Origin of the sequence: Duganella alba, from assembly GCF_009674495.1 — a bacterium.
In the GTDB taxonomy this organism is placed as follows: domain Bacteria; phylum Pseudomonadota; class Gammaproteobacteria; order Burkholderiales; family Burkholderiaceae_D; genus Rugamonas; species Rugamonas alba.
This window is the reverse complement of the sequence record NZ_WKJN01000016.1, coordinates 1-114202: the sequence shown is the minus strand read 5'-3', so window position 1 is coordinate 114202 and position 114202 is coordinate 1. Positions and strand designations below refer to the sequence as shown.

Below are 114202 nucleotides of genomic sequence, written 5' to 3'. Positions count from 1 at the left end.
GTGACGGTGCTGCCGGCGGTGAACACGCTGTACAACGCGCTGCTGAACAACGCCGACTTCGCCAAGCTGGACTTCTCGTCCTACAAGCTGTGCAACGGCGGCGGCATGGCGGTGCAGAAGGGCGTGGCCGAGCGCTGGCTGAAGGTGACCGGCACGCCGATCATCGAGGGCTATGGCTTGTCCGAAACCTCGCCGGTGGCCACCGCCAACCGCGTCGACATCAAGGAATTCACCGGCACCATCGGCCTGCCGATTCCATCGACCGAAGTGGCGATCCTGGACGACGACGGCAATCCGCTGCCGCTGGGTTCGACCGGCGAGATCGCGATTCGCGGCCCGCAGGTGATGGCCGGCTACTGGAACCGTCCGGAAGAAACCGCCAAGTCGATGACGGCCGACGGCTTCTTCAAGACCGGCGACGTCGGCATCATGGACGACAAGGGCTATACCAAGATCGTCGACCGCAAGAAGGACATGATCATCGTGTCCGGCTTCAACGTCTATCCGAACGAGGTGGAAGAAGTGGTGGCCTCGCATCCGGGCGTGCTGGAAGTGGCGTGCATCGGCGTGCCGGACAAGAATTCCGGCGAGGCGGTGAAGCTGTTCGTGGTGCGCAAGGATCCGAACCTGACCGCCGAGCAGATCCTCGACTACTGCAAGCACGAGCTGACCGCGTACAAGAAACCGAAGTACATCGAGTTCCGCGACGAGCTGCCGAAGACCAACGTCGGCAAGATCCTGCGCCGTCAGCTGCGGGATGAAAAAACCGAAAAAGCCGCTGCCTAAGCTACAAAAATCGCCTGCCGAGTCAGGCGATTTTTTTTAGGCCTGGTGTGCCGTTGCGCACCACGAAGCCGGCGGCGCGGGCGATCGGGCTGGCGCTGTCGTGCACATCGTCCAATGCCAGGAAGTGGGCCGTGGTGTCGGCCGGCGTGATGGTCAGCAGCATGTAGCCGCGCTTGTCGCTGCGGCCATATTTGATGGCCGGATTCATGCGCAGGAACTGCTCGGTACGCGTTTGCGGACGCGAGGGCGAGGTGATCGAGGTGCCGCAGAACTCCGTCGCCACCAGCGGGTTGGCCGCCGAGCGCGGACGCGACGGATTGCGCGCCAGTTCGCTGGCGAAGAAGCTGTGCACGTCGCCGGACAGCACCAGCGGATTGCTGGCGCGGCTGGTGTGCAGCGTGTCCATCAGCTGCCGGCGCGCCATCGGATAGCCGTCCCAGCCATCGGTCCAGAAGCGGCCGTCGCCTTCCTTCATGATGGGCAGCTGGCTGTTCTGCGCCATCAGCGTCTGCTGCGCCAGGATGTTCCAGCGCGCCTGCGACGACGACAATCCCTGCGCCAGCCAATGTTCCTGTTCCTTGCCCAGCATGCTGCGGCTGCGGTCCAGCAGCGCCGGGCAGTCGCGCAGCAGCACCGAGCTGGAACCGCCGCGTCCCGGCGGCGGGCAGGCGTGATAGGCGCGGTATTGGCGATCGTCCAGCACGTGGAAGCGCGCCAGCCTGCCCCAGTCGTAGCGCTGGTAGATGCGCATGTGGGCGAAGTCGGCCGGCGGGGCGCGCAGCGGCATGTGTTCGTAGAAGGCCTGGTACGCGGCGGCGCGGCGGTCGATGAAGCGCGGGTTGAGGTGTTCGTCGCGGTCGTTGCCGTAATCGTTGGCGACTTCGTGGTCGTCCCAGGTGACGATCCACGGCGCGGCCTGGTGCGCGGCTTGCAGATCGCGGTCGGTCTTGTACTGGGCGTAGCGGGCGCGGTAATCGGCCAGCGTGAAGCTCTCGGAGACCCGTACAGCGGCTTTCGGGTGCTGTAGCTGGTACGGCCCCCACTCGTAGATATAATCGCCCAGGAAGGCCACCAGATCGGGCGCGGCGGCCGTGATGTGGCGGTGGGCGGCATAGGTGCCGAATTCCCAGTGCTGGCAGGAGGCCACGGCCAGCTTCAGGGTGGCCGGCATGTCGCCGGCGGCGGGCGCGGTGCGCGTGCGGCCGATGGGGCTGACGGCGTCGCCCAGCATGAAGCGATACCAGTACCAGCGGTCCGGCTGCAAGCCGGTGACGTCGACGTGCACGCTGTGCGCCAGCGCCGGCGTGGCGCTGGCCGTGCCCTTGGCGACGATGCGGCGGAACTGCTCGTCCTCCGCCATCTCCCAGCGCACGCTGAAGGCGATGGCCGGCATGGCGGCGGCGTTCAACGGATCGTGCAGGATGCGGGTCCAGATGACGACGGCGTCCGGCAGCGGCGAGCCGGATGCCACGCCCAGGCTGAATGGGTAGGCGCTGCCGCTTTTCTGCGCGATAGTGGACGAGCTGGCGCTGGAGAGCGCGGCCAGCGCGCCGAGGCGGCTGGCGGTGGCGAGGAAGATGCGGCGGTGTTGGTCCATGCGCCGCGTGCGCTCAGGAGAGGATCAGCGTTTCGATCGGTGGCACCTTGCGCGGCTTGCGGTCGGAATCGGTGGCGACATAGGTCAGCGTGGCCTCGGTCACTTTCACGGTGTCGGCTTGCAGGCGGTTGCGTTCAGCATACACCTCGACCTGCACGGTAATGGACGTATTGCCAACCTTGGTAATATCAGCATAGAACGACAGCAGGTCGCCGACGAACACCGGATTCTTGAACACGAAGGAATTCACGGCGATGGTGGCGACGCGGCCATTGGCGCGACGCGTGGCCGGCAGCGAGCCGGCGATGTCCACCTGGGCCATGATCCAGCCGCCGAACACGTCGCCGTAGACGTTGGCGTCCGATGGCGAAGGCATCATGCGCAGTTCCGGCATCTTCCCGGCGGGCAGGCCGCGGTTGATGGTGGTAACAGCGATTGGGGTGGGATTTTCGGGCGTGGTCATCGTGATTTCTCTTCAGGGGCTACAATTATCGGGATTGAACCATAAAAAGCCGATATCCGCCATGCGCCGTTACTCCGAATCCCCGCCAGCCTCCGCCAGCAAAGCCGCTCCCACCCGCAGCGATACCGCTACCTTAAAAACCCTGTTGCCCTATCTGTTTGTCTACAAATGGCGCGTGCTGCTGGCCCTGGCCTGCCTGGTCGGCGCCAAGCTGGCCAACGTCGGCGTGCCGGTGGTGATGAAGAAGCTGATCGATTCGCTGACCATTTCTCCATCCCATCCACAGGCCTTGCTGGTGCTGCCGCTGGGCGCACTGGTGGCGTATGGCGTGCTGCGGGTGTCGACCACGCTGTTTACCGAGTTGCGCGAGTTCCTGTTCGCGCGCGTGACGCAGCGCGCGGTGCGCACCATCGCGCTGCAGGTGTTTCGCCATTTGCATGCGCTGTCGCTGCGCTTCCACCTGAACCGTCAGACCGGCGGCATGACGCGCGATATCGAGCGCGGCACGCGCGCCGTCGGTTCGCTGATCTCGTACACGCTGTTCAACATCCTGCCGACGCTGGTGGAGATCACGCTGGTGCTCGGCTACCTGGTCACGCACTACGACATCTGGTTCTCGGTGATCACCTTTGTGGCGCTGGTGTCGTATATCAGCTTCACCATCATCATCACCAACTGGCGCACGCACTTCCGCCGCACGATGAACGAGCTGGATTCGAAGGCCAACACCAAGGCCATCGACTCGCTGATCAACTATGAAACGGTGAAATACTTCGGCAACGAGGAGTACGAGGCCAAGCGCTACGACGAAGGCTTGCAGAACTATGAAAGCGCCGCCGTCAAGTCGCAAACGTCGCTGTCGCTGCTGAACACCGGCCAGTCGATGATCATCGCGGTGGCGGTGACGCTGATCCTGTGGCGCGCCACCGTTGGCGTCATTGAAGGCAAGATGACCTTGGGTGATCTGGTGCTGGTCAACTCCTTCATGATCCAGCTCTACATTCCGCTCAACTTCCTCGGCGTGATCTACCGCGAAATCAAGCAAAGCCTGGCCGACATGGAAAAACTGTTCTCGCTGCTGGACCAGAACCGCGAGATCGCCGATGCGCCGGATGCACAGCCGCTGGTGACGCACGGCGCGCAGGTGCGCTTCAACCACGTGGACTTCAGCTACGATCCGAAGCGCCAGATCCTGTTCGATGTGGACTTCACCATCCCGCCGGGCACCACGACGGCGGTGGTGGGACACAGCGGTTCCGGCAAGTCCACCTTGTCACGCCTGCTGTTCCGCTTCTACGAGGTGAACGCCGGCGGCATCACCATCGATGGCCAGGATTTGCGCTCGCTGACACAGGATTCGGTGCGCCATGCGATCGGCATCGTGCCGCAGGATACGGTGCTGTTCAACGACACCATCGAATACAACATCGCCTACGGCAAGCCGGGCGCCACGCACGACGAGATCGTGGCCGCCGCGCGCGCCGCATCGATCCACGATTTCATCGACAGTCTGCCGGACGGCTACAAGACCATGGTGGGTGAGCGCGGCCTGAAGCTCTCCGGCGGCGAGAAGCAGCGCGTGGCGATCGCGCGCACGCTGCTGAAGAATCCCGCCATTCTGATCTTCGACGAAGCCACGTCGGCGCTGGACTCCAAGGCCGAACAGGCGATCCAGGCACAGTTGAAGGAAATCTCGCGCACGCGCACGACGATGGTGATCGCGCACCGCCTGTCCACCGTGGCCGACGCGCAGCAGATCCTGGTGCTGGACCACGGCCGCATTGTGGGACGCGGCACGCATCAATCGCTGCTGGCGGCCAATGGCCTGTACGCCCAGATGTGGGAGCGCCAGCAGGCCAAGGCGGATGAGGCGGACGAAGAGGACGCCGTCGTCTAAGCCAGCGCGCGATACTGGAAATCGCGCATCTTCACCACGCCTGTTCCCGCGCTGTAGATGCCTGGTTGCAGGCTGGCGAAGCCGCCGAACACATTGTGGTGCAGGCCGGAGACTTCCATCTGCCATGGATGCTGCACCCAGTTCTTCCCGTCCAGCGAGTAGTGGAAGGTGACGATGTGGCGGTCGTTGCGGACGCGGATATGCACCGTGGAGACATCCATCTTCTCGCGCATCCAGCTTTGTTCCTGCGAGTGCTGGAAGGTCTTCATTTGCGTCGGCGTGAAGCCGATGCCGACGTAGGCGCGCTCGTTGTAGTGCAATAGCAGGCCGCCTTCGGCATCGGCGCCGATGTCGAGCGTGATGGTGGCTTCGTAGGCGCGGTCGCCGGCGATGAAGGTCAGCGGCGACGAGTCCACCGGCGACGTGCCTTTGCCGCGAATGGCCAGCACACCCGGCGTGTGCTGCACGCGTTTCATTTCATCCGGTCCCGGATTGAAGAAGCTCCATTGCACGCCGAATCGCAGGGTGTTGAAATCGTCTGACTTGGCGAAGTTGTGCGGGACTGCCTTGCCTTTCTTCGGCATCGGCAGTGGCGCGGACAGGTCGCCGCCTTTGGCTTTGAACCAGCCGTCGCTGGTCCATTCGATCGGTTCGAGCAGGCATTGGCGGCCCAGCGTGCGGTAGCCGTTTTCGTAGCCGTGGTAGACCATCCACCAGTCGCCGGCCGGGCCTTCGACCAGCGTGGCGTGGCCGCGCGACCACCATTTCTCTTCGGCGCTGCGGGTGCGCACCAGCGGATTGTGCGGATGGTTTTCCCATGGGCCGTGGATGGAGCGCGAGCGGGCGGCGATCACCATGTGGCTGGTCGGAGGACCGGAAGTGCCGCCGACCGCCATCACCAGGTAAAACCATTCGCCGCGCTTGAGCAGCTTGGGGCCCTCGGGCGCGAACATTTCGACCACCCAGTCCTGCGGGTAGCGCCATGGCTCGTAGACTTTTTCCAGCTTGCCGGCGGTGGCCAGGCCGTCGTCGGTGAGGGCGATGCGACGCACGCCGTTGACGAACAGGTAGCGCTTGCCGTCTTCGCCGACGGCGTGGCCGGGATCGATGGCGCCTTCGATCTTGAGGTCGATCGGATCGCTCCATGGGCCTTTGATGTCGTCGGACCAGATCACATAGATGCTGCTGCCGGCGGGGATGTAGATGTAGTAGCGGCCCTTGTGCTTGACCAGGTCCATGGCCCAGATGCTGCCGAGCGGCTTGGTCAGCGCCGGGCCGATGGGCTGCCAGTTCACCAGATCCTGCGAGTGCCAGATGATGACGCCGGGGTAGGCCAGGAAGGACGAAAACGTCATGTAGTAATCGTCGCCGTCCTTGAGGATGGTGGGATCGGGATGGTCGCCGGCGAGGATGGGGTTGAGGAAGGTGCCGTTGTCCAGGTCCGCCTTGTGCTGGCCTTCGACGCCGCGTCCCCATTTCGGCTCGGCCGCCGCCGTCGCCAGTTGCGGCGCCATCGCCGCGCCGGCCAGCAAAGTCTTCAGCGCAGTGCGCCGCGAAGCAGTCATATCGTCTCCACCGTCATAGAATTATTCCTCGATGGTGCATCAATGCCTGTGCCATCGCAATTACGAAAACCGCCAAGCAGGATAACGATTCCGCGCAAGCGCCGCGCTTGCTTGCTATGAGTTGCAGCAAGGTGCATCATGTTTTTGCGGACTACCCTCCGATGACATGTTCATCAACAAGGAGGTTTTTATGTCTGACTTTTACACGTACTTCAAAGAGAATATGGACGCCCTCGGCTTGCCAGCCCCGGAAAGCCTGTATGGTAACGCTCAGCTAGCGCTTGGTTCGGCGTCCACCCTGATTGCGCTACTTGAGCGGTTTGGGAAAAAAGTGACGGTTATGGAAATGATTGGCGCTGGCATTCGGGGCGAAAAGTTGGCTGTCATCGGCGCCATGAGTGCATCGTTTTACGTTGGTGCCGTCATTGGGAGTATTGCGGTGGCTACCGGCAGAAGTTTGGCGAGCGGCACTTCTATTGCCGATGTCTTGCTTAACGCGCAGATGAATCACTTACATCGTCCTTGGTTGCCGGGACTGCTGGTGCGCCATCCGGAGATTTATAAACGGAGGAGAAAATGAAAGACGGATTGATGTTATTGATTGCCGGACTGCTTTGCGCCGGCGGCGCAGCGCTGTTCTTCAGGTACTTCGGCAGCGACGCGCTCAACATCATCATCTTGCTGACGCTGATTTGTACCATCGCGGACAACGCCCGCCTGCGGCGCCGGTTGCGGGAGATGGGCGCCAAGCCGGAAGGCAAACGCACCTGGCTGTAATGAAAAAGGCCACCCGAAGGTGGCCTTGTCTGGCGTAGATTACACCGCTTCTTTCGGCGGGTCCATCTCGCCTTCCCACTTGGCGACGACGGCGGTGGCGATGCCGTTGCCGATGACGTTGGTCGCGGAACGCGCCATGTCGAGGAAGTGGTCGATGCCCAGCAACAGCAGCATGCCGGCTTCCGGAATGTTGAACTGGCCCAGCGTCGCGGCGATCACCACCAGCGAGGCGCGCGGCACGCCGGCCATGCCCTTCGAGGTCAGCATCAGCACCGCCATCATGGTCATCTGCTGGCCCAGCGACATCTCGATGCCATACGCCTGCGCGATGAACACGGTGGCGAAGGTGCAGTACATCATCGAGCCGTCCAGGTTGAACGAGTAGCCGATCGGCAGCACGAACGAGGCGATGCGGTTGCGCACGCCGAAACGCTCCAGGCCTTCCAGCGTTTTCGGATACGCCGCTTCGCTCGACGCGGTCGAGAACGCCAGCAGCGCCGGACTGCGCATTTCACGCATCAGCGCGAAGATGCGGCCTTTCAGGAACAGGAAGCCGATGAAGATCAGCAGCGCCCACAGCATCGCGATACCGAAGTAGAACTCGGCCATGAACACGCCGTAGGTCGACAGCACGCCCAGGCCGCTCTTGGCGATGGTGCCGGCCACCGCCGCGAATACCGCGAACGGCGCGAATTTCATCACGTAGCCGGTAACCTTCAGCATCACATGGGCGACGCCGTCCAGCGCTTCGATCAGCACATTGGCTTTCGGACCGACCGCAGCGGCGGCCGAACCGAAGAACAGCGAGAAGATCACGATCTGCAGGATCTCGTTCTTGGCCATGCCTTCGACGATGGACGCCGGCACCAGGTGGGTGACGAAGTCTTTCAGCGTCAGGCTGGAGGTGGCCAGGTCGGTCTTGGCGGCGGTGGCGGCCATGTGGCCCAGCAGCGCGTCGCCCGGACGGAACAGGTTGACCAGGATCAGGCCCAGCGTCAGCGACATCACCGAGGCGATGAAGAACCAGCCCAGCGTTTTGATGCCGACGCGGCCGACGGCGGTCGCATCGCCCATCTTGGCAATGCCGCACACCAGCGTGGAAAATACCAGCGGCGCGATGATCATCTTGATCAGGCGCAGGAACAGGGTGGTAATCAGCGTCAACGTATCAGCCAGGTTGATCCGGCCGGCCTCGGTCATGTTGCCGTAGGCGAGATAGCCGGTGATGACGCCTAGCGCCAGTCCGATGAGGATGTAGGTGGTCAATCGGCTTTGTTTGTTCATGTGTTCGGGCTTCCTGTGGTAGTGTCTCTCTGGGCCTGCGCAGCGAGCAGGGTGGCCGCCGCTGCGTTCTTCTTAGCGATGGCAACAGCCGGTTTTAGGTGTGCCGGCTGCTGAAACTATTGGCAAGTTCCGCAGTATCCTTGTGGGCACGGGCGCTGTCAAGCGCGCGGCAGGGCCACAACGAGCCGCAAAATAATCTATTTACTTATGATCGAAATCAAAAACATCAGCAAGTGGTATGGTCAATTCCAGGTGCTGAAAGACTGCACGACCGGTGTCAAAAAAGGCGATGTGATGGTGATTTGCGGGCCGTCCGGCTCCGGCAAGTCGACCCTGATTAAGACCGTCAACGGGCTGGAACCGTTCCAGCAGGGCGAAATTATCGTTGACGGCACCTCGGTCGGCGCCAAAAACACCGATCTGCCCGCGCTGCGCGCGCGCATCGGCATGGTGTTCCAGAACTTCGAGCTGTTCCCGCATTTGTCGGTGCGCGACAACCTGACCCTGGGCCAGATCAAGGTGCTGGGCCGCAGCGCGGACGAAGCCAATGCGCGCGGTTTGCAGTACCTGGACCGCGTCGGCCTGCTGGCGCAGCAGGACAAGTTCCCCGGCCAGTTGTCCGGCGGGCAGCAGCAGCGGGTGGCGATCGCCCGCGCACTGGCCATGGACCCGATCGCCATGCTGTTCGACGAACCGACCTCGGCGCTGGACCCGGAAATGATCAACGAAGTGCTGGATGTGATGGTCGGCCTGGCGCAAGAGGGCATGACCATGATGGTGGTGACCCACGAAATGGGCTTCGCCCGCAAAGTCGCCAACCGCGTGGTGTTCATGGACCAGGGCGCGATTCTGGAAGACAGCGGCAAGGACGAATTCTTCCAGGCGCCCAAAACCGACCGCGCCCGCGACTTCCTGGCGCGCATCATCCACTGATTATATTTCCATATGGAAATAGTTCGTCGTTGAGTGCTACAGCAAACTACCCAACTGCACAACACTCAAGCTGCCCGTTGAGCGCATGGCTTTGTCGTTCGTGATGAAGAATCGGCAGGCCGCCCTGAGTGCTGTTGCCAGATGAACGGCGTCGACAAGTTTTATCTTGTGTGCAGCGCGTAGTTGCGCGGCACAATCAAAAATGAATTTGTCGTGGGGAAGAATTGTGAGAAAGCTGCTGCCGCTAAAAATCCTAGTGCATTAGCGATAAGCAAAGGGTTACCGTTGCGGTAGGGACCTACCAAGGTCTCCGCTATGGTTATCTCGCCTGTGAATCCTTGTAATTCTTTGCAATCGATCGCTTGTATGATCGGCTCTACGGCTGCAAAAAAATCGGCGTTCTGCTCCAGAAAATATATGAAGACATTGGTGTCGACATACACTTTATGACCATGCATGGCCTTCAACATGCTAACTATCTGTCCCATGATTCGCGGTCTTCTGCCATAGTGGCTTCGACTTCTTCAGGAGTGTTTCCCCACGCACCTTTGCAGGCTCCGGCATAGTCCATCAGCGATTTTACGATGGTTTTCTCCGGAAGCTTTCTAATTGAAGTGAGAATAACTACTCCATTGGCGTAGCTAATTTCAAGTAGGTCGCCATATTGCCAATGCGCTTTTTCGACTATCTCTGCAGGCAACGTTAGTTGACGATGTCTTTCTAAACGGATCTTATTCATGCTCGTCTCCGGTGCAGGAGTCAGGATAATTTGAACACGCTCATTTTCTTGAGACCGCCAAGCGTTCATTTCGTTCCCCGCCTGCTGAAGATTTTTGTTCCGTGGGTTGGGCATACGCACTGTCAAGCGACCCGCGCAACGAGGTAAAATGTCGGCTATTCGTGTTTTGAAAGCCTGCCGCCATGTCCGACCTCGCCACTACTCCCGACAGCATCACCATCACCCGCCCAGACGACTGGCACCTGCATCTGCGCGACGGCGCGACGCTGGCCAGCGTGCTGCCGCACAGCGCCCGCCAGTTCGGCCGCGCCATCGTGATGCCGAATCTGAAACCGCCGGTGACCACCACCGCCGCTGCTGTCGCCTATCGCGAGCGCATCATGGCCGCGCTGCCGGAAGGCCTGAACTTCGAGCCGCTGATGACGCTCTACCTGACCAACAACACGCAGCCCGATGAAATCGTGCGCGCCGTGGACAGCGGCATCGTCCACGCGGTGAAGCTGTATCCGGCCGGCGCCACCACCAATTCGGACGCCGGCGTGACCGACCTGTCCAACTGCTACAAGACGCTGGAAAAGATGCAGGAACTGGGCATGCCGTTCCTGGTCCATGGCGAAGTCACCGACCAGGACATCGACCTGTTCGACCGCGAGGCCGTGTTCATCGAGCGAGTGATGCGCCCGCTGCGCCGCGACTTCCCGGCGCTGAACATCGTCTTCGAACATATCACCACCAAGCACGCCGCGCAATACGTGGCCGAAGCCGAAGGCCCGATCGCCGCGACCATCACCGCGCATCACTTGCTGTACAACCGTAACGACATCTTCAAGGGCGGCATCCGTCCTCACTACTACTGCCTGCCGGTGCTGAAGCGCGAAGAGCACCGCCTGGCGCTGGTCACCGCCGCCACCAGCGGCGACGAACGCTTCTTCCTCGGCACCGACTCGGCGCCGCACGCCAAGGGCGCCAAGGAAGCCGCATGCGGTTGCGCCGGCTGCTACACCGCGCTGCACGCGATGGAGCTGTATGCCGAAGCCTTCGAACGCGCCGGCGCGCTGGACAAGCTGGAAGCCTTCGCCAGCTTCAACGGACCGGCCTTCTACAACCTGCCGCGCAACGAGGGCACCATCACCCTCAAGCGCGAACAATGGACCATGCCGGAAACGCTGCCGCTGGCCGAGCAGGAAGTGGTGCCGCTGAACGCCGGCGAAACCATCAACTGGAAAATGGTGTAAGCAAGTGCTGGACGCAGTCGACTGGTCACGCCCGTGGTACGAATCGGTACGCGGCGCGGCTGGACGCTTGTCGGCGGAGGCGCACTTCCGCGATGAATTCTGCAAGCAGGCCGCCGCACTGGGCCTGCGCAATCACCTCGGTCTGCCGATTTCCTTCGTGCCGCAGGAAGATCTGCCGGACGGCACGGCCTACGAAGAGCACATCGGCGCCACCGGCTGCGTGCCGACGCGCGACAACTTCCACGACTTCTTCAACGGCCTGGTATGGCTGACCTTCCCGCGCATCAAAGTGCAGCTGAACGCCTTGCAGGCGGCACAGATCGCATTGGACGGCGTGGGCAAGTCACGCGGCCCGGCGCGCGACGCCGCCACCATCTTCGATGAAAACGCCGCGCTGCTGGTGGTGCGCGACAACGCCGATGGTCATGCGCTGGTCGATGCGCTGCGAGGACACCGCTGGCAGGAAGCCTTCCTCACGCGCCGCGCCGGCTTCGGTCCCGACGCGCAAGTCTGGCTGTTCGGCCACGCGCTGATGGAAAAGCTGGTCGCGCCGCGCAAGGCCATCACCGCGCACACGCGCGTGGTGCTGGCGGGTGATGATTTCTTCGCGCTGGACCACGAAGGCCGCCGCGCATGGCTCGACGCCACGGTCGCGCAGCAACTGGCCGAAGACGGCTTGAGCACCGCCGGCTTCACGCCGATGCAGGCGCTGGGCGTGCCGGGCTGGTGGCCGGAGCAGGACCAAGCCTTCTACGCCGACGCAACGGTGTTCCGCCCGAAGCGCGAAGCCGCAGTAAAATAGCCGTTCCAACACCAACCAACACGCCGCCGACGCGGCAGAAAGAACACGCCATGACGCAGGTAATTCGCTGGGGTATTCTGGGCACGGGCAAAATCGCCAAGGCCTTCGCCACCGCTTTGCGGGACACGCCGGACGCAAAACTGGTGGCCGTCGCTTCGCGCGCCGTAGATAGCGCTACCAAGTTCGGCCAGGAGTACGGTGCCGAGCGTTTTCACGGCAGCTACCAGGCGCTGGCCGATGATCCCGATGTCGATGTGATCTACATCGGCACGCCGCATCCGATGCACCATGAGAACGCGCTGATGTGCCTTAACGGCGGCAAGGCGGTGCTGGTGGAGAAGTCGTTCACCATGAACCGCCGCCAGGCCGAGGACATCATCAGCCTGGCGCGTGCGAAAAATCTGTTCGTCATGGAGGCGATGTGGACGCGCTTCATGCCGTCGGTGGTCGAGGCCAAGCGCATTGTCGACAGCGGTGAGATCGGCAAGCCGGCCAATGTGACGGCGGATTTCGGCTTCACCGCCGACGTCGGCCCGGAGCACCGCCTGTTTGCGCCGGAGCTGGGCGGCGGCGCGTTGCTGGACCTCGGTATTTATCCGTTGTCGATGTCGTCGTTCTTCATGGGCGCTGTCACCGGCGTGAGGGCGCAGGCGGAAATGGCCGCCACCGGCGTCGACATGCAAACCGCGTTCACGCTGACGCATGAAGGCGGCGGCGTGTCGTCCTGCGCATGCAGCCTGCGTTCGCGCACGCCGACCGAGTTGACTATCTCCGGCACCAAGGGCTTCGTGCGCCTGCACGACCGCTTCCACAATACCGACACCATCACCGTCACGCTGGTGGATGGCGCCTCGCGCAACGAGCGCACGCTGTCGCTGCCGAAGTCCGGCAACGGCTACACGCACGAAGCGCAGGAGGTGGGCCGCTGCCTGCGCGCCGGCTTGATCGAGAGCCCGGTGATGCCCCACGCCGAAACGCTGGCGCTGATGGGCACTCTGGACGACATCCGCGCGCAGATCGGCTTGCGTTATCCCGCCGACGCCTAAGCAGCTAAGCACCTCAGCACCTCAGCACCTCAGCGCGGCCGGCGCGAACTGGTTACAATCTTCGGATATGAATTTAATAACGGGGATAAACCATGTTCGTTGCTGACCGCACGCCTTCCTTGAAAACCGTGCTGCTCGCCACCGGCGTCGTCCTGACGCTGGCCATGGGCGTGCGCCACGGTTTCGGCTTCTGGATGCAGCCGATCTCGCAAGCCAACGGCTGGACGCGCGAGACCTATTCGCTGGCACAGGCCATGCAAAATCTGATGTGGGGCGCGTTCGGCCCGTTCGCCGGCATGGCGGCGGACCGCTTCGGCACCATGCGCGTGGTGCTGGTGGGCGCGGTCAGCTATGCGGCCGGCCTGTTCTGGATGGCGCTGGTGACCGATCCCACCATGTTCGTACTGGGCACCGGGCTGTTTGTCGGCTTTGGCCTGGCGTGTACTGCGTTTGGCGCGGTGAGCGGCATCATCGGCCGCGTGGCGCCGCCGGAGAAGCGATCGTGGGCGTTCGGCATTTCGGGGGCAGCCAGTTCCTTCGGCCAGTTCATGATGATGCCGGTCGAGCAGCAGCTCATTTCCGCCGTGGGATGGCAGAACGCCTTCTACATCCTGGGCGGCTTGCTGGTGCTGTTGATGGTGCCGATGGCCTTCTATCTGCGCGAGCCGGCGGTGGAGCATGCGCATGGGCCGCAGCAGAGTATCCGCGAGGCGGCTGGCGAGGCGCTGGGCAATCGTTCCTTCCTGCTTCTCCTGGCGGGCTATTTCGTGTGTGGTTTTCAGGTGGTGTTCATTGGCGTGCACTTGCCGGCGTATTTGCGCGACAAGGGCATCGCCAATCCTAACGTTGCCGTGCTGGCGCTGGCGTTGATTGGATTGTTCAATATCTTTGGATCGTACTATGCGGGCAAGCTGGGTGGACGGCTGCCCAAGCGTTATCTGCTGTCGACCATTTACTTCTCGCGTGCGGTGGTGATTTCGCTGTTCCTGCTGGCGCCATTGATGCCGCTATCGGTGTATCTGTTTGCGGCGGCGATGGGCGTGCTGTGGCTGTCGACGGTGCCGCTCACGAACGGCATCATTGCCGGCGTGTTCGGCGTCAAGCATATGTCGATGCTGGCGGGGATTGTGTTCTTCTCGCACCAGTTGGGCAGCTTCCTGGGCGTGTGGCTGGGCGGTTATCTGTACGCGGCGCAGGGTAACTATGATGTCGTGTGGGCCATCGCCATTGCGCTGGGCGTGATGGCCGGCCTGGTCAACCTGCCGATCAACGAGCGGCCGCTGGCGCGCCTGAAGGCGGCGTGATGAAAGCCTGGCTGCTGCGCGCCGCCATCGCCGTTGTGCTGGCGCTGGTGTTCGCGGCATATCTGCGGCCAGACTTCGTGGTGGATCTCGCCAACCGCATCTACCTGTGCTTCTAAAACCGGGGTCAGTGCCGACATTCGGACATGAGCAGAGCTCGTGTCCGAATGTCGGCACTGACCCCGGTTTTAGACTTTCAGGAACTCTTCGCGGCCGCCTAGCCAGCGGGCGAGATGGGCTTCGACGGTGGCGGCTTTTTCCGGGCTGTTGGCATGCAGCAGGTCGTGGGCAACGTCGCGCGCCTGGTCGACCAGCCAGCCGTCGGTTTCCAGGTCGGCGAAGCGCAGCATGGCCTGGCCGGACTGGCGCGCGCCGAGGAATTCGCCGGGGCCGCGTATCTCCAGGTCGCGGCGGGCGATCTCGAAGCCGTCGGTGGTTTCGCGCATCGTCATCAGGCGCTGCTTGGCGATCTGGCCCAGCGGGCTTTGGTACAGCAGCAGGCACACCGACGCCGCCGAGCCTCGCCCTACGCGGCCGCGCAACTGGTGCAGCTGCGACAGGCCGAAACGCTCGGCGTGTTCGATTACCATCAGCGATGCATTCGGCACGTCCACGCCCACCTCGATCACCGTGGTGGCGACCAGCACCTGCATCTCGTTGGCGATGAAGGCGTCCATCACTCCCTGCTTCTCCGCCGTCTTCAGGCGGCCGTGCACCAGGCCGATGTTCAGGTCCGGCAGCGCTTCCGCCAGCAGGGCGTGCGTGTCGGTGGCGGTTTGCAGTTGCAGCGCTTCCGATTCCTCGATCAGCGGACAGACCCAGTAGACCTGCCGGCCTTCCTGCGCCGCGGCATGTACGCGTTCGATCACTTCGTCGCGTCGGTTCTGGTCAATGGTGCGCGTGACGATCGGGCTGCGGCCCGGCGGCAGTTCGTCGATCACCGATACTTCCAGGTCGGCGTAGTAGGTCATCGCCAGTGTGCGCGGGATCGGCGTGGCCGACATCATCAACTGGTGCGGTACTTCGCCTTCGTTGCCCTTGTTGCGCAACACGAGGCGCTGGCCGACGCCAAAGCGGTGCTGCTCGTCGACGATGACCAGGCCCAGGTTGGAGAACGTCACCACATCCTGCAGCAGCGCGTGCGTGCCCACCACCAGCCGCGCTTCGCCGGATTCGATCAGGTCATACGCAGCCTGCTTGTCCTTTTTCTTCAAGCTGCCGCTGAGCCATGCGACTTTCACGCCCAACGGCTCCATCCACGCGGCGATCTTGCGGAAGTGCTGTTCGGCCAGAATCTCGGTCGGCGCCATCAGCGCGGCCTGGTAGCCGCTGTCGATGGCCTGTGCGGCCGCCAGTGCCGACACCACGGTCTTGCCGCTGCCGACGTCCCCTTGCAGCAGGCGCTGCATCGGGAACGGCTGGCGCAGGTCGGCGCGGATTTCGTTCAGCACCTTCTGCTGCGCATTGGTCAGCTTGAAGGGCAGGGCGTCCTGGAAGCTTTTGGACAGCGCGCCAATCACCGTCAGCGCCGGCGATCCTTTCAGCCGGCGCGCGCGCTGGGCACGTTTCAGCGACAGCTGCTGCGCCAGCAGCTCGTCGAACTTCACGCGCGTCCAGGCGGGATGCGAGCGGTCGGCCAGCGCGTGGTTGTCCACTTGCTGCGGCGGGTAGTGCAGCAGCTTCACTGCCGGTTCCAGTTCCGACAATTGCAGCTGCTTGCGCAGCTCGGCCGGCAGCGTGTCGGTCCAGTCGACGCGTTTCATGGCCTCGCCGATGGCTTTGCGCAGCACCGGCTGCGACAGACCTTCGCCGGCCGGATACACCGGCGTCAGGGAAGTCGGCAGCGGCGCGCCCTCGTTGACCACTTTGTAGGCCGGATGCACCATCTCGGCGCCGAAGAAGCCGTGCTTCAATTCGCCGCGCGCACGCACCCGCGTGCCCTCGGCCAGCTGCTTGACCTGGCTGCCGTAGAAATTCATGAAGCGCAGCTGTAAATCGCCCGTGTCGTCGGCGATGTGGACCAATAACTGCCGGCGCGGCTTGTAGGCGATCTCGTTTTTGGTGACAACGCCCTCAACTTGGGAGGTGTCGCCGCCATGCAGCCGGGCTTCCTCGATGCTGATGACCTGGGTTTCGTCTTCATAGCGCATGGGCAGGTGCAGCACCAGGTCCATATCGGTGTGCAAGCCCAATTTGGCCAGTTTGGCCTCGGGGCTGACGGTTTTCTTGGCAGTTTTAGACGGTGAAACAGGCATATGGCGTAAAATAGAGGGTTGGCCGCCGGTATTGTAAGGCCTACCGTATTTTTGTTTAACAGAGTCCGCACATGTATTCGCTTTCCGATTTCGATTTTAACTTGCCGCAAGAGCGTATTGCGCAATTTCCGCTGCCAGATCGCAGCGCTTCCCGTCTGCTGCACCTGGACGGCGAGCAGATCATCGACCGTCAGTTCGCTGACATCGTCAATCTGCTGCAAGCCGGCGACCTGCTGGTGATGAACAATACCCGCGTGCTGAAGGCGCGTTTCTTCGGCACCAAGGAGAGCGGCGGCAAGGTGGAGGCATTGGTCGAGCGCGTGCTGGACAACCGCACCGTGCTGGCACAGGTGCGCGCCTCGCGCTCGCCGCTGGCCGGCACCAAGATGCGCCTGGCCGATGCCTTCGACGTTACCGTCGGTGAGCGCGCCGGCGAGTTCTTCACGCTGCACTTCGATGCCGACGTGTTCGACCTGATCGAAGCGCACGGCCGCCTGCCGCTGCCGCCGTACATCGAGCACGATGCGGATTCGTTCGACGAAACCCGTTACCAGACCGTGTTCAACAAGGTGCCGGGCGCCGTCGCCGCGCCGACCGCCGGCCTGCACTTCGACGAGAAGCTGCTGGAACAGCTGAAGGCCAAGGGCGTCAACTTCGCCTACGTCACGCTGCACGTGGGCGCCGGCACCTTCCAGCCGGTGCGTCACGAGAAGCTGTCGGACCACCAGATGCACACCGAGTGGTACACCATGCCGCAGGAAACCGTGGACGCCGTGCGCGCCACGCGCGCCGCCGGGCGCGACGTGGTGGCGGTCGGCACCACCAGCCTGCGCGCGCTGGAGTCGGCCTCGCAAAGCGGGCAGCTGGAGGCGGGCAGCGCGGACACGGCGCTGTTCATCACGCCGGGCTACCGGTTCAAGACGGTGACCCGTCTGATCACCAATTTCCACCTGCCGAAATCGACGCTGCTGATGCTGGTGTCGGCCTTCGCCGGGTTTGAAGAGATCCGCAAGGCCTACGCCCACGCGATCGCCAATGAATACCGCTTCTTCAGCTATGGCGACGCCATGCTGCTGACGACGCAGAACAAGGAATAACAATGCTGGAATTTAAACTGCACAAGACCGACACCACCGGCGTGACCAAGGCCCGCCGCGGCGAGGTGAAACTGAACCACGGCGTGGTCCAGACCCCGATCTTCATGCCGGTCGGCACCTATGGTTCGGTCAAGGCGATGTCGCCGCTGGAGCTGAAGGAAATCAATGCGCAGATCATCCTGGGCAACACCTTCCACCTGTGGCTGCGTCCGGGCAACGACGTCATGGCCAAGTTCGGCGGCCTGCACGACTTCATGGGCTGGGACAAGCCGATCCTGACCGACTCCGGCGGTTTCCAGGTGTTTTCGCTGGGCGCGATGCGCAAGATCACCGAGGAAGGCGTGCACTTCAACTCGCCGATCAACGGCGACAAGCTGTTCCTGTCGCCGGAAGTGTCGATGCAGATCCAGCGCGTGCTCAATTCCGACATCGTCATGCAGTTCGACGAATGCACGCCTTACGAAATCGACAACCGTCCGGCCACGCTGGACGAAGCCGCCAAGTCGATGCGCATGTCGCTGCGCTGGGCGCAACGTTCGCACGACGAATTCCACCGCGGCGAGAACCCGAACGCGCTGTTCGGCATCGTCCAGGGCGGCATGTTCGAGAACCTGCGCGATGAGTCGCTGGCCGGCCTGGAAGAAATCGACTTCCCCGGCCTGGCCATCGGCGGCCTGTCGGTCGGCGAGCCGAAGGAAGACATGATGCGCATCCTGCAACACGTCGGCCCGAAACTGCCGGCCAACAAGCCGCACTATCTGATGGGCGTCGGCACGCCGGAAGACCTGGTGGCTGGCGTGTCCAACGGCGTCGATATGTTCGACTGCGTGATGCCGACCCGGAATGCCCGCAACGGCTGGATCTTCACCCGCTACGGCGACATCAAGATCAAGAACGCCCGTTATAAAGATGACAAGGAGCCGTATGACCCGACCTGCTCTTGCTACGCTTGCAAGAACTTCTCGCGCGCCTACCATCACCATCTGAACCGTACCCAGGAAATCCTCGGCGCGCGCCTGAACACCATTCACAATCTGCACTATTACCTGGACATCATGCAGCAGATGCGTGACGCCCTGGACGCCGACCGCTTCCCGGCGTGGGTGCAGCAATTCCACGCGGATCGCGCACGCGGGGTGTAAAAGTCCTGACGCCGTGCGGCCAGTGCTAGAATACAGCGCTGTTTTTTAAACTATAGATATCGGAGTCACCTGTGTTCCTCATTTCCAACGCGTATGCCCAATCCAATCCTCTCGAAGCCCTCGGCGGCGGCGGCTTCCTGGGCCAGTATGGCTTCCTGATTCTGATGTTCGTGGCGATGTACTTCCTGATGATCCGTCCTCAGCAGAAGCGCGCCAAGGAACAAAAGGCCATGATGGAAGCGCTGGCCAAGGGCAATGAAGTCGTGACCGCCGGCGGCGTGCTGGGCAAGATCACCAAGATCTCCGACGCTTACGTGACCCTGGAAATCTCCAGCGGCGCCGAACTGGTGGTGCAAAAGAACTCGATCACGATGGTGCTGCCAAACGGCACGCTGAAGAGCCTGTAATTCCCACTGGCCCGCGCCCGCGCGGGCCTTTTGACGTCTACATTGAACGTTAGAGCTATATGAATCGTTATCCAGTCTGGAAATACATCCTTATCGCGGTCGCGATCCTGTTGGGCGCGCTGTACACCGCGCCGAACTTCTTCGGCCAGTCGCCGGCGGTGCAGGTCACCAGCGGCAAGTCGACAGTCAAGATGACCTCGGACATGACGGCCAAGGTCGCGGACGTGCTGAACAAAGCCGGCATCGCCAACAACGGCCTGACCTATGACGGCAGCGGCGCCTACACTTCGGTGCGCGTGCGCTTCGCCACGCCGGACATCCAGTTCCAGGCCAAGTCGGTGCTGGAAAAGGGCCTGAACGCCGATCCTGAAGACCCAACCTACCTGGTGGCGCTGAATCTGCAGGAAGATACGCCGAAATGGATGCAAAGCCTGCACGCGCTGCCGATGTACCTCGGCCTCGATCTGCGCGGCGGTGTGCACTTCCTGATGCAGGTCGACACCAAGGCCGTGCTGGCCAAGCGCGTGCAGGGCATGCAGGCGCTGGCCCGTGCCGCGCTGCGCGACAAGAACGTGCGCCACGCCGGCATCGACCGCGTGGGCGACACCATCGAAGTCAAGTTCCGCGACGACGCCACGCGCCAGAAAGCCAAGGATGTGCTGGCCGGCCAGCTGGCCGACGTGGCGTTTGTGGACGCAGGCGAAGGCAGCGATCTGAAAACGGTGGTGAGCCTGAAACCGGCCGCGCTGAAGCAGACCGTCGATGACGGCGTCAAGCAGAACATCTCCACCCTGTCCAAGCGCGTCAACGAGCTGGGCGTGGCGGAACCGGTGATCCAGCAGCAAGGCCCAGACCGCATCGTGGTCCAGCTGCCGGGCGTGCAGGACGTGGCGCGCGCGCGCGCCGTGATCGGCCGCACCGCCACGCTGGAAGTGCGCATGGTCGACGAATCGATCACGCCGGGCACCGAACTGTCGGCGGCAATTCCGTTCAACTCGGAGCTGTTCACGGTGGGTAAAGGCGTGCCGGTGGTATTGACCAAGGACGTGGTGCTGACTGGCGATTACATCTCCAGCGCCGTGGCCAGCCTCGACTCGAACAACCAGCCAGCGGTCGGCATCGACCTGAACGGCGACGGCGGCCGCCGCATGCGCGACGCCACCCGCGAGCGCGTCGGCAAGAAAATGGCCATCGTGCTGTTCGAAAAAGGCAAGCCGGAAGTGCTGTCGGTCGCCACCATCCAGAGTGAGCTGGGCAGCCGCTTCCAGATCACCGGCATGGGCAATGCCGAGAACTCGGCCGAGCTGGCGCTGCTGCTGCGCTCCGGCGCGCTGTCGGCGCCGATGGACATCATCGAAGAACGCACCATCGGCCCTGCGCTGGGCGCGGAGAACGTCAACAAGGGTCTGCATTCGACCATGTACGGCTTCGCGGCCATCGCGATCTTCATGGTGGTCTACTACATGATGTTCGGCTTCTTCAGCGTGTTCGCGCTGGCGTGCAACCTGTTGCTGCTGGTGGCGCTGCTGTCGCTGATGCAGGCGACCTTGACCCTGCCGGGCATGGCCGCTATCGCGCTGGCGCTGGGTATGGCGATTGACTCCAACGTGCTGATCAACGAGCGTATCCGTGAAGAGCTGCGTTCCGGCGCCTCGCCGCAGCAGGCGATCGCCGCCGGCTTCGACCGCGCCTGGGCCACCATCATCGACTCCAACGTCACCACGCTGATCGTCGGTGTGGCGCTGTGGGTGTTTGGTTCCGGTCCGATCCGCGGCTTCGCCGTGGTGCACACGCTGGGCATTCTGACGTCGATGTTCTCCGCCGTGTTCATCTCGCGTGGCGTGGTGAACCTCTGGTATGGCCGCAAGAAGAAGCTGCAATCCGTCGCTATCGGTACCGTCTGGGTACCGGGCCAGAAATAAATCAGGGGCATCGAACATGGAATTTTTCCGCATTAAAAAAGACATCCCGTTCATGCGCCACGCGCTGGTGTTCAACGTCGTTTCGGCGTTGACCTTCGTCGCGGCCGTGTTCTTCCTGCTGCACCGTGGCCTGCACTTCTCGGTGGAGTTCACCGGCGGCACCGTGATGGAGCTGAAATACCAGCAGGCGGCCAATCTGGAACGCATCCGCCACACGCTGGAAACCATCGGCTACGAACAGCCTGAAGCCACCGGCTTCGGCACCGCCCACGACGTGATGCTGCGTCTGCCGGTGGTGAAGAACGTCAGCTCGAAGGATGCTTCGGCACTGGTGTACGACGCGCTGTGCAAGGCCGAAAGCGGCGCCATGAAGCAGATCGACACCGTGACCGCCAAGGGCGAGCACGTGGTCAAGCAGGCTTGTTCGGATACCGCCGGTGCTGAACTGGTGTCGCTGCAGAAGGTGGAATTCGTCGGCCCGCAGGTCGGCGACGAGCTGGCGCAGAATGGTTTGAACGCGCTGGTGATGGTGATTATCGGCGTGATGATCTACCTGGCCGTGCGCTTCGAGTGGAAATTCGCGGTGGCGGCGATCATCGCCAACTTGCACGACGTGGTCATCATTCTTGGCTTCTTCGCCTTCTTCCAGTGGGAGTTCTCGCTGACGGTGCTGGCCGGCGTGCTGGCGGTGCTGGGCTACTCGGTGAATGAATCGGTGGTTATCTTCGACCGTATCCGCGAAAACTTCCGCAAGCAGCGCAAGGCGTCGGTGCATGAAGTGATCGACAACGCGATCACCTCGACCATCTCGCGTACCATCATCACCCACGGCTGTACGCAGATGATGGTGCTGTCGATGCTGTTCCTGGGCGGTCCGACGTTGCATTACTTCGCGATGGCGCTGACCATCGGTATCTGCTTCGGTATCTATTCGTCGGTGTTCGTGGCTGCCGCAGTGGCCATGTGGCTGGGTGTGAAGCGTGAAGACCTGATCAAGCCGATCAAGGAAAAAGACGAAACCGACGGCGCGGTGGTTTAAGTCTCCCAAAAATCCCTCCACCCGGAGGGATTTTTTTTTAGGGGTACAACTGGAAAGCACCCCTAACGAAAGGGTCAGACCCCGTACGGGGTCTGCCCCTGGCCGCAGCGGTGTGCGGGTTTCACGGGTGCCGCAGGCTTTCAAAGCTCATGCAACGTCAACCCCGTCGCGCTGGTGCGCTGTAATGAGGCGGCTGGATGGGCCAATCGGGTGCAGTGCGGATGCCACGCCCGTAGCGGCTGCTGGCATGGGGCTTGCATGTTTATCTACTCTCGGAGGAGGAAAGCATGCAAGCCACTTTACAGAAGACGCTGGGCACATTTCAACTATGGGGTATCGCTGTCGGACTGGTGATCTCGGGCGAGTATTTCGGCTGGAGTTATGGCTGGGCCTCGGCCGGCACGCTGGGCTTCACCATCACGGCGCTGTTCATCGCCGCCATGTACACGGCGTTCATTTTCAGCTTTACCGAGCTGACGACTTCCATTCCGCACGCCGGCGGACCGTTCGCCTACAGCAAGCGCGCCTTCGGGCCGCTGGGCGGTTACCTGGCCGGCGCGGCAACCTTGATCGAATTCGTGTTTGCGCCGCCGGCGATCGCGCTGGCCATCGGCGCCTATCTCAATGTGCAGTTCCCGCAGATCGAGCCGAAGACGGCGGCGGTGGGCGCTTACCTGGTCTTCATGACGCTGAATATCCTCGGTGTGCAGATCGCCGCCACCTTTGAATTGCTGGTGACGCTGCTGGCGATCTTCGAACTGCTGGTGTTCATGGGCGTGGTGTCGCCGGGATTCTCGGTGGCGCATTTCGTCAAGGGCGGCTGGGCCGGTCAGGACGCGTTCAGCATGGCCGCCATTCCCGGCATGTTCGCGGCGATTCCGTTTGCGATCTGGTTCTTCCTGGCGATCGAGGGCGTGGCGATGGCGGCGGAGGAGGCGCGCGATCCGCGGCGCTCGGTGCCGATCGCCTACATCGCCGGCATCGTCACCCTGGTGCTGCTGGCGCTGGGCGTCATGGTGTTTGCCGGCGGCGCCGGCGACTGGACCAAGCTGGCCAACATCAACGATCCACTGCCGCAGGCGATGAAGCTGATCGTCGGCGAGAACAGCGGCTGGCTGCACATGCTGGTGTGGCTAGGCTTGTTCGGTCTGATCGCTTCTTTTCACGGCATCATTCTTGGCTATTCGCGGCAGATTTATGCGCTGGCGCGCGAGGCGTATCTGCCGGAGTATTTCGCCAAAATTCACCCGCGCTTCAAGACGCCGCACCGCGCCATCCTCGCCGGCGGCGTGATCGGCATCGCCGCCATCTACAGCGATGAGCTGATCAAACTGGGAGGGCAGACGCTGACGGCCAACATCGTCACCATGTCGGTGTTCGGTGCGATCACCATGTACATCATCAGCATGCTGGCGCTGTTCAGGCTGCGCCGCGCGGAGCCGGAGATGGCGCGGCCGTTCCGTGCGCCGTGTTATCCGCTGTTTCCGGCCATCGCACTGGTGGGCGCGGTGGTCTGCCTGGCCACCATGATCTATTACAATTGGCTGATCTTCTGTGTGTTTGTGGTGTTTCTGTTGCTGGGCTACGGCTGCTTCCTGGCGACCGCGCCGCAACGTCAGCGAAAGGGCAGCGATGGGGTACTCGCACCAGGTCGGCAGTAAGACGTATCAGTTTCGCGATCTGAAGGATTTGATGGCGAAGGCAACGCCTGCGCGCTCGGGGGATTATCTGGCCGGCGTGGCGGCCGGCAGCGCGGAGGAGCGGGTGGCGGCGCAGATGGCGCTGGCCGAGCTGCCGCTGCGCGTTTTCCTCAGCGAGGCGCTGATTCCATATGAGCAGGACGAGGTGACGCGGCTGATTGTCGATACGCATGATGCGGCGGCGTTCGCGCGCGTGGCGCATCTGACGGTGGGCGATTTCCGCAACTGGCTGCTCAGCGATGCGGCCGATGGCGCGGCGCTGACCGCGCTGGCGCCGGGCGTTACGCCGGAGATGGCTGCGGCGGTGTCCAAGATCATGCGGGTGCAGGATCTGGTGCTGGTGGCGCGCAAGTGCGAGGTGGTTGCGCGCTTCCGCAATACCATCGGCCTGATGGGGCGCATGTCGACGCGCTTGCAGCCGAATCATCCTACCGATGATGCAAGCGGCATCGCGGCCAGTGTGCTCGATGGTCTGCTGTATGGCAGCGGCGATGCGGTCATCGGCATCAATCCGGCCACGGACAATGTGCCGCAGGTGATCAATCTTGTTTCCATGCTGGATGAGATCATTGCGCGGTATGCGATTCCGACGCAGTCCTGCGTGCTGACGCATGTGACCAATACCATCGCCGCCATCGAGCGCGGTGCGCCGGCGGATCTGGTGTTCCAGTCGATTGCCGGCACCGAGGCGGCCAATGCAAGCTTTGGCGTGACGCTGTCGTTGCTGGACGAGGCGCGGCAGGCGGCGCTATCGCTCGGGCGCGGTACGGTCGGCAGCAATGTGATGTATTTCGAGACGGGGCAGGGCAGTGCGCTGTCGGCCAATGCGCATCATGGCGTGGATCAGCAGACGTGCGAGGCGCGCGCGTATGCGGTGGCGCGGCGCTTCCAGCCGTTGCTGGTGAATTCGGTGGTGGGCTTTATCGGGCCGGAGTATCTGTATGACGGCAAGCAGATTTTGCGCGCGGGGCTGGAGGATCATTTCTGCGCCAAGCTGCTTGGTTTGCCGATGGGCTGCGATGTCTGCTACACCAATCATGCGGAGGCGGATCAGGATGATATGGATGTGCTGCTGACGATGCTCGGTGCGGCCGGCTGCACGTTTGTGATGGGCGTGCCGGGATCGGATGACATCATGCTCAATTATCAGAGTACGTCGTTTCATGATGCGCTGTATGTGCGTCGGGCGTTGGGATTGAAGCCGGCGCCGGAGTTTGAGGCCTGGCTGCGGACCATGGGCATCGTTACGGGCGACGCGCGGTTTACGTTGGCGGATGCTTTGCCAGCGGCTTTCAACAAGGTGCTGTTGCATGGATAAGCTGGTGACTGTGAATCCGTGGGCGGAGCTGCGGCGGTTGACGGCGGCGCGGATTGCGCTGGGACGCAGCGGCGTCAGTCAGCCGACGGCGCCGCAGCTGGAGTTTCAACTTGCCCACGCGCGTGCGCGTGATGCGGTGCACCTGGCGCTTGACGTTGCGGCGCTTGGCGAAGCATTGAGCGTCGCGAGCGGCTTGCCATGTGTGAGCCTGCACAGCGCCGCGCCGGACCGCCACACCTACCTCCAGCGCCCCGACCTGGGCCGCCAGCTCAACGCCGCATCGCGTGACACGCTGGCCTCCACCGCCACCGCGACCGCGACCGCGACCGCGCCTCCCGCCGCTAGCGCCGCTGCCGGCGCTACTGCCACCACGGTCGAGCCGCGCAGCACCACCCCTGCTGCGTCTGCCGGCGCGTCCGGCGCCGCGCGCTATGATCTTGCGCTGGTGGTCGCGGATGGCCTGTCGGCGCTGGCGATCGAGCAGAACGCTGCGCCGTTCATTCGTGCGTTGATGGCGCGCCTTTCGGAAGAGCAGTGGCGCCTCGCGCCGATCGCCATCGTCCAGCAAGGCCGCGTGGCCATCGGCGACGACATCGCCCACCTGCTGCACGCACAAGCCGTGGTGGTGCTGATCGGCGAACGCCCCGGCCTTAGTTCCCCCGACAGCATGGGCCTCTACCTCACCTGGGCGCCGCGCCCCGGCCTGACAGACGCCAGCCGCAACTGCATCTCCAACGTCCGTCCCGAGGGCTTGACCTGGGAGGCCGCAGCGTTCAAGCTGCACTACCTGCTGTCCGAGTCGCGCCGCCGCCAATTGTCCGGCGTCGCGTTGAAGGACGAAACCGCGAGCGAGAGCGCCAACCTGGAGGCGCCACGGCGCAATTTCCTGTTGGAGTGAGACCGCAATGAGCCGCACCGGCCGCCTTTTCATGCTGATGGACGCCATGCGCGGCTATCGCCGTCCCGTTACCGCCGCCCGCCTGGCCGAACAACTGGGCGTCTCCGAACGCACCATCTACCGCGACATCCAGACCCTGGCCAGCCTCGGCGCGCCGCTGCAAGGCGAAGCGGGCGTCGGCTACATGCTGAAGACCGGCTTCTTCCTGCCGCCATTGATGTTCGACGCCGACGAACTGGAAGCGCTGGTGCTCGGCGCGCGCTGGGTGCGCCGCCAGGGCGATGAAGCGCTGGCCGCCGCCGCCAACAACGCCCTCGCCAAGATCGCCACCGCTACGCCAAAAGACCTGCGCGACGACATGGCCGAAACCAGCCTGTGGGCGCCTATCGGTGAAGTGAGTCACGCCAGCGACATCCATGTGCGCCCGGTGCGCGAAGCGATCCGCTACCAGCACCGGCTGCGCATGTCCTACTGCGACGAACACGGCGCGCCATCCGAACGCATCGTATGGCCGTTCGCGCTGGCCTTCCTGGAAGGCCGCCGTCTGCTGGCCGCATGGTGCGAACTGCGCGCGGCGTTCCGCCATTTCCGCATCGACCGCATCGCGGCGGTGGAGTCGCTGCAGGAGCGCTATCCGACCCGCCGCCACGACCTGCTGAAAGCCTGGCGCACCGAGAACAACTACCGCGAAGACTACTGACAAAAACTGTCGCGCCGCAGCGCTACGATGAAGTCCTCAACCCACTCATCGGAGACTGCAATGCGCTTGTACCACCACTCGATTTCCACCTGCTCCCGCCGCGTGATGATGGCCGCCCTGCACATGGGCACGCCGCTGGAACTGACCGAGGTGAACCTGATGAGTCCGGAAGACCGCCGCCGTCTGGTCGCCATCAATCCCAACAGCAAACTGCCGGTGCTGCAGGACGGCGAGTTCACGCTGTGGGAATCCTGCGCCATCATGCAATACCTGGCCGACCGCACCCACGGCCAGGATCTGTATCCCGACAACATCCTGATCCGCGCCGACATCAACCGCTGGATGATGTGGGGCGTGCAGCACTTCGCGCCGCCGATCAGCACCTTGTGCTACGAGAACATCTGGAAAGGCATGAGCGGACGCGGCGGTCCCGATGCGGCGGAAATCGACCGCGCCGGCCGGCTGATCGCGCAGTTCGCCGCCGTGCTGGAGCAGCACCTGGCCGGCCGCGACTGGGTGGTTTGCGACACGCTCACCCTGGCGGACCTGGCGCTGGCGCCGTCACTGACTTACATCCAGCAAGCCAAGCTGCCGGTGACCCAGTTTCCCAAGCTGATGGCGTGGCTGGGCCGGGTATCGCAACTCGACGCATGGAAACAAACTATGCCGATCTGGTAATTGCAAGATGCATACGCTTATGTGAACTAGCGCACAGAGCGGGAGGGCAAGGCGGGGTATTCTGGACTCGTCTCCTCTGGAGGAGATCCCTAGTTTTGGACTTTGCCCGCTGCCCAGCGGGCTTTTTTTTACAGCATCAACACCGCGTACAGCGACTGCACTTCCTCCGCCGATTCGGTCATGATGGCGTGCAGCGTGCCTTCGCCGACCACGAAATCGATGGTGCGTGCGCCTTGCAGCGTGGTGGCGCCGGGGCGCTGGTACAGCGGCGAATGCACCGGCGACAGGTCGTTGGCCAGCAGCAGCGTGTCGCCCAGCGTTTCCGGCGGCAGCGCGCGCAAACCTATCCACATCGATTCGATCGCCTTGAACACGCCGTCCGGCACGCTCAGGTGCGTCATGACGCCGCGGCCGATTTCGATCTCGCCGTGCTCGACCCAGTCCTCCGGTTCGCCCTCCATCACCTCCGGATAGTCGCCGGCGCAGGACAGCATGTAGAAACCGGCCACCTCGTGCATGATGCCGGCAAACAGCGCCGTATCCGGATCGACATGGGTAACGCGCCGGGCGATCACCTGCGACAGCGCCGCCACGTGCGCGGTGTGCTCCCACAGCTGGTTGATCTTGGCCGCCAGCGACGGCTCGGTGACCTGGCTGCCGATCTGGCGCACGATCAGCGCCGCCACCAGCGATTGCAGCGTGCGCACGCCAAGGCGTTGCACGGCCGCGCGCACGCTGGAAATTTCAGTACCGGAACGGTTGTAGGCGACCGAGTTGGCGATGGCGACGCTGCGCGCCGCCAGCAACGGGTCCGCCTGGATCAGCCTGGCGGCTGACTCAATATGGCAGTCGGGATCGTTCAGCGCCTGCTGCAGGCGCAGCGAGGCGTTGACGTTGGCCGGGAACGTGAGTTCGCCCCGGCTCGCTTGAGCAGCAATAGTCTTGAAGGCGTCGAGTCGGTCCATTGCAAAAAATTATACTCGGAATGTTGCCTTGTGGCACTTTTCCAGAAAATACTTTTTGCGGCGTCTTTTTCAGCCCACAGGCGCTGTTACTGCTCGCTGAAGATGGCGTCGCAGCCTTCCACCGGTTCGTCGGTGTCTTGCAGCTCATCGCTTAGGCCCAGGTCGAACAGTTCTTCGACCGCGTTCATGAAGCTGTTGTGGGTGGAGGCGCCGATCAGGCGGTAGATCTCGCCGTCGTCGTTGCGCACGCCGACGATCAGCGCTTCCTGGCGCACTTCGTCAGCCGGGGCGACGTCCAGCAGCAGGTTGCCGATGATGTGCTTGTCGAATTTGGCAGGCTTTTTGCCTTCCAGCAGAGAGGTTTTCAAATCTGTTTCCTTGGTTTTTTAATCGCAGTCGCGGGTGGACGGGCTTTCCGTCTGACCAGCCATGATCACATTTTTAAGCTCGGACAGGGTTTTTTCAAGCCGGGCGAAGTCGTCGTCGGAAAAATCGGCGAAGACCTTGCCGCTGTTGCCGATGACCTCGGGGAACACGGTGCAGAATGTCCGCTCGCCCTCCTTGGTCAGCCGCACAAAGAAAGAACGCTTGTCGCAATCGTTGCGCTGACGTTCCACCAGGCCTTTTTGCTCCAGCCGTTCGATCACGCCGGTCAGGGTGCCCTTGGTGATCAGTGTCTTGTCGCCCAGTTCTTTATAGGACATGCCGGGCGTATTGCCCAGCGTGGCGATAATATCGAACTGCGCGTGCGTCAGGCCGCTCCGGCGCACGTATTCGCCGGAGAGCCGTTCATAGCCTTGCATGCATTCCGCCAGTAGCCGGATGCTTTTCAAGAATCGTTCACCCATAGGCCATGATTATAGCCGCTTCGCATCCGGCTTTCCGGCGGGGTACACTATGCCAAACTACAATATCGATAAGAATCTCCATGCCTGTACACCTGCGCGGCGTTGCCGCCCTGCTGATTGTGACCCTGGTCTGGGGCACGACGTTCCCCGCGATGAAGGATATGACCGGCTATCTGTCGGCCAGCTGGATCGTGCTGTGCCGCTTTGCGCTGGCCAGCGTGCTGCTGTTGCCGTTCCTGTGGCGGGCCCGCTGGCGCGACCTGCGCTGGGGCGTGCTGGCCGGCGTAGTGTTGTTCCTGTGCTACGTGTTTCAGATCGAGGGACTGGCGCTGACCAGTTCCAACCGCAACGCCTTCATCACCGGCCTGAACGTGCTGGTGCCGCCGCTGCTGGGCGTGGCGCTGGGGGCGCGGCTGGAGCGGCGCATCCTGGTGGCCTTGCTGCTGGCGCTGGCCGGCCTGTTCGCCTTGTGCTGGGAAGGCAGCTTCAGCTGGGGACGCGGCGACACGCTGGCGTTGCTGTGCGCGCTGTTCTTCGGCCTGTACGTGAAGATCATGGAGGCCACCACCCGCAAGGTGGAAAAGCTGATGGCGCTGACCGCCTCGCAGATCGTCACCGTGGCGGCCTGCGCGGCGGCCTGGCTGCTGATCACCGAGGTGCCGCTGGGCCTGGCCGAGCGCAGCCAGGATCTGCCCAACTACATCGCCTATGTCGCCAAGGGGCTGGAGATGTATAGCGTCAACCTGATCTATCTGGGCGTGGTCGCCACCGCCGGCATCATTTCGCTGCAAACCTGGGGCCAAAGCCACAGCAGCGCCAACGAGGCGGCGGTGATCTACGCCTTCGAGCCGGGATGTGCGGCCATCTTCGCGTATTTCTGGCTCGGCGAGACGCTGGCGTGGAACGGTCTGCTCGGCGCGGCGCTGTTGATCTCGGGTATGATCGTGAGCCAATGGAATACCGAGCGTCCCGCTACGGCCCTGGCGCCGGAGTAGCCCGATGTCTTTTGTTTCCTTATCCAGCCTCGCCCAGCAGCAGCCTTTGCGCATGCTGCTGGTCAACGCCGGCGAGGCGGATTCCATCACCTGGGCCGGTCTGGTGCAGCCGCTGCGGCTGGCCGCCGCGCAACTGGGCCGCGACGTGCTGCAACTGGAGACCATGACGCCGGCGCAGGTGGTGCTGGCGCAGCCGGGCTGGCATCTGGCGCTGCTGGTGGCCGACGAGCAACAGGCGCCGCTGCCGCCCGAGCAGGCGCGCGCCGTCATCGAGCGCTGCCGTTCGGCGCAGTACTGGGGTGGCGTCGGCGCCGGCGTGCTGTGGCTGGCCAGCGCCGGGCTGATGGCGGGCGTGCGCATCGCGCTGCCGTGGGCGCTGTACGCCGATACCGAGGACATCACCGAACGCGCCATCCTGACCCCGCACCTGTTCGAGCTGGACGGCCGCCACCTGAGCTGCTGCGGCGGCGCCGCGTCGATCGACTTCGCGCTGACGCTGATCGAGATGCTGTTCGGCGCCACCGTGCAGGCCGGCGTCAAGGAAACGCTGTGCATCGAGCGCGTGCGCGGGCCGGAGGAGCGCCAGCGTGTGGCCCTGCAGGCGCGCTTCGGCGCCTTGCAGCCGCGCTTGTCGGAAGCGGTGACCTTGATGGAGACCAATATCGAGGAACCGCTGTCCACCGACGACATCGCCAACCTGGTCGGCCTGTCGCGGCGCCAGCTGGAGCGCTTGTTCAAGCAATACCTGGGCAGCCTGCCGTCCCGTTACTATCTGGAATTGCGGTTGCAGCGAGCGCGCCAGCTCTTGCTGGATACCAATCATTCCATCGTGCAGGTAGGCCTGATGTGCGGCTTTTCCTCCGGTTCGCACTTCTCCACCGCCTTCGGCGCCCTGTTCGGCAACACGCCGCGCGAGGAGCGCCAGCGCAAGTTGATGCTTCCTTGATAATTTTACTTTGCGGCCAAAAGTAAAAATTCTTGTCGCCATTTGAAAAGAACTTTAGCATCCCGCTTTTTATAATGGGTCCTCGCGGCGCTGTGCCGCACCGTACCCACAATTGATAGGGAATGCCATGAACGCCAAAGATACGACCGTAACCACCCGTCCTGTGACTCGTCAGACTTTTGATGAAGTCCTGGTGCCTACTTATGCACCGGCAGCGATGGTTCCGGTCCGAGGCGCGGGCCTGGACCTGTGGGACCAGGCCGGCAAGCACTATCTGGATTTCACCTCCGGCATCGCCGTGGCCGCACTGGGCCATTGCAACCCGATCATCGTCGAGGCGCTGACCCGCCAGGCCAACACCCTGTGGCACCTGGGCAACGGCTATACCAACGAGCCGGTGTTGCGCCTGGGCCTGGCCCTGACCGAAGCGACCTTCGCCGACCGCGCCTTCTTCTGCAACTCCGGTGCTGAAGCCAACGAAGCGGCGCTGAAGCTGGCCCGTAAATATGCGCACACCAAGTTCGGCGCACATAAGTCGCGCATCATCTCGTGCTACCAGTCGTTCCACGGCCGCACGCTGTTCACCGTGTCGGTGGGCGGCCAGTCGAAGTACACCGAAGGCTTCGAGCCGCTGCCACCGTCGATCGACCACATCACCTACAACGACATCGAGTCGGCCCGCGCCGCCATCGGCGACGACGTCTGCGCCGTGATCGTTGAGCCGCTGCAAGGTGAAGGCGGCGTGGTGCCGGGCGACAAAGCTTTCCTGCAAGAGCTGCGCGACCTGTGCAACAAAACCGGCGCCCTGCTGATCTTCGACGAAGTGCAATCGGGCATGGGCCGCACCGGTGACCTGTTCCACTACATGAGCTATGGCATCACCCCGGACATCCTGACCTCGGCCAAGGCGCTGGGCAACGGCTTCCCGATCGCCGCCATGCTGACCACCCATGAACTGGCCGCCACGCTGAGCGTCGGCTCGCACGGCACCACCTACGGCGGCAATCCGCTGGCCACCACCGTGGCGCTGGCCGTGCTGGAAACCATCAACCAGCCGGCCTTCCTGGCGCGCGTGAAGGAAGCCGGCAACAAGCTGCGTTCGACCATGGAGAAGCTGGTGGCCGATTACCCGCAGGTGTTCACGCAGGTGCGCGGCGCCGGCCTGCTGCTGGGCATCGTGGTGACCGACGCGTGGAAAGGCCGCTCGAAGGATATCCAGAAGGCCGCTGAAGCCAACGGCATGATGGTGCTGATCGCCGGCATGGACGTGGTGCGCCTGGCGCCTGCGCTGATCGTCTCCGACGAGCAGATCGCCGAAGCCGACCGCATCCTGCGCCTGTCGCTGGATGGCCTGCTGAAAGCGGCGTAAGCAGCACCCTGGCGGCGGACTGGTTCCGCCGCTTACTTTTCGGCCCTGCGTGTTTTGCGCGCCGGGGCCGTTTGCATTCTCTAAGGAGTTCCCATGTATGTAGTCCGTCCGGTCGAACTTGCGGATATCGCAGCCCTTGAGGCGCTGGCCGCGGTGCCCATGCCGGGAGTGCATACCCTGCCCAAGACGCGCGAGAAAATCCGCGCAATGGTCGAACTGTCGATCGCCTCCTTCGCCGCGCATGTCGACATCCCGAGCGAAGAGGGCTACCTGCTGGTGCTGGAGTCGGACGACAAGCAGATCGTCGGCACCGCCGCCATGTTTGCCGCCGCCGGCTCCAACGGCACCTATTTCTCCTTCCGCAACGACGTGATCCAGCAGGTCTCGCGCGACCTGAATATCAGCCACAGCGTACACGCGCTGACGCTGTGCTCCGAGTTGACCGGCTATTCGCAGCTATCCAGCTTCTACGTCGGCGACCGCGAACACGGCACGCCGGAAGCCGCGCTGCTGTCGCGTGCGCGCCTGATGCTGGCGGTGCTGGCGCCGCATCGCTTTTCGGAGCGCTTCTTCGTGCCGCTGGCCGGCGTCACCGACAGCGAAGGCGGTTCGCCATTCTGGGATGCGCTGGGCCGCAAATTCTTCCAGATGGATTTCCTCGACGCCGAACGCACCATCGGCGGCGCGCGCAACCGCACGCTGATCGTCGAGCTGATGCCGCACTATCCGGTCTACGTGCCGCTGCTGCCGGGCGACGCGCAGGCGGCCATGGGCCAGATCCATCCATCCGGCGAACTGGCTTTCAACCTGCTGACCGCCGAAGGCTTCGAAGCCGACGACTACATCGACATCTTCGACGGCGGCCCGATTCTGCAGGCGCACAAGAATTCGCTGCGTACCTTTACCGGCGCGCTGCAACGTCGCGTTTCCACCTCGGTGGAAACGCCCGACCGCGGCCGCGAGCCGCAGCTGCGCTACGCCGTTTCGTCCGGTTCCGAACATGACTTCCGCGCCGTCATCACGCACTGCCCGGCGCTGGATTCGCAACTCAGCGTGGCGCTGTCCGTAGAGGTACAGGAAGCGCTCCATATCGCCGAAGGCGATACCGTCATCTGCGTCAGAATATAAGAAGAACGGACCACCTATGCTAGTAGTACGCGCTATCCAAGCCGAAGACCTCGACGCCCTGTATGTGATGGCCACGCAGGTGGGCAGCGGCATGACCACGCTCAAGCCGGACATGAAGATGATGGGCGACCGCCTGAACATCGCCGTCGCCTCGTTCGCCGAAACCATCCCGCCCGAACAGCGCGACTACATGTTCGTGATGGAGGACACCGACAGCGGCCGCCTGGCCGGCGTGTGCGCCATCAAGGGATCGGTGGGCCTGACCGAGCCGTTTTACAACTACCGCATCGGCACGCTGGTGCACTCCAGCCGCGAGCTGGATGTGTTCACGCGCATGGACACGCTGTACCTGTCGAACGACCTGACCGGCAGCACGGAACTGTGCTCGCTGTTCCTGCATCCGGACTACCGGACCGGCAACAACGGCAAGCTGCTGTCCAAGTGCCGCTTCCTGTTCATCGCGCAGTTCCCGCACCTGTTCACCGAAAAGCTGATCGCCGAAATGCGCGGCTACCAGGAAGAGAATGGCCGCTCGCCGTTCTACGAAGGCCTGGGGCGTCACTTCTTCAAGATGGACTTCGACCACGTCGACGCCCTGACCGCCGTCGGCAAGAAGTCCTTCATCGCCGAACTGATGCCGCGCCAGCCGCTGTACGTGGCCTACCTGCCGGACGACGCGCAGGAAGTGATCGGCAAGGTGCACACGTCGACCGCGCCGGCGCGCCGCCTGCTCGAGCAGGAAGGCATGTACTTCGAAGGGTACGTCGATATCTTCGACGCCGGCCCGGTGCTGCAGGCGCGCGTGTCCGAGCTGCGCGCCATGCGCGACAGCACGCTGTCCGACATCGGTCCTGCGACCGACTGGGATTCCGCCTGCGCGCCGGAGACGGTGGCCACCGAACCAATGCTGGTGTCGAACACCACGCTGAAAGATTTCCGCATGATTTTGTCGCAGGCGGTGCCGGTCAACGGCACGGTCGCCTTGCCGGAGGCTGAACAACAACTCCTGCATTGCCGCACCGGCGACACCGTGCGCACCTTGACTCTCAATCCGAGGAAGAACCATGGCTAATTCAACGCCCAACATCAGCAACTTCATCAACGGCGAATGGCTTGCCGGCAGCGGGGCGGAGCTGGTCACCATCAATCCGGCCACCGGCAAGCAGACCTGGTCCAGCAACGAATCGACCGCGCTGGATGTGGCGCAGGCCACCACCGCCGCCCGCGCCGCGTTCGATGCGTGGGCATTGGCGCCGCTGGAGCAGCGCATCGCCGTCTGCACCCGCTTCCGCGACCTGCTCAAGCAGGATGCCGAGGAGCTGGCGCTGCTGATCGCCGAGGAAGTGGGCAAGCCGCTGTGGGAAGCACGCACCGAAGTGACCACCATGGCCAACAAGATCGATATCTCGGTACAGGCCTATGGCGCGCGCACCGGTGAGTCGCACAACAAGGTCGCCGATGGCGAAGCGGTGCTGCGTCACCGTCCGCATGGCGTGTTCGGCGTATTCGGTCCGTACAACTTCCCCGGCCATCTGCCGAACGGCCATATCGTGCCGGCGCTGATCGCCGGGAACACGGTGGTGTTCAAGCCTAGCGAATACGCACCGCGTACCGCCATCAAGACCGTGCGGCTGTGGGAGCAGGCTGGCCTGCCGTATGGCGTGCTCAATCTGGTCAACGGCGGCCGCGAAACCGGCGTCGCGCTGGGCCAGAGCAAGCTGCTGGACGGCGTGCTGTTCACCGGCAGCTGCCAGACCGGCACCGCGCTGCATAAACAGTTCGGCGGCCAGCCGGGCAAGATGCTGGCGCTGGAAATGGGCGGTAACAATCCGCTGGTGATCTGGGATGCGAAGGAAGTCGACGCGGCCGTGTTCATGGCGGTATCGTCGGCCTTCATCTCGGCCGGCCAGCGCTGCACCTGCGCGCGCCGCCTGATCCTGCCGACCGGCGCCGCCGGCGATGCGATCGTCGCGCGCCTGGTCGATGTGGCCAGCCGCCTGACCGTCGGCCCTTCGGACGCCGAACCGGCGCCATTCATGGGCCCCGTGGTGTCGGCAGCGGTCGCCAAACGCCTGGTGCAGGCGCAGGCCGATATGGTGGCGCGCGGCGGCAAGCTGCTGCTGGAGATGAAGCACCTGGATGCCAACAGCGGCTTCGTCTCGGCCGGCATCGTCGATGTCACGGACGCCAAGGGCATTCCGGACGAGGAGTGGTTTGGCCCGCTGCTGCAAATTGTTCGCGTGGCCGATTTCGACAGCGCCATCGACGCCGCCAATAACACCTCGTTCGGCCTGGCCTCTGCGCTGATCTCGAACGACGAAAACCTGTGGAAGATTTTCCAGGTGCGCGCCCGCGCGGGCATCGTCAACTGGAACCGCCCGACCACCGGTGCCGCCAGCAGCGCGCCGTTCGGCGGCGTGGGCCAGTCGGGCAATCATCGTCCAAGCGCTTACTACGCGGCGGACTACTGCGCCTATCCGGTCGCATCGATTGAAAACAACGTACTCGAAATGCCTGCGAAGCTGTCGCCGGGCATGCACTTCTAAGGGCCGCATCCATGTCAGCACGCGAATTCAACTTCGACGGTCTCGTCGGCCCATCGCACAACTACGCCGGCCTGTCCTTCGGTAATGTGGCGTCGTTCAGCAACGTCAAGAGCGCATCCAATCCCAAGCTGGCCGCGCTGCAAGGCCTGGCCAAGATGCGCGCGCTGGCGGCACGCGGCTTCGGCCAGGCGCTGCTGCCGCCGCAGGACCGTCCGAATTTCCGCCTGTTGCGCAGCATCGGCTTTACCGGCACGGATGCCGAGGTGCTGGCCAAGGCTGCGAAAGAATCGCCGGTGATCCTGGCGTGCGCCTGGTCGGCGTCGCCGATGTGGACCGCGAATGCGGCCACTGTCAGCCCATCGGCCGACAGCGCGGACGGCCGCCTGCACTTCACCGCCGCTAATCTGAACAACAAGCTGCACCGCGCTTTCGAGCATGAACAATCGTCCCGCGCGTTGCGCGCCATCTTCAAGGACGCGAAGCACTTCGCCGTGCACGATGCGCTGCCTGGCACGCCGGCTTTCGGCGATGAAGGCGCGGCCAATCACACGCGTTTGTGCAAGGACCACGGCAGCGCCGGCGTCGAGATGTTCGTCTACGGCCGCACCGAGTTCGACGCCTCCGCAAGCGCGCCGAAAAAATACCCGGCGCGCCAGACCTTGGAAGCATCGCAAGCCGTGGCCCGACTGCACGGCCTGTCGGCCGAACGCACCGTCTACATCCAGCAGAACCCCGACGTCATCGACCAGGGCGTGTTCCACAACGACGTGATCGCGGTAGGTAATGCCAATACCCTGTTCTACCACGAACAGGCGTTCGCCGACGAAGCCGGTGCGCTCGATCAGCTGCGCCGCGCGATGGCCGGTGTGGGCGCGGATCTGAACGCGATCCGCGTCGATACCGCCAAGGTGCCGGTGGCCGATGCGGTGGCGAGTTATCTGTTCAACAGCCAGCTGCTGAGCAAGGACAATGGCAAGATGGCACTGGTGATTCCGCAGGAATGCCAGGAAGTCGCATCCGTGGCATCCTATCTGGATGGCCTGGTGGCCGGCGGCAGCGTGATTGATGAGCTGATCCACTTCGACCTGCGCCAGTCGATGCGCAACGGCGGTGGCCCGGCGTGCCTGCGCCTGCGCGTGGCGCTGACCGATGCCGAAGCGGCGGCCATGCACCAGGGCGTGGTGATGACCGAGGCGCTGTATCACACGCTGGTGGCGTGGGTGGAAAAGCACTATCGCGACCGCCTGGAACCTGCCGATTTGGCAGACCCGCAACTGGCAATAGAAGTGCATAATGCGCTGGAAGAGTTGAGCAGCATTCTGGGCCTGCCGGGACTCTACGATTAACTAACCGCGCAGCCACAAGCCGGCGCGGCGTTTTGCAACACAAATACCTATAACGTATTGGAGAAGCGAAGATGAAACAAACCCCACAAGACCTGCGCAAACAGGCGCTGGACCTGGTCAATGCAAGCAAGTCGCCTGGCGACGATAGCCAGGTTGCCGCGCTGATCGCCGCCTGGTTGAACTCACTGGACGACGACGATCTGGCCGGCACCGCGCCCGACAGTCTGGCGCCGGTATTGTGGGGTGGCTTCACGCAGACCGCGCTGCGTCGCGGCAGCGGCGCGCAGATCGCCAGGCTGCGCTACGCCGATGGTCGCGGCGGCATGGCCACCGCGCTGCTGATCCTGAATGACGACATGCCGTATCTGGTGGACTCCATCGTGATGGCGATGCGCAAACTGCGTGTCACCGCCAACGGTGTGCTGAACGCCGTGCTGCCGGTGACGCGAGATGCGGATGGCGCGGTGACCGCCGTCGGCGAAGCCGGCGCCAAGCTGGAATCCTACGTGCTGGTGCTGCTGACCGAGGATTTGCCGGAAGCCGAAATCGGCATGCTGGTGGAACGCATCGAGATGGTGTCGCGCGACGCCGCCGTGGTGCGCCGCGACCGCGCCGCCATGCTGGAACACTTCAGCCGCATCGGCGCCGAAGCCGCGGCGCATGGCGAAGAAGGCAAGGAGGTCGCCGCTTTCCTGGAGTGGGCCAAGACCGAAGGCTTCGAGCCGTTCGGCTACGCCTACTACGCCGTCAAGCCGGGCGTGCGCGAACTGGAACGCGATATCCCGAGCCGCATCGGCGTGCTGCAGGATACCTCGCATCCGGTGTACGGCACCTGTCTGGCCAACATCCCTGGCGATTTCGATACGCTGTCCAAGCGTGGCCATAGCCTGTCCATCGTCAAGGCCGACGTGGAAGGCACGCTGCACCGCGACCAGCAGCTGGACTTCATCGGCATCCGCCGCACCGACGCGCAAGGCGCGATCCTCGGTGAATACTGCTTCGTCGGCCTGTTCACCCGCGCCGCCACCTCGACGCCGCTGAACCGCCTGCCGTTCGCGCGCGGCCGCGTGGCGCGCGTGCTGAGCATCGCTGGCGTGCGCCAGGAAGGCTTCCGCGCCGAGAAGTTCGTCGAGATCCTCGAATCGCTGCCGCGCACCGAAGCGCTGGAAGCGGACCCTGAATGGCTGGCCGAAGTCTGCGGCGCCGTGGTCTCGCTGTACAAGCAGCCGCGCGCCAAGGTGTTCGCCCGCCGCGACGTTTATGCGCGTCACCTGAATGTGCTGGTCTACCTGCCGCGCGAGCGTTACAGCGCAAGCGTCGCATCGGCCCTGGCCAAGGCGCTGCAAGCCAGCTCCGGCGCGCAGCACGTCAGCTCGCAAACGCTGGTGGCCGACGGTCCGCTGGCCCGCGTCTACCTGATCGCCCACGGCGCGCGCTATCCGCTGGATCTGGAAACCGATATCCAGCAACCGCTGCTGGCGGTGATGGACGGTTGGCACGACAAATTCTCCGTGCTGGCCGACGCCGTGGCCGACGTTCCGCTGCGCGCCAGCCTGCGCAAGATGTGCGCCATGCTGCCGACCGATTACGTCGCCACCACCACGCCGTCCGCCGCCTTCCACGATCTGGGCGCGATCCTGCGCAATCCCGATCCGTCGCGCGTGAACGTGCGCGTGGAAGCCGACAACGGCCATACCACGATTCGCCTGTACTCGGTCGACCGCGTGCCGTCGCTGTCGACCATCCTGCCGGCGCTGCATAACGCCGGCGTGACCATCGACCGCGAACAGGCGCACTCGCTGCGCGTGAACGGCGAGCGTCACTACGTCACCAGCCTGTCGGTGGATGCGGAAAGCGCGGCCAAGCTGGCCAAGCCGGAAATCGTGCCGGTGGCGGAAGAGCTGTTCGCCGCGCTGTTCAACGACGCCGCCGAAGACGGCCGCCTGAACGGCCTGGTGGTCGAAGGTGGCCTGAGCGTGCGCGAAGTGCAGCTGGTGCGCGCCTACATGAGCTACTGGCGCCAGGCCAGCCCGCGCTTCTCGGTACGCTACATGGCCGAGACGCTGCGCAAGCAGCCGGTCATCGTCAAGGAACTGGTGGACGCCTTCCTGCAACGCTTCGATCCATCGAACGACGACGCCACCCGCGCCGCCGCACTGGACAAGGTTGCCGACATCAAGAGCCGCCTGCCGGCCATCAACCACGCCGACAGCGAGGAAGTGCTGGGCGCGATGGCGACGCTGATCAGCGCCACGCTGCGCACCAACTACTTCCAGAACGATCAGCAGGGCGACAAGATCATCTTCAAATTCGATACCAGCAATCTGCTGCTGGTGCCGGAGCCGCGTCCGTTCCGCGAAATCTTTGTGTTCTCGCGCCGCTTCGAAGGCGTGCACCTGCGCGGCGGCCCTGTGGCGCGCGGCGGCTTGCGCTGGTCGGACCGCATGGAAGACTACCGCACCGAAGTCCTGGGCCTGGTGAAGGCGCAGATGGTGAAGAACGCCGTCATCGTACCGGCCGGCGCCAAGGGCGGCTTCGTCTGCAAGCAGATGCCGAAGGACGCCGTGCGCGAAACCATCGCGGCGGAAGGCGAAGCAGTCTACCGCCTGTTCATCGCCAGCCTGCTGGAAGTGACCGACAACCGCGTGCTGGGCAACATCGTGCCGCCGGCCGATACCGTGGTCTACGATCCTAACGATCCTTACCTGGTGGTGGCGGCCGACAAGGGCACCGCGACCTTCTCCGACATCGCCAACGGCATCGCCGTGCAGCGCGGCTTCTGGCTGGGCGACGCGTTCGCGTCGGGCGGTTCGAACGGTTACGACCACAAGAAGATGGGCATCACCGCCAAGGGTGCGTTCGAAGCGGTCAAGCGCCACTTCTACGAAATGGATCACGACATCCACGTGTCGCCGGTCACCATGGTGGGCGTGGGCGATATGTCGGGCGACGTGTTCGGCAACGGCGCACTGTTGTCGCGCAAACTGAAGATCGTGGCGGCGTTCGATCACCGTCATATCTTCCTTGATCCGAATCCGGACATGGAGGTCTCGTTCGTGGAACGCGAGCGCATGTTCGCGCTGCCGCGCTCCTCGTGGGAAGACTACAACAAGGCACTGATCTCGCAAGGCGGCGGCGTGTTCCCGCGCAGCGCGCGTTTGATCGAGCTGTCGCCTGAAATCCGCGCCGTGCTGGATATCGAGGAAAGCGCGCTGCCGCCGGAAGAACTGATGCACCGCATTCTGCTGGCGCCGGTGGACCTGTTCTACAACGGCGGCATCGGCACCTACATCAAGGCCTCGACCGAGACCCATGCGCAGGTGAAGGACCGCGCCAACGACAATATCCGCGTGGACGGCAACCAGCTGCGCTGCAAGGTGGTGACCGAGGGCGGCAACCTGGGGGCGACGCAGGCCGGCCGTATCGAGTTCGCGCTGTCCGGCGGCCGCATCTTCACCGATGCGATCGACAACTCGGCCGGCGTGGATTGCTCGGACCACGAAGTGAACGCGAAGATGTGGCTGGACGTGGAAATGAACGCCGGCCAGTTGAGCGAAGCGGACCGTAACCGCACGCTGAATGACATGACCGACGACATCGAACGCCTGGTCTTGCGCGACAACACGCTGCAAACGCAGCTGCTGGTGCGCGAACTGCAGGCGCAGACCGACGCCGAAGTGCAGGATGGCTATGCGGCGCTGATCGCGTCGCTGGAGGAAGAGGGCGCGCTGTCGCGTGAACTGGAGCAGCTGCCGTCGGTGGCTGAACTGGCGCGACGCAAGGCCGACGGCCGCGGCCTGACCACGCCGGAACTGGCGGTGGTCATCGCCAACGTGAAGAACCGCTACAAGCGCATTTTGTCGGCGCTGCCGCTGACCGAAAACAGCTGGGCTGAATCGATGCTGAAGCCATACTTCCCGGATCTGCTGGTGGCAACCCGTCCTGCGCTGGCGCACCCGCTGGCCAACGCCATCCTGGCGACCGTGCTGGCGAACGAATCGGTGAACCGCTGCGGTCCGCTGATGCTGCGCCAGCTGGCCGGCGAACACGGCGTCGATGAAGCGGATGTGATCCTGGCGTGGGGCCAGGCATGGTCCGCGCTGAATCTGGCGCCGGTGTACAACGCGCTCGATGCCGATGCGTTGAAAGTGCCGCGTGCTGCCTCGATCAAGGTCGATGCGCACAGCCGCGTGCTGCAGAAGGCGGTCATCGAGGGCGCGCTGTCGGTGCCTGCCGATCAGCTGCGCAATGGCGTGGGCGAGTTGACCGGCCTGTTCGGCAATCCGGAAACGCTGGCACAGCTGACGCCTGCCAGCGGCCAGTCGGAAGCGGAACTGACCGCCGGCCTGCCGGTGGAGTTTGTGCACGCCTGGATGGCGGTCGATGCGATCGAGGCGGTGGCGGCGTTTGTGTTTGCGGCGCTGTCGGTATCGCGTCCGGCGGACATGGACTTGCCGGCGTTCCTGCAGGTTGGCCTGGCACTGCGCACGCAGGTCGGCATCGATACGCTGGAACGCGGCCTGAAGCTGCCGGCCACCAGTCGTTCGCAGGAACAGCTGCGCAGCTACGCGCAGAACGCGCTGCGCCGCACGCAGCAACGCTTGCTGTCGCAGGTGCTGAAGCATGCCACCGGCGATCATTCGGCGCTGGAGGCGGTGGAGGTGGTCGCCAACACGCTGGGTCTGTCGGGCTACTCGCTGGCGACGGATCTGGAACAGGCGATGCTGGACGTGTGGGCCTTGTCCGAAGCGGTCAACGCCAGCGCCACGGCATTGGCGGCGTAAGACGATGAGCGATTTGCCGTCAGCTTTGCCACAAGCCGTGCGCGCGCTCGCGGAGGCGGATTTCAGCGCCGTCGCGCAGCGCTTCACGACAGCCGGCTTTGCGGTCGCCGAACCGGCGGATGGGATCATTACGATCACCGCCGCCGGCGTGCGCGGCGCATCGCGGCCGGCGGTGCTGATCTCGGTCGGCGTGCATGGCGACGAGACGGGGCCGATCGAAGTCGTGGCTTATCTGCTGGACGCCTTGTCGCATCAGCCTTCCGCGCTGGCGGTGGACCTGATGCTTTGCGTCGGCAATATCGGTGCGATCCGCGCCGGCAAGCGTTTCATCGATGCGGACCTGAACCGCATGTTCCGTGCGCAGCGCGGCACGCTGGAAGGCACTGCCGAAGCGGCACGCGCGGATGTGATGATCGCGGCCACCACCGCGTTCTTCAAGGATGCTGGGCCGCAGCGTTGGCATCTCGATCTGCACACGGCGATTCGTCCGTCCGTGTATCCGACGTTTGCCATCGTGCCGGAGTTGATACCCGATGCGGCGCGCGCGCAGTTGATTGATTGGCTGGGGCTTGCCGGCATCGGCGCCATCATTATGAATCCGGCATCGGTCGGCACCTACAGCTACTACTCGGCCGAGCATCACGCGGCGGCCGGCACCACGATAGAACTGGGCCGCATCGGCACGCTGGGTCAGAACGACCTGGCGCAGTTCAAGGACGCGTCGCAGGCGCTGGACGATTTGCTGCGCGGCGCGGCCAGGCGCGAAGGCGCGCAGCGGCCGCACATCTTCAACACGGCGCGACAGATCATCAAGTTGAGCGACCAGTTCCAGATGGCGTTTGGTAAAGAGACGCATAACTTCACCGCCATGAAACAGGGGGAGGAGATTGCGCGCGATGGCGATACGGTCTACACCGTGCAGTATCCGGAGGAGCTGGTGGTGTTCCCGAATCCCGATGTGCGGGTGGGCCTGCGCGCGGGCTTGATGGTGGTGCGTGCAGATTGATCTTTACCCCTCTTTACACTGTGTGGGGTTATGGATACATGGTTTGGTTCGTTAACAGGATAGTGTCCTTAACTACGGAGTAAGAACCATGAGCACAGCAATCGGCAGCACGAGCAGCGCCACCACGACCAGCGCCCCGACCTTCGATCCAGCCAAAGGCGCGGCGCGCCTGGCGACCAAGATGTTCGACGACATGGATACCGACACCGACGGTTCCATCAGCAAGGACGAATTTGTCAAAGGCCTGGAATCCAAAGGCGTGTCGAGCGATGATGCGACCAAGCAGTTCGACGCCATCGACAAACAAGGCAATGGCTCGATCACCAAGGATGACCTGACCTCGGCGATCAAGAGCGGCGACTTCAAACCACCACGTCCGCAAGGCGGCGGCGAAGGCGGCGCGCAAGGCGTCAGTGGCGCCGGTGGTGCGGGCGGTGCCAAAGGCGCCGGTGGAGCAGGCGGCGCGAGCACCAGCAGCAGCGCCACCAAAACCTACGAAGCGGCCGACAAGAACGAAGACGGCACCGTGACTCAACAGGAACAGCTGGTCTACGACATGGCCCAAGCCGCCAAGGCCGCCGCCAACAGCAGCACCAGCAGCGCCCAACTCGGCACCAACATCGACGCCATGGCCTAAGCGCCTACTATCGCGGCCGCGTGTTCCCGCGCGGCCGTCTGCACGTCATTCCCCCTTGCGCTACACTCACAGTTTTCCAAGGAGCTGATGATGGCGCTATCGATGTATGAACTGACGGTGCCCGTGTTTGTGCGCGGGTTGAAGGTGTTGTCGGCGTTGCTGAAGAAGGCGGAGGCGCATGTCGAGCAGCATGGCTCGGTGCCGGATGCGCTGATTTCGGCGCGGCTGGCCGATGATATGTTGCCGCTGTCGGCGCAGGTGCAGCGCGCCAGCGATACGTCGAAGATGTCGGTGGAGCGCCTCAGCGGCGTGGCGGCGCCCAAGTTCGAAGACAACGAAACGTCATTCGATCAGCTGCAGGAACGCATCGCCAATACCATCGCCTACCTGGAAAGCGTGACCGCCGCGCAACTGGATGGCAATGAGGACCGCGCCATCAATCTGAATTTCGGCGGCTTCCCGGCGTTCACCGGTCAAAGCTATCTGCTGACGTTCGCGCTGCCCAATTTCTTCTTCCACGTCACCACCGCTCACGACATCCTGCGTAACCAGGGCGTCGCGATCGGCAAGCGTGATTATCTGGGCTACGTTTAAGCGCGGACGATCAGGGCGGTCAGGGTAATGGCCAGGCCGACCACGATCATGGCGGCGCCAGTCACGTACGCTGGATGGATGCGGCGGGATACAGTTGGAATCTTTTGAATCGGCATGGCTGGCTCTCCTTCTTGGCTTTGAGTAACACTTGCCTCAAGGGTAACCTGTGGCCTATTTGCAATCTATACACGCCGCTGTATCAAAAGTAAGCACTTGTAACGCAGGCCATATGGGATAAGGGGCAAAGTTGTATTTGTGGCACAAAATACCTTTAGGATGACGGCGGCGAAGGCCCTATAATCGCTGTGTTTTTGCCCGTACATCATTTCCCACAAGGATAGCCTGTGAACCAAACGCTGGTCCAGAAACTGACCCGTACCAAGCTGGTCGCCCATCAAAACGCAGAAGACGCTTCAAGCAGCAACAGTTTGCACCGCTCTGTAGGCCTGTTCCCCCTGACCATGATCGGTGTCGGCGCCACCATCGGCACCGGCATTTTCTTCACGATGGTGGAGGCCGTACCCAAGGCCGGCCCGTCCGTGATCCTGTCCTTCCTGATCGCCGCCATCACCGCCGGCCTGACCGCGCTGTGTTACGCCGAACTGTCGTTCCGCATTCCGGCCTCCGGCTCGTCCTATTCGTTTGCCTACGCCACCGTCGGGGAATTCCTGGCCTTCATCATGGCCGCCTGCCTGCTGCTGGAATATGGCCTTGCCGCCAGCGCGGTGGCGATCGGCTGGTCGGACTACCTGAACAACTTCCTGAACAACGCGATCGGCTGGCACATCCCCGAGATGCTGCGCTCGCCGACCATTGTTTCGACGGCTACCGGCATCGAGGTGCATGGCGGCCACATCAACCTGCCGCCGATCATCCTGGTGTGCCTGTGCTGCTTGCTGCTGATCCGTGGCGCCAAGGAATCAGCCACCACCAACGCCATCATGGTGATGATCAAGCTGGCGATCCTGGTCTTCTTCGTGGTGATCGCCTTCAGCGGTTTCGACATCAATAACTTCCATCCGTTCTTCAGCCCGGACGGCGGCACGCATTACACCGGCATGGCCGGCGTGACGGCGGCGGCGGCGACCGTGTTCTTCTCCTTCATCGGCCTGGACACCGTGGCCACGGCCGGCGAAGAAGTGCGCAATCCGACCCGCAACGTGCCGATCGGCATTCTGGCCGCGCTGGGCATCGTTACCGTGTTCTACATGCTGGTGGCCGTGGCCGCGATGGGCGCGCAGCCTGCCGCCAAGTTCGCCGGCCAGGAAGCCGGCCTTGCCGTGATCCTGCAAAACGTCACCGGCCAGACCTGGCCGGCGCTGGTGCTGGCGGCGGGCGCGGTGATTTCCGTGTTCAGCGTGACGCTGGTGACGATCTACGGGCAGACCCGCATCCTGTACGCGATTTCCAAGGACGGCCTGATTTCGCCGGTGTTCCAGAAGGTCAGCCCGCGCACCGGCTCGCCGGTGCAGAACACGCTGATCGTCTGCATCGTGGTGGGCCTGGTGGCCGGCTTTGTCGATGCGACCTTCCTGTGGGATATGGTCAGCATGGGCACGCTGACGGCGTTCAGCGTGGTGTCGGTGGCGGTGCCGGTGATGCGCCGCAAGGCTGGCCCGTCGGCGGTGAAGGGCTTCCGCGTGCCGGGCGGCCCGTATCTGGTGCCGGGCCTGAGCATCGCCGCCTGCCTGTACCTGATGTTTGGCCTGTCGATGACGACCTACACCATCTTCGGCATCTGGATTACCGCCACGGTGCTGACGTACTTCCTGTACAGCATGCGCAATTCGCGTCTCAATCGTCAGTAATTGCTGTAGACGTTAAAAAGCCCCGGCCGCTTGCGCGTGCCGGGGCTTTTTGCCATTTTGCTCGGTAAGTGTGCAGCTTACTCTTCGTTGGTTTCTGGCTTGTTGCCCAGGTACAGGCGCAGCACCAGGCCGGACAGAGCGATTGCAGCAGGCAGGTTTTCGATGATGGTCAGCATAGTATTCTCCGTAAAGTAAATTCGATTAACCGCGCGATGCGAAGAAACGCAGCTCGGCAGACAGGTTAGGGGAGTGGCGCTCGCAGTCATTCGCGAGGCTGTTCAGCCACCAGATGGTTTCTTCTTTGTTGCGCTGCGACACAGCCGGCTGTTCTACGGCGAACACCGCAGCGAACAGCTGACGTACAGCGTTGGCAACATTGGTGAAGTAGCCAGTATCAGCAGATTGGGTAAAAGTCGTTGCGCTCATCGGAAGCTCCATAAATATTCGTTTGTTGCGTTGCAGTATGCGCCGCTTTCAGTAATAAGAAAACTTTAGATTTATGATTTCAGCCATAAGAAATCTATATAACTCTGCGTTCTAACTATGAAAAAGTGCTGCTGAGGGGCAACGTGAAACTGCTATCATTGCTGTCCATATAGCAATAATCTTTTGGAGCCGGAATGTCCTTGCGCACAAAATTCATGCTGGCGTTGCTGTTGACCGGACTGGCGGCGGTGGCGATGGTAGGCGTTCTGGCCTACGCCGGCATGACCAAGCGGGTGGACGGCATCCGGCGCGAGCAGGCGGCGGAACATTTTCATGCGGCCGTTACCGATTACCTGAAACCCTACGGCAGTTGGCAGGCCAGCCCCGGCAAGCAAGGTTTCGATGCGTTCATGGCCGTGCGGCCGCATCCGGGCGACCGGCCACCGCCGCCGCAGCCCGGCGAGGATCGCCGTCCGCCGCCGGAGCGCCGCGGCGAGCCGCCATTCCATTTCATCCTGGCGGACGCCGACTTCCGCGTGTTGCTGGGCGCCGGCGTGTATCGCTCCGGCGAGCCGCTGCCGGACGCCGCCCGCAAGGATGCGCGACCGGTGATGGTGGCCGGCCGCATCGCCGCCTATGTGTCGCCGGAAGGCGTGATTACGCCAAGCCGGGAGGAGCAGCAGTATCTGGCCGCCATGCGCGAGGCGCTGTGGTTCGGCGGCAGCGTGGCCGCGCTGCTGGCGCTGGCGCTCGGCGTGCTGCTGAGCCGTGAACTGGGCCGCAGCCTGGGGCATCTGACCGGCGCCGTGCGCGCCATGCATGGCGGCTCGCTGCTGCAACGCGTGCCGGTGGAGGGCAAGGACGAAGTGGCGGAACTGGCCGTCGCCTTCAACGCCATGAGCGAGCGGCTGGCCCGCACCCACGAGGAGTTGAACGCGTCTCACCAGACCATCCTGGCACAGACGGAGCAGATGCGGGAGTTGAGCGTGCGCGATGCGCTGACCAAGCTGCATAACCGCCGCCACTTCGACGAGCAGGCCTGCACGCTGTTTAGCCACGCGGCGCGCCACAAGCGGCCCATGAGTGTGGTGATCGGCGATATCGACTTCTTCAAGCGCATCAACGACCAGTTCTCGCACGCCACCGACGACGCCGTGCTGCGTCAGATCGGCGAAATCCTGCGCAGCCACATGCGCCTGAGCGATCTGGTGGCGCGCTACGGCGGCGAGGAGTTCGTCATGGCGCTGCCGGAAACCGAGCTGCCGCAGGCGGCGGCGCTGTGCGACAAGCTGCGCGCGCTGATCGAATCCTTCCCCTGGCACCAGTTGCATCCGGAGTTGAAGGTGACGATCAGCATGGGCGTGTGCGCCGACGTCGCCTCCGGCACGGCGGAGGCGATGCTGCAGAAGGCCGATGCGCTGCTGTACCGCGCCAAGGAGACGGGCCGCAACCGCATCTGCTTCGCCGCTTGATCAGCGCTGGCGGTCCAGCCAGCGGCCGCCGAACATGGTGCACACCAGCGAGCAGACGATCAGCAGCACGCCGGCCCACTGCCAGGCGGTGATGACGTCGCCGAGGGCCAGCATGCCGGACGCGATGCCGACCACCGGCACGCCGAGGCTGAACGGCGCCACGCGATTGACCGGATGGCGCTTGAGCAGCCGGGTCCACATCGCGTAGCCGATGATGGTGGAGATCCAGCCGACGTAGGCGACCGCGACCCAGGTGATGAATGGTGCGCCGAGCCACTGCCAGCGCGTGGCCGGATCGTCGAAGGCCAGCGACAGCAGCATGAAGGGCACGACCGGCACGGCGCCGCACCACACGATGAAGCTGATGACGTCGAAGTCCGGCGTCTCCTTCTGCGCGCGGCGCACGACGATATTCGACACCGCCCACATGGCCGCGCCGACCAGGCACAGCACGAAACCGGCGGGCGTGATGTCGCTGCTGCTGACCGATTGCAGCGAACTGGCGCCGAAGCAGGCCAGTCCCAGCGCCGCCAGCAGCAGGCCGGTGATGAGCGCGCGGCTAGCGTGCTCCTTCAGCAGCATGAAGCCGAAGATGGCGGTGAAGAACACCTGCGTCTGCAAAATCACCGAGGCCAGCGAAGCGGACATGCCGACCTTCAGCGACAGGAACAACAGCCCGAACTGGCCCACGCCCTGGCTCATGCCGTAAGCGATCACCCACTTCGGCGCCAGCTTGGGCGGGCGCACGAAGAGGATCAGCGGCAGGATGGCAAAGACGTAGCGCGCAGCGCCCATCTGGAACGGCGTCAGGTTGCGCAGCCCGACTTTCATGGCGACGAAGTTGGTGCCCCAGATGATGACAACGATGAGCGCGGAGATGAGGTCGCGCGTGCTGAAGGCGGAAGGCGATGTTTTCATCGCCTCATGGTATCAGCTTGCGTGCCTTAAAGCTTGCCGGCGGCGAGCAATTCCCGCGTGCGCTTCAGCGTGGACAGCAGGGCGGTCTTGTAGCCCTTGTCGCCGCTCATCCAGACCTGCTCCGCCTGCTCCTCGGCGCCTCCCGGCTGCTTGCCGCGCAGGCCCAGGTAGCAGTAGAAGCGCAGTTGCAGCACGCCTGCCTCATCCTCGAACAACTCATTGATGATGACGCCTTCGCGCGGGCCGGAAGCCTGGAAGAAGGACACCTTGTTCTCCGCCTCGAAGCTGATGATCTCGCGCAGATCATCGCCGGAGATGGTGGCTTCGCGCACGATGTGGGTGGCGCTTTGCTCCACCACGTCGGAGCGGGTGCACAGTCCGGGCGGCAGGAACAGACGGGCGTCGCGGGCCTTGAGCACCAGGCCGCGCCAGACCTGGGCACGCGTCAATGGCGCTTCTCTTTCGGGATTGACTGGAACGGTGGCGGTTGCATAGATCATGACGTTCTCCTCAAGCTGCGATGGCAGCGGCAAAGTCACGGTAGGCGCGCAGCGGACGGCCCAGCAGCGCGGTCAGGCGCTCCACGTCGCCGGCGTCGGGAATCATGCCGTCGGTGAGGAAGCGTTCGCCCATCAGGCGCATGTCGTAGGCCATCCAGCAGGGCATGAAGTTGCGCAGGTTTTGTTCGAAGGCGGCGGTGTCGCCGCCGCCGTAGGCGATCGGCCGGGCCAGCACCGACGACCATGCGGCAGCGATGTCGGCGCCGGTTAGCGTGTCGGGCCCGACCAGGTTGATGCGCTCCAGCGGCAGCGGCGTGGCGGACTGGTTGCGGCGGATCAGTTCCAGCGCGGCGATTTCGCCGATGTCACCCACGTCGATCATGGCCAGGCCCTTGTCGCCGACCGGCATCGGGTAGACGCCGTAGCCAAGCACCACGTCCTTGATGGTCAGATCGTTGTCCATGAAGTAGGCGGGACGCAGGATGGTGGCGCTGAAGCCCATCTGCTCGATCATGCGTTCGACGCCGTATTTGCCGGCGAAGTGCGGCACGTTGACATACAGGTCGCTGTGGATCACCGACAGGTAGACCACATGCTTGACGCCGGCTTCCCTGGCGACGTTCAGCGCGATCAGCGCCTGCGTGAATTCGTCGGGCGCGACGGCGTTGAGCAGGAACAGCGTGGAAACGCCGGACAGCGCGCCGCGCAGCGAGTCCGGATCGAGCAGGTCGCCCTGGGCGACGCTGACACCGGCGGGGAGGCTGACGCTGGCGGGATTGCGCACCAGTGCGCGCACGTCGGCGCCGCGTTTGACGAGTTGTTCGATCACTTGGGTGCCAACTTTACCGGTGGCGCCGGTTACGAGGATAGTCATGGAAGTTCTCCGTTTGTGGTTGATGATGGTTCCCATGGTAGGTATTCCAGCGGCGGTTCGATAGATGGTATATTTGGACTTACTGTCTCACGGGTGGAACACATGGATTTGCTTGCATTGGCTGATTTCAACCTGGTTGCCCGCCATGGCGGCTTCGGCAAGGCGGCGCGCGCGTCCGATCGGCCCAAGGCCACCTTGTCGCGCCGCGTGGCTGAACTGGAAAGCAGCCTCGGTCTGCGCCTGTTCGAGCGCGGCGCGCGGGCCCTCAAGCTGACGCAGGAAGGGCAGGCGCTATACGAGCGCACCGGCGCGCTGCTGTCGGAGATCGATTCGGCGGCGACGGAAATCGCGCTGGGTGGCGGCACGCCGCACGGCAGGTTGCGCGTCAGCGCGCCGCTGCTGTTTTCGCAGACGGCGATGGGCAAGCTGGCCGCCGGCTTCGCGCTGCGCTATCCGGCCGTGCGGTTGGAGGTGACGACGGAAGACCGCAGCGTGGACATGGTCGAGGAAGGCTATGACCTGGTCATCCGCGTCAATCCGGCTGCGGATGCCAATCTGGTGGGACGCATCCTGCTGCGCGACCGCATGGTGGTGGTGGCCGGCCCGTCGCTTACGCGGCCGGCGGATGGCGCCGCGGTGCCAGCGGTGGTGCGCGGCGCCGGCAATGCGGCCGGCGCGTGGCGCGTGCGCGCGGCGGACAGCGTGCAGGACATCGCGTTCGATCCGGTACTGTCGCTGTCGTCGCTGATCATGGTGCGGGATGCGGTGCGCGCGGGCGTTGGCGCCGCATGTCTGCCGGTGTCGCTGGTCAGCCATGACCTGGCTGCCGGCGCGCTGGTGCATTGGGGCGATGTGGAAGGGCCGGAGATTGCGCTGTGGGCGCTGTATCCATCGCGGCGCCTGCTCAGCGCGCGCGTGTCGGCGTTTCTCGCGTATCTGAAGGAGGCGTTTCCGAAAGGCGCGCCGGAGGAACTGGCGGCCTATCTCGATTGATTGCCTACGCCAGGTCGCGCAGGATGGCTTCGCGGTGGACGATGATCTTGACGGCGTCCGCCTGCAACAGGCGGATGCGGCGCTGGACCAGCGGCCAGCCGGACCATGGCACGGCATTGCCGTCCTGGGACATCGGCGCCATCGGCACCATGACCGGCTCGATCTCGGCCTTGCCCGGCGCGAGTGCGCGCGTCAGCACCTCCACCACCTGATCGTGGCTTTCGGTCAGCATGGCGTTCACCGGTTCGGCCGGCAGCTCCTTCACATGCCGACGCAGGATCGCGCGCAGCGCCGCCACGTGCGCCACCAGCAGGTAGTTCTGCACGATGAACAGGTTGATGTCCTCCACCGCGCGCTGCTTGCGCGCCGGCTCATCCAGCATGCGCACCAGCGCGGAACTCAGCGCGGCCAGGCTGTCCATCAGGCGCTTGCGTTCGATGCGGTAGGCGAAATCGTCGCTGCCTTTGCCTTGCAGCAGATCGAAGCTGGCCTGCATGTAGCGCAGGTTCACGTCCAGCACTTCGCGCACCAGGCGCGGCAGGCTTTGATATTCCCAGTTCGCCAGCACGAAGCTGAACGCCGTCGCCACCGCCGCGCCGATGAAGGTATCGATCAGCCGTTCCGTGATCAGGTCCTGGTTGCCGGGGGCGATCAGGTGCATCTGCAGCAGGATCATGATCGACACCGCGATCGCCGCATAGCGGTAGCGCAGGTAGATGAAGGTGGGCGTGGCCACCGTCGCCAGCACCAGGATGCAGAGGATCAGCGCCGGGTAGTTGAGGAACTTGATGATCAGCGCCGTGATCACGCAGCCGATGATGGTGCCGATGATGCGGTCGCTGCGGCGCTGCTTGGTCATGCTGAAGCTGGGCTTGAGGATGATCACAATCGTCAGCACGATCCAGTAGCTGTGCGCCGCATACGGCAGGATCGCCGCCACCGCCAGGCCGACCGAAATCGCCATCGCCACCCGCAGCGAGAAGCGGAAGATCGGCGAGTCCAGGCGCAGGTGCGACAGGATCATGCGGAACTCGTACTTCTGCTGCGACAGGAACGGACCCATGTCGGCGTCGACCCAGAACGGGGTGGTGTCGTAGGCCTTCTGGCTGGCCTGGTGCAGTTCGCCGATCATCTTGATGATGGCGCGGATCTTGTTGCGCTGCGCGCGCAGCACCGCCAGTGCTTCGTGCTGCGGCTTGCCCTGGTCGATGCGCTGCTGGATCGCCGCCAGTTCCGCCTCGATGGCGGCCATCTCCGGATCGTAGCTGATCTCCGGATACGAGGACTTCTTGCGCGTGACGTCGTAGGCCACCGATTCGATATCGCGCGCGGCTTTGTAGGCCAGGTCGTGCAGCGTCTGCATCACCGGCGAATCGGCCAGGTGGGTGCGCAGCAGCGCGTAATCGGTGTGGGTGGAGAGGATCAACTCATACAGGTCCAGCATGCAGACGTGGACCTGCACCACGATGGCGTCACGGGCGTTGTTGTGGGCGCGCAAGATCAGGTCGCGCGAGGCTTGCTGGCGGTCGGCCAGCAGGCTTTGGTGGCGTATCAGCTTGTTGAATTGTTCGGTGAGGTTGTGGCGCGCATCGTAGAAGTCGGCCTTGATGTCGATGTAGGCCGCCAGTTCGAACAGCGCCTCCGCCAGCACCTGCTGTTTGATGCGGTGGCGCAGTATCCACGAGATGCCCATCGCATAAGCCAGGTAGGCCACTGCGCCGAGCGTGAACAGGCCGGTGTGGACGAAGGACTCGCGCACGGTCATGTCGTGTTCCATCGACATGGTCATGATGAACAGCGTGGCCAGTTGCAGCGGCATCGACTTGCGGCCGTACACCACCATCATGCAGGCGGCAAAGCTGACCAGTACCAGCATCGTCATCAGCAGCCAGTGATACGGCGCACACAGGCTGATAAGCAGGGTGACGGCGCTGCACAGCAACACCGAGGCGCTCATCTCGTTGAACTTGTGGCGCAGAGGGCTGGGCATGTCCATCAGCGCGGTGCACAGCGCGCCGATGCAGACCGTCATGGCGACCGCCATGTCGGCAAATTGAAGGGTGATCAGCGTGACGCCAACCAGGCCGGCGGCAAAACGCAAGCCAAGATAAAAGTAATGGCTGTAGAAGAAGGTGCGCAGATTGAGTGCGTAATGCATGGCTATGGCCTTGTGGGCAGCTTGCATGCGCATCCCAGGATCGCCGGGATGCGCATGTGGTAACGCGGTTTTAAATTGTTTAGAAGACGGACAGCACCGGGTAGCGGCGCCATTCCGGTTCCGCATGGCGCTTGCCATGGGCGAAGATGAAGCCGAGCACCGCATCCTGGTCCGACAGCAGCGCCGGATTGGCGGTCTTCCATGCTTCGAACTTCGCTTTCAGTTCCGGTTCGGTTTCCAGCATTTCCAGTGCGAGGTCTTCAAACACGTAATCGGAGTAGGCTTCTTTTTTCTCCAGCACGCTGTTGAAGAATCCCCAGCGGAAGAAGGAGTCGTGGCCTTGCGGCTCCAGCGTTTCGACGGCGTAGCGGGCGTTGGCCTGCTTCAGCGGGATGAAGTAGTCGCCCGGCTGCACGGTGAAGCTGGCGGTGCGCGCTTCCAGCTGCACGTCGTCATGGTACATATGGCCTTCGTAGGCGTTGCTGCGCGAGGTCACGGAGGCGATGTGATAGTACTGCGCTTCCACCGTCTGCGCTTCGTCGAAGCGGGCCATCTCCACGCCGTTCCATTGCAGGCGTTCGATGGCTTCGCGCCAGGCTTGCGGCACGATGTAGCCTTTCGGCGCACGCACGGTGGCCGCCGGCACAAAGCTGTTGTAGTAGGCGATGTCCTTTTCCCACGGCTGGCTGCGGTCGTAGGACAGGCGTTGGTAGTTGCCCAGCAGGCTGGCGCTGCGCTGCGCGGCGTAGCCCTTGAAGCGGAAGGTCGATGGATTCGATTCGTCCATCTTCCAGTTGACGGTCCAGTCGGTGGCGTTGGCGGCCTGCTGCTTGGCGTCGGCGCGCAGCTGCTTGATTTGTTCGCCGTACCGGATGGTGAAGTCCATGGTCACGTCCAGCAGGGCGCGCATCGAGTCGTAGCGGTCCTTGAAGGGCTTGAGCATATGCGTCTCCGGCATGAAGCCGATCACGTGGTGCAGGGCGGCGAAGCCGGTCGAGAAGCGCGGCACTTCGAGGAATTCGGCGATGCCGTCGTCCGGCGTGTCCTGCACCGGATTGACGTAAGGGCAGGTCGGCCAGCCCTTGGCGTCCATTTCCTTGTAGATGTGCGGCAGCATGGTCTCGCGCAGGAAGGGGCCGAGGCCGTAGCCCAGCTTGTCCGCCTGGGTGTGGATCAGCGTCATGGTGTACGGGTAGTCGGCGCCGTTGGAGGTGTGGGTGTCCACCATCACGTCCGGGTCCCAGCTGGTCAGCAGCTGGTTGAACAGTTGGGCGTTGTAGGTGTCGCACTTGATGAAGTCGCGGTTCAGGTCGAGGTGGCGGCTGTTGCCGCGGAAGCCGAACTGCTCCGGGCCGTCCTGGTTGACGCGCGAGGTGTCGGCGCGGTTCAGTGCGCCATCGACGTTGTACAGCGGGACGAACAGCAGCACGGTCTTGCCCAGCGCGGCCAGCCTGGCCGGATCGAAGCACAGGTCGCGCACGATGGCCATGCAGGCATCGACGCCTTCCGGTTCGCCCGGATGGATGCCGTTGTTGTTGAAGAAGACGGTGCGGCCTTCGGCCTTGATCTGGCTGCGGTCGTGCACGCCGTCGGCGCTGACCACGCCGGCATGTACCGGGATGCCGCCGTCGGACAGGCCGATCTGCTCAAAGCGCAGCACGTGCGGGAAGCGCCGGGCCAGCTCTTCGTAGAAAGCGATGCATTCGCTCCACGTGGTGGTTTGGTTGTGATTGCCTTTTTCGTAAGGCGTCGGCATGTCTGCGTGCATGGTCTTCTGAATCTCAGCGGGAATTTGGAGGAGGGCAGAATTGTATCATTGTGCCCGTTTTTTGAGCGCCCGCAGCTGCTGGCTTGAGTTGCTTCAAGGTAAATTTATGCGGCCGGTGTTTTACTGGACCTCTCATGACTTCGAGGGAGGCTGCGATGCGGAACCACTATGGCTGGCGGGCGGTGGGCGTGGTGTTGCTGATGGCGTTGGGCTGCCGCTGGGGCGTGGCGCAGGTCGGGCCGCGCTATGTGATCGAGCTGGACGGCAATGGCGGCGGCAGCGTGGCGCAGGGGCGCATGCAGCCGGTCGGCAAGGGCATGGTGCTGATCAGCTTCCAGGGCCTGACGGTGCTGACGGTGGACGCCGACGCCGAGGCGTACAGCCAGGACATCGCGCGCAGCTGGCCGGCGGCCGACCTGCTGCTGGTGACGCCGGCCACGGCCGGCCGTTATGACGGGCTGGCGCCGTTGCTGGCCTTGCGCGACGGCTTGCGGGTGGTGGTGGCGGAGCCGAGCGACAGCGGCGTGCCGCCCAGAGCCGGCGGACCGAAGCTGTATCCGATGCAGCCGTGGAACGCGCTGGAGCTGCGCAAGCAGAAAACGCGGCTGCGGGTGACCGCCATGCCGGGAAGCGCCGGCATGGCGACGGTGGCCGGCTATCTGCTGGAGATCGGCGACAGCCGCGCCTCGTACCGGGTGTATGTCAGCCGGGCCGGCGCGGCGGACGGCGCGCTGCAACTGGCGCAGCGCCTGCCGGGCGCGGATGTTGCCTTGCTGCCGGGGCGCGACGGTCCGCACCTGCTGGCGCTGAACCGCGGCGCGCCGCGGGTGTGGGTGCCGGCCACGCTGAAGGAGACCGGCTATGCCTTCACGGTGATCAAACGCTGATTACTTCTTTTTGGCGTTGGTCTCGACCCAGGTGGCGTAGGTGTCGATGAATTTCTTCAGGAACTCCCTGGTGCTGTCGTTGTTCAGCTTGCCGTCGTCGCCGAGCAGTTTGGCGGCGCCGCCGATGTAGGCTTCCGGTTGCAGCAGCGTCGGCATGTCGAGGAACACCAGCGACTGGCGCAGGTGGTGGTTGGCGCCGAACGCGCCGGTGGCGCCGGGCGACACGCTGACGATGCCGGCCGGCTTGCCGCTCCAGACGCTGCTGCCGTAAGGACGCGAGCCGACGTCGAGCGCGTTCTTCAGCGCGGCGGTGGTGGAGCGGTTGTATTCCGGCGTGAAGAACAGCACGCCGTCGAATTCCTTGATGCGGTCGCGGAACTGGGTCCACGCCTGCGGCGGCGTGGCGCCGTTGCCTTCCAGATCCTCGTTGTAGATGGCCAGTTCACCGATCTCGACGATCTCCAGGCTCAGCGACGCCGGCGCCAGCGCGATGACTTCCTTGGCGATCTTACGGTTGAGCGACTCTTTGCGCAGGCTGCCGATCACAACGGCGATTTTCTTCGCGGACATGGAATCTCCTTCAGTGGTTTTGGACGGAAACAATAATGTACCCCATCCATGAAAAAAGCCACGCCGCTTTACAGGGGCGTGGCTTCCGGCTTAAGGATGAGGCGCTTATTCGGCGTTCATTTCCTTCAGCAGGTTGTCGGCGTGGTCGACGTGTTTCATGTTCCACAGGATGTAGCGCAGGTCGACCTGGATGTCGCGGGTCATCGCCTTGTTGAAGTCCCAGTCCGAAATGATCGAGTCCAGCGTGCCGTCGAAGGCCAGGCCGATCCACTCGCCCTTGGCGTTCAGCGCGGCCGAACCGGAGTTGCCGCCGGTGATGTCCAGCGTGGCCAGGTAGGCCACCGGCACCGACTTCAGTTTCGGATCGGCGTACTTGCCGAAGTCCTTGTCCTTGATCGCCTTCAGCTGCGCGGCGGGGGCGTTGAACTCACCCTGGCCGGTGGCTTTGGCGGCGACGCCGGCCACGGTGGTGAAGGCTTTCCAGGTGGTGCCGTCGGCGCCCGGATCGCGGCCGGCGATTTTGCCGAAGGTCACGCGCAGGGTGCTGTTGGCGTCGGGATAAACCGCCTGGCCCTTGCTGTGCATGTAGGCGATCTTGGCCTTCATGTAGTTGGCATAGGCTTGTTGCAGCTTGCCGCCCAGTTCCTCGTCTTCGGCTTCCGATTTCAGGTCCGGCTCGTACAGCGCCACGGCGGCCTTGATGAAGCTGTCGTCACTGGCCTTGAAGTCGGCCGGCTTGCGCTCCAGCCAGGCTTTGCGCTCGGCCAGGTCGCCCAGCTTGCTGCCGGCGTACAGCTTGTCCAGGGCGGCTTGCAGGTCGGTCTTGCTCATGCCGTCCTTGATGCCGACCACCGCGTCAAACGCGGCGTTGCGTTCGGCCGCCGGCTGGGCGGCGTACTTGGTCAGGCTGTTGAGCACCAGCGCCTTGTCGACCTTCTCGTCGTAGTTGCGTACCAGCGCATCGACCGACGATTTCAGGCGCGGCACGTCACGCACCTGGTAGCCCGATTTGCGGTCGGCGTCCGGCTTGGTGTTTTCGTTGGCCAGGCGGTACAGCATGCGCGCGGTGTTCAGCAGGCGTGGCTTCGACGAGCCGAAGTAGTAGTCGCGCTTCAGTTCGGCATCGCGCTGGGCGATCAGTTTTTCCACCAGTTCGATGTCGCCGGCGTATTCGGCCTTGCGCTTGGCGTCGGCGTTGATCCACTGCTTCAGCGCTTCGTGCTCGGCGGTTTTACGCTTCAGCATGTCGCTGCCGGCGTAGGAGTCCAGCATGCCCTGGCGGTTCTTGTAGTAGTTGTTGATGCCGGCCACTTGCGACGCATACTTCAGCGCGGTGTCCTTGTTGTCCTTGGTGGTGTCGGCAATGATGGCCAGGCTCTCGGCCGATTGCTTGACGAAGGCCGGATAGTTCCAGTCGAAGGTGAACGCCACTTCCGACGGCAGGCGGTGGCGGTTGGTGCGGCCCGGGTAGCCGAGCACCATGATGAAGTCGCCTTCCTTGACGCCTTCCTTGGCCAGCTTCAGGTAGTGCTGCGGCACGTAGGGGACGTTGTCCTTGCTGTAGTCGGCGGCCTTGCCGTCCTTGCTGACGTAGGCGCGATAGAAACCGTAGTCGCCGGTGTGGCGTGGCCACATCCAGTTGTCGGTGTCGCCGCCGAACTTGCCCACGCCTTCAGGCGGCGCGTGCACCAGGCGCACGTCGCGGATTTCCAGCTGCTTGATCAGGTAGTACTCCAGGCCGCCGTAGTAGGCCGCCACGGTGCAGCGGTGGCCGGCGTCTTTTTCGCACTCGGCCTGGATGGCTTTCTGGTTCTTCTCGATCGCGTCGCTGCGCGCCTTGCCGCTCAGCTTGGCCACTTCCGGCGTCACCACCTGCTTGCTGACATCGGTCACCGCCTTGGTCACCCAGATGCGCGAACCCGGCGCGGCCGGCAGTTCCTCGCCCAGGTTGTGGGCCAGGAAACCGTTGGCCAGCAGATTGCGTTCCGGCGTCGAGTTGTGGGCGACGCTGCCGTACACGCAGTGGTGGTTGGTGGCGACCAGGCCTTGCGGCGACACGAAGGAGGCCGAGCAACCGCCCAGGCTGACGATGGCGCCCATCGGGAACTCGGTCAGCTTGGTGAGGGTGGCCGGGTCCAGCTTGAGGCCGGCGGCTTTCAGTTCCTTGGCTACTTGTGGCAGCTGTTGAGGCATCCACATGCCTTCGTCCGCATAGGCGGAGGTGCTCAGGATGGCGAGCGCGATCAGGGATTTTTTCATTGTCTCTTCTACTGTGGTTGAACGGCCGTAGAAGTATAGCAATACTCCGGGGTCAGGTCCCCCATTTCTACACGGCCTCTACCGTAGCGTTCGCTACGGTAGAGGCCGTGTAGAAATGGGGGACCTGACCCCGGATTTTAGTCAGCCTTGATGGCTTCGATCTGGATCGCCAGTTTGACTTCCGGCGAGAAGTTGGGCAGGCCGTAGTTGAGGCCGAAGTCGCTGCGCTTGAACTCGGCGCTGGCGTCGGCGCCGCAGGCTTCCTTCTTGTAGCGCGGATGCATGATGCACTTGAACTTGTTGACCTTCAGCGTCACCGGCTTGGTCACGCCGAGCAGCGTCAGCTCGCCGTCCACCGCCACCAGTTGGTCGCCTTCAAACTTGAACGATTTGCTGGTGTAGGTGATGGTCGGGAACTTGCCGACGTTGAACATGTCCTCGCCCTTGGCGTGCTTGTTCATCGCCTCCAGGCCGAAGTCGATCGAGGCCGGGTCGATCTTGATGTCGAGACCACCTGTCCTGGCCGCGCGATCCATGGTCACCGTGCCGCTGGTCTTGTCGAACTTGCCGCGCCATACCGACAGGCCCATGTGATCGGCCTCGAAGCTCGGGTACGTGTGCGTCGGGTCGATGTTGTAGGTGGTGGCGATGGCCGACGTGGCCGAGGCGGCCAGCAGCGTGGCGATCAGGATCTGTGCTTTCATCTTGTGGTGTCTCCGTTGGTGGTCTTGCGTTATTGGCCGGCGACGACGTGGAACTTGATGGCGACATCGTCGGCCACCATGCTGGTGTCTTTCCATTCGCCTTCGCCGATGTTGTAGGCCAGGCGCTTGATCGGCAGCACGCCGTCAAACACCTGGTTCTTGCCGTCGGCCTTGACGGTCAGCGGGAAGCTGACGTCGGTGGCCTTGCCCTTGATGGTCAGCTTGCCGGTGACGGTCAGCTTGCCGGCGCCGGCAGCCTTGATCGACGACGACACGAAGGTCGCTTTCGGGAACTGGGCGGCGTTGAACCATTCTTTCTTGGTCACTTCCTTGTTGTACTCGGCGTCACCCAGGTCCATGCTGCCGGTCTCGACTTCCACGGTGGCTTTGGCGGCGTCCGGCTTGGCCGCATCGTAGTCGATGGCGGCGGTGAATTTCTTGAACTTGGCGTCGACCGGCACGTTCATCTGCTTGAAGGTGGCGGTGACGGTGCTCTTGGCCGGATCGGTTTTCAGGGCGGCGGCGCTGGCGGCAAAGGCGATCCCCAGCATGGATACGAGGGCGATTTTTTTGATGGTTTTCATGGTAGGCTCCAGTGGGTGATTACAGCGGCAACATGCGTTTCAGGGTCACGTCGCGGTCGACAAAGTGGTGCTTCAGGGCGGCCAGGGCGTGGGCCACAACGGCGGCAGCCATGGTCATGGTCAAAACATAATGAACAGTTTTTAAAGTTGCCTTAAGTTCAGGATCGGCGGCGATCACGGCCGGCATCTGCCACAGGCCCAGGTACACCACCGGCACGCCGGCCGCATAGGTGTAGAAGTAGCCCGAGATCGGCACCGCGAAGATCAGGAAGTACAGCAGGAAGTGCATGCCTTCGGCGATCAGGTGCTGCCAGTCGGGAATCGAGCTCAGCTTGGCCGGCGGCTTGTGCGTGACGCGCCACAGCACGCGCAGCACGGCCAGTAACAGCACCGTGACGCCCATCCACTTGTGCCAGGAGAAGTACTTCAGCTTGGTGGGCGAAAAGCCGTGGATGGCGACCATGGACAGGCCGAGGAAGAAGGTGGCAATGATGAGCAAGGCGACCAGCCAGTGCAGCAACATTGCGGTTTTGGTATAGCGTGGCATAAAACGGCTCCGGAGAATTAGTACGTATTAGGACTAAATATACCAAAGAATTGCGGTATGCGCTTGACGGACCCTAAAAATAAAAAAGCCCCGCTGCACTGAGCGCGATCTTGAGCGCGTTCAGGCTGCGGGGCTAGTGTAGAGCAAATTGCTTTTTTACATCAGATGGCTTTTGCCAGAGCTGCGGCGATGCCGGTGTAGTTGGCCGGGGTCATGGCCAGCATCAGATCCTTGGCTTCCTGCGGCACGGCCAGGCCGTTGATGAACTCCTGCAGCGCGACTTTCGAGATGCCTTTGCCGCGGGTCAGCTCTTTCAGCTGTTCGTACGGGTTCTCGATACCGTAGCGGCGCATCACGGTCTGCACCGGCTCGGCCAGCACTTCCCAGTTGGCGTCGAGGTCGGCTTCCAGGCGGGCCGGATTGACTTCCAGCTTGTTCAGGCCGCGCAGGCAGCTGTCGTAGGCCAGCAGCGTGTAGCCGAGGCCGACGCCGATATTGCGCAGCACGGTCGAATCGGTCAGGTCGCGTTGCAGGCGCGAGACCGGCAGCTTTTCCGACAGGTGCTTGAGCACGGCGTTGGCCAGGCCCAGGTTGCCTTCGGAGTTTTCGAAGTCGATCGGGTTGACCTTGTGCGGCATGGTCGAGGAACCGATTTCGCCGGCTTTCAGCTTCTGCTTGAAGTAGCCCAGCGAGACGTAGCTCCAGATGTCGCGGTTCAGGTCCAGCAGGATGGTGTTGGCGCGCGCGAAGGCGTCGAACAGCTCGGCCATGTAGTCGTGCGGTTCGATCTGGATGGTGTAGGGATTGAACACCAGGCCCAGGCGCTGCTCGATCACCGCCTTGGAGAAGGCCGGCCAGTCGAACGACGGGTAGGCCGACAGGTGGGCGTTGTAGTTGCCGACCGCGCCGTTCATCTTGCCGAGGATTTCCACTTGCTCGATGCGCTTGATGGCGCGCTGCAAACGGGCCACGACGTTGGCCATTTCCTTGCCCAGGGTGGTTGGGCTGGCGGTCTGGCCGTGGGTGCGCGACAGCATCGGCAGCTCGGCGTTGGCGTGGGCGATGTCGGTCAGGCGGGCGATCACCTTGTTCAGCGACGGCAGCATGACGGTGTCGCGCGCGGCCTTGAGCATCATGCCGTGCGAGGTGTTGTTGATGTCTTCCGAGGTGCAGGCGAAGTGGATGAACTCCGACGCGGCCACCAGTTCCGGCACATCCTTGACCTGCTCCTTGAGCCAGTATTCCACGGCCTTGACGTCGTGGTTGGTGACGGCTTCGATTTCCTTGATGCGGGCGGCGTCGTTTTCGGTGAACTCGCTGGCGATCTTGTCCAGCAGGGCGGTGCCCGCGGCCGAGAACGGCTTGATTTCAGCGAAACCGGCCAGCGACAGCGCTTGCAGCCAGGAGATTTCTACTTTGACGCGGTGGTGCATGAAGCCGGATTCGGACAGGATGGGACGCAGCAGATCGGTTTTGCCGGCGTAGCGGCCGTCCAGCGGCGACAGCGCCGACAGCGTGGAGTAAGGAGTAGTGGTCATGATGGAGAGCGCGAAGTTGAAAAAGCAGAGACCGTGATTTTACCATCGGCGGCGGCCCAAGCCGCCGATGTTATACTGAAGCCTGTTCTTCCTCTATAAGTGTCTATGAAACTCATCGGTTCCCTCGCCAGCCCTTATGTCCGCAAGGTTCGTGTCGTTCTGGCGGAAAAAAAGCTTGATTACCAGTTCGAATTGGAAAATGTGTGGGCGGAAGACACCACCATCAGCCAATGGAATCCGCTCGGCAAAGTGCCGAGCCTGGTCATGGAGGACGGCTCGGTGATGATCGATTCGCGTGTGATGGTGGAGTATCTCGATACGCTGACGCCGGTCTGCAAGCTGCTGCCGCCAAACGGCCGCGACCGCGCCGACGTCAAATGCTGGGAAGCGCTGGCCGACGGCATGGTCGACGCCGCCGTCAGCGTGCGCCTGGAGCGCACCATGCGTCCGCCGGAGCAGCAAAGCGAGGAGTGGATGGCGCGCCAGATGCGCAAGGTACATCTGAGCATGAAGTCGCTGTCGGAGAAGCTGGGTGAGCAGGCGTACTGCGCCGGCATCCATTATTCGCTGGCCGATGTGGCCGTGGGCTGCGCGCTGGGCTGGCTGGCGTTCCGCTTCCCGGAAATCACCTGGCGCGACGACTACGCCAACCTGGCCAAGCTGTACGACAAGCTGTCCGAACGCCCGTCGTTCAAGGACACCGCGCCACAATAAAAAACGCCATGTGGCCGTGCGGCGCTCAAGATCGCCGCACGGCCACATGGCGTTCTATGTTTAGTCTTCGACGCTCATCTGGCTTTGCAGGTAGTTCTGGATGCCCACTTTGCCGATCAGGTCCAGCTGGGTTTCCAGCCAGTCGATGTGCTCTTCGGTGTCTTCCAGAATCATCAGCAACAGGTCGCGCGACACGTAGTCGGCGGCTTTCTCGGCGGCGGCGATGCCTTCCTTGACGGTGATCTGCGCGCCTTTTTCCAGCTTCAGGTCGCAGTTCAGCATCTCTTCGGTGTTCTCACCAACCATGACCTTGTGCATGGCTTGCAGGTTCGGCAGGCCGTCCAGCATCAGGATGCGGTCGATCAGTTTGTCGGCGTGCTTCATTTCGCCGATCGATTCTTCGTACTCTTTCTTGCCGATCTTTTCCAGGCCCCAGTGCTTGTACATCTTGGCGTGCAGGAAGTACTGGTTGATCGCGGTGAGTTCGTTGGTCAGCTGTGCGTTGAGCAAGCGGATAACTTCTTGGTCGCCCTTCATGGGGATGTCTTTCTGAGATGGTTGCGAATGGCGCCATTGTGCCACGAAACACCCCTACGCGTGTAGCGATTGTCTGATAATTTCGGTGAAATACCACCTAAGTTCGGTGATTGAGAGTGTTGGCGCAAATGAAAACCATTAGCATTCTTATAGGGCGCAGTGTGAGGCAACCCACTGTGCCGGCGCGGCCGCGCCGCTACCATGACAGCTCAACTAAAGGAGTGAGCCATGGATTCCATCAACGCCCAACAAGCAGAAACCAATCACCAGGATCTGATCGGTGAAGACGCAGTGCGCAAGATCCGCGAGTTTGTCGACAGCACGCCCGGCTGCTTCTTTTGCACCAACGACGCCGAAGGCGGTCCCGGCGACGCGCGGCCGATGACGGCGCTGCAGGTCGATGATCTCGGCAATCTGTGGTTCATCAGTGCCAGCGACAGCCTGAAGAACCAGGAGCTGGCGGCCGATCCGTCGGCCACGCTGTACTTCCAGGGTTCGGCCCATTCGGAGTTCATGCATCTGGAAGGCATCGCCACGGTGTCGCGCGATCCGGTCAAGATCAAGGAGCTGTGGAGTTTTACGATGAAGACGTGGTTCACCGGCGGCGAGGATGATCCGCGCGTGACGCTGATCAAGTTTGCGCCGACTTACGGCTACTATTGGGATACCAAGCACGGCAAGGCGGTGGCCAGCGTCAAGATGCTGATCGGCGCCGTGATCGGCAAAACCCTCGATGACTCCATCGAGGGCAGGCTGGACCTGTAAGACTTAGCCGAGCTGGAAGTTGATCGGCACCAGCACGTAGACGGGGACGGCCTTGCCGTCCTCGATGAACGGTTTGTACAGCGCGCGCAGCACCGCCTGGCGGCCGGCTTCGTCCAGATTGGCCGAGCCCGACGATTTCTGCACGACGACCTGTTCGGCCGTGCCCTTCTCACCAATCAGCACGCGCAGCATCACGGTGCCGGTTTCACCCATGCGGCGGGCGATGCTTGGGTACACCGGCTGCGGTGCGCGCACATATTCCACGCCCGAGACCGTCTTCGGCGTCGATGGTGCCGGCGGCGCTGGTGGCGCGGCTTGCGCGGTCGGCGCGGCATGCGATGGCGCCGCTTCGCTCGGACGCGGCTGTGGCGGCGGCAGGGTGATGGTCGGCTCAGTCTGCACGATATTCACGATCGGCAGCGGCGGCACAAAGCTTTGCTTCGGCATCACCAGCGGCACTTCCTTCGGCGCCGGCGCCGGCTTCAGCGGTTCAGGCGAGGCCACGAAGGTGACGTTCACCACTTGCGGCATGATGGCATGCGTGACGCTGCGCAGCATGCCCGAGTAAGCCAGATAAAACACGACAGCATGACCCACAACAATCGCCGCCAGCGGGGTGAACTTGCGGCTGCGGCGTTTGAATTCCTGGACGAGGCCGGCGTCATCCGCGGACAGCGACGCTGTCCGGCTGTAGGTCATTGTATTCATGATTAGTTGGTGAAGGCTGGGCGTTTCAGCACAGTCTCTTTGAGTTCGGCAGCGGCTTGCGCGGCCAGATGTTCATTGAGGAGTTCTTCAGCGCATGAGAAGCATTGGCCGCAGCAAGTGGCTACGCCGAGATCGCGGCGCAGTTCTTCCATCGACGTAATACCCAACTCCATGGCTTGACGGATTTCGCGATCTGAGATGTTGTTGCAGACACAAACAATCATTTGATGCACCTTCTGGCTAGGCTGAATAACGGCTAAGTTGCGATTAAGTTCTTTATGACATGATTGCTGGTAACTTAATGCGAATCATTATCATTAATCGTATACTGCCGTAAACCGCAGCAGGATGCAAGCTAAATAGAAGTCATTCGCATTACCGTTTATAATGCTAGTATCTCATTCCGGCGAGCACGCAACATTGCAGCTTCGCCGGGCAGGCCGCAGCCCCTTTGCCAGCGGCATCTCGACTGGACTTTGCTCATGACGCACGCTGTTCCCCTGATTACCCTCGATGCCCTGACGGTCGGTGCCAGCGCCACCGTGGTGCACGTTTCTCCCGGCGAGGCCGCCGACGGCGGCGTCAGCCTGGCGCGCCGCCTGATGGAGCTGGGCTTTGTGCCCGGCGAAAAAATCCGCATGCTCAAACGTGGCATGCCGGGCGGCGAGCCGCTGGCGATCAAGGTTGGCCACTCCACATTTGCGTTGCGCCGCTTTGAAGCCGCGCTGGTCTCGATTCAACCGGAATAAATCATGGGTGCAGTAGAAAAACAGGTGGCGCCAACGCCAGCCGCGGTAGCGCGGACGCCGATGATGGCCTTGCTCGGCAATCCGAATTGCGGCAAGACCGCCTTGTTCAACCGGCTGACCGGCGCGCGCCAGAAGGTGGCCAACTATGCCGGCGTGACCATCGAGCGCAAGGAAGGCGCGTTCACCACCAGCGGCGGCAACAGCTTCCGCGTGCTGGACCTGCCGGGCGCCTATAGTTTGTCGGCGCACACGCCGGATGAGGAAATCACGCGCGACGTGGTGGCCGGCCTGCGCAAGGGCGATGCCGCGCCGGACGTGGTGGTGTGCGTGGTCAACGCCACCAACCTGCGGCTGAACCTGCGCCTGGTGCTGGAGATCAAGCGCCTGGGCCTGCCGATGATCCTGGCGCTGAACATGGTCGACGTCGCCAAGAAGCGCGGCATCGCCATCGACGCGGACGTCCTGTCGCGCGAGTTGGGCATGCCGGTGGTGGAAACCGTGGCGGTGCAGGCCGGTGGCGAGAAATCGCTGCTGCGCGCGCTGGACATGATGTGGCCGCTGTCGGCGGGCAAGCCGAATCCGCTGTCGGCCATCGACGCGGTCGGCGTCGAGGAGACGCAGCGCGAAGTGCGCCGCATCCTCGACCTGGCGGTCAGCGCGCCGGCGCAGTCGCATGACGTGCTGAGCGAAAAGATCGACAACGTGGTGCTGCATCCGGTGATCGGCCCGGTCATCCTGGCGGTGCTGATGTTCCTGGTGTTCCAGGCGGTGTTCAGCTGGGCCACGCCGCCGATGGACATGATCAAGGATGGCGTCGATCACCTCGGCGGCATGGTCAAGGACGCGATGCCGGACGGTATCCTGCGCAGCCTGCTGGTCGAAGGCATCCTCGGCGGCGCCGGCAGCGTGCTGGTGTTCCTGCCGCAGATTCTGATCCTGTTCTTCTTTATCCTGTTCCTGGAAGATTGCGGCTACCTGCCGCGCGCGGCCTTCCTGCTGGACCGCCTGATGGGCGGCGTCGGCCTGTCGGGACGCGCCTTCATTCCGCTGCTGTCGAGCTTTGCCTGCGCGATTCCGGGCGTGATGGCGGCGCGCACCATCCAGAACCGCCGCGACCGCCTGGTGACCATCATGATCGCGCCGCTGATGACCTGCTCGGCGCGCCTGCCGGTGTATGCGCTGATCATCGCCGCCTTCATTCCCAACCGCGACGTCGGCGGCATCTTCAATCTGCAAGGACTGGTGCTGTTCGTGCTGTACTTCGCCGGCATCATTTCGGCGATGGCGGTGGCGTGGGTGATGAAGCGCTTCATGGGCGGCGAAGGCAAGCAGCCGCTGATGATGGAGTTGCCGGCCTACCACTGGCCGCACATGCGCAACCTGGCGCTGGGCCTGTGGGAACGCGCCAAGATTTTCCTGACCCGCGTCGGCACGGTAATCCTGACGCTGATGATCCTGCTGTGGGTGCTGAGTTCCTTCCCTGGTGCGCCGGAAGGCGCCACCCATCCGCCGATTTACTACAGCCTGGCCGGCATCATCGGCCGCGGCCTGGAATTCATCTTCGCGCCGATCGGCTTCAACTGGCAGATCTGCATCGCGCTGGTGCCGGGCATGGCGGCGCGTGAAGTGGCGGTCGGTGCGCTGGGCACCGTGTATGCGTTGTCGCAGAGCGGCGATGAAGTGGCGCAGACGCTGGCGCCGATCATCGCATCGAGCTGGACCTTGCCGACCGCGCTGTCGCTGCTGGCCTGGTATGTGTTCGCGCCGCAGTGCATCGCCACGCTGAGTACCGTGCGTCGTGAAACCGGCAGCGTGCGCTATGCGTGGCTGATGGCGGGTTATTTGTTTGCGCTGGCGTATGTGGCGTCGTTCCTGACGTACCGGATTGCGCTGGCTTTCGGAGGCTGATATGTGGCAGCAGATTATTGTCGCGGTGATCGTATTGGTGGCGCTGATGCACTTCAGCGCCAAGTACCTGCCGCTGGCCTGGCGCCAGCGCATCGTCTACACGCTGGGCAAGCGCGGCTTCAACGAAGCGCGGCTGGCCAAGCTGTTCAAGACCAACGGCGGTGGCGGCTGCGGCGATGGCGGCGGCTGCTCCAACTGCGGCCCGTCCTCGTGCGACACGCCGACCGACGCCACCACCCATAAGCGCGTCATCAAGCTGCACGTGCAGCGTTAAGCCATCTCCCATGCGGCGGCGCAAAGCCGCCCGCGCTCCACCGTTCTAGTCTTATCTGCAGCGCAAGCACGGCAGTTCATTGTCGGCCGCGTCTGATCCGGACGCGCAGCCATTAACGGCAGAAGAATTGGCACAGTTCCGTCCATGGCGGGCACGCCTGCTTGCGCCGCCCGGATCGCCGACGGTCACGTTGACGATGGAATTCGACGCGGCAACGATCGATGCGTTCAAACGACAGGGCGAAGACTGGGCGATTCGCAGGGGCTATGTGCCGTTCCCGCATTAACCACAGAACGGATCGAACGACTCCGCCTGCGCCATCGGCCAGTAGTGGCCGAACACTGGCGGCAGGCGCGACAGCTGGCTTGGGTCGAGCAGCTCGCCCGGCTCCAGGTAGGGGAGCAGCGCCGACGCCAGCTTGACCTGGTTGTGCGAGATGCGCCGCACCAGGTGGCGCGGACGCAGTTGCGACGGATGTGTCAGGCCGGCGGCGGCGATCAGCTGGGCCAGCGCTTCCATCGTGTTTTCGTGGAAGTTGGCCACGCGCTGGATCTTGTCCGGCACCACCAGCGCGCGCTGGCGCGACGGGTCCTGCGTGGCGACGCCGGTCGGGCAGCGGTCGGTATGGCAGCTTTGCGACTGGATGCAGCCCAGCGCGAACATGAAGCCGCGCGCCGAATTGCACCAGTCCGCTCCCAGCGCCAGCGTGCGCGCGATGTCGAAGGCGGTGATGATCTTGCCCGAGGCGCCAATCTTGATCCTGTCGCGCAGGTTGGCGCCCACCAGCGTGTTATGCACCAGCAGCAGCGCCTCCTGCAGCGGCGTGCCGATGTGGTCGGTGAACTCGACCGGCGCCGCGCCGGTGCCGCCTTCGCCGCCATCGACCACGATGAAGTCCGGCACGATGCCGGTGGCCAGCATGGCCTTGACGATGCCGAAGAATTCCCACGGGTGACCAATCGCCAGCTTGAAGCCGGTCGGCTTGCCGCCCGACAGCGTGCGCAGGCGGTCGATGAACTGCAGCATTTCAATCGGCGTCTTGAAGGCCGAGTGCGACGATGGCGAAATGCAGTCACGGCCCACCGGCACGCCGCGCGTCTGCGCGATTTCGATGGTGACCTTGGCGCCCGGCAGCACGCCGCCGTGGCCCGGCTTGGCGCCCTGCGACATCTTCAGTTCGATCATCTTGACCTGCGGCGCGGTGGCGTTGACGATGAAGTTCGCTTCCGAGAACGTGCCGTCGTCGTTGCGGCAGCCGAAGTAGCCGGAGCCGATTTCCCACACCAGGTCGCCGCCGTTCTGGCGGTGGTAGGGGCTGATGCTGCCTTCACCGGTGTCGTGCATGAAGCCGCCCTGTTTGGCGCCGCCGTTCAGCGCCAGGATGGCGTTGGCCGACAGCGCGCCGAAGCTCATCGCCGAGATGTTGAACACGCTGGCCGAATACGGCTGCGCGCGCGGGCAGTCCGGGTGATTGCCGATCTCGATGCGGAAGTCGTGCGGCTGTTCCGGCGCCGGTGCGATCGAGTGGTTGATCCATTCGTAGCCGGGCGCATAGACGTCGAGCTGGGTGCCGAACGGGCGCTTGTCGGTGTCCTTCTTGGCGCGCTGGTAGACGATGCTGCGCTGGTTGCGCGAGAACGGCTCGGCCACCATGTCGTCTTCCAGGAAGTACTGGCGGATCTCGGGACGGATCGATTCGAAGAAGAAGCGGAAGTGCGCCAGGATCGGGTAATTGCGGCGCAGCGCGCGCTTGGTTTGCAGCAGGTCGCTGATGCCGACGATGGTCAGCGCGGCGGCGATCGCCGAGATTTCCCACGGTGCCCGCAAGGCCAGCGAAGCCAGTAGCGTAACGATGGAGGCATGGAAGGCGAGATAGCGTGGGGACAGCAAATTCATGAAGACTCCGGCGGCGGCTGAGGAACTGTCGAGTGTACTGCTGTTTCTCGAAGGAATCCATATCCGATCTGGGCAGACGCGCGCGGCGGGTAACAATGTTAAGCTAGCGGCATTGCGGCGCACGGCCGTTCTTTTTTCTCGGGATAAGTCACATGATCGTCGTTCATCACTTGAATAATTCGCGCTCGCAGCGGGTGCTGTGGCTGCTGGAGGAACTGGGCCTGGAATACGAGATCGTGCGCTACCAGCGCGATCCGAAGACCATGCTGGCGCCGCCGGAGCTGAAGAAGATTCACCCGCTGGGCAAGTCGCCGGTGATCAGCGATAACGGCATCGTGGTGGCCGAGTCCGGCGCGATCGCCGAATACCTGATCGACACCTACGGCAACGGCCGCCTGATCCCGCCGGCCGGCACCGAGGAGCGTCGTCGCTGGACCTATTTCCTGCACTACGCCGAAGGCTCGGCGATGGCGCCGCTGCTGATGAAACTGATCTTCGACCGCGTCGAAAGCAGCCCGGCGCCGTTCTTCGTCAAGCCGATCGCGCGCGCCATCGCGGGCAAGGTCAAGGGCAGCTACATCCTGCCGCAGATCGCCATGCACCTGGATTACCTGGAAGGCGAGCTGGGCAAGAGCGAATGGTTCGCCGGCAACGACTTCACCGCCGCCGACATCCAGATGAGCTTCCCGCTGGAAGCCGCCTCCGCGCGAGGCGGCCTGGACGCATCGCGGCCGAAGCTGGCGGCCTACCTGAAACGCATCCACAGTCGCCCCGCCTTCCAACGCGCCCTCGAACGCGGCGGCCCGTACGAGCTGCTGAAGTAAGCGGCTTTGACGCGGCGCATGCCGCCGCGTCGGTCCGGTCGGGTAGAATGGCGGCTTGACCAAGCCCGGATGAAGTTGAACATGGGTAGACTCCTTGCCATCGACGGCCTCAATATTGTGCGCCGCGTCTACGAAGCCAGTCCCGAACCTGACAGCCCCGAAAAGGCCGACATTGCGCTGCGCCACGCGCTGTCTTCCTTGCGCACGCTGATCCACGACCACCAACCCACGCACCTGTTGCCGGCCTTCGACTTCGGCGGCCGCACCTGGCGCCACGACCTGTACGGCGGCTACCGCGAAGGCCGCGCGCCGATGCCGTCGCCGCTGCGCGAGGCGCTGCCGGCGTTCTACGACAGGCTGCGCGGCTTCGGCATGCACGTGGTGTCGGTGCCGGAAGTGGAGGCCGACGACGTCATCGGCACCGTGGTGCTGCGCTGGCTGGCCGAAGGCCGCGGCGAGGCCACGGTCGCCACCACCGACAAAGACCTGCACGGCCTGATCGCCCAGGGCGCCCGCGTCTGGGACCATTTCAAGAGCGAATGGCACGACCACGCCTGGGTCGAAAAGAAGTGGGGCGTGCCGCCCGACCAGTTGCCGGACCTGCTGGCGCTGATGGGCGACGTCACCGATTCCATCCCCGGCGTGTCCAAGGTCGGCGTCAAAACCGCCGCCAAACTGTTGCGTACATACGGCAATCTGGACGCCATTATGGCCGGCGCCGGCATTCTTAAAGATTCCTTGGGGGAAACGCTTCGAAAAGAACGCGAAATGCTGTATCTTTCTCGACAACTGGTACAGTTGAAAACGGATGTGAAGGTAGGCGTGAGCTGGAACATGCTGGCCTGGTCCCACTAACAAGGTTTGCAAGATGTTAAAAGCAGTCATTATCGATCCCAGCGCTGTCGCGCGTGGCCTGCTGAATACCGTGCTGCTCGATGGCGGCTACGACGTGGTGGGCCAGACCCACACCTGCGCCAGCGCCATGGTGCTGCTGATTAAGCACCATCCGCACATCGTCTGCATCGCCAAGGAACAGTTCGAGAGCGACCAGGCCTCGGTGCTGGAAATCCGCGCCAACTGGCCGAAGACGCTGCTGTTCATGGTCTCCAGCGAAATGAACGCCGCCATCATCCAGGAAGCGCATGCGCTGGGCGTGAGCGGTTTCATCGTCAAGCCGTTCAAGGCCGACACCGTGCTCAACACGATCCGTAACGTGGTGATCGCCATGGTCAAGCGCCAGCGCGCGGCGCTGGCCGCCAAGGCGGAAGCGGAAGCCGGCAGCGCAGCGCCGTCGGCAGACGGCGGCGAACCGGCCGCCGGTTGATTATGCGGCGGTCGAGCTGTCGATGATGCCGCCGCCGAGACACACTTCCCCGTCGTACAGCACGGCCGACTGGCCGGGCGTGACCGCCCACTGGGCATCCATGAATTTCAGGGCGAAGTCGGACTGGCCGTCCGGCGCGATCTCGCACGCCACATCGGCCTGGCGGTAGCGGGTCTTGGCCGACATCGCGCGCGCTTCCGGCGGCACGCCGGCGATCCAGCTGGCCTGGTCGGCGCGCAGCGTGGCCGACAGCAGCCACGGATGGTCGTGGCCCTGCACGATGTACAGCACGTTGTTGAGCACGTCCTTTTTGGCGACGTACCAGGCGTCGTTGCTGCCGTCGGCGTTCTTGTAATCCTTCATGCCGCCGACGCCGATGCCCTTGCGCTGGCCCAGCGTGTAGAACGACAGGCCGACGTGCTCGCCCACCACCTTGCCGTCCGGCGTCATCATCGGGCCCGGCTTGTACGACAGGTAGCGGTTCAGGAACTCGCGGAACGGGCGTTCGCCGATGAAGCAGATGCCGGTCGAATCCTTTTTGGCCGCGTTCGGCAGCTGCAGTTTCTCGGCGATCTTGCGCACTTCGGTTTTCGGGATTTCACCGAGCGGGAACAGCGTCTTCGACAGCTGCGCCTGGTTCAGGCGGTGCAGGAAGTAGCTCTGGTCCTTGGTGTGGTCGACCGCCTTCAGCAGCTCGTGGCGGTCGCCGTTCTGGCGCACGCGCGCATAGTGGCCGGTGGCGATCAGGTCGGCGCCCAGGGACATCGCGTGGTCGAGGAAGGCCTTGAACTTGATCTCGGCGTTGCACAGCACGTCCGGATTCGGCGTGCGGCCGGCCTGGTACTCGCGCAGGAAGTCGGCGAACACGCGGTCCTTGTATTCGCTGGCGAAGTTGACCGCCTCGATATCCACGCCGACCACGTCGGCCACGCTGGCCGCGTCGATCCAGTCCTGGCGGGTGGAGCAGTACTCGGAGTCGTCGTCATCTTCCCAGTTCTTCATGAACAGGCCGATGACTTCATAGCCCTGTTCCTTCAGCAGCCACGCCGAGACCGAGGAGTCCACCCCGCCCGACATGCCGATAACGACCCGTTTCTTGCTCATTACTTATCCATTCGCAGTGCTAATGGCTTCCTTGTAGACGGAAGCGTGTGTTTGTATCAGTTCCAATGGAGCGCGGCGGCCCTCCAGGTATTCGTCCACGCATTGCAGCACGGTGGGGCTGCGGTGACGGTCGGCGCAGGCGGCCAGTTCGTCGCGCGTCAGCCACATGGTGCGCAGAATGCCTTCGTCCAGCGGACGGTCGTGCTGGGCGCCCGGATAGCCGCAGAAAGTGAAGCGCAGATACGTCACTTCCTCGCCGGTGCGGTTGGAGGTGTAGCGCGACATATACATGCCCACCAGCGCCGTTGGCGTAAAGTCGTAGGCGGTTTCCTCCAGGGTTTCGCGGATGACGGCTTGCTCCAGCGATTCATACGGGTCGAGGTGACCGGCAGGCTGGTTGATGCGAATGCCGTCGCTGGTTTCTTCTTCGATCAGCAAGAACTTGCCATCTTTTTCGACGATGGCGGCAACAGTCACAGAGGGTTTCCAGATACGCGGCATGAGTCATCCTTGAAAGAGCCGATATTTTAGCCTGTTCCAGCCTTTTGGTTTGCGCTGGAACAAATTTACGGGGTAATTAATGACAAATAGTAATACTTGAAATGATGAAACCGATGTTTCGTGGCCTAAAAAACCGTGATAGATTGTAGTCAGTCTGTTAATCATCTGGAGGCACCATGAGAATAAGCGTACCGGCCGAGACAAGGCCGGGGGAGACCCGGGTGGCAGCCACGCCGGAGACTGTCAAAAAGTTGGCCGCCAAGCATCAGATCATCGTGCAGGCCGGCGCCGGCCTGCCGGCTTCGGTGACGGACGAGGCCTATGTTGCAGCAGGTGCACAAATCGTGCCTGCCAGCGAGGTATGGGCGGCTGACGTGATCCTCAAGGTCCGCGCCCCGAACGCCGACGAACGCGCGCAGATCAAGCCGGGCACGGTGGTGATCGGCATGCTCAATCCCTTCGATGCGGACAACAACGCCGCCATGGCCTCGGCCGGGCTGCAGGCGCTGGCGCTGGAAGCCGTGCCGCGCATCACCCGCGCGCAGTCGATGGATGTGCTGTCGTCGCAGGCCAACATCGCCGGCTACAAGGCGGTGATGGTGGCGGCCAACACCTACCAGCGCTTCATGCCGATGCTGATGACGGCGGCCGGCACGGTGAAGGCGGCGCGGGTGCTGATCATGGGCGTCGGCGTGGCCGGTCTGCAGGCCATCGCCACCGCCAAGCGTCTCGGCGCGGTGATCGAGGCCTCCGACGTGCGGCCGCCGGTCAAGGAGCAGGTGGAATCGCTGGGCGCCAAATTCATCGACGTGCCCTACCTGACCGATGAAGAGAAGGAAATCGCCCAGGGCGTGGGCGGCTACGCGCGGCCGATGCCGGCCGACTGGATGCGCCGCCAGTCCGAACTGGTGCACGAACGCGCCAAGCTGGCCGACATCATCATCACCACCGCGCTGATACCGGGCCGTCCGGCGCCGGTGCTGATCTCCGAGGAGACGGTGAAGGCGATGAAGCCCGGTTCCGTGATCGTCGACCTGGCGGTGTCGCAGGGCGGCAACTGCCCCTTGTCCGAGTTGAACAAGACGGTGATCAAGTACGGCGTCCACATCATCGGCGAGCCGGACCTGGCCACGCACGTGGCGGCCGACGCGTCGGCGCTGTACGCGCGCAACGTGCTGGACTTCCTCAAGCTGATCATCGACAAGGAAGACAAGTTGGTGATCGACCGCGAAGACGAAATCATCAAGGCCACGCTGCTGTGCGCCGGCGGCGAACTGCTGCGCAAATAACCGGGGGAGACACCATGGAAATCAGCCACACCATCATCAATCTGATTATTTTTGTTCTGGCCATTTACGTCGGCTACCACGTGGTCTGGACCGTGACGCCGGCGCTGCATACGCCGCTGATGGCGGTGACCAATGCGGTATCGGCCATCATCATCGTCGGCGCCATGCTGGCCGCTTCGCTGACCGAAGGGCTGGTCGGGCAGATCGCCGGCACGGTCGCGGTGGCGCTGGCCGCCGTCAATGTGTTCGGCGGCTTTCTGGTCACGCAGCGCATGCTGGAGATGTTCAAGAAGAAGGAACCGAAAGCCAAATCAGGAGATAAAGCATGAACTTTATCTCCATGAACCTGGTGACGATGCTGTATTTGATCGCATCGGTGTGTTTTATCCAGGCGTTGAAAGGCCTGTCGTCGCCGGCGACGGCGCGCGCCGGTAATGCCTTCGGTATGTCGGGCATGGCGATCGCGTTTGTGACGACGATTGCGCTGATCCTCAAGCTGCGTTCGGAGGCTGCGGTGGGCGGCGCCGGACTGGGACTGCCGCTGGTGGTGCTGGGCGTGGTGGTCGGCGGCGGTATCGGCGCGGTGCTGGCGAAGAAGGTCGAGATGACCAAGATGCCGGAGCTGGTGGCGGCGATGCATTCGCTGATTGGCCTTGCTGCGGTGTGCATCGCGGTGGCGGCGGTATCGGAGCCCCATGCATTCGGCATCGCTGCGGTGGGCGAGGCGCTGCCGACGGGGAATCGCATCGAGCTGTTTATCGGCACCTTTGTTGGGGCGATTACGTTCTCCGGTTCGGTGATCGCGTTCGGCAAGCTGTCGGGCAAATACAAGTTCCGCTTGTTCCAGGGCGCGCCGGTCAGCTTCGCGGGCCAGCATTTGCTGAATTTGATTTTGGCGATTGTGATGGTGGGACTTGGGCTGGTGTTCGTGGCCGCTGGCGGCAACGAGCCGGCGTGGGTGCCGTTCCTGATCATGACCGCGATCGCGTTTGTGCTGGGTGTGCTGATCATCATTCCGATCGGCGGCGCCGACATGCCGGTGGTGGTGTCGATGCTGAACTCCTATTCCGGCTGGGCTGCGGCGGGCATCGGCTTCTCGCTGAATAACTCGATGCTGATCATTGCTGGTTCGCTGGTGGGTTCCAGCGGCGCGATCCTGTCGTACATCATGTGCAAGGCGATGAACCGGTCGTTCTTCAATGTGATCCTGGGCGGCTTTGGCGGCGCGCCGGCGGATGTCGGGGCGGGCGGTGCGAAGGAGCAGCGCCCGGTCAAATCCGGTTCGGCCGATGATGCGGCGTTCATCATGTCGAATGCGGAGAGCGTGATTATTGTGCCGGGCTATGGTCTGGCGGTGGCGCGGGCGCAGCATTCGCTCAAGGAGCTGGTGGAGAAGCTGACCCACAAGGGCGTCACGGTGAAGTATGCGATTCACCCGGTGGCGGGGCGGATGCCGGGGCATATGAATGTGCTGCTGGCGGAGGCCGAGGTGCCGTATGACCAGGTGTTTGAGATGGAGGATATCAATGGTGAGTTTGGGCAGACGGATGTGGTGCTGATCCTCGGCGCCAATGATGTGGTTAATCCGGCTGCCAAGGACCCGAAATCGCCGATTGCGGGGATGCCGATTCTGGAGGCTTACAAGGCCAAGAGCATCATCGTTAACAAGCGGTCGATGGCTTCAGGGTATGCGGGGCTGGACAATGAGCTGTTCTATCAGGCGAATACCATGATGGTGTTTGGCGATGCGAAGAAGGTCATTGAGGATATGGTCAAGGCCGTCGAGTAACCCGCACGGCCAGGTGGGGTCGGACCCCGTACGGGGTCCGACCCCTAAGTGGTAACGCAAGCGTATCACTAAAAGCGTGCGGGGTCGCGGTCAGCGGCGGCCGTACATCATGAGTTCAGCGAGCAATCCGCGTGCCGGGCCGACCATGTCGATGGCGGCCAGTGAGAGTCCGAGCAGCGCCTGGGCTGGGGTGTCGTTGGCGAAAACCCGCGCCATGGTGTCGGTCAGGCGCACCGTGGTGCTGCGATCGCGCTGGCGCATGTCGGTATATTGGGCCAGCATCGCCGGCGTCGCGCCTTGCGCCAGCAGGCGCGCCAGCACGGTCACATCACGCAGGCCCAGGTTCAGCCCTTGGCCCGCCACCGGATGCAGCGTTTGCGCGGCGTTGCCGATGGCGACGGTGCGGGCGGTGCTGCCCGGCGCAGCATTCAATCCCAGCGGAAAACCAAGGCGCGGCGTGGCGTGCGTGAAGCTGCCAACGCGGTCGCCGAAGGCCTGGCCCAACGCGGACAGGAAGTCCTTGTTGTTCAATGCCAGCAGCGCGCCGGCGGTTTCCGGACGCACGCACCACACCAGCGAATACTCGTCATCCTGCGGCAGCAGCGCCAGCGGGCCTTGTTCCGTAAAGCGTTCGTAAGCACGGTGCGGCGGCGGCAGGCTGCTGCGCACTTGCGCGATGATGGCGGTCTGCTGGTAGTCGCGGTTGACGGCGCGTACCTGCTGCTCGTTGAACAGCCCACCTTCGGCCTGCACCACGATGGCGGCGCGCAGCGTTTGCGGTGCGCCGTTGGCGTCCAGGATCAGCGTGACCGCATCGTTTTCTTCATCCATCGCGATCACCCGTGCGGGACGCAGCGAGGCGATGCCGGCACGTTCGCACACTGCGCCCAAGGCGGTGACGATGTCGCCGTAGCGGGTAACGTAGCCCAGCGCCGGCAGGTCATAATCCTTGCGGTCGATCAGGCTGCGGCCGAACTGGCCGCGCCGCGAGACGTGGATTTGTTCGATGGCGGTGGCCACCGCCGGCCATGCGCCGATGTCTTCCAAGATCTGCCGGCTGCCCCACGACAGCGCCAGCGAGCGCGGGTCGTTGCTGGCTTGCGCCAGTGTCTTGGCGTCGATCAGGGCGATGCGGCCGGCGGGCACGCCGCGCTTGACCAGTTGCGCCGCCAGCGCCATGCCGGCGGGACCGGCGCCGCAGATGGCGATGTCGTAGGTATGTTCTGTCATGGTTGCTGCATCAGTTGTTCGATCTCGGTCACCGTCTTCGGCGCGGCGGCGCTCAGGATGGTGTGGCCGCCGGCGGTGACCAGCACGTCGTCTTCGATGCGGATCCCGATGTTCCAGTATTCTTCCGGTACGCCTTCCGCCGGACGCACGTAGATGCCCGGTTCCACCGTCACCACCATGCCCGCCTGCAGCAGGCGCGATGGCTTGCCGGCTTGCGTGACGTCGCGGTACTGGCCGACGTCGTGCACGTCCATGCCCAGCCAGTGGCCGGTGCCGTGCATGTAGAACTGCGTGTAGCTTTTATCGGCGATCACCTCGTCCAGCGAACCGCGCAGCAGGCCCAGGTCCAGCATGCCCTGCGCCAGCACCCGCACCGCCGCTTCGTGCGCGCCGGAGTAGGGCAAGCCTGGGGCGATGGCCTTGAACGCGGCCGCCTGCGCCGCCAGCACCAGTTCATACAAGCGCTTTTGCGGCGCGCTGAACTTGCCGTTGACCGGGAAGGTGCGCGTGATGTCGGAGGCATAGCCATCCAGCTCGCAGCCGGCGTCGATCAGCACCAGGTCGCCGTCCTGCGATTGCGCGTTGTTGGCGCTGTAGTGCAGCACGCAGGCATTGGCGCCGGCGGCGACGATGGCGTTGTAGGCTGGCGCTTGTGCGCCGTTGCGGCGGAATTCGTACAGCAGTTCCGCTTCCAGTTCGTATTCGTACATGCCGGCGCGGGCGGCGCGCATGGCGCGGATGTGCGCCTGCGCCGAGATGTCGGCAGCGCGCTGCATGGTGGCTTGTTCGGCGTCGTCCTTCAGCAGGCGCATTTCGTCCAGCAGCGGCGGCAGGTCGACCATGGACGCCGGCGCGGTGACGCCGGTGCGGGCCTTGGCGCGCACGGCGGACAGCCAGCCGGCCACGCGTTCATCGAGCGCGCCACCCAGCGCGTAGTACAGCGCCGGTGCGTTCGACAGCAGCGTGGCCATCATCTCGTCCAGCTCTTCGATGGCGCCGGCTTCGTCCAGGCCGAACACCACGCGCGCGCCGTCCGGGCCGTGGCGGTAGCCATCCCAGATTTCGCGGTCGGGATTTTTCGGGCGGCAGAACAGGATGGCGCGCGCCGGCGTACCGCTGTCGTCACCCTGGCCGGCAACCAGCACCAGCACCGCTTCCGGCTCAGTGAAACCGGTCAGGTAGTAGAAGTAGCTGTCGTGGCGATACAGGTATTCGCTGTCGGCGTTGCGCGTGACTTCCGGCGCGGTCGGCAGCACGGCCACCGCGCCGGGCGGCATCTGCGCCAGCAGGCGCGCGCGCCGCGCGGCGTAGCGCGCCACGTCGACGGCGACAGCGGCCGGCGTCACTGCACGCCCTTGGCGGCGGGCGCCAGCGCGGCCAGCGGCGCGTTCAGCAGGTCGAGCTGCTGCACGGTGCCGACGTTGTGCCATTCGCCTTCGTACACTTCGCCGCCGACCTGTTTCTTGTCGGCGTATTCGCGCAGCAGCGGGCCCAGCTTGGCGTACTCGCCGGCGGCGATGCGGTCGAACATTTCCATGCGGTACACGCCGATGTTACCGAAGGTCCATTTCGGCGCGCCGTCGTTGGTCAGCGTGTACATGGTCATGCCGAAGTCGCCGTCCGGATGCCAGTCGGGATTCGGCACCATGTACAGCCAGCACATGTCGCGCTTGTCGGCCGGGTAGGGATTGCCCCACATGTCCTTGTCGTGCAACACGTCCTTGACCTGTTCGAAGTTGAAATAGGGCGTGTAGATGTCGCCCGACACGGCGACGAACGGTTCCTCGCCCAGCAGCGCGCGCGCGTTGGCGATGCCGCCGGCCGTTTCCAGCGCTTTTTCCTCGCGCGAGTACAGCAGCCTGGCGCCGAACTGGCTGCCGTCGCCGAGCGTTTCTTCAATCTGGTCGCCCAGGTGGGCGTGGTTGATGACGATCTCGGTGATGCCGGCCTTGACCAGGTTGAGGATGTGCCAGACGATCAGCGGCCGGCCGCGCACCTTGAGCAGCGGCTTGGGCGTGGCATCGGTCAGCGGACGCATGCGCTCGCCGCGTCCGGCGGCGAAAATCATCGCTTTCATGCGCCGGCCTTAGAAGGTGTAGCCGACTTGCGGCTTGCTGTCTTCCAGCAGGTCGAGCAGGCGGATCAGCGGCTTCAGATCCTTGTAGCGGCCGGCCGTCTTGCGCACGTATTCCATCACGGTCGGCAGGTCGTCCAGGTATTGCGCCTTGCCGTCGCGGTAGTTCAGGCGGCAGAACAGGCCCAGGATCTTCAGGTGGCGCTGCAGCGACATGTATTCGAAGTCCTTGTAGAAGGCGTCGATGTCCTTGTTGACCGGCAGGCCCAGCGACTTGGCGTGCTGCCAGTAGCGGATGGCCCAGTCCAGCACCAGTTCCTCGTCCCACTGCACGTAGGCGTCGCGCAGCAGCGAGGCCAGGTCGTAGGTCATCGGGCCGTACAGCGCGTCCTGGAAGTCCAGCACGCCCGGATTGCCGGCGTCGACCACCATCAGGTTGCGCGAATGGAAATCGCGGTGCACATACACCTGCGCCTGGGCGGTGACGTTGGCCAGGATGGCGTCGAACACGCCCTGCAGCTCGGCCGCCTGTTTCTCGGTCAGCGTGGCGTTCAGGTGCTTGCCGATGTACCACTCGGGGAACAGGCTCATTTCGCGCTGCAGGAAGGCGCGGTCGTATTCCGGCAGCACGCCGGGACGGCTGGTGACCTGGAACTTGACCAGCGCTTCGAGCGCCTCGGCGTACATGGTCGAGGCGTTGTCGTGGTTCAGCGCCGACAGGAAGGTGGTGTTGCCCAGGTCGGACAGCAGCATGAAGCCGGCTTTGTAGTCGGTGGCGACGATGCGCGGCACGGTGACGCCGGCATGCGTGAGCATTTCGTCAACTTTGACAAAGCCCAGCACGTTTTCGCGTTCCGGCGGCGCATCCATGACGATCAGGGTCAGGCCCAGCGCCGTTTGTTGTTCGGCCAAAACGTTGACACGGAAATAACGGCGGAAGCTGGCGTCGGCCGAGGCGGGACGAATACTGTCCACATCGACCACATTCAGGGTGCGCAGCCAGGCGGCCAGCTGTGCCAGCCGGGTATCGGAGGTTAAATTCTGTAATAAAGACATTGAAGCATGCCGAGGAAACCGGCGTCAGGTGAAGATTCCCATATAATAAGGGATTCAAATTAAAAAATCGCCTTTCATGGTGCTTGGTCCCCTCTTTTCATGATCCGCATGCCCAAACCGAAGCGCTTGGCGTATGCCCTGTCCGCTATTTTTACCGTATCGGTGTTGCCTTCCTACGCCTATGCGCAGAGCGCGCCGCCCAAGCAGCGCCCGCCGCGCGTGGAAGACAAGAACGCCGAGACCATCGTCAAGGCCGAGGACATCAGCGGCCGTCCCGAGCGTGAAGTCGTCCTCGAGCGTGATGCCGAGGTGATCAAGGACAAGACCAAGGTCAACGCCGACAGCGCCTGCTACCGCCAGGTCGAGGATGAAATCGAGGCCAGCAGCAACGTCAAGATCTGGCGTTTCGGCGACTATTTCACCGGCGACGAGCTGAAACTGAACATGGACACGGGCAAGGGCTATATGCTCAACCCGACCTACAAGCTGGAAGCCAACCACGCGCAGGGCAAGGCCGAGCGCATCAACTTCGTCAACGAGGACGAGGCGGTGGTGGTCAACGGCACCTACAGCACCTGCCAGGGCTTCGATCCGGACTGGTATCTGAGGTCGGACACGCTGAACCTCGATTCCGGCCGCGACGTCGGCACCGCCGGCAAGACGCTGATTTATTTCAAGGACGTGCCGATCCTGGGCACGCCGGCGATGTCGTTCTCGCTGTCGGGCGCGCGCCGCTCGGGCTGGCTGTCGCCGACGCCGGGCTTCGGCTCGAAGAACGGCGCCGAGCTGGTGGTGCCGTACTACGTCAACATCGCGCCCAACCGCGACCTGACCTTGTACCCGAAAATCATCGCCAACCGCGGCATCCAGTTCGGCGCGCAGGGCCGCTACCTGGGCGAGACCGACGGCGGCCTGTACAAGGGCGAGACCTACGTCGAGTTCATGCCGCACGACCGCGAGTACGCGCAGGCCAATCCGGACCAGAAGAGCGACCGCTGGATGGTGCGTTCGACCCATTCGCAGGACATCACCAAGCAGTGGGAATTCAGCTGGAACTTCAACGCCGCCTCGGACGACAACTATCCGAATGACTTTTCCAAGACGGTGTCGAGCTCGACCGATCGTCAGCTGCTGCGCGAACTGCGCACCGACTACCGTGGCGATTTCTGGACCCTGACCGCGCGCGTGCAGAAGTACCAGGTGCTGCAGGACCCGGAGTCGGTGGTCGATTCGTCGCTGTTCGTGTCGCGCCCGTATGACCGCCTGCCGGCGATCAACTTCAGCGCCGCGCAGTACGACGTGGCCGGCGGCTTCGACTGGGCCTTCAACGCCGAGCTGACCCGCTTCTACCATCCGACCCTGATCAACGGCACGCGCCTGGTGGCGATTCCGCAAGTGAGCTATCCGATCATCGGACCGAGCTACTTCATCACGCCCAAGGTCATGCTCAACATGGCGACCTACCAGCTCGACGCCTACCAGGGCGCGTCCAGCGAGAACCTGTCGCGCGCCGTGCCGACCTTCTCGCTCGACTCCGGCCTGGTGTTCGAGCGCGACATCAAGTGGGGCGGCAAGAGCATGACGCAGACGCTGGAACCGCGCCTGTTCTATGTCAACACGCCGTACCGCGACCAGAGCAAGTTCCCGATCTTCGACACCGACGCGGCCACCTTCAACTTCAGCCAGATCTTCAGCGAGAACCGCTTCGTCGGTTCGGACCGCATCGGCGACGCCAACCAGCTGACCGCCGCGCTGACCTCGCGCTTCCTCGACGCCAACGGCGCCGAGGCGCTGCGCCTGGCGTTCGGCCAGCGCTTCTACTTCCGCGACCAGCGCGTGCAGCTCGATTCGTCGACGCCGGTGGTGGATGCCCACTCGGACATCCTGCTGGCCGCCACCGGCCGCATCTCGGACACCTGGGCCTTCGACAGCGCCGTGCAGTACAACCCGAGCCAGAGCCGGATCGTCTCGGAAAGCTACACCGCGCAGTGGATCCCCGGCTCGAAGAAGGTGCTGAACCTGGGCTACCGCTACCTGCGCGACAGCTTCAAGAATATCGAGCTGTCGAGCCAGTGGCCGATCTTCCAGCGCTGGTACGGCGTCGGCCGCATCAGCTATTCGGTGCAGGGCAAGAAAATCCTGGAAAGCCTGGTCGGCCTCGAGTACAACGCCGACTGCTGGGTGTTCCGCACCGGCGCGCAGCGTTTCGTGACCACCTCGACCAAGGCCTCGACCCAGATCTTCTTCCAGCTGGAACTGAACGGCCTGTCGCACCTGGGCGTCGGCAGCCCGCTGGAGGCGATGAAGAACAGTATTCCCGGCTACCAGCGCCTGAATGAGGGCTATGGCCGCTAACTCCATGTACACTTGGCGTCCGCCGCGCAAAAAACGCGTCGGCGCCTTTTGCCTTTTTTACACCTGACTCTTGAGCGTTCTACCATGCGTAATGCCAGTAAGTACCAGATGAAACTCCTCGCAGTCCTGTTGTGCACGGCCGCCCTGAGCGGTTGCAGCCTGTTCTCGTCGAAGAAGAAAACGGAAGCGGCGCCTGTGCCGGCCGCAGCACCGGCCGCCGCGCCGGCCGCCACCGCGGCCGCGCCGGCCGCCAAGAAGGACGGCGCCGGCTTCCTGCCGCCTGGCGAGTCGGGCAACGTGGCCATCGACGGCATCGTGGTGGTGGTCAATGACGACGTCATCACCCAGCGCGAACTGGACAACCGCATCCGCACCGTGACCGCGCGCATGAAGGCGCAGAACGTGCAGATGCCGGACCCGGCCGACCTGCGCCGCCAGCTGCTCGAGCGCATGATCGTCGAGCGTTCGCAGCTGCAGCTGGCCAAGGAAATGGGCGTGCGCGTGGACGACCTGCAACTGGACCGCGCCATCCAGCGCATCGCCGAGGCGCAGAAGCTGAGCGTGCAGGACCTGCGCAACCAGATGGAAAAGGACGGCACGCCGTTCGCCTCGTTCCGCGAGGAGATCCGCGAAGAGATCATCATGCAGCGCCTGCGCGAGCATGAAGTCGACGGCAAGATCCAGATTTCCGACGCCGAGGTGGACAGCTTCGTGGCCGCCGAAAAGGCCGCCGCCGCCGAGCAGTTCGAAATCAACATCTCGCAGATCATGGTGCGCATTCCGGACAACGCCACCGCCGAAGTGATCGCCCAGCGCCGCGCGCGCGCCGAGGAAGTGATGCGCCAGCTGCGCACCGGCGCCGACTTCGCCAAGATGGCCGCCACCTACTCGGACGCCAGCGATGCGCTGCAAGGCGGCGTGGTCGGCTGGCGCCAGCCGGAACGCCTGCCGCCGATCTTCGCTGAAGCGCTGTCCAAGCTCAAGCCTGGCCAGGTGACGCCGATCATCAAGAGCACCGGCGCCTTCCACATCCTGAAGGCGGTGGACCGCCGCAGCCTGGCCGACGCGCAGGCCGTGGCCGCCGTGCAGCAGACGCACGCGCGCCACATCCTGATCAAGGTCACGCCGACCATGAGCGCGGCCGACGCCAAGCGCAAGCTGCTGGAGCTGAAGGAACGCCTGGACAACAACGCCGCCAAGTTCGAAGACCTGGCGCGCCTGGTGTCGAACGACGGTTCGGCCTCCAAGGGCGGCGACCTGGGCTGGCTGATGCCGGGCGACACCATGCCGGAATTCGAAGCGGCGATGAATAACCTGAAGATCGGCGAAGTGAGCGAGCCGGTGGAGACCAGCTTCGGTATCCACCTGATCCAGGTGCTGGAACGCAAGACCGACGACGTGTCGAAGGAACGCGAACGCACCAACGCCCGCCAGGCGCTGCGCGACCGCAAGCTGGAAGAAGCCACTGAAAGCTGGCAGCGCGAAGTGCGCGACCGCGCCTACGTCGAGTACCGCAACGACGACGACAAAGCCGCCAACAGCGCCGCCAACAAGTAAGCAGAAAGGGGAGCACGAGTGAGCGCCACTTCATCCAAACGGCGCCCGGGAGTGCGCCCCGCCATTGCCGTCACGGTCGGCGAGCCGGCCGGCATCGGTCCGGAAATCTCCATCCGCGCGGCGTGGGCGCGGCGGCACGAGGTCAATTGCGTGCTGCTGGGCGACGCCGCCTTCCTGGCCATGACGGCCGCCGACATCGATCCCGAGATCCGCCTGTCCTCGCTGTCGCTGATGGCGGTGCGCAACGGCGGCCTGCCGCACTTCGGCGCCGACCGCCTCAGCGTGATCGACGTGCCGCTCGGCGCGCACGTGGTGCCTGGCACGCTGAACAAGGAAAACGGCCGCGCCGTGCTGGACACGCTGGACGCCGCCATCGAAGGCGTGCGGGCCGGCTGGTTCGAGGCGGTGGTCACCGCGCCGCTGCAAAAGAGCACCATCAACGACGCCGGCGTCAAGTTCTCCGGCCACACCGAATACTTTGCCGACCAGACCGGCACGCCGCAGGTGGTGATGCTGCTGGCCGGCCCGCAGCAACTGAGCGGCCCGCTGCACGGCGCGCCGCTGCGCGTGGCGCTGGCCACCACCCACCTGCCGCTGAAGGACGTGGCGGCCGCGCTGAGCCAGGATGGCCTGGCGCGCATCCTGGACATCATCGACGCCGACCTGCGCAGCAAGTTCGGCATCGCCGCGCCGCGCATCCTGGTGTGCGGCCTGAACCCGCACGCGGGCGAGGGCGGCTACCTGGGCCGCGAGGAAATCGAGATCATCACGCCGGCCGTGGCGGCGGCGCAGGCGCGCGGCATCGACGCCCGCGGCCCCTATCCGGCCGACACGCTGTTCCAGCCGAAATACCTGCAGGACGCCGACTGCGTGCTGGCCATGTACCACGACCAGGGCCTGCCGGTGCTGAAGTACGCCACCTTCGGCAACGGCGTCAACATCACGCTGGGCCTGCCGCTGATCCGCACCTCGGTCGATCACGGCACGGCGCTGGACCTGGCCGCGCAAGGCGTGGGCCAGGCCGACTGCGGCAGCATGGATCAGGCGATCAGCAGCGCGCTGGCGATGGCCAACGCGGTGGCTGCCGCCCCTTAATCATTTGGACTAGAAAAACATGAAACACGTAGCACGCAAACGCTTCGGCCAGAACTTCCTGCATGACCAGCACGTGCTGGGCAGCATTACCGACGCCATCGACCCGGCGCCGGGCGACGCCATGGTCGAAATCGGCCCCGGCCTGGCGGCCATGACCGACCAGCTGCTGCGCACGCTGACGCATATGCATGTGGTCGAGCTGGACCGCGACCTGGTGGCGCGGCTGGAAAAAGCCTATCCGCGCAACAAGCTGACCGTGCATTCCGGCGACGCGCTGAAGTTCGACTTCAGCACCATTCCCGTGCCGGCGGGACAGAAGCTGCGCATCGTCGGCAACCTGCCGTACAACATCTCCAGCCCGCTGCTGTTCCACCTGGCGAGTTTCGCGCCGCTGGTGCAGGACCAGCACTTCATGCTGCAAAAAGAGGTGGTGGAGCGCATGGTGGCCGAGCCGGGCAGCAAGGTCTACGGCCGCCTGTCGGTGATGCTGCAATGGCGCTACGACATGTCGCTGCTGTTCGTGGTGCCGCCGGAAGCCTTCGATCCGCCGCCGCGCGTGGATTCAGCCATCGTGCGCATGATCCCGGTCGCCAATCCGCTGCCGTGCGACGGCCCGACGCTGGAAGCGGTGGTGCAGAAGGCCTTCTCGCAGCGCCGCAAGGTGATCCGCAACTGCCTGGCCGGCATGTTCACTGAAGAGCAGATCGTTGCCGCCGGCATCAACCCGACCGACCGTCCAGAAGCGGTGGGCCTGGCCCAGTACGTCGCGCTGGCCAACCTGCTGAAGCCATAGGCGAAAAAAAAGCCCGCTAAAGCTAGCGGGCTTAAATCCAATTCCTTTGCAAGAAGTGGAGGAGACAAGTGCAGTATGCTGCGTCGCGACATATAACGCCACTTTATTTTCCGAATACCAATTATTACGGTATCGAATAACTCCCCTCCTTGCAGTACGGCGCCGCCGCAGCGGCGCCGTTGCTTCCCTTACTGGCAGGTCACCACCAGGTTGCTGACGTTGGCATCGTGCATGACGCCGGTGCCGTTGGCGATGGTGCAGGTCAGGCCGTTGGCCGGCGGCACCACGGTCACGCCGTAAGCCTGGCCGTCCGGCACCGCGCTGCTGAGCAGGAATTCGCCGCTTGGCGTCAGGCTGGTGGCGCTGGTGCCGCTGGACAGCACAGCGGTGCCGCCGGTCGAGCCGTTGATCAGGGTAACGGTACGGGCGGTGCCGTCGGCAGCCGGGGTCACGCCGGAGTACTGGCCGCCCAGGTTGTAGGTGTTCTGCGAGCAGGTGACCAGCGCCTGGATGGCGACGTTGTAGCCGGCCGAACCGGTCCCGGCCGACACCGAGCAGGTCATGTGGTCAGGCTGCTTCTGGATGGTGATGTTGTAGTCGCTGCCATAGCTGATCTGCTTGCTGAAGGCGAAGCTGGTGGCGCCCGACGGCACGGTCAGCTGTTCGCCGGCGTTGAGCAGCACCAGGCCGTTATTGTTCAGATTGCTTACCGCGCCCTGCACCACGAACTGCTGCTTGCCGCCACAACCGGCCAGGACGGCCACTGCGGCCAGCGCCGCTGCGGCGCCTACGAACGAAAATTTCATGTATTTCTCCAAAAATGAGGTGCGGGCGACTTATTTGCAGTTGACGATCAGACCCAATTGGTTCGAATCGGCTGGCATGGTGCCCGGATTCAGCGCGCTATCGACTGTGCAGGTCTGACCGGCTGGCTGGGTCAGGACACTGACGCCGTACTGGGCGTGATTGGCGACCTTGGTCGGGAAGGTGAACTTGACGTCGGCGCCGCCATTGGCCAGTACGGCGGTGGTGTCGGCGCCATTGGCCAGCACCAGGCCGGTGCCGGTCAGGCCCGTGACCGTGCCGCCCAGTATGTATGGGTTGAACTTGCAGGTGAAGCCCAGGTAGTAGACGGTATAGACGCTGGCGGTGCCGGTGTTGGCCGTGTCGGAGATCGGTGTACAGGCGGCGCCAGTCGGCGGGGTCGCTATCTGGACGTCGAATTTTTCGTCGGTCGCGAGCAGCTTGGTGAAGATGAAGCTGGTGGCGCCCGGCTCAATGGTGAGTTTCTCGCCATTGCCGTTATTGACCAGCACCATGCCCGGCAGGGTCACGCCAGGAGTTTCATTAGTGATGGTGCCGGACAGCGCCAGACTACCGTTGTTGCCGCCACAGGCGCTCAGAATGACAGCACACAGCAGGGCGATCACCGCACGCAGATACGAACTTTTCATAAACTCTTTCTCCAAAACGAATAGGGCCCGGCAGCGCGCACGGGAGGCAGCATATTACACGTGTGGGGCGTATTTTAGTGCATTTGGTAATTCCGTCCCTGCAAATGGATGTAACAGCGTGTGTCCCTGCCTACTTGACCTGGGCCACGTCGCATAGCGACCTGCGCCCGGCCAATTCGCAGCGGTTGCGGATTTTTCCTTGTAAATCATGCACTTCGATCCGCCAGCGGTCGGCGTCCAGGCGTTCCATGGTCATGAAGCCAAAACCGTCGACCCAGGAGCTGAAATGTTCGACCACGGCGCCCGGCGCCGGCGACGGGCTGGACGGCAGCGTGGCCGGCAGCGGCACGATGTCTTCCGAGGTGCCGGCGAAACCGGCGACGAACTGGCTCGGGTGGCCGCTGGCGAAGCTCAGCTGCTGCCACAGGTGGATGTGGCCGGACAGCATGGCCTGTATCGCCGGCGGGAACAGTTGCGGATTGAGCGAACCGAAACTGGCCTGCAGGCCGGCGTCGCCCGGCAGCAGCACGATGCGGCCGTCGGCCTTGCGCTCGGCGCCGATGCCCAGCAGCGGGTGGTGGCTGACGCCGATGTTGCGCGGCGCCTGCTGCGCCAGCGCGTCCAGCTTGCGGTATAAATCCTGGTACTTGGCGTAGCCGGTGTCGCCCGGTTTCAGGCCTTTCCAGGTGGTGTTGGCGGTGTCCAGCACCAGCAGCTGGGTGGACTGGCCGAGCGGCACCGCATAGGGATCGCTGTAGTTGCCGAGATCGTCATCGGCGGCGGCGTTGCAGTCGCGGCCCTTGAGCAGGGGGCGCGGATCGAGGAAGCGCCAGTAGCCCTGGCCGCCGCGCAGGCAGTTTTCGTGGTTGCCGCGTGCCATGATCCACGGCGCGGCGTCGAACAGCCTGGCGCCGGGCGCGAAGAAATCGTCGTCCCAGGCGTCCCAGCCGTAGCCCCAGGGGCTGCCGGCGCAACCGGCGTTGCCTTCGGGGCAAGCATTTTCGCGGTAGTGATAGTCGCCGACGTGGATCACCAGGTCCGGCTTCCACGCGGCGGCCTGGGCCGCGATGATGGCGAACGGATACTGGGCGATGTCGTTGCAGGCCTGGTAGCTGTTGCTGCTCTTTTGCAGCCGGCAGCCGGTGTCGCCGATGACGACGATGCGCCTGGGTTCGGCCCTGGGCAGCGGCAACGTCCGGCCCAGCACGCTGGCGCTGGTGGTGCCGGCAGGCAGCGCCGCCTCGCAGGTCAGCAGCGGGAATTCGGCCGGCCTGGAATCGGCCGGCGCCGATGGCGTACTGCGCAGCGGGATGGTTTCGGCCGGCGCGCGCAGCGTCATCGGCTGGCCGCGCTGGTCCAGTTCGATGGCGGGACAGGCCGGGGCGTCGATCAGCACCCGCGCGACGGCGGCGCCGGCTTCGCCCAGCACCACGTAGGAGGTGAAGTCGGGCGGCGGTGGCGGATTGGTGGCGGCGCAGCCAGTAAGCAACAGGAGCGGCGTCCAGCGTTTCAGGAGAGAGAGCATCCCGATAATTTACCATGGCCGTACAATAGGCTTTGTTTGCCAACCTTTGTGATCGATCATGACGCCACGCCGCCCGCTTGCCCTGTTGTTTGACCTGGACGATACCCTGTGGCCGATCGGCCCGGTGATACTGGCCGCCGAAGTGAGCTGGCACGCCTGGCTGGCCGAGCACGCGCCGCGCGTGGCCGAGGCCTTCAGCGTGGCCGAGCTGCGCGTGCGCCGCATGGCGCTGCTGGAGCGCCGGCCGGAGCTGGTGGCCGACCTGTACCAGCTGCGGCGCGAGGCGCTGGCCGAGGTGTTTGCCGAAACCGGCGAAGATCCGGCCCATATCGAAGGCTCGATGCGGCACTTCGCCGTGCAGCGCAACCTGGTCACGCCGTACGACGACGTGTTGCCGGTGCTGCCGCTGCTGCAGGGCATGCTGCGGCTGGGCGTGATCACCAACGGCAATGCCGATCTTGAAGTCATCGGCATGGACCACCATTTCGAGTATGCGCTGTCGTCGTCGCAATTCGGCAGCGCCAAGCCGGACCCGGCCATTTTCCACAGCGCCTGCGCGGCGATGGGCGTGGCGCCGCAGGACGCGGTCTACGTCGGCGACGACCTGCGGCTCGACGTGCAGGGCGCCCAGGCCGCCGGCCTGCGCGCGGTCTGGATGAACCGCCACGGCAGCACCGCCCATCTGGCGGCCGGCGTCACGCCGGACGCCATTTGCGCGACTTTTGATGAACTACTGACCTGGATACGTGGGCAGATGCAGCATTGAAGTGCATAATAGATAGAACATTTTCACCGGCAAACACTGATATTTAGCATGCAACTCGACAACCGCGCACAAACCCTGCTCAAAGCCCTGGTGGAACGCTATATCGCGGACGGCCAGCCGGTAGGCTCGCGCGCGCTTTCCAAGATCTCCGGCCTGGAGCTGTCGCCGGCCACCATCCGCAACATCATGGCGGACCTGGAGGAGCTGGGCTACGTGGCCAGCCCGCACACCTCGGCCGGCCGGGTGCCGACGCCGCGCGGCTACCGCATCTTTGTCGACACGCTGCTGACGGTGCAGCACATGGACGAGCACGCGATGGACGCGCGCATGCGCCTGCAGGCGCCGCAGCCGCAGAAGATGATTTCGAATGCGGCGCAGATGCTGTCGTCGCTGTCGCAGTTTGCCGGCGTGGTGCTCAGTCCGCGCCGCGAGTCGGTGTTCCAGCAGATCGAATTCCTGCGCCTGGGCGAAAAGCGCATCCTGCTGGTGATCGTGGCGCCCAACGGCGACGTGCAGAACCGTCTGCTGTTGACCGATGTGGACTACAGCCCGGCGCAACTGGTGCAGTCGGCCAACTACATCAACCAGAATTACGGCGGCCTGGCCTTCGACGAAGTCCACACGCGCCTGCAAAGCGAACTGCGCCAGCTGCGCGACGACATGGGCCGCCTGATGCAGGTGGCGGTCGAAGCGGGCAGCGAGGCGATGAACGACGATACCGGCAATATGGTGATTTCCGGCGAGCGCAACCTGCTGTCGGTCAGCGACCTGTCGTCCAACATGACGTCGCTGCGGCAGATGTTCGACATGTTCGAGCAGAAGACCGGGCTGATGCAGCTGCTCGACGTGTCGGCCAAGGCCAGCGGCGTGCAGATCTACATTGGCGGGGAATCGAGCCTGGTGCCGATGGACGAAATGAGCGTGGTCACCGCGCCGTACACGGCCAACGGCAAGATCGTCGGCACGCTGGGCGTGATCGGCCCGACGCGGATGGCCTACGAACGGGTGATCCCGATCGTCGACATCACGGCCAAGCTGCTATCGAACGCCCTCAGCCACAATTAAACCGGGGATTTTAAGGGCGGTGCGGGCAGACTGCCTTGGTGCAGTTGCCGTAGATGGCCAGCGCGTGCTCGGCGATCTTGAAGCCGCGCTCCTTGGCGATGGCGTGCTGGCGGTCTTCGATGGCTTCGTCGTAAAACTCTTCCACGTGACCGCAGTCCAGGCACACCAGGTGGTCGTGGTGCGAACCGGCGTTCAGCTCGAAGATGGCCTTGCCGCTCTCGAAGTGGTTGCGGTTCAGCAGGCCGGCCTGTTCAAACTGGGTCAGCACGCGGTAGACGGTGGCCAGGCCCACATCCATATTGTCGGCCAGCAGGATCTTGTAGACATCCTCGGCGGTCAGGTGGCGCACTTCGCTGTTCTGGAAAATATCCAGGATTTTGATGCGTGGCAGCGTGGCTTTGAGGCCGCTGGCCTTCAGATCGGCAGGATTGTTACCCATGGTCGTGACTCTTAATGTGGTTGGCGATAGCTAGGCGCTAGTTTAACGCACTCCGGGGCCGTCCGGAATTTTGCATTTACAAAGATTTGCACTTGTTTTGGCGGATAATGCCCCATCCCGCAGCGAGTGCTTTATGATATAGCGTTTTTCGGCACTTACGCTCGACCAGATTGAGGACATTTATGCGCGTCACCCAGGCTTTTTCGCAGTCTTTGTTGCACCGTTTCACTCCTATCGCCACCGCGGCATGCGTGGCGCTGGCGCTGGGCGGCTGCGCGACCAAAACCACCCTGGGCGAGAAATCCACCGAGGTTCAAGACGCCGCACCAACGCTGGACGCCAGCAAGGGCGCGCAAACCACCACTATTACCAAGCTGCAACGTTTCATGTGGTTCCTGTCGCCGTACCGTCCGGACATCCAGCAGGGTAACTTCGTTTCCGAAGAAATGTTGTCTCAACTGAAAGTCGGCATGACGCAGGACCAGGTCCGCTTCATCTTCGGCACCGCGCTGCTGACCGACCCGTTCCACGGCAACCGCTGGGACTACGCCTTCCGCCTGGCGCGCGGCAACGGCGAAATCACCACCAGCCGCGTGATCGTGTTCTTCGACAAGGACAACAAGGTCGAGCGCTGGGAAGGCGGCAACCTGCCGACCGAGAAAGAATACATCGCCCGTATCGCCGGCCCGGCGCGCAGCGCCAAGAAGGAAGCGGCGGACGAGGCCGTGCTGGCCAAGCCGGCGCCCACCGCGCCGCTGCCATCGGGCACCGACAATCCGGCCGCCGCCTCGCCGGTGGGCGTGACGATCAGCAACGACAAGAAATAACAGGGATTCCAGCATGACCGTAATGAACATCGCCATCGCCGGCGCCGGCGGCCGCATGGGCCGCATCCTGATCGAAGCCGTGCAGAACGCCGACGACGCCCGCCTGTCGGGCGCGCTGGACCGCGCCGGTTCCGAGCAGGCCGACGCCGCCGCCTTCCTCGGCAAGCCGGCCGGCGTGGCCGTGGCATCGGAATTCGGCAAAGGCCTGGCCGGCGCGCAGTTCCTGATCGACTTCACCCGTCCGGAAGCGACGCTGGAACACCTGAAATACTGCGCCGAGCACGGCATCAAGCTGGTGATCGGCACCACTGGTTTCGACGAGGCCGGCAAAGCCGCCATCGCCGAGGCGGCCAGGAAAACCGCCATCGTGTTCTCGCCCAACTTCAGCGTTGGCGTCAACGTCACGATGAAGCTGCTGGAGCAGGCCGCCAAGGCGCTGTCCACCGGCTACGACATCGAAATCGTCGAAGCCCACCACCGTTTCAAGGTCGATGCGCCGTCCGGCACCGCGCTGAAAATGGGCGAAGTCATCGCCGATGCGCTGGGCCGCGACCTGAACGAATGCGCCGTCTACGCGCGCGAAGGCGTGACCGGCGAGCGCGATCCGTCGTCGATCGGCTTCGCCACCATCCGTGGCGGCGACATCGTCGGCGACCACACCGTGCTGTTTGCCGGCATCGGCGAGCGCATCGAGATCAGCCACAAATCCAGCAGCCGCGTCACCTACGCGCACGGCGCGCTGCGCGCCTGCCGCTACCTGGCCGACAAGCCGACCGGCCTGTTCGACATGTACGACGTGCTGGGCCTGAAAGACCAATGAATCCGGGCGCCAGCCAATTCACCCTGGCCCGTTTCTGGGAACAGGGCGACGCCATCAGCCACGCGGTAGCGTTCGTGTTGCTGGCGATGTCGCTGGTCAGCTGGTTCTTCATCCTGGCCAAGGCGTATGCGGCGTACCGTGTGCGCCGCAGCGCGCCGGCGCTGCAAAGCTTCTGGGACGCGCCGACCATGCAGGATGGCGTGGCCGCGCTGACGCTGGCCGATCCCGAAAAGATTTTCCTGCCGCTGGCCGAACAGGGCGCGACGCAGCTGCGCGCGGCCGAGCGGCCGTCGCTGGGCGGCGAAATGGACCGCGCGGCGCAAGTCACGCGCGTGCTGCGCGCGGCGATCCAGCGTTCCACCAACCGCCTTGAGGGCGGCCTGACCATGCTGGCCTCCATCGGCGCCACCGCGCCGTTCGTCGGCCTGCTGGGCACCGTGTGGGGCATTTATCACGCGCTGGCCAATGTGTCGTCGCACGGCACGGTGCAGATCGACAAAGTGGCCGGCCCGGTGGGCGAGGCGCTGGTGATGACCGCCATCGGCCTGACCGTGGCGATTCCCGCCGTGCTGGCGTACAACGGCTTCAACCGCGTCAACCGTCTGACGCTGGCCGAGCTGGACGCGTTTGCGCACGACCTGCACGCCTATCTGACCAGGAAGTAGGCCATGGCCTTCGGCTCCTTCAACCACCACCGCAATCCCGGCCCGATGGCCGACATCAACGTCACGCCGATGGTGGACGTGATGCTGGTGCTGCTGGTGATTTTCATCCTGGCCGCGCCGATGTTCACCGGCTCGGTGCAGCTGGAGCTGCCGAAGGCGCAGGCCGCCGCCACGCCATCGACGCCGGCCGCCACGGTCACGCTGTCGATCGACGGCAAGGGACGGATATTCTGGAATAACGATCCGGTCGGACAGGAGGCGCTGCAGGCGCGCCTGGTCGACGCGGCCAAATTGGAGCCGCAACCGGAACTGCAACTGCGCGCCGACAAGGACACCCGCTACGAAATCGTGGCGCAGGTGATGGCCGCCGCGCAGAGCAATGGATTAACGAAATTGGGCTTCGTCACCGATCCCAAGGAGAAAAAATAATGGCAACCGCAGAACTGAATGGCGCAGCCATCAAGGATTTCGCCGGCTTTCACTCGGAGTGCAAGGCGGTGCTGGGCTTTCCCGACAGTTACGGCAATACCATGGACGCCTGGGTCGATTGCCTGAGTTACCTGCGCGATGAAGACGGCATGAGCAAGTTCCGCCTGAAGCCGAACGAAGTGCTGGAAATCGTCATCAAGGACACGGCGGCCATGCAGCCCGACATCCTGGAAGAAATGACGTACTGCGTGGCCGGCATCAACGAGCGCTACGAAGACTACGGCGAGAAGCCGGCCCTGAAACTTACGCTGCGCTAGAAGGTTCCACGCCGGCCGGCACGGCGTTCGGGATCTGCGCCTTGGCGCCGGTTTCGCCGGGCGCCAGCGTCAGCACCTCGAAGCCGGTCTCGGTCACGTGCACCATGTGCTCCCACTGCGCCGACAGCGATTTGTCGCGCGTCTCGACGGTCCAGCCGTCGCTCAATTCCTTCGTTGCCGCCTTGCCGGCGTTGATCATCGGTTCGATGGTGAACAGCATGCCCGGTTTCAGCACCATGCCCTGGCCCGGACGGCCGTAGTGGGTCACCTGCGGATCTTCGTGGTAGACCATGCCGATGCCATGGCCGCAGTAGTCCAGCACCACGCTGTAGCCGGCTTTCTCGGCCACGGTCTGGATCGCGAAGCCCACATCGCCCAGCGTCGCCTTCGGCTTCACCGCGCGGATGCCGGCCCACATCGCCGCGTAGGTGGTCTCCACCAGCTTGCGGGTCGGCTTCGACGGCTCGCCGACGTAGTACATGCGGCTGGTGTCGCCGTGCCAGCCGTCCTTGATGACGGCGACGTCGATGTTGATGATGTCGCCGTTTTTCAGCACCTGCTCGGCTGACGGAATGCCGTGGCACACCACGTGGTTGACCGAGCTGCACACGGTGGCCGGGAAGCCGCCGTAGCCGACGTTGGCCGGAATCGCCTGCTGCACGTTGACGATGTAGTCGTTGCACAGCTGGTCGAGGTAAGCCGTGGTCACGCCTGGTTTGACGTGTGGAGCGATCATGGTCAGCACATCGGCCGCCAGCTGGGCGGCGACGCGGGCCTGAACCATTTGCTCGGGCGTTTTAATCAGATTGGCGTTACGGCGGGACATGGCGCTACCTCTTTATTTTGCAGAGGCAGTAGTGTGCCACATTCGTTAGCGCACCGCAGCCAAATCGAAGTGGGGGTTGTAGATCAGCCCCAGGATATTGCCGAACGGGTCGGCCAGTTCCACCGTCCGGATGCTCTCGCCGACGTCCTGGATGGCGCCATGCACCGTCGCGCCCAGCGAGGTGATGCGCGTGACTTCCGCTTCGATATCCTCCACGCCCCAGTAGACCGTGCTGCCGGCGGTGCCCGACGTGCCGTCCGGGATCAGGCCCAGCTCGAAGCCGCCGATGTTGAAGCCGACGTAGAACGGCTGGTCGAAGTAAGGCTGGGCGCCGAATACCGTGCTGTACCAGTCCTTGGCGGCGGCCAGGTCGGCGACCGGGTAGGCCACCGTGCGCAGTCCCTTGATCATGATGTTGTCTCCGTAAAGTTGGGTAAAACATCATCTTGGCATATCACGGTGCGGGTCGATTGGAAAAATGGAATCGTTCGGGCGCGCTGCCGGCGAATTCCTGGAAATCGTGGATCAGGTGGGATTGGTCGAAGTAGCCGCAGGCCAGTGCGAGTTCGGCCCAATCCGGCGCGGGCGTGGCCTTGAGCGTGGCCGCGGCCCGGCGGAAGCGGCAGATCCGCGCGTACAGCTTGGGCGACAGGCCGACGTGGTCGCGGAATTGGGCCGCCAGGTGCTGGCGCGATACGCGCAGCTGGGCGGCCAGGTCTTCGATGCGCAGATCGCCGGCGCTGTGATTGAGCGCCCGCAAGGCGCGCTGCACCAGCGGCGTGCCGCCGCCGCGCAGGCGCCGCAGCAGTTCCTGTTCGATGAGTGCGAGGCGGGCGCGTTCCGGCGCCTCGCTGGTCCACAGCGCATCGGCCAGCCGGTCGGCGTCGCTGCGGCCCCATAGCAGGTCGATATCCGCGCGCTGATCGGTAAGGATGTTCAGCGGCGTGGCGAGGAGCAGGCCGGCCATGCCGGGTTTGAAACGCACGGCGAGTGTTTGCAGCGGCTGCTCGCTGGCGACCAGGATCGACGAAGACATCATGCCGACAGCAAAGCCGGGCTGCTTGCCATCCTGCCAAAGAATATCCACGCAATTATCCGGCAGCACGCGATGGGCGGCCCCGCCCCCGGGCGCCCGAGCCGCCCAAACGCAGTCCACATGCGCCGCCAGGGCAGGGTGGGGTGGATATTCGCGATAAAACATGACACAAATTATACGTTTGTCCAACCCCGCAGGGCCACAAAGGGGTCTGACCCCGACGGCGACTCACCGGTTGAGGGGTAAAGCATGCAATCGCATATTTTATAGAATCCGCCAGCCGCCACCCCGTCGCTACCGCGTACAACCCCCGGCCTCAAGGTATAATGCCCGGTTCATATTCACTTTTGGCCGTCATCGATCATGCAAGATAAATATAGTCCCGCCGACGTAGAAAAAGCCGCGCAATCCCACTGGAAGGCCATCGACGCCTACAAAGCCGTCGAGCACGACCCGCGCTTCCCGAAAGGTAAGTACTACGCCTGCTCCATGTTGCCTTACCCATCGGGCAAGCTGCACATGGGCCACGTCCGCAACTATACGATCAACGACGTGATGTACCGCTATCTGCGCATGAACGGCTACAACGTGCTGATGCCGATGGGCTGGGACGCCTTCGGCATGCCTGCCGAGAACGCGGCCATGGCCAACAACGTGCCGCCGGCGCAATGGACCTACTCGAACATCGCCCACATGCGCTCGCAGATGGAGCTCATGGGCCTGGCCATCGACTGGTCGCGCGAAATGACCGCGTGCAAACCGGAATACTACAAGTGGAACCAGTGGATGTTCCTGAAGATGCTGGAAAAAGGCATCATCTACAAAAAGACCGGCACCGTGAACTGGGACCCGATCGATCAGACCGTGCTGGCCAACGAACAGGTCATCGACGGCAAGGGCTGGCGCTCGGGCGCGGTCATCGAGAAGCGCGAGATCCCGATGTACTACGCGCGCATCACCGACTACGCCGACGAGCTGCTGGGCTATGTCGACGACAAGCTGCCAGGCTGGCCTGAGCGCGTGCGCATCATGCAGTCGAACTGGATCGGCAAATCGACCGGCGTGCGCTTCGCCTTCCCGCACCAGATCAAGGATGCCGATGGCGCCCTGATCGGCGACGGCAAGATGTACGTCTTCACCACCCGTCCGGACACCGTGATGGGCGTGACCTTCTGCGCCGTGGCGGCGGAACACCCGCTGGCCGTGCTGGCCGCGCAGACCAATCCGGAACTGGCCGCCTTCAACGCCGAATGCAAGCTGGGCTCCGTGATCGAAGCCGACATGGCGACCATGGAGAAGAAGGGCATGCCGACCGGCCTGTTCGTCACCCATCCGATCACCGGCGACCAGGTCGAAGTCTGGGTCGGCAACTACGTGCTGATGACCTACGGCGACGGCGCCGTCATGGGCGTGCCGGCGCACGACGAACGCGATTTCGCCTTCGCCAAAAAATACAATCTGCCGCTCAAGCAGGTGATCCGTGCCGAAGGCCAGGAATTCTCCACCGACGCCTGGCAGGAATGGTATGGCGACAAAGAGATTTCGATCGTCACCAACTCCGGCAAGTACGACGGCCTGCGCTACGCCGAAGCGGTGGACGCGGTTGCCGCCGACATGGCCGCCAAGGGCCTGGGCGAGAAGAAGATCACCTTCCGCCTGCGCGACTGGGGTATCTCGCGCCAGCGCTACTGGGGCACGCCGATCCCGATGATCAACTGCGCCGATTGCGGTTCGGTGCCGGTGCCGGAAAAAGATCTGCCGGTGGTGTTGCCGGAAGACTGCGTACCGGACGGCAGCGGCAACCCGCTGAACAAGTACGAAGCCTTCCTCAAGTGCGACTGCCCGCAGTGCGGCAAGCCTGCGCGCCGCGAAACCGACACCATGGATACCTTCGTCGATTCGTCGTGGTACTACATGCGCTATACCTCGCCGGGCTCGAACGACGCCATGGTCGACGCCCGCAACGATTACTGGATGCCGATGGACCAGTACATCGGCGGTATCGAACACGCCGTGTTGCACCTGCTGTACGCGCGCTTCTGGACCAAGGTGATGCGCGACTTCGGCCTGGTGAAGTTCGACGAGCCGTTCACCAACCTGCTGACCCAGGGCATGGTGCTGAACGAGACCTACTACCGTGAAGAAGACTCCGGCAAGAAGATCTGGTTCAACCCGGCCGACGTCGACCTGTCGCTGGACGACAAGGGCCGCCCGCAAGGCGCGATCCTCAAGGAAGACGGCCAGCCGGTGCAGATCGGCGGCACCGAGAAGATGTCGAAGTCGAAGAACAACGGCATCGACCCGCAAGCGCAGATCGAACAATACGGCGCCGATACCGCGCGCCTGTTCACCATGTTCGCCTCGCCGCCGGAACAGACGCTGGAATGGTCGGGCAGCGGCGTCGAAGGCGCCAACCGCTTCCTGCGCCGCGTGTGGGCCTTCGGCTATGCGCAGCGTGAAGCCATCGCCGCCGCCGGCGCGCCGCTGGTCGCTAGCGCCACCTCCGACGCCGGCAAGACGCTGCGCCGCGAAGTGCACAAGGTGCTGCAGCAGGCCGACTACGACGTCAAGCGCATCCAGTACAACACCGTGGTCTCGGCCTGCATGAAGATGCTCAACACGCTGGAATCGGCCAAGGACGTGGAAGCGGCCGTGCTGTCGGAAGGCTACGCGATCTTCCTGCGCCTCTTGAACCCGGTGGCGCCGCACATCACCCACGTGCTGTGGAAAGAGCTGGGCTATGCCGGCGACATCCTCGACGCGCAATGGCCGCAAGTTGATCCAGCCGCCTTGGAACAATCGGAAATCGAGATGATGATTCAGGTGAACGGCAAACTGCGCGGCAGCGTGGTGGTGGCCAAGGGCGCCGACAAGGCCGCCATCGAAGCCGCCGCACTGGCCAACGAAGCGGTGCAGAAGTTCATCGAAGGCACGCCGAAGAAGGTCATCGTGGTGCCGGGCAAGCTGGTTAACATCGTGGTTTAAGCGGATCGAATATGGCGACTACTCTGAAGTTTTTCCGTCGCGGCGCGCTGTATGCCGCCGTGCTGGCCACCGCGCTGACGGTGTCGGCGTGCGGCTTCCACCTGCGCGGCGACGGCGGCCATTACACGCTGCCGTTCCCGACGATCTACGTGGGGCTGCCGGAGACGTCGCCATTGGCGATTGATTTGAAGCGCAACATCCGCGCCAACGGCGGCACCGCCGTGGTCAGCGACGCCAAGCAGGCCGATGGCGTGATCGAAGTCCTGACCAATCCGGAAAAGACCAAGACCAAGACCATTCTGTCGCTGAACAACAATGGCCGCGTGCGTCAGTACCTGCTGACGTATAACATCGTGTTCCGCGTCCTCGACAAGCAGGGCCAGGAACTGCTGGGGCCAACGCAGATCACGCTGACCCGCCCGATCGACTTTAACGAAACCCAGCTGCTGGCGAAAGAGCAGGAAGAGGCGCTGCTGTACAAGGACATGCAAACCGACCTGGTACAGCAGATGATGCGCCGCATCGCCGCCGTCAAGACGGCCGGCGTGTCGCTGTCGCCGCCTGGCCCGGCGCCGACCGGCGCGCAGCCATCGGGCCAGCCGTCGACGATACCGCCGGCCGTGCCGATTCAGTAAAGGCGCCGCATGCAATTACGGTTGGAGGCGCTGGACGGCCATTTGAGCAAATCGCTGTCGCAGCTGTACGTCATCACCAGCGACGAGCACTTGCTGGCGCTGGAGGCTGCGGACAAGATCCGCAAGACCGCGCGCGCGCAGGGCTATTCCGAGCGCGACGTGCTGACCGTGGAGCGCAGCTTCAAGTGGGGCGAGCTGCTGGCCGCCAACCAGGCGCTGTCGCTGTTCGGTGACAAGAAGCTGATCGAGCTGCGCATCCCGACCGGCAAGCCGGGCAAGGATGGCGGCGCGGCGCTGCAAAATTATGTAAAAGATCTGAGTCCGGACAACCTGACTTTGATCACGCTGCCAAAGCTGGACTGGCAGACGCAGAAGGCGGCCTGGGTCGCCAGTCTGCAACAGGCGGCGGTGTATATCGACATCCCGCAGGTGGAACGGGCGCATTTGCCCAATTGGATAGGCCAGCGCCTTGCCGCACAAGGGCAGAGCGCGGACCGGCAGAGCATTGATTTCATCGCGGATCGCGTGGAAGGCAATCTGCTTGCGGCCCATCAGGAGATTCAGAAACTGGCCCTGCTGCACGAGCCGGGCAAGCTGACCTACGAGCAGGTGCACGACGCGGTGCTGAATGTGGCGCGCTACGATGTGTTCAAGCTCAGTGAGGCGATGCTGTCGGGCGATCCGGCGCGCCTGGTGCGCATGCTGGAAGGCCTGAAAGGCGAGGGCGAAGCGCTGCCGCTGGTGCTGTGGGCGGTGTCGGAGGAAATCCGCACGCTGCTCAAGCTGAAGGCCGGCATGGCGCAGGGCCGTCCGCTGGGGGCGCTGCTGAAAGAGCACCGCATCTGGGGACCGAAGGAACGCATGATGGACCCGGCGCTGCGCCGCATTTCGCTGCCGACGCTGGAAGCGGCACTGAAGGACGCCGCGCAAGTGGACAAGATGATCAAGGGTCTGCGCGCGAAAGCGCACGCCGGCGATGCCTGGGACGCCATGCTCCAACTGGCGCTGAAGGTCGCCCGCGGCTGACCCGCTCGAACGGGACAACGATGGATATCAAGCACTACATGGAACAACTGGGCCAGCAGGCGCGCAAGGCATCGCGCGCCATGGCCCGTGCCGACAGCGCGCAGCGCAACCGCGCGCTGACGCTGATCGCCGACGCGATCGAACGCGATGCCGACGCCCTGCGCGCCGCCAACAGGCAGGACATGGACGCCGCCGCCGCCAACGGTCTGGCGCCGGCCATGCTGGACCGCCTGGCCCTGTCGGACAAGGCGATCGCCACGATGGTCGAAGGCCTGCGCCAGATCGTCGCGCTGCCGGACCCGATCGGTGAAATCTCCGGCCTGAAATTCCGCCCGACCGGCATCCAGGTCGGCCAGATGCGCGTGCCGCTGGGCGTGATCGGCATCATCTACGAGTCGCGTCCCAACGTGACGGTGGACGCGGCGGGCCTGTGCATCAAGAGCGGCAACGCCACCATCCTGCGCGGCGGCTCGGAAGCGATCCACTGCAACCGCGCGCTGGCCAGGCTGGTCAAGGAAGGTCTGACCGGCGCCGGCCTGCCGGAAGACGGCGTGCAAGTGGTGGAGACCACCGACCGCGCCGCCGTCGGCGCCCTGATCACCATGCCGCAGTACGTGGACGTGATCGTGCCGCGCGGCGGCAAGGGCCTGATCGCGCGCCTGATGGAAGAGGCCACGGTGCCGATGATCAAGCACCTGGACGGCATCTGCCACGTCTACATCGACGCCAAGGCCGACATGAAGAAGGCGGTCGACATCGGCTTCAACGCCAAGTGCCACCGCTACGGCACCTGCAACACCATGGAAACGCTGCTGGTGGCGCGTTCGATCGCGCCGGCGGTGCTGCCGGAACTGGCCAGGCTGTACGCGACCAAACAGGTCGAACTGCGCGCCGATCCGGAAGCGATGGCGATCCTCGCCGCGGCCGGCTACCCGCACCTGGTGGCCGCCACCGAAGAGGACTGGTCGACCGAATACCTGGCGGCGATCCTGTCGGTGAAGATCGTCGCCGACATGAACGAGGCGATGGAGCACATCAACCATTATTCGTCCAAGCACACCGAGGCGATCATCACCGAAGACCATACGGCGGCGATGCGCTTCCTGCGCGAAGTCGATTCGGCGTCGGTGATGGTCAACGCCTCGACGCGTTTCGCGGACGGTTTCGAATACGGCCTGGGCGCGGAGATCGGCATCTCCAACGACAAGCTGCATGCACGTGGCCCGGTCGGCCTGGAAGGTCTGACCTCGCTGAAATACGTGGTACTTGGCCACGGAGAAGTAAGACAATAAGGAGCGTTATGCTGTACCTCTGGATCAAAGCACTGCACATCTTCTTTGTGATGGCCTGGATGGCCGGCGTGTTCTACCTGCCGCGCATCTTCGTCAACCTGGCGATGGAGACCGACAAGAACACCACCGCGCGCCTGCTGCTGATGGCGCGCAAGCTGTATCGCTTTTCGATGTGGCTGTCGGTGTTTGCGGTGCTGTTCGGGGCGGCCCTGATCTATATGGCGTACGGCGCGCACATGCCGGGCTGGCTGCACGCCAAGCTGACCCTGGTGGTGCTGGTGATCGGCTACCACCATATGTGCGGCGGCATCCTGAAGCGCTTCGAGCGCGGCGAGAACAAGCGCAGCCACAAGTGGTTCCGCGTATTTAACGAGTTGCCGGTGTTTGCGATGCTGGCGATTGTGCTGCTGGTGGTAGTCAAGCCTTTCTAAGGAAGCGTCATGAGCAAAGTTTGCCAGTACTTCTTTGCAGCGCATTCGCCGTGGGCCTACCTGGGCCATGAGCGCCTGGTCGCCCTGGCGGCCAGGTATGGCGTGCAGATTGAATTGAAGCCCTGCGATCTGGGCAAGGTGTTTGGCGTGTCCGGCGGCTTGCCGCTGGCGAAGCGCGCGCCGCAGCGGCAGGCTTACCGCCTGCTGGAGCTGGCGCGCTGGGCGGAACACCTGGAGATTCCGCTCAAGACGCAGCCGCAGTTTTTCCCGGTGTCGCCGGAGCTGGCCAACAAGATGATCGTCGCCGCGCGCATTTCGCACGGCACCGACGTGGCCTTGCGGCTGACCGGCGCCATCATGCGCGCGCTGTGGGCGGAAGACCGCAACGTCGGCGACGAGGCCACGCTGGCGCAGATCGCCGGCAGCTGCGAGCTCGATGGCCGCGCGCTGATCAAGTCGGCCGAAACGGCCAGTGCGCAGGCGGAGTATGACCGTAATACGGAGGACGCGAATGCACTGAGTGTGTTCGGTTCGCCGTGGTACGTGCTGGAAGGCGAGAGTTTCTGGGGCCAGGATCGTCTGGACTTCCTGGAACGCGCAATGATGAAGTAAACGGCGCCGCGCCCGCGTGGGCGGCGCGCATTTTTTTAACGGACAAAAGGTACACCTATGGCATCCTTCTTTTGCCCATGCCCGCGCGGCATGGAAGCGGCGTTAGCCGAAGAACTGCGCGAAATCGCGCAACAAAGCACCACCATGAAGGTGCACAACGAAGTCCCCGGCGGCGTGCACGCCTCGGGCGAGCTGACCGACGCTTACCGCATGAACCTGCACTCGCGCATCGCGTCGCGCGTGCTGATGCGCATGGCCGCCGGCGGCTACAAGAACGAGAACGACATCTACGACCTGACGCTGGAGCAGCCGTGGGAAGAGTGGTTCGGCTACGACCACACCATCCGCGTGGATCTCACGGCGGTGAAGTCGCCGCTGAAAAGCCTGGAATTCACCACGCTGAAGATCAAGGACGCGATCTGCGACCGCTTCCTCGATCAATACAAGAAGCGTCCTTCGGTCGATACCAAGGAACCGGACATGCGTATCTTTGGCTTCGTCGACGCGCACCAGTTCATCGTTTACCTGGACACTTCGGGCGAGGCGCTGTTCAAGCGCGGCTGGCGTACCGAGACCGGCGACGCGCCGCTGCGCGAGAACCTGGCCGCCGGCCTGCTGCGCGTGTCGGGCTGGAAGCCGGGCATGCCGCTGTTCGACCCGATGTGCGGTTCCGGCACCATCCTGTGCGAAGCGGCGCAGATGGTGCAGGGCGTGCCGCCGGGCGCGCGCCGCCGTTTCGCGTTCGAGAAGTTCCATGATTTCGACGCCGCGCCGTGGCAGGACATGAAGGCGGCGATCAAGCCGAATCCGCTGCCGGCCGCACCGACCATTTTCGGTTCCGACATCTCGGGCGATATGGTGGAGATGGCGCGCCACAATCTGCGCAGCGCGGGCATTCTGTTTGACGTGCCGTTGAAGCAGATCGAGGCGCAGCAGGTGCAGGCGCCGACCACCGAGCCGGGTATTTTGCTGACCAATCCGCCGTATGGCGAGCGGATTGGCGTGCGTGGCGACAGCACGGTGCCGCAGGATGAGATGGCGAACAGTTTCTATGCCGATTTCAGTTCGACGCTGAAGCAGCGCTTTGCTGGCTGGACGGTGTATTTGTTCACGGCGGACCTGGGCGTGCCGAAGCTGCTGCGCTTGAAGGAATCGCGCAAGACGCCGTTCTTCAACGGCGCGCTGGAATGCCGCTTGTTCCGCTTCGATATGGTGGCGGGGTTCAACCGCCGCGAAGCCGCGAAGCCAAAAGAAATCTAACCGCGCTGAACCCCGCAGGGCCACGCGGGGTCTGACCCCTCTGGGGTCAGACCCTAGCCTATGCGCACCGCTTGGGGGGGAAAGCGCGCGCCGAAAGGAAAACGATTTATGCTGCCAACTCCGTCCGCCGACCTGCCCGACCAGGACGATGACCTCGATGTGCCTCCCCCTGAACCGTCGCACCGCAAGCCCCTGACCGCCGCCGCGCTGGCCGTCATGCTGGCTGCGCTGTCGATGATCGGGCCGTTCTCCATCGACGCCTATCTGCCGGCTTTCCCCAATATCCAGGCCACGCTGCACGCGACGCCGCTGGAAGTGCAGCAAAGCCTTACCTTCTATATGCTGGCCTTCGCCGGCATGGTGCTGTGGCATGGCGCACTGTCCGACGCCTTCGGCCGCCGCAACGTGATCCTGGTGTCGCTGGCCATGTTCGCCATCGGCACGCTGGGCTGCGCCGCCGCCCACACCGTCCACTACCTGTGGGTGTTCCGCATCATGCAGGGCGTGTCGGCCGGCGCCGGCGTGGTGGTGGGACGCGCCATCATCCGCGACCTGTATGACGGCCCCGCCGCCGCGCGCCTGCTGTCGCTGGTGACCATGATCTTCTCGATCGCGCCGGCCATCGCGCCGGTGCTGGGCGGCTGGATCGTCACGCTGTTCGACTGGCGCTCGATCTTCCTGTCGCTGCTGGCCTACAGCACGCTGCTGTTCATCTTCTGCTACCGCCGCCTGCCGGAGACGCTGCCGCCGGAAAAGCGCCACCCGTTCAATCCGCGCCACCTGCTGCGCAACTACAGCGAAATCCTGCGCTCGCCGCTGTTCCACCTGAAGACCGGCGTGGTGGCGCTGAACTTCGCCGGCCTGTTTATCTATATCTCGGCGGCGCCCGTGTTCCTGCCCGAGCAGCTGCACCTGGGCGCCTCGCAGTTCGCCTGGCTGTTCATTCCGTCGGTGGGCGGGATCTTCCTCGGTGCGCTGGCGGCCAACCGCATCGCCGGCAAAATGACATTTTCGCGACAGATCGGCATCGGCTTCTGCTTCCTGCTGGCGGCCGCCACCATCAACGTGATCTACCACGCGTTCCTGCCGCCGGCGCTGCCGTGGACGGTGCTGCCGATGCTGTTCTATACCTTCGGCATGTCGGTGGTGGCGCCCGGTGCGACCTTGCTGGCATTGGACCTGTTCCCGCACATCCGCGGCACGGTGGCCTCGGTGCAGTCGTTCGCGGTGACGCTGCTGGGAGCGATCGTGGCGGGGGTGATCGCGCCTTTCCTGGCACACTCGGCGCTGTGGCTAGCCCTCGGACAGATGGGCTTTTGTGCCTCTGCTCTAGCTTTGTGGTTGACGTCGCGTCATTACCGGCGCATGCTAACGCGCTATCCGGGCTGATAAATATTAACGACAAGAAATTGACTTAGTTTAGGAAGAAATTTTGCTCGGTGTTAAGTTATTATCAGACTTTATGCTAAGATAATTTTTTGGCGCGATTATTTTAGGCTTCAAACGCGCTTGGAACCCGCATAAAACCTAACGTCGGTGGAATTTGGCCGTTGAATTCCATCCCCTGATCGATGTCTACTGGCGGCAATGTTTGATACGATGCATCAACAATCTGACCATGATATTCGCAATCGACTCTTGATTGCCCGTCTGCCGGCCATGCCGCAGATCCTCATCAAGTTGATTGAGCACCTGCAAGCCGACGACGCCGGCATGCCGGAGCTGGCCGCCCTCATCGCCAAGGATGCGGCGATGACCAGCAAGATCCTGACCGTCGCCAACAGCTCGGCCTACCATCGCAATCAGCGCACGGTGGGCCTGGAGCAGTCGCTGGTGTCGCTCGGCACCGACATGATCAAGACGCTGGTGATCAGCGAATCGGTGTTCCAGACCTTCAACAGCTTCCCCCATTCGGCCAGCACCGACCTGCGCGGCTTCTGGAAAGGCTCCTTGACCACCGCCGTCATCGCGCGCGACATCGCCCGCCAGATGGAATATCCGCACGTCGAAGAGGCCTACCTGGCCGGCCTGCTGCACAACGTCGGCCGCCTGGCCTTGCTGGCCACGGCGCCGAAAGAATACGCCTTCAACTTCACCGCGCGCGACGACGAAGACCTGTGCGCCGTCGAACAGCGCACGCTGCAAATCACCCACTCGGAAGCGGGAGCCTGGCTGATCGAACGCTGGAACCTGGATTCCTTCCTGGCCGACAGCGTGCTGTATCACCATGAGCCGATCACCCGCCTGGAAGCGGCGCATCCGCTGATCCGCATCGTGCGCCTGGCGCACCTGCTGTGCTGCCACGAAGACCTGGAAGATGCGATCGAGGACGCGGCGCGCCTGTGCAACCTCGATGGCGACAAGCTGGAACAGATCATCAGCAACGCCGCGCGCCAGGTGGAAAAGTCCGCCAACTACCTGGGCATCGACCTGGCCGGCGCCGACGACATCGTGGCGCCCGCGGCCTACGCGCCGCCGGTGGTCGATCCGGTGCAGCAGCGCCTGTCGGAAGAAGTGCGCAACATCATGCTGGTGTCCGAGATGGGCCAGACCTTCGCGCGCCAGCACGGCGAAGCGGGCCTGCTGGAAGCGATCACCCGTTCGGCGCGCATCCTGTTCGACCTGGAAAACGCCGTGCTGCTGCTGGAGAATCCCACCGGCCACGCGCTGCACGGCATGGCCACCGGCGACCACCAGCAGCGCCTGGCCGAATTCGTCATCCCCCTGAACAAGGGCGGCGCCGTGGCGCAGTCGGCGCTGGAGCGCAAGCTGGCGTATGTGAGCCGCGATGGCCAGGCCAACAGCGTGTCGGAAGAACAGCTGTTCCGCATCCTCGGCAGCGACAGCATGGTATGCCTGCCGCTGGTGGCCAACCAGCGCTGCCTCGGTGTGCTGATCGGCGGCGCGCCGGCCTGGCAGCTGCAAGGCCTGCAAAAGCGCGAGCGCTTCCTGCAATCGTTCGGCACCCAGGCCGCCGCCGCGCTGGAAACGGCGATGAGCGAGCGCGGTCACGCCAAGCGCCAGATCGCCCATGTGGCGGAGGAATACCGCGAAGCGTCGCGCCGCGTGGTGCACGAGGTGAACAACCCGCTGTCGATCATCAAGAACTACCTGTCGGTCCTGGACAGCAAGCTGGCGCGGCGCGAGCCGGTGGTCGGCGAGATGTCGATCCTGAACGAGGAGATCGACCGCGTCGGCCAGCTGATCAACGGCCTGGCCGACCTGCAGCCGACCGAAACCTCGCGCGTCACCGACGTCGGCAAGGTGGTGGACGACGTGCTGCGCCTGTTCCGCGCCACCGACTTCGTGCCGGCCTCGGTGCAGATCGTGGTGCGCATGCAGGAGGAGCCGGCCGAGATCGACGGCGACGCCGACCTGCTCAAACAAATCCTGGTGAACCTGATCAAGAACGCCGTCGAAGCCATGGCCGACGGCGGCAAGATCGAGATTTCGAACCGCGGTCACGTCAATCGTGAACGCAAGCTGTATCTGGAACTGGTGGTCAGCGACACCGGTCCAGGGCTGTCGGCCGAAGTATTGGCCAACCTGTTCTCTCCTGTTCGCAGCAGCAAGGAAGGCGCGCATCACGGGCTCGGACTGTCCATCGTCCATAGCCTGGTGAAGAAAATGCAAGGCCTGATTACCTGCCGTTCGGGCAAGACGGGTACTACCTTTGAAATCCTGCTGCCCGCCAAGGGCAGTACCAGCCAAGTCGCCGGCGTGCAAACGCGGGTGATGGATTCCGCTTAAGTTAAGGCCATGATGAATCTGAACTCTTTCGACCTAGCCCCCGTCGAACCTTTGTCCGCCGATAACTGTCCCCGCCTTCTCCTTGTAGATGATGAACCGCGTTTGCTGTCCTCACTCTACGAACTGCTGCGCGATCGCGATTACCATCTGGTGACCGCGACCTGCGGCAGTGAAGCGCTGGCCCAGCTGACCAAGCTGAAATTCGATCTGATCCTGCTCGACCTGCGCCTACCCGATATGAGCGGCCACGAGATCATGGATTACATCAACGCTCGCGACATCGACTGCGATGTCATCATGATGAGCGGCGATGTCGGCATCGAAGCAGCCATCGGCGCGCTGAAGCGCGGCGCCTACGACTACCTGCGCAAGCCATACAGCCGCGAGGAGCTGCTCAAGACGGTGAAGAACGCGCTGCAGAAGCGTCAGCTCGCCGTCGAGAACGAGCGCATCGCCGGCCAGCTGGAAAACTCGGAAAAGATGTACCGCTATCTGGTCGATTCGTCGCCGGACATCATCTACACCTTGAACCACGAAGGCAAGTTCACCTTCATCAACGACCGCGTGCAGCAGCTGCTGGGCTTCAGCCGCGAAGAGCTGATCGGCAAGCACTACTCGGTGCTGGTGCACGATGAAGACCAGGAGCGCGCGCGCTACGCCTTCAACGAGCGCCGCGTCGACGAACGCGCCTCGCGCAACGTCGAGCTGCGCCTGAAGTGCAATGTCGGCAGCGGCGCCGGCGGCGGTGTCGAGCGCACCTTCAACAACACGCTGATGACGATTTCGCTCAACGCGATCGGCATGCACATTCCCGACCACGACGTGAAGACGCGCGAGTTCTTCGGCACCTACGGCGTGGCGCGCGACATCACCGACCGCAAGCGCGCCGAGGAAGTGATTTCCTACCAGGCCTACCACGACATCCTGACCGACCTGCCGAACCGCATGCTGTTCAAGGACCGCCTGGGCCTGGCCGTGATCCAGGCCAAGCGCAAGCTGACCGAACTGGCGGTGATGTTCGTCGACCTGGACCGCTTCAAGCTGGTCAACGACACGCTGGGTCACGTCAAGGGCGACGAGCTGCTGCAACAGGTGGCCACGCGCCTGAAGGACTGCCTGCGCCGCGGCGACACGCTGGCGCGCCAGGGCGGCGACGAATTCACCATCGTGCTGCCGGAGCTGCGCGACCGCCAAGACGCCAAGGCCATCGCCGACAAGTTCCTGGAAAGCCTGCAACGGCCGTTCGATCTCGATGGACACGAGGTGCACATCTCGGCCTCGATCGGCATCGCCATCTATCCGGGCGACGGCGAGACCATCGACGAGCTGCTGCGCCACGCCGACATCGCCATGTACCAGGTCAAGGCGCTGGGCAAGAATGGCCACAGCTTCTATCACAACTCGATGCTCGACGTGTCGCACCAGAAGATCGCGCTGGAGCAGGCGCTGCGCAAGGCGCTGGAGCACAACGAGCTGGAAATGTACTACCAGCCGCAGGTCGACGTCTCGTCGGGGCGCATCATCGGCGCCGAAGGGCTGATGCGCTGGAACCATCCGCAGCGCGGCTTGCTGTCGGCCGGCGAGTTCCTGCCGTTCGCCGAAGAGAATGGCCTGATGCTGCCGATCTCGGACTGGATGCTGGGCGCCCTGTGCCGCGACCTGCTGCAATGGAACGCGGCCGGCGGCGAGGCGATCCGCCTGTCGCTGAACCTGTCGCCGCAATACCTGGACCGGGGCGACTTCTTCGAGAAGATGCGCGGCGCGCTGACGCGCTACGGCATTTCGCCGGCGCAGATCGAAGTCGAGATCACCGAGAACATCTGCATTCGCAATCCGCAGTATGCGATCGAGCAGCTCAACAAGTTGTGCCAGCTGGGCGTGTCGGTGGCGATCGACGATTTCGGCACCGGCTATTCGTCGCTGGCGTATCTGCACCGCTTCCCGATCCACACCATCAAGATCGACCAGTCCTTCGTCAAGGAGATCCACGACGAGAACGGCCACTATCCGGTGATCCTGGCGATCATCTCGATCGCGCGCGGCCTCGGCCTGCACCTGGTGGCGGAAGGCGTGGAGACCGACATCCAGGCGCGCTACCTGGAGGCCAACGGCTGCAGCACCATGCAGGGCTATCTGTACCACCGGCCGATTTCGCTGGCCAGCTTCATCGACGTGCTGCAGGAGCAGAGCCACCGCCTGTCGCCGCCGGTGGGACTGCATGCGGTGCCCAGCCTGGTCGACCATCAACCGGCGATGATCGCGATCCAGGCCTGATTAAGCAAGCATGACGAAATACAGTCCCAACGAAGCCGATGCGAATAACGGCAGTACCTACACTGCTGAATTCCTGCGCGTGAAGGGACTGGCCGAGCGCGGCGTCGCCAACGCCCAGCACAGCCTGGGCTTCATGTATTTCAACGGCCAGGGCGTGGCGCAGAGCTTCGAGTTGGCGGTGGTGTGGTATCGCCAGGCCGCGCAGTCGGGACTGGAGCACGCGCAGTACAACCTGGGCGTGATGTACCAGAAGGGTCAGGGCGTGGCGCAGGACTTCGAGGAGGCCGCGGCCTGGTATCGCAAGGCGGCGGAGCAGGGCTACGCGGCGGCGCAGTACAACCTGGGCTGGCTGTACGCCAAGGGCCAGGGCGTGGCCAACGACACGCAGCAGGCCATGCACTGGTTTGCCAAGGCCGCCGAACAGGGCGACGCCGGCGCGCAGAACAATCTCGGCATGATGTACGACACCGGCAAGGGCGTGCCGCAGGACTTCAAGCAGGCCATCTTCTGGTATCGCAAGGCGGCGGAGCAGGGCTATGCGCGCGCGCAGTTCAACCTCGGCCTGCGCTACGACAATGGACAGGGCGTGCCGCAGGACGTGGGGCAGGCGCTGTCGTGGTATCGCAAGGCGGCCGACCAGGGCTATGCGCCGGCGCAGTTCAACCTGGCGCTGCGCTTCGACAAGGGCGACGGCATCACGCAGGATTCGCAGAAGGCCATCCTGTGGTATCGCCGCGCGGCCGAGCAGGACCACGCCAGCTCGCAGTTCAACCTGGGCCTGATCTACGATAACGGCCAGGGCGTGCCGCGCGACGAGCAGAAGGCGCTGGACTGGTATCGCAAGGCGGCCGAACAGGGCCACGCGGCGGCGCAGAACAACCTGGGCCTGCGCTACGACCATGGCCAGGGCGTCGAGCAGGATTACGAACTGGCGCAGCTCTGGTATCGCAAGGCGGCGGAGCAGGGCTTTCCCGACGCGCAGTACCATCTGGGCCTGCTGTACGACGCCGGCCATGGCGTGGTGATGGATCATCAGGAGGCCATCTTCTGGTATCGCAAGGCGGCCGACCAGGGCCACTTGCGCGCGCAGTTCGACCTGGGCCTGCGCTACGAAACGGGACGCGGCGTGCCGCAGGATTACCGCAAGGCGATGGGCTGGTACCGGCGCGCGGCCGAGCAGGATTACGCGGCGGCCCAGTACAGCCTCGGTCTGCTGTTCGACAACGACGACGGTCCGCAGCCCGACTGCCACCAGGCCAACCAGTGGTATCGCAAGGCGGCCGAGCAGAATCACACGCAGGCGCAGTTTGCGCTGGGTCTGCGCTACGACAACGGCCTTGGTGTGCCGCGCGACTACGCGCAGGCGCACCACTGGTATCTGCAGGCCGCCGGCCAGGGCCACGCGCGCGCGCAGTTCAACCTGGGCCTGATGTACCTGGCCGGGCAGGGCGTGCCGGCGGACGCCGGCCAGGCCTGGCTGTGGCTGGCCATGGCCGAACGCGCCGGCTTTGCCGCCGCCGCGCGCTACCTCACCAGCGCCGCCAGCCGCATCGAACCGGCCCACCTCGCGCAACTGCGCGAGCGCATGGAAGCGTCGCCGGGCTGAGCGCCGCGCTCAAGTCTTTTCTTCCGCTGTCGTTAATAAGACGTTAAGTGCCGTTCTGTCGCGTCCATGCAAATCAACACCAATCTCGAGTCGCTCAACGCCCAACGCAGTTACACGCGTTCGGGCGCGGATCTGGCCGTGCATGTGCAGCGCCTGTCCAGCGGCCTGCGCATCAATTCGGCGAGCGACGACGCGGCCGGGCAGGCGATCGGCTCGCGCATGACGGCGGCGGTCAATGGCCTGCACCGCGCCGCGCAAAACATCAACGACGGCATCTCGCTGGTGCAGCTGGCCGATGGCGCGGCCGGCCGGTTGACGGAAAATTACCAGCGCATGCGCGAGCTGGCGGTGCAGGCCGCCAACGACAGCAACAGCAAGCTGGACCGCCAGTCGCTCCAGCAGGAGGTCGATGCGCTGGTCGCCGCCAATGTCGATATCGTCGACAGCACGCGCTTCAACAATCAACCGCTGCTGGACGGTTCGTTCTCGCGCCAGCTGCAGGTGGGCGCCAACGCCGGCGACAGCCTGGAACTGCGCCTGCCGCGCGCGGTGATCATGCCCGGCAGCGCGCTGGGCTGGGTGAACGTGGCGCCGCAGCAGGCCAGCACCGCCGGCACGGCGGTATTGGGCGCGCTGCAATATGGCGATTTGATCATCAACAATGCTGCGGTGGGGGCGTCGGTGGCGGGCGCGCAGCCGGCGCAGGGCGCCGACAGCGCCTATGCGCTGGCGGCGGCGATCAATGCCGCCAGCATCACCGATATCTCGGCGTCGGCCGTGACCACGCTGACCGGCGCCGTCGGCGCCAGCGGCTCCCTGGGCAATGGCGCGCTGGCGGTCAACGGCGTGGCGGTCGGCGCGATTTCCGG

Annotated in this window: 109 protein-coding genes (1 of these 109 cut by a window edge); 69 read left to right on the top strand and 40 right to left on the bottom strand. The window is 63.7% G+C overall.

Translation table 11 applies throughout. The annotated features are described in order from the left end of the window. Window positions 1–786, top strand: partial view of a long-chain-fatty-acid--CoA ligase gene (locus GJ695_RS17150; protein ID WP_154366784.1) — the final stretch only. It extends 894 nt beyond the left edge of the window; the window shows 786 of its 1680 coding nt (coding positions 895–1680); the start codon falls outside the window, past its left edge; its stop codon occupies window positions 784–786. 22 nt (window positions 787–808) lie between these two features. Here the strand turns inward: GJ695_RS17150 and GJ695_RS17145 are convergent, their stop codons facing one another. Then, window positions 809–2383 carry an alkaline phosphatase D family protein gene (locus GJ695_RS17145; RefSeq protein WP_154366782.1) on the bottom strand — a complete coding sequence of 525 codons (1575 nt, stop codon included), beginning with the start codon at window positions 2381–2383 and terminating at the stop codon, window positions 809–811. A gap of 13 nt (window positions 2384–2396) precedes the next feature. After that, window positions 2397–2846: an acyl-CoA thioesterase gene (locus tag GJ695_RS17140; RefSeq protein WP_154366780.1), complete on the bottom strand. Its 450-nt coding sequence runs from the start codon at window positions 2844–2846 to the stop codon at window positions 2397–2399. A gap of 61 nt (window positions 2847–2907) precedes the next feature. Here GJ695_RS17140 and GJ695_RS17135 point away from each other — a divergent pair, with 61 nt between their 5' ends. After that, window positions 2908–4743 carry an ABCB family ABC transporter ATP-binding protein/permease gene (locus tag GJ695_RS17135; RefSeq protein ID WP_154366778.1) on the top strand — a complete coding sequence of 612 codons (1836 nt, stop codon included), beginning with the start codon at window positions 2908–2910 and terminating at the stop codon, window positions 4741–4743. Here the strand turns inward: GJ695_RS17135 and GJ695_RS17130 are convergent. Further along, the gene (locus GJ695_RS17130) at window positions 4740–6308 is read right to left on the bottom strand and encodes a family 43 glycosylhydrolase (RefSeq protein ID WP_154366776.1); all 1569 of its coding nucleotides are present in this window, start codon (window positions 6306–6308) and stop codon (window positions 4740–4742) included. The genes GJ695_RS17135 and GJ695_RS17130 overlap by 4 nt on opposite strands. Before the next feature lie 190 nt (window positions 6309–6498). Here GJ695_RS17130 and GJ695_RS17125 point away from each other — a divergent pair, with 190 nt between their 5' ends. Further along, entirely contained in the window at window positions 6499–6888 is a 390-nt protein-coding gene (locus GJ695_RS17125; protein ID WP_154366774.1) for a hypothetical protein, read from the top strand. Further along, window positions 6885–7085 carry a hypothetical protein gene (locus GJ695_RS17120; RefSeq protein WP_154360240.1) on the top strand — a complete coding sequence of 67 codons (201 nt, stop codon included), beginning with the start codon at window positions 6885–6887 and terminating at the stop codon, window positions 7083–7085. The genes GJ695_RS17125 and GJ695_RS17120 overlap by 4 nt, the downstream gene beginning before the upstream one ends. 39 nt (window positions 7086–7124) lie before the next feature. Here the strand turns inward: GJ695_RS17120 and GJ695_RS17115 are convergent, their stop codons facing one another. Further along, complete coding sequence (locus GJ695_RS17115; protein ID WP_154366772.1) at window positions 7125–8369, bottom strand: dicarboxylate/amino acid:cation symporter; 1245 nt, start codon at window positions 8367–8369, stop codon at window positions 7125–7127. 207 nt (window positions 8370–8576) lie between these two features. Here GJ695_RS17115 and GJ695_RS17110 point away from each other — a divergent pair, with 207 nt between their 5' ends. Continuing rightward, the gene (locus GJ695_RS17110) at window positions 8577–9302 is read left to right on the top strand and encodes an amino acid ABC transporter ATP-binding protein (protein WP_154360238.1); all 726 of its coding nucleotides are present in this window, start codon (window positions 8577–8579) and stop codon (window positions 9300–9302) included. A 36-nt stretch (window positions 9303–9338) separates the two neighbouring features. On the opposite strand, the gene GJ695_RS30655 is transcribed toward GJ695_RS17110, so the two are convergent. The 3 genes from GJ695_RS30655 to GJ695_RS17095 are packed head-to-tail and all read right to left on the bottom strand — an operon-like array spanning window position 9339 to window position 10041. Continuing rightward, window positions 9339–9506, bottom strand: coding sequence for a type II toxin-antitoxin system VapC family toxin (locus tag GJ695_RS30655; protein ID WP_371866543.1), 168 nt, complete (start codon window positions 9504–9506; stop codon window positions 9339–9341). After that, window positions 9464–9772, bottom strand: coding sequence for a type II toxin-antitoxin system VapC family toxin (locus tag GJ695_RS17100; RefSeq protein WP_154366770.1), 309 nt, complete (start codon window positions 9770–9772; stop codon window positions 9464–9466). Before GJ695_RS17100 ends, GJ695_RS30655 begins: the two co-directional genes overlap by 43 nt. Window positions 9773–9777: 5 nt before the next feature. Continuing rightward, window positions 9778–10041 (bottom strand): AbrB/MazE/SpoVT family DNA-binding domain-containing protein, encoded by a 264-nt coding sequence (locus GJ695_RS17095; RefSeq protein ID WP_154366768.1) that lies wholly within the window; start codon window positions 10039–10041, stop codon window positions 9778–9780. Window positions 10042–10223: 182 nt separating this feature from the next. Here GJ695_RS17095 and pyrC point away from each other — a divergent pair, with 182 nt between their 5' ends. From pyrC to GJ695_RS17075, 4 genes are all read left to right on the top strand, one after another. Next, window positions 10224–11276 carry a dihydroorotase gene (gene pyrC, locus GJ695_RS17090; RefSeq protein ID WP_154366766.1) on the top strand — a complete coding sequence of 351 codons (1053 nt, stop codon included), beginning with the start codon at window positions 10224–10226 and terminating at the stop codon, window positions 11274–11276. A 4-nt stretch (window positions 11277–11280) separates the two neighbouring features. Further along, a complete protein-coding gene (locus GJ695_RS17085) occupies window positions 11281–12078 on the top strand; it encodes a DUF3025 domain-containing protein (protein WP_166455269.1) in 798 nt (265 codons plus the stop codon). 50 nt (window positions 12079–12128) lie between these two features. Continuing rightward, on the top strand, window positions 12129–13124 hold the full coding sequence (locus GJ695_RS17080; protein WP_154366764.1) for a Gfo/Idh/MocA family protein: 996 nt from the start codon (window positions 12129–12131) through the stop codon (window positions 13122–13124). A 92-nt stretch (window positions 13125–13216) separates the two neighbouring features. Beyond that, window positions 13217–14428 (top strand): MFS transporter, encoded by a 1212-nt coding sequence (locus GJ695_RS17075; RefSeq protein ID WP_154366762.1) that lies wholly within the window; start codon window positions 13217–13219, stop codon window positions 14426–14428. A gap of 185 nt (window positions 14429–14613) precedes the next feature. Here GJ695_RS17075 and recG read toward each other — a convergent pair whose 3' ends face one another. Continuing rightward, entirely contained in the window at window positions 14614–16680 is a 2067-nt protein-coding gene (recG, locus tag GJ695_RS17070) for an ATP-dependent DNA helicase RecG (protein WP_154366760.1), read from the bottom strand. 71 nt (window positions 16681–16751) lie between these two features. Here recG and queA point away from each other — a divergent pair, with 71 nt between their 5' ends. From queA to GJ695_RS17020, 10 genes are all read left to right on the top strand, one after another. After that, entirely contained in the window at window positions 16752–17777 is a 1026-nt protein-coding gene (queA, locus tag GJ695_RS17065) for a tRNA preQ1(34) S-adenosylmethionine ribosyltransferase-isomerase QueA (protein ID WP_154366758.1), read from the top strand. Window positions 17778–17779: 2 nt separating this feature from the next. Beyond that, entirely contained in the window at window positions 17780–18919 is a 1140-nt protein-coding gene (tgt, locus tag GJ695_RS17060) for a tRNA guanosine(34) transglycosylase Tgt (protein ID WP_154360230.1), read from the top strand. Between the two features lie 71 nt (window positions 18920–18990). Next, entirely contained in the window at window positions 18991–19326 is a 336-nt protein-coding gene (yajC, locus tag GJ695_RS17055; protein ID WP_166455268.1) for a preprotein translocase subunit YajC, read from the top strand. A 59-nt stretch (window positions 19327–19385) separates the two neighbouring features. Next, entirely contained in the window at window positions 19386–21248 is a 1863-nt protein-coding gene (gene secD / locus GJ695_RS17050) for a protein translocase subunit SecD (RefSeq protein WP_154366756.1), read from the top strand. 16 nt (window positions 21249–21264) lie between these two features. Further along, window positions 21265–22287, top strand: coding sequence for a protein translocase subunit SecF (gene secF, locus GJ695_RS17045; RefSeq protein ID WP_154360228.1), 1023 nt, complete (start codon window positions 21265–21267; stop codon window positions 22285–22287). Window positions 22288–22574: 287 nt separating this feature from the next. Next, a complete protein-coding gene (eat, locus tag GJ695_RS17040) occupies window positions 22575–23948 on the top strand; it encodes an ethanolamine permease (protein WP_154366754.1) in 1374 nt (457 codons plus the stop codon). Further along, complete coding sequence (locus GJ695_RS17035; protein WP_154366752.1) at window positions 23920–25305, top strand: ethanolamine ammonia-lyase subunit EutB; 1386 nt, start codon at window positions 23920–23922, stop codon at window positions 25303–25305. The genes eat and GJ695_RS17035 overlap by 29 nt, the downstream gene beginning before the upstream one ends. Next, a complete protein-coding gene (locus tag GJ695_RS17030) occupies window positions 25262–26203 on the top strand; it encodes an ethanolamine ammonia-lyase subunit EutC (protein ID WP_229260574.1) in 942 nt (313 codons plus the stop codon). The genes GJ695_RS17035 and GJ695_RS17030 overlap by 44 nt, the downstream gene beginning before the upstream one ends. Before the next feature lie 7 nt (window positions 26204–26210). Beyond that, entirely contained in the window at window positions 26211–26903 is a 693-nt protein-coding gene (locus GJ695_RS17025) for a helix-turn-helix transcriptional regulator (protein WP_166454934.1), read from the top strand. Window positions 26904–26963: 60 nt separating this feature from the next. Continuing rightward, window positions 26964–27581, top strand: a complete 618-nt coding sequence (locus tag GJ695_RS17020) for a glutathione S-transferase family protein (protein WP_154366748.1) — start codon at window positions 26964–26966, stop codon at window positions 27579–27581. A gap of 128 nt (window positions 27582–27709) precedes the next feature. Here the strand turns inward: GJ695_RS17020 and GJ695_RS17015 are convergent, their stop codons facing one another. The 3 genes from GJ695_RS17015 to GJ695_RS17005 all read right to left on the bottom strand — a co-directional run bounded on the left by GJ695_RS17015 (window position 27710) and on the right by GJ695_RS17005 (window position 29349). After that, a complete protein-coding gene (locus tag GJ695_RS17015; protein ID WP_154366746.1) occupies window positions 27710–28546 on the bottom strand; it encodes an HDOD domain-containing protein in 837 nt (278 codons plus the stop codon). An 86-nt stretch (window positions 28547–28632) separates the two neighbouring features. After that, window positions 28633–28914: a hypothetical protein gene (locus GJ695_RS17010; RefSeq protein ID WP_154360223.1), complete on the bottom strand. Its 282-nt coding sequence runs from the start codon at window positions 28912–28914 to the stop codon at window positions 28633–28635. Between the two features lie 18 nt (window positions 28915–28932). Beyond that, window positions 28933–29349, bottom strand: a complete 417-nt coding sequence (locus GJ695_RS17005) for a MarR family winged helix-turn-helix transcriptional regulator (protein ID WP_229260573.1) — start codon at window positions 29347–29349, stop codon at window positions 28933–28935. 125 nt (window positions 29350–29474) lie between these two features. Between GJ695_RS17005 and GJ695_RS17000 the strand changes: the two genes are divergently transcribed. The 12 genes from GJ695_RS17000 to GJ695_RS16945 all read left to right on the top strand — a co-directional run bounded on the left by GJ695_RS17000 (window position 29475) and on the right by GJ695_RS16945 (window position 46553). Further along, window positions 29475–30389, top strand: a complete 915-nt coding sequence (locus GJ695_RS17000) for a DMT family transporter (protein WP_154366742.1) — start codon at window positions 29475–29477, stop codon at window positions 30387–30389. A 4-nt stretch (window positions 30390–30393) separates the two neighbouring features. Further along, window positions 30394–31335 (top strand): GlxA family transcriptional regulator, encoded by a 942-nt coding sequence (locus tag GJ695_RS16995; protein ID WP_154366739.1) that lies wholly within the window; start codon window positions 30394–30396, stop codon window positions 31333–31335. A 127-nt stretch (window positions 31336–31462) separates the two neighbouring features. Then, complete coding sequence (locus GJ695_RS16990) at window positions 31463–32704, top strand: acetylornithine/succinyldiaminopimelate transaminase (RefSeq protein ID WP_154366737.1); 1242 nt, start codon at window positions 31463–31465, stop codon at window positions 32702–32704. Window positions 32705–32797: 93 nt separating this feature from the next. Then, complete coding sequence (locus GJ695_RS16985; RefSeq protein WP_154366735.1) at window positions 32798–33832, top strand: arginine N-succinyltransferase; 1035 nt, start codon at window positions 32798–32800, stop codon at window positions 33830–33832. Window positions 33833–33848: 16 nt separating this feature from the next. After that, window positions 33849–34904: an arginine N-succinyltransferase gene (astA, locus tag GJ695_RS16980; RefSeq protein ID WP_154360217.1), complete on the top strand. Its 1056-nt coding sequence runs from the start codon at window positions 33849–33851 to the stop codon at window positions 34902–34904. After that, window positions 34897–36378 (top strand): succinylglutamate-semialdehyde dehydrogenase, encoded by a 1482-nt coding sequence (gene astD / locus GJ695_RS16975; RefSeq protein WP_154366733.1) that lies wholly within the window; start codon window positions 34897–34899, stop codon window positions 36376–36378. The genes astA and astD overlap by 8 nt, the downstream gene beginning before the upstream one ends. A gap of 11 nt (window positions 36379–36389) precedes the next feature. Continuing rightward, on the top strand, window positions 36390–37724 hold the full coding sequence (gene astB / locus GJ695_RS16970) for an N-succinylarginine dihydrolase (protein ID WP_154366731.1): 1335 nt from the start codon (window positions 36390–36392) through the stop codon (window positions 37722–37724). Between the two features lie 71 nt (window positions 37725–37795). Continuing rightward, window positions 37796–42508, top strand: a complete 4713-nt coding sequence (locus GJ695_RS16965; RefSeq protein ID WP_154366729.1) for an NAD-glutamate dehydrogenase domain-containing protein — start codon at window positions 37796–37798, stop codon at window positions 42506–42508. A gap of 4 nt (window positions 42509–42512) precedes the next feature. Then, the gene (locus GJ695_RS16960; protein WP_154366727.1) at window positions 42513–43514 is read left to right on the top strand and encodes a succinylglutamate desuccinylase; all 1002 of its coding nucleotides are present in this window, start codon (window positions 42513–42515) and stop codon (window positions 43512–43514) included. A gap of 88 nt (window positions 43515–43602) precedes the next feature. Next, window positions 43603–44151, top strand: a complete 549-nt coding sequence (locus GJ695_RS16955) for an EF-hand domain-containing protein (RefSeq protein WP_154366725.1) — start codon at window positions 43603–43605, stop codon at window positions 44149–44151. 90 nt (window positions 44152–44241) lie between these two features. After that, a complete protein-coding gene (locus GJ695_RS16950; protein ID WP_154366811.1) occupies window positions 44242–44745 on the top strand; it encodes a DUF1993 domain-containing protein in 504 nt (167 codons plus the stop codon). A gap of 344 nt (window positions 44746–45089) precedes the next feature. Beyond that, complete coding sequence (locus GJ695_RS16945) at window positions 45090–46553, top strand: APC family permease (protein ID WP_166455267.1); 1464 nt, start codon at window positions 45090–45092, stop codon at window positions 46551–46553. A 201-nt stretch (window positions 46554–46754) separates the two neighbouring features. Here the strand turns inward: GJ695_RS16945 and GJ695_RS16940 are convergent, their stop codons facing one another. Then, entirely contained in the window at window positions 46755–46979 is a 225-nt protein-coding gene (locus tag GJ695_RS16940) for a hypothetical protein (protein ID WP_154360211.1), read from the bottom strand. 194 nt (window positions 46980–47173) lie between these two features. Here GJ695_RS16940 and GJ695_RS16935 point away from each other — a divergent pair, with 194 nt between their 5' ends. Then, window positions 47174–48451, top strand: a complete 1278-nt coding sequence (locus tag GJ695_RS16935; RefSeq protein ID WP_154366723.1) for a GGDEF domain-containing protein — start codon at window positions 47174–47176, stop codon at window positions 48449–48451. Here the strand turns inward: GJ695_RS16935 and GJ695_RS16930 are convergent, their stop codons facing one another. Genes GJ695_RS16930 through GJ695_RS16920 form a run of 3 tightly spaced genes read right to left on the bottom strand, consistent with a single transcriptional unit; the run spans window position 48452 to window position 50743 of the window. Continuing rightward, window positions 48452–49369 carry an EamA family transporter gene (locus GJ695_RS16930; protein ID WP_154366721.1) on the bottom strand — a complete coding sequence of 306 codons (918 nt, stop codon included), beginning with the start codon at window positions 49367–49369 and terminating at the stop codon, window positions 48452–48454. 26 nt (window positions 49370–49395) lie between these two features. Further along, on the bottom strand, window positions 49396–49869 hold the full coding sequence (locus GJ695_RS16925; protein ID WP_154366719.1) for an AtaL-like protein: 474 nt from the start codon (window positions 49867–49869) through the stop codon (window positions 49396–49398). Window positions 49870–49879: 10 nt separating this feature from the next. Next, complete coding sequence (locus GJ695_RS16920) at window positions 49880–50743, bottom strand: SDR family oxidoreductase (protein ID WP_154366717.1); 864 nt, start codon at window positions 50741–50743, stop codon at window positions 49880–49882. A 102-nt stretch (window positions 50744–50845) separates the two neighbouring features. Between GJ695_RS16920 and GJ695_RS16915 the strand changes: the two genes are divergently transcribed. Further along, complete coding sequence (locus GJ695_RS16915; RefSeq protein ID WP_154366715.1) at window positions 50846–51736, top strand: LysR family transcriptional regulator; 891 nt, start codon at window positions 50846–50848, stop codon at window positions 51734–51736. Between the two features lie 4 nt (window positions 51737–51740). Here GJ695_RS16915 and GJ695_RS16910 read toward each other — a convergent pair whose 3' ends face one another. Continuing rightward, complete coding sequence (locus GJ695_RS16910; protein ID WP_154366712.1) at window positions 51741–53894, bottom strand: FUSC family protein; 2154 nt, start codon at window positions 53892–53894, stop codon at window positions 51741–51743. A gap of 79 nt (window positions 53895–53973) precedes the next feature. Next, window positions 53974–55662: a M14 family zinc carboxypeptidase gene (locus tag GJ695_RS16905; RefSeq protein ID WP_154366710.1), complete on the bottom strand. Its 1689-nt coding sequence runs from the start codon at window positions 55660–55662 to the stop codon at window positions 53974–53976. A gap of 155 nt (window positions 55663–55817) precedes the next feature. Here GJ695_RS16905 and GJ695_RS16900 point away from each other — a divergent pair, with 155 nt between their 5' ends. Further along, a complete protein-coding gene (locus tag GJ695_RS16900; RefSeq protein ID WP_154366708.1) occupies window positions 55818–56549 on the top strand; it encodes a hypothetical protein in 732 nt (243 codons plus the stop codon). Here the strand turns inward: GJ695_RS16900 and GJ695_RS16895 are convergent, their stop codons facing one another. From GJ695_RS16895 to purB, 6 genes are all read right to left on the bottom strand, one after another. After that, complete coding sequence (locus GJ695_RS16895; RefSeq protein ID WP_154366707.1) at window positions 56550–57119, bottom strand: NADPH-dependent FMN reductase; 570 nt, start codon at window positions 57117–57119, stop codon at window positions 56550–56552. 105 nt (window positions 57120–57224) lie between these two features. Next, complete coding sequence (locus tag GJ695_RS16890) at window positions 57225–59378, bottom strand: S46 family peptidase (RefSeq protein WP_154366705.1); 2154 nt, start codon at window positions 59376–59378, stop codon at window positions 57225–57227. A gap of 137 nt (window positions 59379–59515) precedes the next feature. Next, on the bottom strand, window positions 59516–60082 hold the full coding sequence (locus GJ695_RS16885; protein WP_154366703.1) for a YceI family protein: 567 nt from the start codon (window positions 60080–60082) through the stop codon (window positions 59516–59518). 29 nt (window positions 60083–60111) lie between these two features. Then, a complete protein-coding gene (locus GJ695_RS16880) occupies window positions 60112–60666 on the bottom strand; it encodes a YceI family protein (protein ID WP_154366701.1) in 555 nt (184 codons plus the stop codon). 19 nt (window positions 60667–60685) lie between these two features. Then, a complete protein-coding gene (locus GJ695_RS16875) occupies window positions 60686–61213 on the bottom strand; it encodes a cytochrome b (RefSeq protein WP_154360198.1) in 528 nt (175 codons plus the stop codon). Between the two features lie 161 nt (window positions 61214–61374). Continuing rightward, the gene (gene purB, locus GJ695_RS16870) at window positions 61375–62751 is read right to left on the bottom strand and encodes an adenylosuccinate lyase (RefSeq protein WP_154366699.1); all 1377 of its coding nucleotides are present in this window, start codon (window positions 62749–62751) and stop codon (window positions 61375–61377) included. Window positions 62752–62856: 105 nt separating this feature from the next. On the opposite strand from purB, the gene GJ695_RS16865 reads away from it, so the two are divergent. Further along, window positions 62857–63465 (top strand): glutathione S-transferase N-terminal domain-containing protein, encoded by a 609-nt coding sequence (locus GJ695_RS16865; RefSeq protein ID WP_154366697.1) that lies wholly within the window; start codon window positions 62857–62859, stop codon window positions 63463–63465. A gap of 60 nt (window positions 63466–63525) precedes the next feature. Here the strand turns inward: GJ695_RS16865 and bfr are convergent, their stop codons facing one another. Continuing rightward, complete coding sequence (gene bfr, locus GJ695_RS16860; RefSeq protein ID WP_154360195.1) at window positions 63526–64002, bottom strand: bacterioferritin; 477 nt, start codon at window positions 64000–64002, stop codon at window positions 63526–63528. 228 nt (window positions 64003–64230) lie between these two features. Between bfr and GJ695_RS16855 the strand changes: the two genes are divergently transcribed. Then, complete coding sequence (locus GJ695_RS16855; protein WP_154366695.1) at window positions 64231–64767, top strand: pyridoxamine 5'-phosphate oxidase family protein; 537 nt, start codon at window positions 64231–64233, stop codon at window positions 64765–64767. 3 nt (window positions 64768–64770) lie between these two features. Here GJ695_RS16855 and GJ695_RS16850 read toward each other — a convergent pair whose 3' ends face one another. Next, window positions 64771–65475, bottom strand: coding sequence for an energy transducer TonB (locus GJ695_RS16850; RefSeq protein WP_154366693.1), 705 nt, complete (start codon window positions 65473–65475; stop codon window positions 64771–64773). Between the two features lie 2 nt (window positions 65476–65477). Continuing rightward, complete coding sequence (locus GJ695_RS16845; protein WP_154360192.1) at window positions 65478–65699, bottom strand: (2Fe-2S)-binding protein; 222 nt, start codon at window positions 65697–65699, stop codon at window positions 65478–65480. Window positions 65700–65957: 258 nt separating this feature from the next. Between GJ695_RS16845 and GJ695_RS16840 the strand changes: the two genes are divergently transcribed. The 4 genes from GJ695_RS16840 (at window position 65958) to GJ695_RS16825 (ending at window position 68692) form a co-directional block, all read left to right on the top strand. Further along, complete coding sequence (locus tag GJ695_RS16840; RefSeq protein WP_154366692.1) at window positions 65958–66224, top strand: FeoA family protein; 267 nt, start codon at window positions 65958–65960, stop codon at window positions 66222–66224. Window positions 66225–66227: 3 nt separating this feature from the next. Next, window positions 66228–68132 carry a ferrous iron transporter B gene (feoB, locus tag GJ695_RS16835; RefSeq protein ID WP_154366690.1) on the top strand — a complete coding sequence of 635 codons (1905 nt, stop codon included), beginning with the start codon at window positions 66228–66230 and terminating at the stop codon, window positions 68130–68132. A 1-nt stretch (window position 68133) separates the two neighbouring features. Continuing rightward, window positions 68134–68406 carry a DUF6587 family protein gene (locus GJ695_RS16830; protein WP_154366687.1) on the top strand — a complete coding sequence of 91 codons (273 nt, stop codon included), beginning with the start codon at window positions 68134–68136 and terminating at the stop codon, window positions 68404–68406. Window positions 68407–68533: 127 nt separating this feature from the next. Then, window positions 68534–68692 carry a hypothetical protein gene (locus GJ695_RS16825; protein ID WP_229260572.1) on the top strand — a complete coding sequence of 53 codons (159 nt, stop codon included), beginning with the start codon at window positions 68534–68536 and terminating at the stop codon, window positions 68690–68692. Here the strand turns inward: GJ695_RS16825 and GJ695_RS16820 are convergent. Beyond that, the gene (locus GJ695_RS16820) at window positions 68689–70296 is read right to left on the bottom strand and encodes an FMN-binding glutamate synthase family protein (RefSeq protein ID WP_154366808.1); all 1608 of its coding nucleotides are present in this window, start codon (window positions 70294–70296) and stop codon (window positions 68689–68691) included. The genes GJ695_RS16825 and GJ695_RS16820 overlap by 4 nt on opposite strands. Before the next feature lie 158 nt (window positions 70297–70454). Here GJ695_RS16820 and GJ695_RS16815 point away from each other — a divergent pair, with 158 nt between their 5' ends. The 3 genes from GJ695_RS16815 (at window position 70455) to GJ695_RS16805 (ending at window position 72450) form a co-directional block, all read left to right on the top strand. Then, a complete protein-coding gene (locus tag GJ695_RS16815; RefSeq protein ID WP_154366683.1) occupies window positions 70455–71126 on the top strand; it encodes a glutathione S-transferase in 672 nt (223 codons plus the stop codon). A gap of 81 nt (window positions 71127–71207) precedes the next feature. After that, window positions 71208–71981 (top strand): 5'-3' exonuclease, encoded by a 774-nt coding sequence (locus GJ695_RS16810; RefSeq protein ID WP_154366681.1) that lies wholly within the window; start codon window positions 71208–71210, stop codon window positions 71979–71981. Window positions 71982–71994: 13 nt separating this feature from the next. Then, window positions 71995–72450 (top strand): ANTAR domain-containing protein, encoded by a 456-nt coding sequence (locus GJ695_RS16805; protein ID WP_154366679.1) that lies wholly within the window; start codon window positions 71995–71997, stop codon window positions 72448–72450. Here GJ695_RS16805 and mnmA read toward each other — a convergent pair whose 3' ends face one another. Together mnmA and GJ695_RS16795 are read right to left on the bottom strand one after the other, a co-directional pair. Then, the gene (gene mnmA / locus GJ695_RS16800; RefSeq protein WP_154366678.1) at window positions 72451–73554 is read right to left on the bottom strand and encodes a tRNA 2-thiouridine(34) synthase MnmA; all 1104 of its coding nucleotides are present in this window, start codon (window positions 73552–73554) and stop codon (window positions 72451–72453) included. Between the two features lie 3 nt (window positions 73555–73557). Next, on the bottom strand, window positions 73558–74055 hold the full coding sequence (locus GJ695_RS16795) for an NUDIX hydrolase (protein WP_154366676.1): 498 nt from the start codon (window positions 74053–74055) through the stop codon (window positions 73558–73560). A gap of 176 nt (window positions 74056–74231) precedes the next feature. Here GJ695_RS16795 and GJ695_RS16790 point away from each other — a divergent pair, with 176 nt between their 5' ends. Genes GJ695_RS16790 through GJ695_RS16780 form a run of 3 tightly spaced genes read left to right on the top strand, consistent with a single transcriptional unit; the run spans window position 74232 to window position 77133 of the window. After that, window positions 74232–75344: a Re/Si-specific NAD(P)(+) transhydrogenase subunit alpha gene (locus tag GJ695_RS16790; protein WP_154366673.1), complete on the top strand. Its 1113-nt coding sequence runs from the start codon at window positions 74232–74234 to the stop codon at window positions 75342–75344. Between the two features lie 14 nt (window positions 75345–75358). After that, window positions 75359–75673, top strand: a complete 315-nt coding sequence (locus GJ695_RS16785; RefSeq protein ID WP_154360182.1) for an NAD(P) transhydrogenase subunit alpha part 2 — start codon at window positions 75359–75361, stop codon at window positions 75671–75673. Beyond that, entirely contained in the window at window positions 75670–77133 is a 1464-nt protein-coding gene (locus tag GJ695_RS16780; protein ID WP_154366671.1) for an NAD(P)(+) transhydrogenase (Re/Si-specific) subunit beta, read from the top strand. The genes GJ695_RS16785 and GJ695_RS16780 overlap by 4 nt, the downstream gene beginning before the upstream one ends. Before the next feature lie 90 nt (window positions 77134–77223). Here the strand turns inward: GJ695_RS16780 and GJ695_RS16775 are convergent, their stop codons facing one another. Genes GJ695_RS16775 through GJ695_RS16760 form a run of 4 tightly spaced genes read right to left on the bottom strand, consistent with a single transcriptional unit; the run spans window position 77224 to window position 81493 of the window. Beyond that, window positions 77224–78363 (bottom strand): UbiH/UbiF/VisC/COQ6 family ubiquinone biosynthesis hydroxylase, encoded by a 1140-nt coding sequence (locus GJ695_RS16775; protein WP_154366670.1) that lies wholly within the window; start codon window positions 78361–78363, stop codon window positions 77224–77226. Continuing rightward, entirely contained in the window at window positions 78360–79793 is a 1434-nt protein-coding gene (pepP, locus tag GJ695_RS16770; protein WP_154366668.1) for a Xaa-Pro aminopeptidase, read from the bottom strand. Before pepP ends, GJ695_RS16775 begins: the two co-directional genes overlap by 4 nt. Beyond that, on the bottom strand, window positions 79706–80440 hold the full coding sequence (gene murU / locus GJ695_RS16765; RefSeq protein WP_154366666.1) for an N-acetylmuramate alpha-1-phosphate uridylyltransferase MurU: 735 nt from the start codon (window positions 80438–80440) through the stop codon (window positions 79706–79708). Before murU ends, pepP begins: the two co-directional genes overlap by 88 nt. A gap of 9 nt (window positions 80441–80449) precedes the next feature. Continuing rightward, complete coding sequence (locus GJ695_RS16760; RefSeq protein ID WP_154366664.1) at window positions 80450–81493, bottom strand: aminoglycoside phosphotransferase family protein; 1044 nt, start codon at window positions 81491–81493, stop codon at window positions 80450–80452. 108 nt (window positions 81494–81601) lie between these two features. Here GJ695_RS16760 and GJ695_RS16755 point away from each other — a divergent pair, with 108 nt between their 5' ends. The 4 genes from GJ695_RS16755 (at window position 81602) to rsmA (ending at window position 87293) form a co-directional block, all read left to right on the top strand. After that, entirely contained in the window at window positions 81602–83848 is a 2247-nt protein-coding gene (locus GJ695_RS16755; protein ID WP_229260571.1) for an LPS-assembly protein LptD, read from the top strand. 108 nt (window positions 83849–83956) lie between these two features. Continuing rightward, window positions 83957–85405, top strand: a complete 1449-nt coding sequence (locus GJ695_RS16750) for a peptidylprolyl isomerase (RefSeq protein WP_154366660.1) — start codon at window positions 83957–83959, stop codon at window positions 85403–85405. Between the two features lie 51 nt (window positions 85406–85456). Next, window positions 85457–86500, top strand: a complete 1044-nt coding sequence (gene pdxA / locus GJ695_RS16745) for a 4-hydroxythreonine-4-phosphate dehydrogenase PdxA (RefSeq protein ID WP_371866541.1) — start codon at window positions 85457–85459, stop codon at window positions 86498–86500. Window positions 86501–86519: 19 nt separating this feature from the next. After that, window positions 86520–87293 (top strand): 16S rRNA (adenine(1518)-N(6)/adenine(1519)-N(6))-dimethyltransferase RsmA, encoded by a 774-nt coding sequence (gene rsmA, locus GJ695_RS16740; protein WP_154366658.1) that lies wholly within the window; start codon window positions 86520–86522, stop codon window positions 87291–87293. A 188-nt stretch (window positions 87294–87481) separates the two neighbouring features. On the opposite strand, the gene GJ695_RS16735 is transcribed toward rsmA, so the two are convergent. From GJ695_RS16735 to GJ695_RS16725, 3 genes are all read right to left on the bottom strand, one after another. After that, complete coding sequence (locus tag GJ695_RS16735; protein ID WP_154366656.1) at window positions 87482–88099, bottom strand: hypothetical protein; 618 nt, start codon at window positions 88097–88099, stop codon at window positions 87482–87484. A gap of 30 nt (window positions 88100–88129) precedes the next feature. Further along, window positions 88130–88747, bottom strand: a complete 618-nt coding sequence (locus GJ695_RS16730) for a hypothetical protein (protein ID WP_154366654.1) — start codon at window positions 88745–88747, stop codon at window positions 88130–88132. A gap of 130 nt (window positions 88748–88877) precedes the next feature. Continuing rightward, window positions 88878–90272 (bottom strand): metallophosphoesterase family protein, encoded by a 1395-nt coding sequence (locus GJ695_RS16725; RefSeq protein WP_154366652.1) that lies wholly within the window; start codon window positions 90270–90272, stop codon window positions 88878–88880. A 58-nt stretch (window positions 90273–90330) separates the two neighbouring features. On the opposite strand from GJ695_RS16725, the gene GJ695_RS16720 reads away from it, so the two are divergent. Continuing rightward, on the top strand, window positions 90331–91038 hold the full coding sequence (locus tag GJ695_RS16720) for an HAD family hydrolase (protein ID WP_154366650.1): 708 nt from the start codon (window positions 90331–90333) through the stop codon (window positions 91036–91038). Window positions 91039–91086: 48 nt separating this feature from the next. Continuing rightward, window positions 91087–92103, top strand: coding sequence for a heat-inducible transcriptional repressor HrcA (gene hrcA / locus GJ695_RS16715; protein ID WP_154366648.1), 1017 nt, complete (start codon window positions 91087–91089; stop codon window positions 92101–92103). Window positions 92104–92113: 10 nt separating this feature from the next. Here the strand turns inward: hrcA and fur are convergent, their stop codons facing one another. Further along, complete coding sequence (gene fur / locus GJ695_RS16710; RefSeq protein WP_154361417.1) at window positions 92114–92542, bottom strand: ferric iron uptake transcriptional regulator; 429 nt, start codon at window positions 92540–92542, stop codon at window positions 92114–92116. Between the two features lie 182 nt (window positions 92543–92724). On the opposite strand from fur, the gene GJ695_RS16705 reads away from it, so the two are divergent. The 5 genes from GJ695_RS16705 to GJ695_RS16685 are packed head-to-tail and all read left to right on the top strand — an operon-like array spanning window position 92725 to window position 95600. Next, complete coding sequence (locus GJ695_RS16705; protein ID WP_154366646.1) at window positions 92725–93369, top strand: outer membrane protein assembly factor BamE; 645 nt, start codon at window positions 92725–92727, stop codon at window positions 93367–93369. A gap of 13 nt (window positions 93370–93382) precedes the next feature. Then, window positions 93383–94189 (top strand): 4-hydroxy-tetrahydrodipicolinate reductase, encoded by an 807-nt coding sequence (gene dapB / locus GJ695_RS16700; RefSeq protein WP_154366644.1) that lies wholly within the window; start codon window positions 93383–93385, stop codon window positions 94187–94189. Then, the gene (locus GJ695_RS16695; protein ID WP_154366642.1) at window positions 94186–94854 is read left to right on the top strand and encodes a MotA/TolQ/ExbB proton channel family protein; all 669 of its coding nucleotides are present in this window, start codon (window positions 94186–94188) and stop codon (window positions 94852–94854) included. The genes dapB and GJ695_RS16695 overlap by 4 nt, the downstream gene beginning before the upstream one ends. 3 nt (window positions 94855–94857) lie before the next feature. Next, complete coding sequence (locus GJ695_RS16690; protein ID WP_154366640.1) at window positions 94858–95283, top strand: ExbD/TolR family protein; 426 nt, start codon at window positions 94858–94860, stop codon at window positions 95281–95283. Then, complete coding sequence (locus GJ695_RS16685) at window positions 95283–95600, top strand: barstar family protein (RefSeq protein ID WP_154366638.1); 318 nt, start codon at window positions 95283–95285, stop codon at window positions 95598–95600. The genes GJ695_RS16690 and GJ695_RS16685 overlap by 1 nt, the downstream gene beginning before the upstream one ends. Here GJ695_RS16685 and map read toward each other — a convergent pair. The 3 genes from map to GJ695_RS16670 are packed head-to-tail and all read right to left on the bottom strand — an operon-like array spanning window position 95587 to window position 97627. Further along, window positions 95587–96426 (bottom strand): type I methionyl aminopeptidase, encoded by an 840-nt coding sequence (map, locus tag GJ695_RS16680; protein WP_154361411.1) that lies wholly within the window; start codon window positions 96424–96426, stop codon window positions 95587–95589. The genes GJ695_RS16685 and map overlap by 14 nt on opposite strands. Window positions 96427–96471: 45 nt before the next feature. After that, window positions 96472–96837, bottom strand: a complete 366-nt coding sequence (locus tag GJ695_RS16675; RefSeq protein WP_154366636.1) for a VOC family protein — start codon at window positions 96835–96837, stop codon at window positions 96472–96474. 43 nt (window positions 96838–96880) lie between these two features. Then, a complete protein-coding gene (locus GJ695_RS16670) occupies window positions 96881–97627 on the bottom strand; it encodes a helix-turn-helix transcriptional regulator (protein ID WP_154366634.1) in 747 nt (248 codons plus the stop codon). A 198-nt stretch (window positions 97628–97825) separates the two neighbouring features. Between GJ695_RS16670 and leuS the strand changes: the two genes are divergently transcribed. The 12 genes from leuS to GJ695_RS16610 all read left to right on the top strand — a co-directional run. Beyond that, window positions 97826–100447, top strand: coding sequence for a leucine--tRNA ligase (gene leuS, locus GJ695_RS16665; protein WP_154366632.1), 2622 nt, complete (start codon window positions 97826–97828; stop codon window positions 100445–100447). 11 nt (window positions 100448–100458) lie between these two features. Beyond that, window positions 100459–101082, top strand: a complete 624-nt coding sequence (locus GJ695_RS16660) for an LPS-assembly lipoprotein LptE (RefSeq protein WP_154366630.1) — start codon at window positions 100459–100461, stop codon at window positions 101080–101082. A 9-nt stretch (window positions 101083–101091) separates the two neighbouring features. Further along, on the top strand, window positions 101092–102108 hold the full coding sequence (gene holA / locus GJ695_RS16655; protein WP_154366628.1) for a DNA polymerase III subunit delta: 1017 nt from the start codon (window positions 101092–101094) through the stop codon (window positions 102106–102108). A 20-nt stretch (window positions 102109–102128) separates the two neighbouring features. Next, window positions 102129–103400 carry a glutamate-5-semialdehyde dehydrogenase gene (locus tag GJ695_RS16650; protein WP_154366626.1) on the top strand — a complete coding sequence of 424 codons (1272 nt, stop codon included), beginning with the start codon at window positions 102129–102131 and terminating at the stop codon, window positions 103398–103400. An 8-nt stretch (window positions 103401–103408) separates the two neighbouring features. Beyond that, the gene (locus GJ695_RS16645; RefSeq protein ID WP_154366623.1) at window positions 103409–103831 is read left to right on the top strand and encodes a CopD family protein; all 423 of its coding nucleotides are present in this window, start codon (window positions 103409–103411) and stop codon (window positions 103829–103831) included. Window positions 103832–103840: 9 nt separating this feature from the next. Then, window positions 103841–104443, top strand: coding sequence for a 2-hydroxychromene-2-carboxylate isomerase (locus GJ695_RS16640; protein ID WP_154366621.1), 603 nt, complete (start codon window positions 103841–103843; stop codon window positions 104441–104443). A 57-nt stretch (window positions 104444–104500) separates the two neighbouring features. Further along, the gene (locus GJ695_RS16635; protein WP_371866538.1) at window positions 104501–105703 is read left to right on the top strand and encodes a THUMP domain-containing class I SAM-dependent RNA methyltransferase; all 1203 of its coding nucleotides are present in this window, start codon (window positions 104501–104503) and stop codon (window positions 105701–105703) included. A gap of 108 nt (window positions 105704–105811) precedes the next feature. Beyond that, window positions 105812–107092 (top strand): multidrug effflux MFS transporter, encoded by a 1281-nt coding sequence (locus tag GJ695_RS16630; RefSeq protein WP_154366619.1) that lies wholly within the window; start codon window positions 105812–105814, stop codon window positions 107090–107092. A gap of 270 nt (window positions 107093–107362) precedes the next feature. Continuing rightward, on the top strand, window positions 107363–109453 hold the full coding sequence (locus tag GJ695_RS16625) for an HDOD domain-containing protein (protein ID WP_154366803.1): 2091 nt from the start codon (window positions 107363–107365) through the stop codon (window positions 109451–109453). A gap of 12 nt (window positions 109454–109465) precedes the next feature. Beyond that, window positions 109466–111727 carry an EAL domain-containing protein gene (locus tag GJ695_RS16620; protein WP_154366801.1) on the top strand — a complete coding sequence of 754 codons (2262 nt, stop codon included), beginning with the start codon at window positions 109466–109468 and terminating at the stop codon, window positions 111725–111727. 10 nt (window positions 111728–111737) lie between these two features. After that, a complete protein-coding gene (locus GJ695_RS16615; RefSeq protein ID WP_154366618.1) occupies window positions 111738–113333 on the top strand; it encodes an SEL1-like repeat protein in 1596 nt (531 codons plus the stop codon). Between the two features lie 66 nt (window positions 113334–113399). Beyond that, on the top strand, window positions 113400–114202 hold an 803-nt coding region (locus GJ695_RS16610), incomplete at its 3' end, for a flagellin N-terminal helical domain-containing protein (RefSeq protein WP_443090089.1).

Coding starts and splice junctions, on each gene's coding strand:
- purB (WP_154366699.1), bottom strand. CDS start 62,751: ATGACCACTACTCCTTACTCCACGCTGTCGGCGCTGTCGCCGCTGGAC.
- GJ695_RS16650 (WP_154366626.1), top strand. CDS start 102,129: ATGGATATCAAGCACTACATGGAACAACTGGGCCAGCAGGCGCGCAAG.
- GJ695_RS17110 (WP_154360238.1), top strand. CDS start 8,577: ATGATCGAAATCAAAAACATCAGCAAGTGGTATGGTCAATTCCAGGTG.
- GJ695_RS17005 (WP_229260573.1), bottom strand. CDS start 29,349: ATGCAAGGCTATGAACGGCTCTCCGGCGAATACGTGCGCCGGAGCGGC.
- murU (WP_154366666.1), bottom strand. CDS start 80,440: ATGAAAGCGATGATTTTCGCCGCCGGACGCGGCGAGCGCATGCGTCCG.
- tgt (WP_154360230.1), top strand. CDS start 17,780: ATGCTGGAATTTAAACTGCACAAGACCGACACCACCGGCGTGACCAAG.
- GJ695_RS17120 (WP_154360240.1), top strand. CDS start 6,885: ATGAAAGACGGATTGATGTTATTGATTGCCGGACTGCTTTGCGCCGGC.
- GJ695_RS16875 (WP_154360198.1), bottom strand. CDS start 61,213: ATGCCACGCTATACCAAAACCGCAATGTTGCTGCACTGGCTGGTCGCC.
- GJ695_RS16885 (WP_154366703.1), bottom strand. CDS start 60,082: ATGAAAGCACAGATCCTGATCGCCACGCTGCTGGCCGCCTCGGCCACG.
- GJ695_RS16690 (WP_154366640.1), top strand. CDS start 94,858: ATGGCCTTCGGCTCCTTCAACCACCACCGCAATCCCGGCCCGATGGCC.
- dapB (WP_154366644.1), top strand. CDS start 93,383: ATGACCGTAATGAACATCGCCATCGCCGGCGCCGGCGGCCGCATGGGC.
- GJ695_RS16795 (WP_154366676.1), bottom strand. CDS start 74,055: ATGCCGCGTATCTGGAAACCCTCTGTGACTGTTGCCGCCATCGTCGAA.
- GJ695_RS16915 (WP_154366715.1), top strand. CDS start 50,846: ATGGATTTGCTTGCATTGGCTGATTTCAACCTGGTTGCCCGCCATGGC.
- GJ695_RS16775 (WP_154366670.1), bottom strand. CDS start 78,363: ATGACAGAACATACCTACGACATCGCCATCTGCGGCGCCGGTCCCGCC.
- GJ695_RS16670 (WP_154366634.1), bottom strand. CDS start 97,627: ATGTTTTATCGCGAATATCCACCCCACCCTGCCCTGGCGGCGCATGTG.
- GJ695_RS16890 (WP_154366705.1), bottom strand. CDS start 59,378: ATGAAAAAATCCCTGATCGCGCTCGCCATCCTGAGCACCTCCGCCTAT.
- GJ695_RS17030 (WP_229260574.1), top strand. CDS start 25,262: ATGCTTTGCCAGCGGCTTTCAACAAGGTGCTGTTGCATGGATAAGCTG.
- pyrC (WP_154366766.1), top strand. CDS start 10,224: ATGTCCGACCTCGCCACTACTCCCGACAGCATCACCATCACCCGCCCA.
- queA (WP_154366758.1), top strand. CDS start 16,752: ATGTATTCGCTTTCCGATTTCGATTTTAACTTGCCGCAAGAGCGTATT.
- GJ695_RS16965 (WP_154366729.1), top strand. CDS start 37,796: ATGAAACAAACCCCACAAGACCTGCGCAAACAGGCGCTGGACCTGGTC.
- GJ695_RS16840 (WP_154366692.1), top strand. CDS start 65,958: ATGACGCACGCTGTTCCCCTGATTACCCTCGATGCCCTGACGGTCGGT.
- GJ695_RS16805 (WP_154366679.1), top strand. CDS start 71,995: ATGTTAAAAGCAGTCATTATCGATCCCAGCGCTGTCGCGCGTGGCCTG.
- GJ695_RS17145 (WP_154366782.1), bottom strand. CDS start 2,383: ATGGACCAACACCGCCGCATCTTCCTCGCCACCGCCAGCCGCCTCGGC.
- GJ695_RS16620 (WP_154366801.1), top strand. CDS start 109,466: ATGAATCTGAACTCTTTCGACCTAGCCCCCGTCGAACCTTTGTCCGCC.
- GJ695_RS16790 (WP_154366673.1), top strand. CDS start 74,232: ATGAGAATAAGCGTACCGGCCGAGACAAGGCCGGGGGAGACCCGGGTG.
- GJ695_RS16995 (WP_154366739.1), top strand. CDS start 30,394: ATGTCTTTTGTTTCCTTATCCAGCCTCGCCCAGCAGCAGCCTTTGCGC.
- GJ695_RS16750 (WP_154366660.1), top strand. CDS start 83,957: ATGAAACTCCTCGCAGTCCTGTTGTGCACGGCCGCCCTGAGCGGTTGC.
- GJ695_RS16810 (WP_154366681.1), top strand. CDS start 71,208: ATGGGTAGACTCCTTGCCATCGACGGCCTCAATATTGTGCGCCGCGTC.
- GJ695_RS16730 (WP_154366654.1), bottom strand. CDS start 88,747: ATGAAAAGTTCGTATCTGCGTGCGGTGATCGCCCTGCTGTGTGCTGTC.
- GJ695_RS17020 (WP_154366748.1), top strand. CDS start 26,964: ATGCGCTTGTACCACCACTCGATTTCCACCTGCTCCCGCCGCGTGATG.
- map (WP_154361411.1), bottom strand. CDS start 96,426: ATGTCCCGCCGTAACGCCAATCTGATTAAAACGCCCGAGCAAATGGTT.
- fur (WP_154361417.1), bottom strand. CDS start 92,542: ATGGGTAACAATCCTGCCGATCTGAAGGCCAGCGGCCTCAAAGCCACG.
- GJ695_RS16960 (WP_154366727.1), top strand. CDS start 42,513: ATGAGCGATTTGCCGTCAGCTTTGCCACAAGCCGTGCGCGCGCTCGCG.
- GJ695_RS16725 (WP_154366652.1), bottom strand. CDS start 90,272: ATGCTCTCTCTCCTGAAACGCTGGACGCCGCTCCTGTTGCTTACTGGC.
- GJ695_RS16615 (WP_154366618.1), top strand. CDS start 111,738: ATGACGAAATACAGTCCCAACGAAGCCGATGCGAATAACGGCAGTACC.
- GJ695_RS17100 (WP_154366770.1), bottom strand. CDS start 9,772: ATGTTGAAGGCCATGCATGGTCATAAAGTGTATGTCGACACCAATGTC.
- GJ695_RS17035 (WP_154366752.1), top strand. CDS start 23,920: ATGGGGTACTCGCACCAGGTCGGCAGTAAGACGTATCAGTTTCGCGAT.
- GJ695_RS17135 (WP_154366778.1), top strand. CDS start 2,908: ATGCGCCGTTACTCCGAATCCCCGCCAGCCTCCGCCAGCAAAGCCGCT.
- GJ695_RS16955 (WP_154366725.1), top strand. CDS start 43,603: ATGAGCACAGCAATCGGCAGCACGAGCAGCGCCACCACGACCAGCGCC.
- astD (WP_154366733.1), top strand. CDS start 34,897: ATGGCTAATTCAACGCCCAACATCAGCAACTTCATCAACGGCGAATGG.
- GJ695_RS16845 (WP_154360192.1), bottom strand. CDS start 65,699: ATGATTGTTTGTGTCTGCAACAACATCTCAGATCGCGAAATCCGTCAA.
- GJ695_RS16950 (WP_154366811.1), top strand. CDS start 44,242: ATGGCGCTATCGATGTATGAACTGACGGTGCCCGTGTTTGTGCGCGGG.
- feoB (WP_154366690.1), top strand. CDS start 66,228: ATGGGTGCAGTAGAAAAACAGGTGGCGCCAACGCCAGCCGCGGTAGCG.
- GJ695_RS17025 (WP_166454934.1), top strand. CDS start 26,211: ATGAGCCGCACCGGCCGCCTTTTCATGCTGATGGACGCCATGCGCGGC.
- GJ695_RS17075 (WP_154366762.1), top strand. CDS start 13,217: ATGTTCGTTGCTGACCGCACGCCTTCCTTGAAAACCGTGCTGCTCGCC.
- GJ695_RS16985 (WP_154366735.1), top strand. CDS start 32,798: ATGTATGTAGTCCGTCCGGTCGAACTTGCGGATATCGCAGCCCTTGAG.
- astA (WP_154360217.1), top strand. CDS start 33,849: ATGCTAGTAGTACGCGCTATCCAAGCCGAAGACCTCGACGCCCTGTAT.
- GJ695_RS16865 (WP_154366697.1), top strand. CDS start 62,857: ATGAAACTCATCGGTTCCCTCGCCAGCCCTTATGTCCGCAAGGTTCGT.
- GJ695_RS16900 (WP_154366708.1), top strand. CDS start 55,818: ATGCGGAACCACTATGGCTGGCGGGCGGTGGGCGTGGTGTTGCTGATG.
- hrcA (WP_154366648.1), top strand. CDS start 91,087: ATGCAACTCGACAACCGCGCACAAACCCTGCTCAAAGCCCTGGTGGAA.
- GJ695_RS17095 (WP_154366768.1), bottom strand. CDS start 10,041: ATGAATAAGATCCGTTTAGAAAGACATCGTCAACTAACGTTGCCTGCA.
- GJ695_RS16920 (WP_154366717.1), bottom strand. CDS start 50,743: ATGACTATCCTCGTAACCGGCGCCACCGGTAAAGTTGGCACCCAAGTG.
- GJ695_RS16705 (WP_154366646.1), top strand. CDS start 92,725: ATGCGCGTCACCCAGGCTTTTTCGCAGTCTTTGTTGCACCGTTTCACT.
- GJ695_RS17080 (WP_154366764.1), top strand. CDS start 12,129: ATGACGCAGGTAATTCGCTGGGGTATTCTGGGCACGGGCAAAATCGCC.
- GJ695_RS16760 (WP_154366664.1), bottom strand. CDS start 81,493: ATGTCTTTATTACAGAATTTAACCTCCGATACCCGGCTGGCACAGCTG.
- holA (WP_154366628.1), top strand. CDS start 101,092: ATGCAATTACGGTTGGAGGCGCTGGACGGCCATTTGAGCAAATCGCTG.
- GJ695_RS16940 (WP_154360211.1), bottom strand. CDS start 46,979: ATGAGCGCAACGACTTTTACCCAATCTGCTGATACTGGCTACTTCACC.
- GJ695_RS16780 (WP_154366671.1), top strand. CDS start 75,670: ATGAACTTTATCTCCATGAACCTGGTGACGATGCTGTATTTGATCGCA.
- GJ695_RS16695 (WP_154366642.1), top strand. CDS start 94,186: ATGAATCCGGGCGCCAGCCAATTCACCCTGGCCCGTTTCTGGGAACAG.
- GJ695_RS16640 (WP_154366621.1), top strand. CDS start 103,841: ATGAGCAAAGTTTGCCAGTACTTCTTTGCAGCGCATTCGCCGTGGGCC.
- GJ695_RS16785 (WP_154360182.1), top strand. CDS start 75,359: ATGGAAATCAGCCACACCATCATCAATCTGATTATTTTTGTTCTGGCC.
- GJ695_RS16755 (WP_229260571.1), top strand. CDS start 81,602: ATGCCCAAACCGAAGCGCTTGGCGTATGCCCTGTCCGCTATTTTTACC.
- GJ695_RS16815 (WP_154366683.1), top strand. CDS start 70,455: ATGATCGTCGTTCATCACTTGAATAATTCGCGCTCGCAGCGGGTGCTG.
- GJ695_RS16645 (WP_154366623.1), top strand. CDS start 103,409: ATGCTGTACCTCTGGATCAAAGCACTGCACATCTTCTTTGTGATGGCC.
- GJ695_RS17015 (WP_154366746.1), bottom strand. CDS start 28,546: ATGGACCGACTCGACGCCTTCAAGACTATTGCTGCTCAAGCGAGCCGG.
- GJ695_RS16635 (WP_371866538.1), top strand. CDS start 104,501: ATGGCATCCTTCTTTTGCCCATGCCCGCGCGGCATGGAAGCGGCGTTA.
- GJ695_RS16895 (WP_154366707.1), bottom strand. CDS start 57,119: ATGTCCGCGAAGAAAATCGCCGTTGTGATCGGCAGCCTGCGCAAAGAG.
- GJ695_RS16735 (WP_154366656.1), bottom strand. CDS start 88,099: ATGAAATTTTCGTTCGTAGGCGCCGCAGCGGCGCTGGCCGCAGTGGCC.
- GJ695_RS17130 (WP_154366776.1), bottom strand. CDS start 6,308: ATGACTGCTTCGCGGCGCACTGCGCTGAAGACTTTGCTGGCCGGCGCG.
- GJ695_RS16990 (WP_154366737.1), top strand. CDS start 31,463: ATGAACGCCAAAGATACGACCGTAACCACCCGTCCTGTGACTCGTCAG.
- GJ695_RS16930 (WP_154366721.1), bottom strand. CDS start 49,369: ATGAAAACATCGCCTTCCGCCTTCAGCACGCGCGACCTCATCTCCGCG.
- mnmA (WP_154366678.1), bottom strand. CDS start 73,554: ATGAGCAAGAAACGGGTCGTTATCGGCATGTCGGGCGGGGTGGACTCC.
- GJ695_RS16925 (WP_154366719.1), bottom strand. CDS start 49,869: ATGATCTATGCAACCGCCACCGTTCCAGTCAATCCCGAAAGAGAAGCG.
- rsmA (WP_154366658.1), top strand. CDS start 86,520: ATGAAACACGTAGCACGCAAACGCTTCGGCCAGAACTTCCTGCATGAC.
- GJ695_RS16905 (WP_154366710.1), bottom strand. CDS start 55,662: ATGCACGCAGACATGCCGACGCCTTACGAAAAAGGCAATCACAACCAA.
- secD (WP_154366756.1), top strand. CDS start 19,386: ATGAATCGTTATCCAGTCTGGAAATACATCCTTATCGCGGTCGCGATC.
- secF (WP_154360228.1), top strand. CDS start 21,265: ATGGAATTTTTCCGCATTAAAAAAGACATCCCGTTCATGCGCCACGCG.
- GJ695_RS16625 (WP_154366803.1), top strand. CDS start 107,363: ATGCCGCAGATCCTCATCAAGTTGATTGAGCACCTGCAAGCCGACGAC.
- GJ695_RS17140 (WP_154366780.1), bottom strand. CDS start 2,846: ATGACCACGCCCGAAAATCCCACCCCAATCGCTGTTACCACCATCAAC.
- pepP (WP_154366668.1), bottom strand. CDS start 79,793: ATGGCACAACGTCGGCACCGTGCAGCAGCTCGACCTGCTGAACGCGCC.
- GJ695_RS16720 (WP_154366650.1), top strand. CDS start 90,331: ATGACGCCACGCCGCCCGCTTGCCCTGTTGTTTGACCTGGACGATACC.
- GJ695_RS17000 (WP_154366742.1), top strand. CDS start 29,475: ATGCCTGTACACCTGCGCGGCGTTGCCGCCCTGCTGATTGTGACCCTG.
- GJ695_RS17125 (WP_154366774.1), top strand. CDS start 6,499: ATGTCTGACTTTTACACGTACTTCAAAGAGAATATGGACGCCCTCGGC.
- GJ695_RS16910 (WP_154366712.1), bottom strand. CDS start 53,894: ATGCATTACGCACTCAATCTGCGCACCTTCTTCTACAGCCATTACTTT.
- GJ695_RS16630 (WP_154366619.1), top strand. CDS start 105,812: ATGCTGCCAACTCCGTCCGCCGACCTGCCCGACCAGGACGATGACCTC.
- GJ695_RS16830 (WP_154366687.1), top strand. CDS start 68,134: ATGTGGCAGCAGATTATTGTCGCGGTGATCGTATTGGTGGCGCTGATG.
- leuS (WP_154366632.1), top strand. CDS start 97,826: ATGCAAGATAAATATAGTCCCGCCGACGTAGAAAAAGCCGCGCAATCC.
- GJ695_RS16660 (WP_154366630.1), top strand. CDS start 100,459: ATGGCGACTACTCTGAAGTTTTTCCGTCGCGGCGCGCTGTATGCCGCC.
- GJ695_RS16675 (WP_154366636.1), bottom strand. CDS start 96,837: ATGATCAAGGGACTGCGCACGGTGGCCTACCCGGTCGCCGACCTGGCC.
- GJ695_RS16935 (WP_154366723.1), top strand. CDS start 47,174: ATGTCCTTGCGCACAAAATTCATGCTGGCGTTGCTGTTGACCGGACTG.
- eat (WP_154366754.1), top strand. CDS start 22,575: ATGCAAGCCACTTTACAGAAGACGCTGGGCACATTTCAACTATGGGGT.
- recG (WP_154366760.1), bottom strand. CDS start 16,680: ATGCCTGTTTCACCGTCTAAAACTGCCAAGAAAACCGTCAGCCCCGAG.
- GJ695_RS16855 (WP_154366695.1), top strand. CDS start 64,231: ATGGATTCCATCAACGCCCAACAAGCAGAAACCAATCACCAGGATCTG.
- GJ695_RS16685 (WP_154366638.1), top strand. CDS start 95,283: ATGGCAACCGCAGAACTGAATGGCGCAGCCATCAAGGATTTCGCCGGC.
- bfr (WP_154360195.1), bottom strand. CDS start 64,002: ATGAAGGGCGACCAAGAAGTTATCCGCTTGCTCAACGCACAGCTGACC.
- astB (WP_154366731.1), top strand. CDS start 36,390: ATGTCAGCACGCGAATTCAACTTCGACGGTCTCGTCGGCCCATCGCAC.
- GJ695_RS16880 (WP_154366701.1), bottom strand. CDS start 60,666: ATGAAAACCATCAAAAAAATCGCCCTCGTATCCATGCTGGGGATCGCC.
- GJ695_RS16850 (WP_154366693.1), bottom strand. CDS start 65,475: ATGAATACAATGACCTACAGCCGGACAGCGTCGCTGTCCGCGGATGAC.
- GJ695_RS17115 (WP_154366772.1), bottom strand. CDS start 8,369: ATGAACAAACAAAGCCGATTGACCACCTACATCCTCATCGGACTGGCG.